This window comes from Lentzea sp. NPDC042327, from assembly GCF_040647275.1.
Lineage (GTDB): Bacteria > Actinomycetota > Actinomycetes > Mycobacteriales > Pseudonocardiaceae > Lentzea.
In genome coordinates, this window is record NZ_JBEZBX010000016.1 from 112,253 (window position 1) to 194,618 (window position 82,366).

The following is an 82,366-nucleotide window of genomic DNA, read 5'->3' on the forward strand; positions in this document are numbered from 1 at the left end:
GCGGGTTTGGTTGCGAGCGAGGCAGCCGTCGCTCAGGCGAAGGGTCAGGGCCGGGGTGGAGCGCCGCCTCCACAAGCCGCGCAGGGTTCGACTCCCTCAGTCGCCACTCGCTGCGGTGCCGCTCGCTGCGGTGCCGCTCGCCGCACGGCGCGGGTTCCGCGCGGCACAGACCTCGCCGGGCTACGCGTCATCCCGACGACCCACCTTCCAGGGCCTTCTCACTCCAGCGCCCCTCCCGGACCTCCTCGCCCCGGCGGGGCCAGCACGGCACGCAGCCGCTCCTCCACGTACCGCAGCGCCTCCCGCATCTGCCCCTCGGTCGCACCCCCGGCGCGACCTCACGCCGACCCGGCGGTTCACCTCCCGCGGGTGCCGCCACGTCCAGCGGGCGAGCTGGACGACCCTGGCGTTGACGGCGGAGGCGAGGTGCGTGCTGTCGATCACTGGTCCTCCTCGGACGCGAAGTCGTGGAGAACCCAGGATGACGACGAGGTCTGACATTTCCGGGAACCGCAGGTCAGAGCCCCCGGGAAACCTCAGGGACGCCCCGGATGCCCCCACCCCGCCCCCTCGCCACCATCAGAACCATGGACGACGGACTGCGGAGGCTGACCGGCATCGCCTCGATCATCTTCACCATCGGCACGGCACTGCACGCGTTCGTGGTCGTCAACCACCACACGCTCACCCTGATGATGGTGAAGGCGAACGCCGACCCCGCCACCGCCGGCCAGTTCCTGACCACGTTCCGCGTCGTCGGCTGTCTCTACATCGCCGGCAACGCCCTCGGCGTCCTCGCCCTGCTCAAGAGCCCGCCGAGGTGGCTCTTCTGGCCGGTCCTCGCGGTCAACGTCACCCAAGCCGCCGGGGTGTTCATGGTGCCGCCGGAGATGTGGGCGGCCGCGAGAGAGGAGTTCGGCCTGGTGGGCATGCTGCCGTCGCTGGTCACGGACGGCGGCGCGCTCGTCCTCGCCGTCATCCTCGTCGTCGGCCGAGGCCTGAGCATGCGAAAGGGCCCGTCCAGCGGAGCTGAACGGGCCCTTCGTCACACCAAGAGCGAAATCAGATGACGCGGACGTCCTGCGCCTGCGGTCCCTTCTGACCCTGCCCGATCTCGAACTCCACGCGCTGCTGCTCGTCCAGCGACTTGAAGCCGTTGCCGGAGATCTGCGAGTAGTGAACGAAAACGTCCGGTCCGCCGCCGTCCTGGGCGATGAATCCGAAGCCCTTTTCGCCGTTGAACCACTTAACGGTGCCCTGCGCCATGCGAAATGCTCCCTAAAGTCTGCCAACCCCGGAGACCGGGGTAGGACCCAGTGTGCCAGGTCCGCGTCCTTCTCACATCGTGGTTAGCCCGGTGGTGTGAAGAAGTAAGTTGGCACGGGTGCCACCGAGAGGAGCAGGGATGACGAACTGGCTGGACGTCGCGCGGGACGTCGCGGCGACGCTCAGGTCCGACGCGGCGGACCGGGACCGGGCCAACCAGCCGCCCACCAAGGAGGTGGAGCTGCTCCGGCAGAGCGGCCTGCTGAACGTCGGCGACTGGGCCGTGCAGCAGCGGGTCACCCGGGTCATCGGGGCCGCCGACGCCAACGCCGGGCACCTCCTCGGGTACCACTACCTGCAGGTCTGGCGTTCCGGCCTGTTCGACACGTCCTTCTCCCGCCACGACGACCAGTTCTGGGCCGGGGTCAGCAACCCGCTCGACGCCGCGCTCGAACTGACGCCCACGGGCTCCGGGTTCCTGCTCAACGGGCGCAAGACGTTCGCCACCGGCGCGAGCGTCGCCGACCGCATCGTGGTCAGCGCGACGCGCACCGACAACGGCGAGAAGCTGACCTTCCTGCTCGACGGAAAAGCGACGGGAATCACCTACCTGGACGACTGGGACAACATCGGTCAGCGGCTCACCGCGTCCGGCGGGGTCGTGTTCGAGAACGTCGAGGTCTCCGAGGTCCTGGGCGTGCAGCCGGCGAACGAGGACCCGCGGCTCAGCCTCGCCGCGATCGGGTTCCAGCTCGTGCTCGCGCAGCTCTACGTCGCCATCGCCGAGGGCGCGCTGGAGGAGGCCGCCGACTACACCCGCACGAAGACCCGCCCGTGGTTCGTCAGCGGGGTCGACGCCGCCACCGAGGACCCGTACGTCGTCGCCGCCTACGGCGAGATGGTGGCGCAGACGAAGGCGGCCGGGCTGCTCGCGGACAGGGCGGCCGAGCTGCTCTGGGAGGCCAGTGAGCTGGGTCGGCACCTCACGCCGCAGAAGCGCGCGCAGGTGGCCGTCGAGATCTCCGCCGCCAAGGTGGTCAGCACCAAGCTCGTCAACGACGTCACCAGCCGCATCTTCGAACAGGTCGGCGCGCGCGGCACGGCGGCCAAGTACGGCGTTGACCGGTTCTGGCGCAACGCGCGCACGCTCACGTTGCACGACCCGGTCGTCTACAAGGCCCGTGAGGTCGGCGAGCACTTCCTCACCGGTGCCCGTCCCGCGCACACCGGGTACAGCTGATGGAACCCGTTCTCGCCGACTCGGTCCGGCTCACCGACGAGGGCGTGCTGGTCCTGGACCGCCGCCGCTTCCCGTTCGAACGCGAGTGGGTGCTGTGCCGGACGGCCGAGGAGGTCGCGAAGGCCGTCGAGGACATGGTCACCCAGTCCTCCGGACCGTACTTCGCCGTCCTCTACGGCATGGTGCTCAAGGCCCGCACCCTCGAACACCTGCCGTTCGAGCAGGCCAGGCAGCAGCTCGCCGCCACCGCGCACGTGCTGGAGAACACCCGGCGCACCAACAACGCCCTGCGCAAGGCCACCGCGGTCGTCCTGGAGGCGGTCGACGAGCACCGGGACGTCAGCCGGGCGCTCGACGGCGCCCGCACCGGGGACGAGCGCTACCGCGGCAAGAGCCGCGCGCTCGGCGAGCACACCGCGGCCCTGCTGCCCGACGACGCGACCGTCCTGACCCACTGCTGGGCCGACCTCTACCTCACGGAGACGGTCAAAGCCGCCCAGCGGCGGGGCAAGCGGCTCAAGTTCTTCTGCACGGAGACCCGCCCGTACCTGCAGGGCGCCCGGCTCACCGCCGAGACGTTGATCGAGATGGGCGTCGACACCACGCTCATCACCGACGGCATGGGCGCGGCGGTGTTGCAGAGCGGTGAGGTCGACGCCTTGGTCACGGCGGCCGACCGGGTGACCATGGACGGGCACGTGGTGAACAAGGTCGGCACACTGGGCCTGGCCGTGGCCGCGCACGCGTTCGGCGTGCCGTTCCACGCCCAGGTGCAGGCGCCCGACCTGAACGCGCCGACGGCGCAGGACGTGGAGATCGAGTACCGCGATGGCGCCGAGGTGCTGCAGGTGCTCGGCCGGCCGAGTGCCACGCCGCGGGCGAAGGGGCTGTACCCGGCGTTCGACGTGACGCCGCCGCGGTTCGTCACCGACGTGGTGACCGACCGCGGTGTCTTCCGCGCCGGGGAGCTGGACGAGTACTACGAGGGAGAACAGCGGTGAGCAAGTGGGTCGTGCTCGACATCGAGGGCACGCTGAGCGCGACGGACCAGGTGCTGGTCGTCCTCTACGACTACGCGCGCCCGCGGCTCGGGCCGTGGATCGAGCAGCACGGTGACGACCCCGTGGTCGCCGACGCGGTCGCGCAGGTCAAGGAGCTGTCCGGTCACGACGACGTCGTGAAGGCGCTGCACGACTGGATGGACGCCGACCAGAAGGTCACGCCGCTCAAGACGTTGCAGGGCCTCATCTGGCAGCAGGGCTACGCGCAGGGCGACCTGGTGGCGGAGTTCTTCCCGGACGTCGTGCCCGCCATGCGCAAGTGGCACGGCGAGGGCGTGAAGCTCGCGATCTTCTCCAGCGGCTCGGTCGCGGGCCAGGTCGCGTTCTTCCGGCACACCACCGACGGCGACCTGACCCCGTTGCTGGAGCACCACTTCGACACGGTCAACGCCGGCCCGAAGCGCGAGGCCGCGTCGTACCACAAGATCGCCGAGACGCTGCGGTCCGACGACATCACCTTCTACAGCGACGTTCCCGCGGAGCTGCACGCCGCGCAGGAGGCGGGCTGGAAGACGGTCGGTGTCGCGCGCGCGGGCGAGCCGTACGCCAACGCCGACTTCGCGCCGCACCCGACGGTGTGGGAGCTGTCGTGACCGCGGAGCTCGCCCGCGAGTGCGCCCGGTTCGCCGCGATGGGCTGGATGCGCGGCACCTCGGGCAACCTCTCCGTGGTCCTGCAACGCGATCCGCTGCGGCTCGCGGTCACGGTCAGCGGCGTCGACAAGGGCGAGATCACCGCCGAGGACAGCGTCGTGATCGACGAGAACGGCGCCGCCGTGGACAGCGACAAGGTCCCGAGCGCCGAGGCGGGCCTGCACGCCCGCATCGCGAAGGTCGCCGGGGCGGGCGCGGTCGTCCACGTCCACGCGCTGGCGCCGGTCGTGGCGGCCGAGCACTGGCCGGACGGCGTGGTGCTCAAGGACCTGGAGATGCTCAAGGGCTTCGGCCGGTACGCGCACGAGGAGGTGGTCGTCCCGGTCGTGCCGAACTCGCAGGACATGGTCGAGCTGGGCGACGCCTTCGAGAAGGGCTTCGACCCGCGCACGCCCGCGCTGATCGTGGCACGGCACGGCGTCTACGTCTGGGGCGACGACCTGGTGCAGGCCCGGCACCGGCTGGAATGCCTGGAGTGGTTGCTGCGCTTCAAGGTGGAGACGCGCACGGAAACCTTCACGGGGAGGCACGCATGACGCTGCTGACGGTGTGGCCGGACTCCGGCCCCGAGGAAACCCTGCTCCGCACCAGCGACCCCGAGGAGGTCGCCACCGCGCTCAAGGAGCACGGCGTGCGGTTCTCCCGCTGGTCCGTCGTGGACGGTGTGACGGCCGAGAACGCGTTGCAGGCGTATGAGAAGGACATCGCCCGCGTCAGCGAGACGGAGGGCTACACCTACGTCGACGCGATGGAGATGACCCCCGCCGACACCGACGAGTACCGCGCGAAGGCCGTCGAGTTCCGCAACCGGTTCCTCGCCGAGCACACGCACGACGACGACGAGGACCGCTACTTCGCCCGTGGCGCCGGTGTTTTCTACCTGCACATCGGCGACAGGGTGTACGGCGTGCTGTGCACCGAGGGCGACCTGCTGAGCGTCCCGGCGAACACCACGCACTGGTTCGACATGGGCACGAAGCCGGACTACGTGTCGGTGCGGTTCTTCCACGACGACGACGGCTGGGTCGGCAACTTCACCGGCAGCGACATCGCCACGAAGTTCCCCACCTTCGACGAGCTGGTCTCCGGTTCAGGAATGTGAAAAGTTCGCCCATCTGAATGTTGTCCCGGAATTCCGGAGAACTGTTGATCCCTCCGCCTTCGTGCCCCCAAAGTGGTGCAGACCACTTGTCGAAGGTCGGAGGGATTCACCGTGGAAACCCCTGCGCTCCACCCACGCCGTTCCGTGCTCGCCCTCGCCCTCGCCCTCACCGCACCCCTGCTCGTCGCGCCGGCCGGTCAGGCCCTCGCCCAGCCGCCCTCTGCCCAATGGGTTTCGGCGCCGTACACCTACACCGTGCAGAAGCCGCACAACCTCGCCACCAGCGCGCGCTACAAGTTCGAAGGCGGCGTCCACACCATGTGGGTCTACGACTACGACGAGCCGCACACCCCTGGCAGCCCAACTGATCCCCGCACCGAGCTGCGCTTCAACCAGGAGTACTCCAGCGGGTCGCGCGCCTGGGAGGGCGAGGTCTACATCCCGTCCGGCGTCAGCGGCCCGACGGTCGTGCAGATCCTGCGCGGCAGCCGCCCGGACGGCACCCGCGCCACCGACGTGATGCTCAACGTCGCCAACATCAACGGCGGCACCCTGCGCAAGGACAGCGACCAGGTCATCGCGACCGGCATTTACAACAAGTGGTTCCGCATTCGCGTGGAGCACACCGCTGTCGCGGGCGGGCGCGGCACCGTGAAGACCTATTACAACGGCACCCTCAAACTCACCCACCAGGACGAGGGCCCGGCCACGCGGTACTTCAAGAACGGCGTCTACCACCACGGCAGCGGCCGCGCGGAGGCCCGTTTCCGCAACATCACCTACTGGCGCCAGTGATCCTTTGCCGGAACGGCAACGGAAGTGGTGCGGGTCGGGTCGCGGCTGGCAGGTTTCACCCATGCACGTTTTCCTCACGGGCGCCGGCGGCTACATCGGCGGCGCCGTCGCCAGGCGGCTCATCGGCGCCGGCCACACCGTGCGCGGCCTGACCCGCACCCCCGGCGTCGTCGGCGAGCTGGCCGCGGCGGGCATCGACCCGGTCGTCGGCGACCTCGGCGACACCGCCCTGCTCGACCGGGAGGCCCGGCGGGCGGACGCGGTCGTCAACACCGCGAACAGCGACCACCGCGGTGCGGTGGACACCTTCGTGGAGGCGTTGCGCGGCACGGACAAGGTGCTGGTCCACACCAGCGGCACCAGCGTGGTCGGTGACGACGCGCAGGGCGGGCCGTCCGGCACCGTCGTCGACGACGCCGTGCCGTTCACCCCGGGGGACCACCCGGTCCGGCGTGCCCGCTACGACCTCGACCGCGCCGTGGTCGACGCGGACCTGCGCTCGGTCGTCCTGTGCAACTCGCTGGTCTACGGCACCGGCACCGGCCCCCGCCCGCAGACCGTCCTGGTCCCGCCGCTGGTCGAGCAGGCCAGGAGCAGCGGTGTGGTCCGCGTGGTCGGCCGCGGCCTCAACCGCTGGTCCACCGTGCACCTCGACGACATGGCCGACCTCTACCTCCTGGCCCTCACCGAGCCCGCGGCCACCGGGTTGTACTTCGTGGCGGGCGGTGAGGACGTCTCGTTCGCCGACATCGGCCAGGCCATCGCCCGCCGCCTCGGCCTCGGCCCGGTGCGGCCGTGGGGCCTGGAGGAAGCCGGTGCCGCGTGGGGCGAGGGGTTCGCCCGCTACGCGCTCGGCGCCAACAGCCGGGTCCGCGCCACCCGCGCCCGCGCCCTCGGCTGGCGCCCCTCGCGTCCGTCCCTCACGGACTGGCTCGAACACGAGATGCCCTTATCGTGAGCGCATGGGCTCACAGGTGGCGGTGGCATCGCTCGGCGGCACGATCACGATGACGGGCTCCGGCGCGGTGTCACCGACCCTGGGCGCGCGGGACCTCGTCGGCGGCCTGGAGGTCGGCGAGATCGCCACCCTCGCCACCACCCCCGGCGCCTCGCTGACGTTCGACGTGCTCTTGGAGACCTTCGACTGGGCCGACCGGCAGGTCGCCGAGGGCGCGAGTGGTGTGGTGATCGTCCAGGGCACCGACACCCTCGAAGAGACCGCGTACTTCTTCGACTGCCTGTGGCCGCACGACCACCCGCTCGTCGTCACCGGCGCCATGCGCCACCCCGGCCTGCCCGGCGCGGACGGCCCGGCGAACCTCGCGGCGGCCGTCGCCGTGGCCCGGGCCGAGAACTCCCGCGGTCGCGGCGCGCTCCTCGTGCTGGGCGACGAGGTCCACGCCGCCCGCTGGGTCCGCAAGACGCACAGCAGCCTGCCCAGCGCGTTCAGCTCCTTCCCCGGCCCGCTCGGTCTCGTCGTGGAGGGCGCCCCGCACTACTTCCACCCCGCCCACCGGCTGCCCGCCCTGCCACGGCCCCGCACCGTGCCACCGGTCCCGCTCGTCGAGGCCACGATCGACGACGACGGCACCCTGCTCGACTGGCTCGACGTCGGGGGAGTGGTCATCGCCGCGACGGGCGTCGGGCACGTGTCGGCGGGCATGGCCGCGGCGATCTCACGGGCGCGGTTCCCGGTCGTCGTCGCCACGCGGACGGGCGCGGGCACCACGTTCCAGAACACCTACGGCTTCACCGGCTCCGAGTCCGACCTCATCCAGCGCGGCGCGGTGATGGCCGGCTGGCTATGTCCCCGTAAGGCACGCGTGCTGCTGCGGCTCGCCCTCGGCGCGATGGTGCCTATCAACGACGTATTCGCAGCTCGCGGCGGGGTTTTCTAGCTCTGTTTTCACCCGAACGAGCCAGTTACTTGGTTTCATTCCACGCCATAGCGTCCCCGGAATGACCGCGATCACCTCCACGCCGTACAGCCGGGACCTCGGCGACGAGCTCCGCCGGATAAGGGAGTCCTGCACGCCGTTCCACGGCCGCGCGATGGCACTGCACCTCGGCTGGGACCCGAGCAAGGTGTCCGACATCGAGTTGGGCAAAGCCCGCGCCAGTGAGATCGACCTGGCCCAGTACCTCGCGACGTGCGGCAAGGACCTGGAGTTCCTGACGGACTTCCGCCGCCGGTACTACAACGCCTTCGACCTCTACCTCGCGCAGGTGCCCGACAACCTGCGCACGCTCGCCATGACCGAGGCGATGGCCACGAAGATCACGGCCTACGACGTGCTCACACCCCACGGCCTCCTTCAGACGGAGGACTACGCGTGGGCGCTGTTCGAGGACGTAGGACTCGAAGCGCCGGAGGACATCCGGAAGTACGTGCAGGCGCGCATGGACCGGCAGTCGATCCTGCGGAGCCACAACCGGCCGGAGTGCCTGTTCTACGTTCACGAACGCGCGTTGCAGGCACGGTTGGGCAATGCGGCGCTCATGGAGGACCAGTACCTCCGGCTGTTGTTCAACACGCACATCCTCCGGGTGGTGCCCGCGAACTTCACCGCGTTCCGGTCGGCGTGTGCGCTGTACGAGTTCGGAAAGGCGTCACCGGTGACGTACACGGAAACCGAGCTGGCGCATGTGTTCGCACAGGAAGACAGGGCCGTGAAGCGCGCCAGGCGGCTCTTTCGGCGGCTGGATGAGGTCGCGTTGGATGAGGAACAATCGCGGAGCAAGCTGGCCGAGTACGTCAGCGGACTGCGAGAGGACCTCGATGACCGGCGAACGGACCTTCCGTAAGAGCAGCTACAGCGGTGGAACGGGCGAAAGCAGCTGTGTGGAGGTGTCACTGGCCCAGGACGCGCTCGTGCGGGACACCAAGAACGTGAGCGGTGACGTGCTCACGTTCTCGACTCCCGCGTGGCGCGCGCTCGTCAGCTGGATCGGCTGACGGCGACCGAGGTGTTCGCGGTCTCGACCGTCACGCGGACGGTCTGAGGGGCGAGCGACTGCAGGTACTGGGCGTGGTCGCGGCCGATGGTGTCGCCGAGCGCGATGAACGCGAGGCGCGGCAGGTCGAACGCCGTGGTGGCGCAGAAGTCCTCCAGCCGGTCGAAGCCGCGCCGGATGCCGGTGGCGTCAAGGCCGAAGACGGCGTGCCGGTCGAGCTTGGCGGCGCCCACGTCGAGCAGGTGCAACGCGTGCAGGGCGTGGGTGAACGCCATCGCGCACACCTCGATGCGGGCGCACGACGCCAGGAGCGTGCGCACCATCGACGGGTGCAGCGACTTGCCGGACGTGCGCAGGACGACGTCGATGCCGGCTCGGCGGAACTTCTCGACGATCTCGAACAGGCCGGGCACGCCGAGGGGTTCGCCCCCTCCGAGCGTGACCGCGTCGGGGCGCATGGAGATGAGCGCCTTGGCGATGTGCAGCATGCGGTCGTGGCTGAGCCGCGCGTGTGCGACGTCCCAGGTGATGTCCATGGGCAGGGCTCCCTGAAGGCTCGGCGGATGCGCCGATCGAAGCCGGGGAGGTGTCCCGCTGTCAGGTGACCGGTGTCCCGAACCGGCCGGGACGGCGGTTGACCGGCGCGTGGTCAAGAGCTGCCTAGGCCTGCTTCCCGTGCCGCCACGATGGCCTGCGCGCGGTCCGCGACCTGGAGTTTCGTGAAGATGGCGGAGACCCGGTTGCGGACGGTCTTCTGCGAGAGGCTGAGCCGGTGCGCGATGGAGGCGTTGTCCTTGCCGGAGGCCATCAGCTCCAGCACGTCGCGTTCGCGGTCGGTCAGCTGCGGGAACGCCACCGCCTTGGACGACGAGATCGCCGTGAAGTAGCCCATCATGCGCTGGGCGATGGTCGCGCTGAAGATCGCCTCACCGGCTCCTATGGCCTGCACCGCGCGCACGATCTCGTCGTCGTCCGTGGTCTTGACGAGGTACCCGCGTGCGCCGGCCCGCATCGCGGCGAAGACGAGTTCGTCGTCCTCGTGCATCGTCAGCACGAGCACGCCGACCTCCGGCAGGGCCGCCAGCATCTGCTTCGCGGCCTCGACACCGCCCAGCCGCGGCATGTGCAGGTCGAGCACGACGACGTCCGGGCGGGTGGCGAGCACGACCTCCACGGCCTCGACGCCGTCGGCCGCCGTGCCGACCACCGCGATGCCGTCCTCGCCGTCCAGCAACGCCTTCATGCCGCGCCGGAACACCGGGTGGTCGTCGGCGATCACGACCCGCGCCATCGAGAACCTCCCGCATCAGCGGACTTCCAGCGGAAGCCGCGCGACCACCCGAGTGCCGTGTGGTTGTGCGGGTCCCACTGTGCACGATCCGCCCAGTTCGGCGCAGCGTTCTCGCATGGAGTCCAGCCCGACGCCGGGCGTCGCGTCCGGTGCCACGCCGCGGCCGTCGTCGGTGATCTCCACGACCAGGTCGCCGTCGTGCCGGACCGTGATGACGCAGTGCCGTGCGCCCGAGTGCCGTGCGGTGTTCGTCAACGCCTCCGCGACGATCCGGTAGGCGGCGACCTCGACCGCGGCGGACAGGCCCTCGACCTCCTCGACCTCGACGCGCACCGCCAGCTCGCCGTGGAACCGCGCGGCCTCGTCCCGCACCGCCAGCGCCAAGCCCTGGTCGAGGATCGGTGGCCGCAACCCGTCCACCAGCCTGCGCACCTCGCCCGCCGTGGAGTCGACGTCACCGAGCACCGGGTCCAGCGCCTCACCCATCGACCGCCGCAATGCCTTGAGCTGCAACCGGATGCCCACCAACGCCGGTCCCACGCCGTCGTGCAGGTCGCGCCGCAGCCGCAGCCGTTCTTCTTCGCGCGCACGCACGAGCCGTTCGCGAGCGAGTTGCAGATCGGCCGTCAGCTTCATCGACTGGGCGGCCGGTGCGGTGGACCGCGCCAGGTCGACCAGGAGGCTGAGCTCCTTGTCGCTCAACCGCTCGTCCGGCGCACGCGGCTCGACCACCAGGTCACCGACCGCGGCACCGCGGTAGGTCATGGGGAACCGCAGCTGCGGCCACCCGCGGCTGCGCCCGTGCTCGGCCAGCACCGACCCGCCGCGGATCGCGACGTACGGCAGCTTCAACGACTCGGCGACCGTCTGCGCGACGGTCGGCAGCACGTCCTGGGACCGTTCGAGCTTCTCGCTCAACGTCGACAGCGCGGCATAAGGGTCAGACCGTTCGCCATAAAGCCACCGGTCGAGCTTCTTCTGCACCCAGCTGCGGAACGGCGCGAACACCAGCCCCGCCGCCACGACCCCGATGACCTCGGCGTCACTGCTGAACAACTGACCGGCCGCGAGCATCACACCCAGGTAGATGAGCAGCAACGCCACCGTGAGCGTGCCGTAGAGCAACGACCGGTGGATGAGCAGGCTGATGTCGTACAGCCCGTACCGCACGATCGCGATCACCGCGGCCGCCGGGAACGCCAGCACCCCGATGACCCACGCGAAGTGCCCGTCCGTGGTCTCCAGCGCCGTCGCGACGACCGCCAGCGCCAGCAACGCGAACGCCCACACGAGCAGCCGGCGTTCGTCCCCCTCGGCCCGCCGCCAGCGCAGGAACAACGCCGCCACCGCCGCGACCACCGACACCCCGGCCGCGAGCACGGCGACCACCGTGATGCCCTTGGCCAGCCCGCCACCCGCGTGCTCCCAGAAACCCGCCGGGTCACCCCACGACCCCCAGGCGAGCCCGACCGTGCCGAGGACGGCGCTCACCAGGCTCGCGCCGATGGCGAACCACCACCGGTGCCCCAACGGCCTGCCGTTCGGGAAGACCAGCGCCACAGCGGGCAGCAGCGCGTAGGTCGGCCACCAGACCCACGCCTCCACCCACCGCGCCGGGTGCTCGACCGGCTGGCCCGCCACGGCGACCGTGATCCCGCCGAACAGGCCCATGACGAGCAGCAACCAGCCGACGGCCGACCGTTCCACGTGACCGATCACCCGCACCCCGAGCAGGGTGCAGGCGAAGGCCACGAGCCAGTTGCGGGGATGCGAGACCGCGCCGGTGAGCGCCGTGTGCACCACGGCGTAGAGCACACAGGCGGCCACCAGCGCGCCGACGACCCTGGCGAGGGCGACCTCGCCGCGGGTCAGGCGCTGAGCCAGTGCCACAGGTTGTGGAACGGAGAACCGGAGTCCATCGTGCTGAGCCCGGACCCGCCCGGCCAGCCCTGGAACGTGAGCAGTCGGTGCCGCAGCTGCTCCACGGTCATCGGCTTGCCCGGCCGGTGGGCGTGGTCGAAATCGACGTCACCAGGCTGCGGGCTCATCGCCCGCGCCTGAAGCTCCGCGTACCAGGACAGGAGCTCTTCGTCTGACATGGTCGAGAAGTAGGGCGGCAGCTGTACTTCCTGCCCGGCTTTCTGCTCGGACTTCGACATGCCCAGTAGGAGCCGTCGTGCACACCCCAGATACACGGGTGGCCCCGATCGTTGCGACGATCGGGGCCACGCGGGGTTGCGCTGGTGACTCAGGGTAGGACCTGCATCGCGATGACCGCTTTTCCGGTTGTCCCCCCGTGCCATCATCGGCTGCGGTGGAGGTGGCGCCGTGCCGACACTCGGCGAAGTCGGGGAAAAGCTCCGGTTGGTGCTCGACAAGATCAGCCAGGCGATCGGCGCGGCGCACACCGCGGCGGACCTGGCCGAAGATGCCCGGCGCCTGGTCGGTGTCGCCGGTTGGGCTCACCTCAGAACACATCGCACGACTTCGGGGTCGGCTGCCACCACCTGTGCAGGAACGAGGCCAGAAGACGTACGGGCGGTGGTTCACACCAGATTCCCCTGATCAGGAAATCGTGAGTGGCGGGGGAGCGGAGGCTGATGCTGCCGCCGAGTTCCTCAAGAGCCTCGACATGCCCCGTCGCGGTGTGCCGTTCGTGGCCTCGCATGTTGAAACGAAGCTCGCGGTGCGCATGCGCAACAACGGTATGAGCAGATGATCACAGGAGGTGAGAAGGCGCCGTGGTGACACTCAGAGCCGTTTTCGACCACGAAACCGGCATGTCTCCGCTCCTCGTCAGCACTCACGACGAGCTGGCCGAGCTGATCGCTCAGGTGATCGCGCTGTCGGAAGGCGAATCGATCGCCTCGATCGTGGAGATCGGAGTCGACGACGAGAACCCGTACGCCTTTCCCGCGCTTCAAGCGGGCATCGGGCCGGAGTCCGGTTTCGTCTACGAGCTGTGGAGTTCCTCGCGGGCGACGATCGGCGCGTCGGACGCCGACGGCACCGTCCTGTTCGACTACGCGGGTCACGTGCAGGAGATCCCGTCGCGCCACGTCGTGCCGCTTGCGGCAGTGCGGGCTGTGCTGTCGGCCTATCTCGAACACGACGGGTTCATCCCACCGGACTTCGCCGCGCTGCACGAGGTCGAGGACTGAGCACGGGTTCTGCCTGCGCAGAGCAGGCAGAACCCGCGGTTGCTACGGCAGGACCTGGATCTTGCGGCCCTTCCCGGCCTTGAACTGGTCGAGCGCGCCGGCGTAGTCGGCCAGCGGCAGCCGGTCGCTGATGAACACCTCCGGGTCGAGCACCCCGGTCGCGAACAGGTCGGCCGCCCGTTCGAAGGAGTGCAGCACCGCCATCGAGCCGGTGATCGTGATCTCCTGGTTGTAGATCTTGTACGGCTCGATCGTGACCCGCGCCGAGTAGTCCGAGACGCCGAACTGGAGGAACGTGCCGCCCTTCGCGACCCGGCCCAGCCCGTCCTGGATGGCCTTCTCGTTGCCGGTCGCGTCGATGACGAGGTCCCAGCCCTGCGGCCGGTCCAGCTCGTCCGGCGACGCCGCCGTGGCCGTGACGCCCAGCTGCTGCGCCGTCTTGAGCCGATCGGCGTTGAGGTCGACGACCTCGATGGACGACGCGCCGGTGAGCTTGCCGAGCTGGAGCATCATCAGGCCCATCGTGCCCGAGCCGTAGATCAGCACCCGGGACGCCATCTGCGAGCGCAGCACGTCGTAGCCGCGCACCGCGCACGACAGCGGCTCGATCAGCGCCGCGTCCTCGGTCCGCACGTGGTCGGGCAGCTTCACGCAGTTCGCCACCGGCGCCACCGCGTACTCCGCCGCGCCACCGGCCGTCGTGACGCCGATGGCCGCCCAGCGCTCGCACAGGTTGTTCTTGCCGTTGCGGCACATCCGGCACTCGTGGCAGTACAGCGACGGGTCGACGGCCACGCGGTCGCCGACCTTCACCTCGTTGACCTGCGCACCGATTTCCACGACCGTGCCCGCGAACTCGTGGCCCGGCACGACCGGCAGGGTGGGTGCGAACTCGCCCTGCAGGATGTGCAGGTCAGTGCCGCACAGGCCGCACGCCGCCACGTCCACGACCACTTCGCGCGGACCGCACCTGGGATCGTCCACAGTGGTCACCTCGACGGACCCGACGCCCGTGATCACTGCTGCTTTCACTTGACCGCTCCCAACGAAAGGCCCTGGACCAGCTTGTCCTGGGCGGCGAACCCGGCGATGAGCACCGGCAGAGACACCACGACCGCGGCCGCGCACACCTTCGCGAGGAACAGGCCCTGCGAGGTGACGAACCCGGTGAGGTAGACGGGCGCGGTACCGGCGACGACACCGGTCAGCACCCGCGCGAACAGCAGTTCGTTCCAGCTGAAGATGAAGCAGATCAACGCCGTCGCCGCGATGCCCGGCATCGCGATCGGCGCCACGACCCTGCGCAGGATCGTCAGCAGGCCGGCACCGTCGATCGACGCGGCCTCCAGGATCTCCTTCGGCACCTCGGACAGGAACGACCGCATCAGCCACACCGCGATCGGCAGGTTCATCGAGGTGTAGAGCAGCGTGAGGAACGAGATGTTGTCGAGCATCCCGGAGAACTGCGCGAACAGGTAGATCGGCAGCAGCGCCGCGACGACCGGCATCATCTTGGTGGACAGGAAGAAGAACAGGACGTCCGTCCACTTCTCCACCGGCCTGATCGACAACGCGTACGCGGCCGGGATCGCCAGCAGCAGCACGATGATCGTCGAGCCGATGGACGCGCTGAACGAGTTCAGCAGCGGCGGCCACGCGCCGGCGTCGAAGAACTCGCCGTACCCGTCCAGCGTCAGCGGCGCCAGCAGCGACGGCGGGTTGGTCGCGGCGTCCGACTCGCTGTGCAGCGAGGTCAGGAACATCCACGCCACCGGCGCGAAGAACACCAGGCCGCAGAACCAGGCGAGCGCGCCCCAAGCGCGGCCGATCCACTTGGCGGTCATCGCTTCTCCTCCTTGAACAGCGAGGACACCGTGCGCAGCGCGAACGTCGCGATGATGATCGACCCCGCCACCACGATCACGCCGGCCGCGGAGGCCTCGCCGTACTCGTGGGCCTGGTAGAAGGTCTGGTAGATCATGTACGGCAGGTTCGCCGTGCCCAGACCACCGGACGTGATGGTGAAGACGGCGTCGAAGTTCTGCACGACGTAGATCGAGCCGAGCAGACCGCCGAGCTCCAGGTACTGCCGCAGGTGCGGGAACGTCAGGTACCGGAAGATCTGGAACGACGACGCGCCGTCGATCGTCGCGGCCTCGACCGGTTCGACCGGCTTCGACTGCAGGCCCGCCAGCAGGATCAGCATCATGAACGGGGTCCACTGCCACACCAGCGACAGCACGACCGCCGTCATCGGCATGCTGGAGATCCAGTCCGGCTGGGCGTCGAACCCCAGCCAGTTCAGGATGCCGTTGAACAGGCCGTACTCCGGGTTGTAGAGCACGTGCTTCCAGATCAGCGCCGCCGCCACCGGCACCACGAGGAACGGTGCGATCAGCAGCGTGCGCACCAGCCCGCGGCCGGCGAACTTCTTGTCCAGCAACAGGGCCAGCCCCAGCCCGAGGACGAGGCTGATGAGCACGACCGACGCCGTCAGCACGATGGTGTTGACGACCGACGAGCGCAGGTCGGGGTCGGTGAAGACGTTGACGTAGTTGTCGAACCCGGCGAACCCGCGGTTGGCGGGGTCGAGCGAGTTCCACTTCATGAACGAGATGACCAGCGTGGCGACGAACGGCAGCTGCGTCACGATGATCAGGAAGATCAGCGCGGGCAGCAGCGGTGCCCGCGTGACCCACCGGTTGGTCTTCTTGCGGGGGACGGGCGGCGGCCGGTCGTCGGTGTCCGGCCGCGCCTGCGTCATGACTGCCATGTCAACGGCCCCTTCACTGGCCCTTGTACTTCGCGGCGACTTTCTCAGCGAGCCCCTGACCGTTGTTCAGCGCCTCGTCGACGCTCACCGCACCCGCGATCGCGGAGCTGATCTGCTGCGACACCTGCGTGCCCAGGTCGGTGAACTCGGGGATGCCGACGAACTGGATGCCGGGCGCCGGACGCTCCTGCACACCGGGGTTGAGCGGCTTCGCGCTCTTGATCGCGGCCTCGGCCATCGCGGAGAACGAGCCGGACGACTGCTTGTACTCGGCGCGCTGGTAGGTCGACGCGCGCTTGCCGTCGGGCAGCTTCGACCAGCCGAGGTTCTTGCCGACCAGCTCCTCGTAGCCCTTGCCGGACGCCCACGAGACGAACTTCCAGGCCGCGTCCTGCTTCTTCGAGGCCTTCTGGATGCCGAACGCCCAGGTGTAGAGCCAGCCGGAGCTGTCGGTCTTCACGACCGGCGCCTGGGTGAAGCCGAGCTTGCCCTTGACCGGCGAGTCGGCGGCCTCCAGCAGACCGGCGGCGACCGTGGCGTCGTACCACATCGCGACCTTGCCCTGCGTCATGTTGTTCAGGCACTCGGCGAACCCGGCCTGCGGGGCGCCCGCCTCACCGTGGTTGCGCACCAGGTCCACGTAGAACTTGGTGGCCTCCTTGAACTCCGGCGCGTTGACCTGCGCCTGCCAGTCCTTGGTGAACCACGTGCCGCCGAAGGTGTTCACGACCGTCGTGAGCGGCGCCATGACCTGGCCCCAGCCCGGCTGGCCGCGCAGGCAGATGCCGCGCACCTCGGGCGTCGCGACCTTCTGCGCCGCCTCGGCGACCTGCTGCCAGGTCGGCTTCTCCGGCAGCGTGACGCCCTTGGCCTCGAAGATGTCCTTGCGGTACATGAGGAACGACGACTCGCCGTAGAACGGCTGCGCGTACACCTTGCCGTCCGCAGCGGTCAGCGACTGCTTGATCGGCTCCAGGATGTCGGCCTGGTCGAAGGCGCTGTCCTTGGCCACGAAGTCGTCCATCGGCGCCAGCCAGCCGTTCTTGGCGAACATCGGCGCCTCGTAGTTGGAGATCGTGGCGACGTCGTACTGACCGGCCTGGCTGGAGAAGTCCTGGCTGATCTTGTCGCGGACGTCGTTCTCGGGCAGCACGGTGAAGTTCACCTTGATGCCGGTGTCCTTGGTGAAGTTGTCCGCGGTGAGCTTCTGCAGGTCCTGCATCTGCGGGTTGTTCACCATCAGGACGTTCACGGAGTCGGCACCGCCGCCTCCGCCACCGCCGGCGCCCGCGCAGGCGGAAGCGAGGAGCAGCACAGCGGTCGCGGCGCCGAGCGTGCGGATCGACGACATCGTCGGTTCCTTTCGGGGGATTTCGGGCACGGCGAAGACACCAGGCGTACCCGTCAGGGGCTTGTCCTGGCGTCTGCAAGTACCGCCAACTGGCTGTTGGCGGTACTTGCAGACGCCCTCAGGCTCTGATCACTTTGGGGCCGAGCAAGGAGTAGCGGTGGGCCTCGTGGGCGGACAGGCCCGAGTCCGTGACGATCGCCTCCAGGTCGCCGATCTCGGCGAACCGGTTGAAGCTCGACACGCCGAACTTCGTGTGCACCCCGACGAAGATCTTCCGCCGGGACACGCTGAGCGCCTTGGCCTTCACCGCGCCGACCACCGGGTCGGGCGTGGTCAGACCGTGCTCGCGGGAGATCCCGTTCGCACCGATGTAAGCCAGGTCGATCACCATCTCGCCGAGCATCCGCAGCACCCAGTGGTCCACGGTGGCCAGCGTGTGGCCGCGGACCCGGCCGCCCAGCAGCAGGACGACGCACGACGGGTGCTCCGACATCGCCGCCGCGGTCGGCAGCGACGCGGTGATGACCGTGAGCGGGTTGGTGGTCGGCAACGCCTCCGCGACGAGCTGCGGCGTGAAACCCTCGTCGATGAAGACCGTCTCGGCGTCGTCGAGCCGTTCGGCCGCGGCCTTCGCGATGCGCCGCTTCTCCGGCACGTGCGACCCGGCCCGGAACCGCAGACCGGTCTCGAAGCCGGCGCTCTCGACCGGAACCGCGCCACCGTGCGTGCGCCGCACCAGCCCGTGCTCGTCGAGCAACCGCAGGTCACGCCGGACGGTCTCCGGTGCGACCTGGAGCTCCTGGGCCATCTCCACCACGTCGACGCGCCCGTCGGCGCGAGCCCTGGCCAGGATGCGGCGCTTGCGGTCCTCGGCTCGCATGTCACCTGCCCGTTCGGATCTGCTGATGCCCGTTCGGGCTGTGCATAGATGAAACACCCCTGAAACGTTGTGGTCGGTACCACAACAGAGTGACATCTTGCCCGGTTTCAGCCCGTTTCACATGGCAAAAGCCGCGCCCACCTGGGACGCGGCTTTCGGGCATGCCCGTTTCGGGTGTCCGAATGGCCCGTTTCTAGCCCAACCAGGCAGCCGCGTCGACCGGCAGCCTGCCGTCGTCGTCGAGCGGCACGCTGGTCACCACCGGTGTCCCGGGCAGCGCGACCGGGTGGCCGGACAGGTTGACGACACAGGTGTGGTCGCCGCGCCGGAACGCCAGCACGTCCTCGCCCAGGTCGAGCCACTCCAGGTCGCCCTCGACGGCCTTGCGCAGGGCGAAGACCCGCCGGTACAGCTCCAGCATGGACCCCGGTTCGCCGGTCTGCGCGCTGACCGAGAACTCCTGCCAGTTCTCCGGTTGCGGCAACCAGCTCGGACCGTCGTCAGCGGACCAGGGGAGCGGCACCCGGCACCCGTCGCGCCCGCGGTCGGTGAACCCCGACCGGTGCCACACCGGGTCCTCCCTCAGCTCGTCCGGCAGGTCCTCGACCTCCCACAACCCCAGTTCCTCGCCCTGGTAGACGTACACCCCACCGGGCAGCGCCGCCGTGAGCATGATCGCCGCGCGGGCCCGTTTCGTGCCCAGTTCGAAGTCCGTGGGCGCCCCGTGCTGCCGGTCCGCGAACGAGAACCCGGTCTTCTCCCGCCCGTACCGCGTGACGTGCCGCGTGACGTCGTGGTTGGACAGCACCCAGGTCGGCGGCGCGCCCACGGGTTCGTGCGCCGCGAGCGTGCTGTCGACGACCTTGCGCAGCTCGGCCGCGTTCCACGGGCAGCACAGGAAGTCGAAGTTGAACGCGCTGTGCATCTCGTCGTTGCGCAGGTACCGCGCGAACCGCTCCGGGTCCGGCAGCCACATCTCCCCGACGAGGATCCGGTCGCCGTCGTACTCGTCGACGACCTTGCGCCAGTGCCGGTAGATCTCGTGCACGCCGTCCTGGTCGGAGTAGGGCAGGTCCGCGTCCGGCTTCGAGAAGTCCTTGACCAGCCCGTCGGCCACGTCGATGCGGAACCCGTCGACACCCCGGTCGAGCCAGAAGCGCAGGATGTCCTCGAACTCGGCGTGGACCACCGGGTTCTCCCAGTTGAAGTCCGGCTGCTCGGCGGCGTAGAGGTGCAGGTACCACCGCCCGTCGTCGAGCTTGCTCCACGCGGGCCCGCCGAACCGCGACTTCCAGTCGTTCGGCAGCTCCTCGCCGTCCCGGATGTGGAAGCGGTCCCACAACCCGTCCCTGAACCACGGGTGCTGGTCGCTGCAGTGGTTCGGCACCAGGTCGATGATGATCCGGATGCCGAGGTCGTGCGCGTCGGCGATGAGCTCCTCGGCATCGGCCAGCGTGCCGAACACCGGCTCGATGTCGCGGTAGTCGGCCACGTCGTACCCGCCGTCGGCCAGCGGGCTGGGGTACCAGGGGTTGAGCCAGATCGCGTCGAACCCGAGTCCGGCGATGTGCTGGAGACGCTGCCTGAGGCCGGCGAGGTCGCCGACGCCGTCACCGTTGCCGTCGGCGAAGCTGCGGAGGTAGACCTGGTAGATGGATGCGTTGCGCCACCAGCTCATGCGCGGTGTCCTTTCAGCCCTTGATAGATCCTGCGGTGAGCCCCGCGAGGATGTGCCGCTGGAACGCCAGGAACAGCGCCACCATCGGCAGGCTCGCCAGCACCAGCCCGGCGAGCAGGAGGTTGATCGGGGTGTCCGGTGCGAAGCGCTGCAACGCGACGCTGAGCGTCTGCTTCGCCGGGTCGGGGAACACGAGCAGCGGCCAGATGAAGTCCTTCCACGCCGCCACGACCGTGAAGATGGAGACGACGGCGAGGATCGGGCGCGAGATCGGCAGGACGATGCGCGTGAGGACCGTCCAGGTGCTCGCACCGTCCATCCTGGCCGCCTCCAGCAGCTCCTCGGGGATCTGGTCGAAGAAGCGCTTGAGCAGGTAGACGTTCAGCGCGTTCGCCGCGGCCGGCAACCAGATGCCGGCCGGGTTGTTCAGCAGGTCCAAGTCGGTGAGCGTGAGGTACACCGGCACCAGCAGGGCCGTGGCGGGCAGCATCATCGTGGCCAGCATCAGGCCGAGGACCACGTTGCCGAACAACGGCTTCAGCTTCGACAGCGCGTACGCGGCCGGGATGATCACGACCATCTGCACCGCCCACGCCCCGAACGCGACGACGACGGTGTTCAGGAAGAACTTGCCGAGGTCCATGTAGTTCCAGGCGTCGGCGTACGCACCCGGCTCCCACGTCCGCGGCAGGACCGTCGGCGGCTGCTGGGCGAGCTCGGCCGGTGGTTTGAACGCACCGAGCAGCACCCACACCAGCGGCACGAGGAACGCGACCGTGAACAGGACGAGGGTGAGCGCGAGGACGACCCAGTAGAGCTTGCCGCCGGGTTTGGTGAGGGTCCTCACGCGTCCGCCCTCCTGGTGAGCTTGAGGTAGAGGAAGGAGAAGACGCCGAGCACCGCGAACAGGATGAGGCTGAGCGCGCTGGCGGTGCCGAAGTCGTTGTAGACGAAGGCGTAGCGGTAGAGCAGGAGCAGGACCGTGACGGTCGAGTCCTCCGGGCCGCCGCCGGTCATGATGAACGGCTCGGTGAAGACCTGCATGGTCGCGACGACCTGCAGCAGCAACAACATCAGCAGCACGAACTTGGTCTGGGGGATCGTGACGTTCCAGACCTTCCTGAAGATCCCCGCGCCGTCGAGCTCCGCGGCCTCGTACAGCTCGCCGGGGATCGTCTGCAGCGCGGCCAGGTAGATCAGCGTCGCCGCGCCCATGTTCGCCCACGTGGTGAGCAGGACGATGCTGATCAGGCTGGTGTCCGCCGAGTCGAGCCACTGCAGGCCCGGCAGCCCGGCTCCGCGCAGGACCGAGTTGAACAGGCCGGGTCCCGGGTCGTAGAACCACTTCCACAGCAGGGCCGTGACGACCGGCGGCAGCATCACCGGCAGGTAGACCAGCAGCCGGAAGTAGCCCTTGGCGTGCCGCAGCTCGTTGAGCACCACGGCGGTGAGGAACGGGACGCCGAAACCGATCAGCAGCGCGAGGACCGTGTAGTAGGCCGTGTTGCGCCACGCCACCGCGAACAGCGGGTCGTCGAACAGGCGCCGGAAGTTCTCCCAGCCGACCCACTCGGGGTCGGAGACGAAGTTGACCTGCTGGAAGCTCAGGACCACCCCGCGCACGATCGGGTACCAGGAGAACACCGCGAAGACGACGAGCGCGAGGCTGAGGAAGCCGTACGCGGTGACGTGCCGCCGCAACCTACTTCACCTGCGCCAGAACGGCGTTGACCTTGGTCTCCGCGTCCGCGAGCAGCTGCGCGTGGTCGGCGTCCCTGTTCGTGAGGACCGCCTGCACGACGTTGTCGAGGATCGCGTAGACCTGCTGCGCCTGCGGCGGTTCGAGGCTGCCCCTGGTCTTCTCCGAACCGTCCACGTAGGCCTGGAAGTTCTGCACCGGCATGGTGGCGTACCTGCCCTTGAGCTCCTCCTGCCGCTTGCGCGGCTCACCGGTCCAGATGTCGGCGATCGGCGGGATCGGCAGGCCGACGGGCTGGCCGCGGTCCTTGTACTTCTGCAGGTTCGCTTCGAGCCGGTCCGGGTTGAGGTACTTCCACTGCACCCACTTGAGACCGGCCTTGATCTTCTCCGGCGTGGCCTTCGGGTTGATCATGTAGCCCTCGCCGCCGAGCAGCGTGCCCTGCTGACCGGGGATCGCGGCGAGGCCGTAGTCGTCGTACTTGCCCTTGAACTGGTTGACGATCGCGGCGACGTTGTCCGGCGCGGCCAGGTACATGCCGAGCTGCCCGGCGCCCATCATGTTCTGCACGTCGCCGATCTCCAGGAGCTGCTTCTCGCCCATGGAGCCGTCGTCCCAGCGCATCTCCCTGAGCCGGCGCAGGACTTCCTTGCCCTTGTCGTTGTTGAAGTCGGCCTTGTACTTCTCGCCGTCCTTGCGCGCGACGTCCCCGCCGACGGACTTCATCCACGTGGTGAAGTGCCAGCCGCCCTGGTTGCTCTTGCTGTACTCGGCGAACCCGGTGACACCGGCGTCCTTGAGCTTCTTGGCGGCCGCGCGGACCTCGTCCCACGTCCGCGGCGGCGTGTTCGGGTCGAGGCCCGCCTTGGTGAAGTTCGCGCGGCTGTAGAGCAGGCCCATCGTGTAGTTGGCGGTGGGCAGCCCGTAGACCTTGCCGTCGACCGTGAAGACGTCCTTGAGCTCCTGCTTGAGGTCGCCGTAGTGCGGGACGTCCTTGACGTGGTCGGTGATGTCGGCGGCCTGCTTGCGCGCGATGAGCGCCGCCGGATCGGTGAAGTAGACGTAGAAGACGTCCTCCAGCTGCCCGCCGGCGAGCTTGGCGGAGAACGTCTTCGGGTCCATGAACCCCTCGTGCGGCACGAGGTCGACGTCGGGGTTCTGCTGCTCGAACTCCGCGACGTCCTCGTCGAACACCTTGCGGTCGAACGCCTGCGTCTGCGGCGGCTGACCGTTGATGTTGATCACGACCTTGCCGCCCGTGTCAGCCGTGGTACCGCTCCCACAGCCGGCAACGAGCACGCAGCCCAACAACACGGCAGCGGACTTCTTCATGGTGGGGCCGCCCTTCTCGCGAGCGCGTCGATGTGACGGCGACCATAAGTCTCCGTTACATCTGAACGCAATATCCAGACTGAAACTCGCAAGAAGTTGACTGACCTACCTGGCCGGTGCCGTGGAGGCCCTCACCACCAGTTCCGGCTCGAACAGCAGCTCGTCGGGCGCGACGGCGTTGCCGCTGATCTGGTTCGCCAGCAGCTCCACGGCCGCCCGCCCCATGGCCTCGATCGGCTGCCGCACCGTGGTGAGGGGCGGATCGGTGCAGGTCATGAAGGCGCTGTCGTCGTACCCGATGATCGACACATCCTTGGGCACGTCCAGCCCCGCCCGCCGGACGGCCCTGATGGCGCCGAGCGCCAGCGGGTCACTGGCGCAGATGATCGCCGTGACGCCGCGCTGCACCAGCTTGGTCGCCGCCGCCTGCCCGCCTTCGAGGCTGAACATGGCGTGCTCGACGTCCGCCCCGCCACACCGCTGGATCGTCTCCAGCTTGCGCTGGCTCGGCATGTGGTCCGGCGGCCCCAGCACCGCACCGATCCGCTTGTGCCCCAACGAGGTCAGGTGCCCGTACGCCTGCTCCACCGCCACCGTGTCGTCGCAGCTGACCCGCGGGAACGCCAGGTCGTCTATGGCGGCGTTGACCAGCACCGCGGGCAGCTTCCTGGCCATCATCTGCTGGTAGTGCCCGTGGCTTGCATCCCTTTGCGCGTACAGCCCGCCGGCGAACACGATCCCGCTGACGTGCTGTTCGAGGAGCAGCTCCAGGTACTCCGCCTCCGTGACCCCACCGGCCGTCCGCGTGCACAGCACGGGCGTGAAGCCCCGTTGGGCCAACGCGTTGCCCACCACGTCCGCGAACGCCGGGAAGATCGGGTTCTGCAGCTCCGGCAGCACCAGCCCGACCAACCGTGCCCGCTCACCCCGCAGCTGCGTGGGCCGCTCGTACCCCAGCACGTCCAGCGCCGTCAGCACCGCCGACCGGGTGGCGTCCGACACGCCGGGCTTGCCGTTCAGCACCCGGCTGACGGTGGCCTCGCTGACCCCGACCTTGGCCGCGACCTCGGCCAGCCTCCGTTGCGTCATGGCGCAAGTGTACGCAAGTTCTTGCGTTCATTTGCGCGCCAGGCCGAACGGGTGACGCTCCTGCCGTCCACAGGCTCCTTCTGCCTACCCTGAAAAATCTGTTGGCCGAGCCGGAGGACGCGCGATGGCAGATCCGGCCAAATCGGGCACCTCTCCCGCGATTGCGGCGCTCTTCTCCGGTGCTGTCTCCATACTGCTGACGCTGGCCGCAACCTTGGTCAGCCTGCGCAACGAGGCCGACAAGAAGCAGTTGTTCGAGGTTCTCAACTGGGTCATGTACGCCACCGGGGGAGCAACCTTCCTGATGCTGCTGTGGATCATCAGCCTTGATATCAAGAGGCGACTTGACTTGCTGGGTTCGCTTCATGACATAGATCGACACGTTGCGCGGCAGGTGCGGTTGGCCAAGCGCACCGACCATTTGGTGGTGTTCGAGAACGGGAACGGCAGGTGGACCGCGGAATGCGAGGTTGAAGCCGAACCGGGTCTCGCGGTCGGGTGGGTGACCTTCTCCGTCTTCGCAGCTGCGGCAGAAAGCAACGAGATGTGGCGAAGCGTCAAAGTCCGGCGGTTGCAGCTCGACGGCAGGGATTGCGACGTGGAGCGGTCTTACATCCGCAAGAGCAGGGCGCATGTCGAAGATCCGATGTTCAAGGGGCTCGTGCGAGAGGAAGGGGTCATCCGAATCCCGGTGACCTTGGAGAAGGGGCAGCCCAGGCGGCACTTCAAGCTGGAAGTGGACTTCATCGGGAGCATGCCTGCCCTGTTCAGTGAAGAGTCGCATGCTGTCGACACCCCTTACATCACCGATGAGCTCGACGTGCACGTGACCGGTGGACCAGGGCTGGAGATCTTCCCTTCGCCGACTGCATCGCACCTGGTAGAGGCCAGTCACAACAAAGGTGAGGATTGGGATCCTCAAGAGTCGATCCTCCAATCGGGCACCTGTCGGCACCGCGACGGAATCCACTGGCGTTCGAAGAACACCAAGCTCGGCTACCGCTATGAGATCAAGTTCGTCGCACGGCGAGTGATGTCCTCCGACCCGCAGGCCGGGTAGCCTTTGTGTCAAAGGGAGGAGATGCGATGACCTCCGACCGTTCGCTGCCTGATGACGCCTCTGACCGGGGCGCGCCATTGATACCCGATGTTCCGGCATCTCCAGGCCTGCCTCGCCCGCAGAGCGAGCCGGTGAGCAGGGTCGACTGGTTCCGCAGGGCGCCGAACGGCGGCACGGTCAATTGCGTGCCTCTCGCCACATCAGAGCCACCCCGTGACCAGGCAGCAGCCACGACCGAACAGTGAGATCGGCAAGGTCTTCGGCCTTCAGCCATTGCCCGGTGACCGTGTTGGAGCGGAACAGGAACGGCATGATGCTGAACTCGTGCCTCGGCGCGTGGTCGACGCTGAGGCCGCGCGCGTCGAAGCTGATCTGCTCCACATAGGACGGATAGGGCGGCTGCCAGTAGCAGAAACCCTCATTCGTGCGCTGAAGTGTCCGCGACCGCACAGAAAGCCCCCGAATCGCGCTGACGATGTGGTCCTCCGCGATGGCACTGAGGTCGCACTCGAAGATGCGCAGGTCGCCGAGGTGGTTGTGCGGGCTGAGCTTCGGCAGCGGACCCATGCGTTCGCGGAAGAACGTCAGATAGCTCGACCACTGGTCGAACCGCACCTCGACGGGTGGGATCTGGCTCGGTGCCGCCGAACGCCGGATGCCGGCGTGGTCCTCGTAGTCGACGGCGATCTGAGCCGATCCCAGCAGGTCGTCGACCGAGTCGAGGAAGAGCGACGGGTCGGTGATGTAGTAGAGCTCGAACAGGGGATAGCGGCATGCGGCGCTGATCGTGTCGCGCAACAACACGTTGCTGGTGGCGAAGATGACGAAGCGGTCGACGGGCACGCTGTGGCGGAACCGGTAGGTCTGGGTCGTCACGAGGTGGTAGGTCTTGGTGTCGATGCCCTGCAGTTCCATCCTCACCGTGGTGCTCGTGCTGATGGTGAGGTCCTTGCCGCGCGGTTGTAGACCGCTTCCGCCCAGAACTCCGGACACCACGTCCTGGTTCGCGTCGTTGGAACCGTAGATCGAAGACAGGAACGTCCGGAGGACTTCTCCCGGCGGCAGGTGTTCGACCATGCTGGGGCCGGAGATCCGGCTGAGCTCTATCACCAGCCGGCGATGCAGAAAGAGTTCATAGGCGCCCATCAGGATGCCGATCAAGGCGGGCAGCGGCCACAGGACCACCAACACGTCATGCAGCACGCTGCGCGCGGTCGGCTGCCACAGCAGGACTGCTGTCAAGTCGGCTGCGGCGGCCAGCAGGAGGACCACGGCGGTAACCAGCGCTCGTTTGTGCCTGCGCGCCGCCACCTTCCCGCCGCCCCCTCACTCCACCGGCTCGTCCATACATGGTGGGAGTGACGGGGCAGCGGCACCAGACCCGTTCGGTGGACGCCGTACTAGCGGGAGCGGTCCCACATCGGCTCGTCGTGCACGCCGACGTAGGTGCTCAGGCCGGCGCGGGGCTTGGTGTCGTCGGACGTCAGGTCGTCGTACAACCCGAGCAGGTGCGTGGTCATCGCGCTCTTCGCGCCCACCTCGTCGTGGCGGCGCAGGAACCAGATGACCTGCTCGTGCTCGTTCGCCGAGCGGTTGTGCACCTCGCGGGACGGGTGCGCGTGGCGCTTGCAGTCCTGCAGACCGGGCACGAGGGCCTGGTACATCTGCTCCAGCAGCTCGTTGTGCGCCGCGCGGATCAGTGCCGAGTGGAACTCCTCGTCCGCCTCGATCACCTCCTGCACGTCCTCCACCTCGGCGCGCTGGTAGCGGTGGTTGAGCTTCGCGAGCTCGTCCAGCTCGCCGTCACCCGCGCGGACCGCGGCCAGCGAGGCGGCCGTGGTCTCCAGGGCGATGCGCACCTCCAGCAGGTCGGTGTGCGTGAACTGGCGGGCGGCGAGGCGGCCCTCCAGGTGCTCCTCGACAGCGGTCAGGTCGGTGCGGCGGACGTACCAGCCCAGGCCGCGGCGGACCTCGACGATGCCTTGGAGCTGAAGGCGCTGCAGAGCCGTGCGCAACGACGAGCGGGCGACGTCCAGTTTGCGGGCCAGCTCCGGCTCGGTGGGCAGTCGATCACCCGCCCTGAGGGTGCCGCCGATGATCTGCTCCCGGAGCTTCTGCTCGATGAGCTCCGGAAGCGGCCGTCGCGAGTCGGGCGAGAGCGCCCAGCTCTCGCCCGGATGGGAGTCGTCGGCGGGCATTGGCCCAGCGTAGGGCGCTGGCGGTCTGGTTGCAACTTGTCTGGCAACCTGTCCGCAGTTGACAGACAACCTACAACTAGGCGATCCTTGCACTGGGGCGAGAGGCCTCGGACCGCCCACACCGAGGAGCCCCGGCTCGCCCAGTCGGGAGGGGAACGAGATGTCCGCAGGGAGTGCACTCGGAATCGCAGCAGCCGTCGCAGTCGCCGTCACCGCGATCGGATGGCGCACCGTGCTCACGATGGTCGCCGTCTCGGTCGTCGCGCTGGCCGTCGTCGGCTTCGTGAACGTCACCAGCATCATGTTCGGCTGATGAGCAGAACCAGGGTGCCCGGTCTGCGCCGCCCGCAGGCCGGGCACCTCCTCTTCCGGGCGCCGTTCCGGGAAAGGGCCACCGGGTGCTCTAGGGTCTCGGCGGTGGCCACTGCTCACACGCTGCACGCGCGCATCGCGCCCGCAGCCGTCCTGGTCGACGAACGGCGCACGCTCTACCGCCTCGCGGCCGACCTGTTCGCGCCGGGCACCGAGTTGTCGGACAACCTCGCCGACCACCCGGTCGTCCGCTACGAGATCGGCCGCGCCCTCGCCGGTGCCGGCGACCTGGACCTCGCCCGCCTGCACGAGGCGGCCGGCCTGCGCGTGCGGGACGCCGGTGTGCCGGTGGCCGCGGACCCGAGGTCGGCCGCGCTGCTCGAAGCACCGCTGCGGATCATCGCGCCGCCCGGTGTGGTCGTGGAGCCGCTGACCGAGGCGGACGGGGAGCGCTTCTCGGCGGCGCTGCGGGTCGTCGCCGACGGCGTCCGGCTGTTCCGCGCGCTCGCCCCCGACACCGCCGTCGACCTGCTCGCCCACGTGTCGATGCTCGCCGTGCTCAAGCGGGAGACGTCCGGGGGAGTCGTCTCCGCGTCGTCGCGGTACGTGCCCGGCATCGTGCTGGTCGACGAGCCCGCGCTGCCGATCGAGGTGGCCGAGGCCCTCGTGCACGAGGGCGCGCACGAGAAGTTCTTCGACCTGGCGATCACTCGCGAGTTCCTCGACGCGCACGCCGAGGACGTCGAGCTCTTCGAGACGTCCTGGTCGCACGCGCGGTGGCCGCTGGAGCAGACGTTCGCGGCCTGGCACGCCTACAGCTGCCTCGCCCAGTTCGCGCAGGCCTGCGCGGGCGTCGAGCCCGGCCCCGACTCGCTGCTGCCGAAGGCGCGCGAGCGGGCCGAGGAGATCGGCGCGTGGCTGCTCACCCATGAACAGGACCTGCGTCCGGACGCGCGCTGGCTGTTGCGCGCTCTCGCGGGCGAGCCGGGCGGCGCTCCGTCCGTTGTGGACGACGGCGGTGCCGGGATCGGCGACGGCGACCGGTTCCGCCTCGGCGCGGGCGTCCGCCACCGGCGTGCCGCGTCGGGACGCGCGGTGGTGGGCCGGGTGGCCCCGCTGCCGGAGATCTTCTTCCTGGACGAGGACGCGGGCCGGGTGATCGGCCGGCTGCCGCACGACGGCGGTCCGGTGGCGTACGACGACATCGTTGCGGGGGCGAGCAGGTCGTGGACGGTGGACGGGGAGACCGCGGCGCGGCGTTCGAGGGCCGCGCTGGCCTCGCTCCTGGCGAGCTCGATCGTCGAACGGGTGTCCTGAGCGGTCCGCGGCTGGCGCTCCCGCCGGGTGCCGTTCGTCCCGGTGAAGCGGTACGGCTTACCGAAGGTTCCGCCGCGCGAACACGATCGGGTGAGAATGCAAAGCTGCTCGCGCCGGGCTCGTCCGCGTCGGTAAAACTGCTGGTGAAAGGGGTTTGCGGTCCGACGTAGACTGCCGAATCCCGTTCCGCGGGAAGCGGCGGTTGACGGCCCACGAAGCCCGGTCCGCTAGTTTTCGGCGACGCACGTTCCGGTTCGAGTTCCGCACCGGTGCGGTGCGGCACCATCTGAAGATCATCACAGGGTTCCGCTTCACTTCTCGAGAAGGAACGATGACCACCCCGAACCAGCCTCTTCGCCGGCCGCAGACTCCCGGCTTCCCTGTTCCGCACCTCCCGACCGGTGCGGGTCCGGTGATCGGTCAGCCCGTCACCCCGGTCGACTGGTTCAGGCGGATGCCGAACGGTGGTGGCACCGTCTACCTGCGGCCCCCTGCAACGAACTGAACGACTGGTGAAAGGGACCGCTGCGGCGGTCCTTTTCCATGAGTGCCCACTTTGGTCGGCAGGTGGAGAGCGTCGACGGTCAGGTCAGACGCAGGGGTGTCACCCCGCCGGTCGATCCGGCGCCTGGTCCTATTCCTCGTTCGGGTGCACACCTCCTCGTGGTCGTATAACAACTGGGCCACAAGGCCTACTGTGAGTTGGTTACTGGTCCGTCAAGCGCACGCCGATGGTCTTAGATCTCGGCAACCCGCCGACCCCAACGGAGCAACCGATGCGCATGACGCCCCTGAGAACCGCCGGCCTCGCCGCCTCCGCCGTGGCGGCCCTGTTCGCGCTCACGACCGCCGCCACTGCCAAGCCGGCACCGGCGCCGGTGTCCGGTGACGAGCGTGCGGTCGCCTACGACGGCAACGTCGACATCAACCACAGGGACGCCTGCACCGTCGGTGGGCTCAGCGGCACGCCGATCGCGCCCGGCCAGTTCACCTTCACCGGTGGCGCGAACCAGCAGGACGTCGACATCACCGCCGTCCCGGCCGGCACCACGATCACGGGTGTCGTGGTCAAGGGCGGGGACGCCTACAACGTCTACCTGGCCCCCAAGCTCGCTTCGCTGCCGTGGAACGACCTGCGGGCGCCGCAGAACAACGGCGGGCAGGTGCCGGCGATCAGCCACTGGTACGCGTGCGGGACCACCACGCAGCAGTCGAGCAGCAGCAGCTCGACCACCACGACGACCACGACGACCACGACCACGTCGAGCAGTGGCACCACCACGACGACGACCTCGCCGGTGACGACCACGACCACCTCGTCCTCCGGCGCCGTCACGTCCGCGCCGGCCGTCACCACCACCAACGCCGCCGTCGTGCCGGTGAACGAGGACGACGACCTGGCCTCCACGGGCTTCGGGTCCGCCTGGCTGATCGGCCTGGGCGCCGCCCTGCTCGCCGCCGGTGCCGCCGTGCTGTTCGTGCTGCGCAGGCGCCGCGCATAGGGCCTGTGCCGAAGTCCATGTTCGCGATAGCCGGGCCTGAGGCGGCCCCTGGGGGCACGGGCGGACAGCCCACATACAACACCGGTATGCGGGCTGTCCGCCCGCACCGCCAGGAACCACCTCAGGCGCGACTCTCATCGAACGGGACCTCGACACAGGCCCTAGGAGTTCTGCATCAGCACGCCCCAGAGCGTGCCGAACAGGATGCGTGTGCGGACGTGGAACTCCACGTCCTCGGAAGCCGCCCCGCCACCGTAGGTCTCCACGGTGCGCCGGGCGGCTTCCGCGCCTTCGGCACCGGCCAGGCAGGCGAGGTCCCAGGCGACCGGGCCGCGCCAGGTGTCCTCGAAATCGAGCCACACGGGACCGTGCGGGCCCATCAGCAGGTTGCCGCAGTGCGGGTCGCCGTGCAGAGGCTGGACGTCGCGGTAGTGGGCGTCCCACGACGCCATGAGCTCGGCACGGCGTTCACGGAACGGTTCAAGATCCGGCACGCCTATGCCATTCAGATAGGCCAGCGTGTTGTCGACGTCGTCCACAGGGCCGCGCACGGGCAGAGGGCCGTCATAGGACCGCAGCTCGGCGTGCAGGGCGGGCAGCAGCTTGAGCACGTCAAGGCGTGAGAACTCGTAGCCGGGGTCGTGCGGCACGAACGTGCTGAACGACACCACGAACCCGTCGTACGGATGCGGCCCCGCGGGAAGCTCTGCCGAGGGCATCACGACCGGCACGCCACGAGCGGCCAGGAACGCGGAAATCGCCAGGTCACGCGCGAAGTGATCGGCCACGGACGGGCGCACCAGGGCCGTGCGGGCGGCGACACGGGCCACCACCGGTGCCGGGCGCAGGTGGACGATGACGTTGCTGCCGTCCTTCAGCACGGCCGGGTCCGTGGCGGTGATGCCGTGCGCGGCGGCCAGTGACACGGCGGCCCTCACGGCGGCAGAGGCGCTCATGGGGACGAGGGTCACATCACCCCTGGGGCAGGAGCGACTCCATTTCCGCGATCTCCTTCTCCTGAGCTGCGACGACGTCCTGCGCGAGCGAGCGCGCGCCCGGATCGGTACCGGCGTCGAGGTGCTTGCGCGCCATCTCCACGGCGCCGCGGTGGTGCTGGATCATCAGCGACAGCCACTGCCGGTCGAAGTCGGTCCCGCGCAGGTCGGCGAGGGTGCCGAGGTCGACCATGCCGTGGTCGGCGGCGTGCCCGTGGTCCGCGTGCGAGGAGGCCTTCACCGGGGCGCCCCACGCCTTGAGCCAGCCGTTCATGCGGTCGATCTCCGGCTGCTGGTGCCGCGCGATGCGCTCGGCCAGGTCGACGACGTGCGCGCTGTCCGTGCGCTCGGCCACCAGACCGGTCATCTCCACGGCCTGCTCGTGGTGCGGGACCATGCCCTGCGCGAACGCGACGTCCGCCGAGTTGTGCGTGGCGGGCGAGCCGCACGCGGCCAAAGGGGACATACCCAGCAGAAGGGTCGCGGCTACGGCGAACGTACGAAGCACGGGGGTCACCTTACGTGTGACCTGCGCTACGCCGCTGGCCACGGGCCATGGCCCACCCGAGTGGAGCTGATCGGCTGCGTCTAATATCCGGGGAGTTTCCCGAACGACTGGTCCCACCAAGGCCTGGAGGCACCGTGACGGCCGTAGCCCCGCAGCCGATCGCAACGCGTCCTTTTCCGACGCGCACTGCGGTCAAGGGGTCCTTCCTGCTGCGGATGTTCCGCACCACGGACCACAAGCAAATCGGCATCATGTACCTGGTCACCTCGTTCGCCTTCTTCATGGTCGGCGGCGCGATGGCCATGCTGATGCGGACCGAGCTGGCTAGGCCCGGCATGCAGTTCCTCTCGCAGGAGCAGTTCAACCAGCTCTTCACGATGCACGGCACCGTGATGCTGCTGCTGTACGCGACGCCGATCGTGTTCGGCTTCGCGAACTTCGTCCTCCCGTTGCAGATCGGTTCGCCCGACGTGGCGTTCCCGCGGTTGAACGCGTTCTCGTACTGGCTGTACCTCTTCGGCGGCCTGATCGTGATGTCGGGCTTCATCACCCCCGGTGGTGCCGCCGACTTCGGCTGGTTCGCGTACACGCCGCTGAGCAACGCCATCCACTCGCCCGGTGTCGGCGCCGACCTGTGGATCGCCGGTCTGGTGATCGGTGGTCTCGGCACGATCCTCGGCGCGGTGAACATGATCACCACCGTGGTCTGCCTGCGCGCGCCCGGCATGACGATGTTCCGGATGCCGATCTTCACCTGGAACATCCTGGTGACGTCGGTGCTGGTGCTGCTCGCGTTCCCGATCCTCACCGCGGCACTGCTCGGCCTGCTGGCCGACCGCCACCTCGGTGCCCACGTGTTCGACACCGCCAACGGCGGCGTGATCCTGTGGCAGCACCTCTTCTGGTTCTTCGGCCACCCCGAGGTCTACATCGTCGCGCTGCCGTTCTTCGGCATCGTGTCGGAGATCTTCCCGGTGTTCAGCCGCAAGCCGATCTTCGGTTACAACGGCCTGGTCTACGCGACGCTCGGCATCGCCGCCCTGTCGGTGGCCGTGTGGGCGCACCACATGTACGCGACCGGCGCCGTGCTGCTGCCGTTCTTCGCCTTCATGACGTTCCTCATCGCGGTCCCGACCGGTGTGAAGTTCTTCAACTGGATCGGCACGATGTGGAAGGGCCAGCTGACGTTCGAGACGCCCATGCTGTTCAGCATCGGCTTCATCGTCACGTTCCTCTTCGGTGGTCTCTCCGGCATCCTGCTGGCCGCGCCCGCGATCGACTTCCACGTGTCCGACACGTACTTCGTCGTGGCGCACTTCCACTACGTGCTCTACGGCACGATCGTCTTCGCGACCTTCGCGGGCATCTACTTCTGGTTCCCGAAGATCACCGGTCGCTTCATGGACGAGCCGCTGGGCAAGCTGCACTTCTGGACGACGTTCCTCGGCTTCCACGCGACGTTCCTCGTCCAGCACTGGCTGGGCAACGAGGGCATGCCGCGCCGGTACGCCGACTACCTGGCGTCCGACGGCTTCACCACGCTCAACATGATCTCCACGATCGGCGCCTACATCCTGGGCGCGTCGACGCTGCCGTTCATCTGGAACGTCTTCAAGTCGTACCGCTACGGCGAGGTCGTGACCGTGGACGACCCGTGGGGCTACGGCAACTCGCTGGAGTGGGCGACCTCGTCCCCGCCGCCGCGGCACAACTTCACCGAGCTGCCCCGGATCCGTTCGGAGCGCCCGGCGTTCGAGCTGCACTACCCGCACATGGTGGAGCGCATCCGCAACGAGGGTCACGTGACCTTCACCGGCAAGGCGATCCGGCACGAGGACGCGCCGCCCGCCCTGTCGGAGCTGGCGGCCTCCGCGCTGAAGTCGGGGACGGCCTCCGAGAAGGACGACTCCGACCACAAGTAACCTGCACGTCACAGGTTCAACGACGAGCCCCGGCCGCCGCGTGCGGCCGGGGCTCGTCGCGTACTACGCGTGCTGCGAGGAGACGACGACGTGAAAACGCCCGTGCTGATCACCGTGACCGGTCCCGACAAGCCCGGTGTCTCCTCGGTGCTGTTCGCCGTGCTGACCAGGCACGGGGTCGAGGTGCTCGACGTCGAGCAGGTCGTGATCCGGGGCCGGCTGGTGCTGGGTGCGCTGGTGTCGACCGACCACGACCCGGAGGGCCTGCAGGAGGCCGTCGAGCAGGCCATGGCGACCGTCTCGATGCAGGTGGAGATCGAGGTCGGCGCCGACTCGAGGCGCAGCGCGCGCCTGGAGTCCTCGCACGTGCTGATCGTCCTGGGCCGCCCGGTGACTGCCAAGGCGTTCACCGAGGTCGCCCGCCGGCTCGCCTCGCTGGGCGTGAACATCGACGCGATCCGCGGTGTGGCCGACTACCCCGTCACCGGTCTCGAACTGCGCGTGTCCGTCGCGGACGACACGCTGGAGAACGACTCGGAGCTGCGGTCGGCGCTCGCGGACGTCTCCGTGCGGGTCGGCCTCGACATCGCGGTCGAACGGGCCGGGCTCACCCGCCGGGCGAAGCGGCTCGTCGTGTTCGACGTCGACTCCACGCTGATCCAGGGCGAGGTGATCGAGATGCTGGCCGCGCACGTCGGGTGCGAGGAGCAGGTCCGCGAGATCACCGAGGCCGCGATGCGCGGCGAGCTCGACTTCGCCGAGTCGCTGCGGCGGCGGGTGGCGCTGCTGGAGGGCCTCGACGCGACGGTGCTGGACGAGGTCGGGGCATCGCTGGAGCTCACGGCCGGCGCCCGCACGACGATCCGGACGCTCAAGCGCCTCGGCTTCTACTGCGGTGTGGTGTCCGGCGGGTTCACGTCGGTGATCACCGGCCTCGCGGACGAGCTGCAGCTGGACTTCTGCGCGGCGAACACGCTGGAGGTCGTCGACGGCAAGCTGACCGGCAAGGTCGTCGGCGAGATCGTCGACCGGCCGGGCAAGGCCGTGGCGCTGCGCCGGTTCGCCGAGGAGGCCGGCGTGTCGCTGGCCCAGTGCGTGGCGGTCGGTGACGGCGCGAACGACATCGACATGCTGAACGCGGCGGGCCTGGGCATCGCGTTCAACGCCAAGCCCGCGTTGCGCGAGGTGGCCGACACGGCGCTGTCGCACCCGTTCCTGGACGCCGTGCTGTTCATCCTGGGCGTCACCCGCGCCGAGGTGGAGGCCGCGGACGCCGCGGACGGCCTGGAGTCGACCCGGCTGTGACGATCCTCGACCTGATCGCCTCCCGGAACTACGCCGAGGAGTCGGAAGTCCGCGCGATGCCGATGGTCCTGCGCATCGAACGCGTCGACCCGCCGGGCCGCACCACGTTGCTGGAGGCCGCGGCCGCGTCGGCGGTCGCGGTGTGCCTCGACCCGCGTGCCGACGAGGGCGGGGAGTGGCACGAGGCCGTGCGGGCGTGGGTGTCCGGGCGGATCCGGAAGGTGTCGCGGCGGGCCCGTGGGGTGCAGTGGGAGGCCGTGCAGGCGCTGCCGGGCGTGACGGTCACCGTGGAGGGCGCGTCGGTGCGCTCGCTGCTGCCGGTGCTGGTCTCCGAGACGCCCCGCGAGGTCGCCAAGCTGCAGATCTCCGGGTCGGACCTGCCCCTCGACGAGCCGGGTGCGGTGCCCGAGGGGGCCCACGTGCTGTACACGAACCCTCGCGTGGAGATGTCCGCCGGCAAGCTCGCGGCCCAGGTCGGCCACGCGTCGATGCTGCTCGCACCGCACCTGTCCGGCGACGAGCTGAAGGCGTGGGAGGCGATCGACTACCGCTGTGCCGTGCGCACGCCGTCAGTGGCCGAGTGGGACGCGCTGGTGCACAGCGCGGACGTCGTGGCGGTGCGGGACGCCGGTTTCACCGAGGTGGAACCGGGGACGACAACTGTGATCGCACCTCTGGGCTGACATTTCGGGTTAGAACCGCGTAATTCGGGTAAATCCACGTTCCGTGGGCCTACTCGACGTGCTCGACGCCAGGCTGGGTGACGGCCTGGAGAACCTGCTGTGCTCGCACCACACGCGCAGGCTCCGCCGGCTCGGCTGGGGCGAGGTGCTGGACGGCGACGGCGCCGGGTGGTTCACCCCGCGCCGTCCGGTCCAGCACGGCAACAAGATCCAGGTCCTCGTCGACGGCGCCGAGGCGTTCCCCGCCATCGCCGAGGCCATCGAGAACGCCCAGAAGTACGTGCACATCGCGAACTGGCACGCCTCGCCTGACTTCCGGCTGACCCGTGAGCCGGGTGCGCCGCAGCTGCGCGAGCTGCTGGCCGCCGCCGCGGAACGGGTGCCGGTGCGGGTGCTGCTGTGGGCGGGACCGCCGGTGCCGTTCTTCGAGCCGACCCGCAAACGGGCGGAGGCCGCGAAGCACGCGTTCCTGGAGTGCGGTGCGGTCCGGTGCGAGCTGGACGCGCGTGAGCGGACGCTGCACTGCCACCACGAGAAGGTCGTGATCGTCGACGACGTGGCGTTCGTCGGCGGCCTCGACATGACCGCGGTGGAGGGCGACCGGCACGACTCGCCCGAGCACCCGCCGCGCGACCTCGGCTGGCACGACCACATCGCGAAGGTCTCCGGCCCGGCCGTGTCCGAGGTGGCCGCCCACTTCGCCGCCCGGTGGCTGGAGATCGCGGGGGAGACCCTGCCCGCGCCCGAGGTGCCACCGGAGGCGGGCTCGTCGTCGGTGCAGCTGGTGCGGACGATCCCCGAGGGCACCTACGACTTCGCGCCGCACGGCGACTTCACGCTGCTCGACTCGTACCTGCGGGCGTTCCGCGCGGCCAAGTCGCTGATCTACATCGAGAACCAGTTCCTGTGGTCGCCCGAGATCACCGAGGTGCTGCTGGAGAAGCTGAGCAACCCGCCGTCGGACGAGTTCCGGATGGTGCTGCTGCTGCCGCAGAAGCCCAGCAACGGCGCCGACACCACCCGCGGGCAGCTGGGCAGGCTGCTCGACGCCGACCCCGAGGGCGGCCGGCTGATCGCCGCGACCCTCGTCTCCCACGGCGATGCACCGGTGTACGTGCACGCCAAGTTGTCCATTGTGGACGACGAGTGGCTGTCGATCGGCTCGGCGAACCTGAACGAGCACTCGCTGTTCAACGACACCGAGGTGAACGTCGTGACCGACGACGCCGAGGTGGCCCGCTCGACCCGGCTGCGGCTGTGGGCGGAGCACCTGGACGCCGACGTGTCCGGGCCCGCGCACGAGGTCGTGGACGAGATCTGGCGCCCGGCGCTGAAGCGGCCGTCACGGGTGATGCCGCTGCCCGGGGTGTCGCGACGGGCTGGAAGGCTGCAAGGACCGTTGCGCGGATTGCTGGTCGACGGCTGATCTCCGGGTCTAGCGTGGCCTGCGTGGCCAACGAGGTGACGATCCCGCTGCTGCCGTGCGCCTCCATCGACGAGGTGGCCGAGTTCTACGTGATGCTCGGGTTCACGATCACGCACCGGCAGTACCGGCCGACGCCCTACCTGTCGGTGCGGCGCGAGGACGTCCAGCTCCACTTCTTCGGCATCCGCGGCTTCGACCCGGCCACGTCGTACAGCTCGTGCCTGGTGCAGGTGGAGGACACGCGTGAGGTGTTCGACGCGTTCGCCCACGGCATGCGGGCGGTGTACGGGAAGGTGCTGTCGTCCGGCATCCCGCGGATGACCCGGCCCCGGCGCGACGGGTTCCTCGTGGTCGACCCCGGCGGCAACTGGATCCGCGTCGTGCCGGCGGTGGAGGAGAGCGAGCCCGCGCGCAACGGGCTGGCGCGGGCGCTGCACAGCGCGGAGACGCTGGCCGGGTCGCACGGGGCGGAGCGGCAGGCGTTGCGCATCCTCGAAGGGGCGCTGGCCCGCGAGTGGGACGCGTCGGAGGACGACCTGGCGTCGGCGCTGGAGTTCCGCGAAGAGCTGCTTGAACGGCTTAATCTACATAGGTAGTATTACTGGCGTGGAGCCACTGCGCCGCATCGGCAAGGCCACGGTGGACGTGCTGGAGGTGCTGCTCGGCGCCTCCGGACCCCGCTGGGGCCTGGAGATCATCAAGCTGACCGGGCGGCCGTCGGGCAGCGTGTACCCGTTGCTGGACCGGTTGGAGCGGGCCGGCTGGGTGACGTCGTCGTGGGAGGACGACGACACGCGCAAGGGGCCGCGGCGGCGGATGTACGTGCTGACGCCCGATGGTGCGGCGGAGGCTCGTCGCGTGGTCGCGGCGCGTGCTCCGGAACCGCGTTTCGTGCCGAGGACGGCGCAATGAGAGTCGCGTTGTTGTTGGTGCGCCTTGCGGCTGCCGTTGTGGGCGATGAGCGCTATCGCGAGCAATGGGAAGCGGACGTTGCCGGTGCGCGCGAACTCGGCATGTCGCCGGTGCGCGTGGCGTTCGGGGCTTTGCTCGCTGTTGTCGTCATGCCGTCGAAGGGAGCTGTTGTGGCTGGGATCGGACCGTTGGGGATGGCGTTGCGGCACGCGCAGACGCCGCGTGGCCGTGTGCTGGCGATCGCGGTGGTGTCGGCGTTGTTCGTGCTGGCCGGCGTGGTCATGCTGTTCGCATGAGCAAATAGCTCGGTGTCGTTCCGGCGGGACCGGGCTTAGCTTCGGGCAGTGGCGAACGAACTGACGATTCCACTTCTGCCCTGTCCCTCCATCGACGAGATCGCGCCGTTCTACGAGATGCTCGGGTTCGAGATCACGTACCGGCAGACGAAGCCGAACCCCTATGTGGCGTTGCGGCGCGAAGACATCAACCTGCACTTCTTCGGCATGGACGGCTACGACCCGGAGCAGTCGTACAGCACGTGCGTGGTCATCGTGCCGGACATCAACGAGTTGTTCGAAGCGTTCGCGGCGGGAATGCGTGCCGTGCACGGAAAACTGCTCATCTCCGGCATCCCGCGGATGACCCGGCCCCGGCTGCGCAACGACCGGTACACCGGGTTCGCCGTCGTCGACCCCGGCGGCAACTGGATCCGGATCAGCACGCCCGGCACGGCACCCGAGGCGCGGACCGCGCTGGCCAGGGCGATGGAGAACGCCGCACGCCAGGGGGACGCGCGCGGAGATGAGCGCCAGGCGTTGAAGATCCTGGAGGGTGCGCTGAAGCGGGCCGCCGCCGACGATCCGGAACGGACGGCGGCGGAGGCCTACCGCGACGAGCTGGTCGAGCGCGTCACCGGGTCTGCGCCGCGTCCAGGCGCTGGAGAGCGGCCCTGACCACGTCCGGGTCGTAGGTCGTCCAGAACGGAGGCAGCGAGGCGCGCAGGAAGCCGCCGTAACGGGCGGTGGCGAGGCGCGGGTCGAGGATCGCGACCACGCCCTTGTCCGACATCGACCGCAGCAGGCGGCCGGCGCCCTGGGCGAGCAGCAGGGCCGCGTGCGTCGCCGCGACCGTCAGGAAGCCGTTGCCTCCCCGGGAGTTGACGGCTTTCTGGCGTGCGGAGGCCAGCGGGTCGTCCGGGCGCGGGAACGGGATGCGGTCCATGATCACCAGCTGCAGGCTCGGCCCCGGCACGTCCACGCCCTGCCACAGCGACAGCGTGCCGAACAGGCACGTGCGCTCGTCCTCGGCGAACTTCTTCACCAGCAGGCCGGTCGCGTCGTCGCCCTGGCAGAGGATCGGGTACTCGATCTTGTCCCGCAACGCCTCCGCAGCCGCCTTGGCCGCCCGCGTCGAGGAGAACAGCCCCAGCGCGCGACCGCCGGCGGCGTTCACCAGCCCCTCGATCTCGTCGAGGTACTCCTTCGGCAGCCCGTCCCGCCCCGGCTGCGGCAGGTGCCGTGCCACGTAGAGGATGCCGCTCGACCGGTGCTCGAACGGCGAGCCGACGTCGAGACCGCTCCACTTCGGACCGTCGACGTCCCTGACCTCCTTGTCGGTGGCCGCGCCCTCGATCTTGCGGACCTGCTCCGACGGCGGCAGCCCCCACTGCCGCGCCATCGCGTCGAACGCGCCGCCCAGCGTGAGCGTCGCCGACGTGAGAACCGTGGTGCGCTTGCCGAACAACCGCTCCCGCAACAGCCCGCCGACCCCGAGCGGGGCGACGCGCAACGCCGGCGTCTTCTGGTTGAAGTCGCCCGACACCCACACCACGTCGCGCTCCTCGCCGAACGCGTCGAGGATGCGCACCGCGCAGTCGTGGACCTCCTCCAGCAACGACATCGCGAGCTTGCGGTCCGTGGCGCCGTCCACGTCCTCCTTGCGCTCCGGCCCGAGCGACGACATGCACATGTGCGCCGCGTCCCTGGTCGCCGCCAGCGCACCGGCCAAGGCCCGCGGCAGCTCGTCCAGCCGGCCGGCGGGCAGGTCCTCCAGGATCATCGCGAGCCCGTCGCTCGCCTCCGCCAGCCGGTCGGCGACGTCCTGGTCGATCAGCCGCCCGCAGCGCCGTGCCGCGATCGAGATCGACGCCCCGGTGAGCTCCTCCGTGGCCACCGACGTGACCCGGTCGACCAGGTCGTGCGCCTCGTCGATCACCACCACGTCGTGCTCCGGCAGCACCTGGTAGCCCTCGAGGGCGTCGATGGCGAGCATCGCGTGGTTCGTGACCACGACATCGGCCTTGCCGGCCTGCGCCCGTGCCCGTTCGGCGAAGCAGTCGGACCCGATCGGGCACTTCGACACCCCGAGGCACTCCCTGGCCGTGACGCTCACCTGCCGCCACGCGTGCTCGCTGACACCGGGCACCAGCTCGTCCCGGTCGCCCGTCTCGGTGTCCGACGACCACTCGTGCAGCCGCTTCACCTCACGCCCGAGCTTCGACACGGCGAACGGGTCGAACAGCGCGTCCTCCGGCTCCTCCGGCGCGCCGTTGTGCACCCGGTGCATGCACAGGTAGTTCCGCCGCCCCTTGAGGATGGCGTACGTGGGCTCGCGCCCCAGCTCCTTCTTCAACGCCTTCGCGAGCCGCGGCAGGTCCCGGTCCACCAGCTGCCGCTGCAACGCGATCGTGGCCGTCGACACCACCACGGTCTCGCTCTCGGCGACCGCGTGCCGGATGCTCGGCACCAGGTAGGCGAGCGACTTGCCGGTGCCGGTTCCCGCCTGCACGGCCAGGTGCTCACCGGTGCGGATGGAGCGGTCGACGGCCTCGGCCATCTCCACCTGACCGGGGCGCTCGGCGCCGCCGACGGCGTGGACGGCGGTTTCCAGCAGGCTCAGGGTGGGGGGAACTTCAGGCACGGGGAAGACCGTACCCGCCACCCCCGACACTCCTGCTCCACCCGCATCTGCGAGTACCGCCAACTCAACATCAACAGGCACTTTTCCACTACCGACTGGGTCAGTCGCCGCCTCCGCCGCCGCAACCGCCGCCGCAGCTGCTGCCGCCGTCGCTGCTGCTGCAACTGCTCGACGAGCAACCGCCGCCGCAGCTGCTGCCGCCGTCCGACGACTTGGTCCGCGCACCCACCACGGCCGGGGTGAGCCCGAACAACGCCGCCTGCCCGCCCAGACCGGCCACGGCGACCGCGCGCAGGCGGTAGTGCGGGGTGTGGCGTTCGGTGCTGCGCGCGGACGACACCCGGGCCTCGGCGCGGCGCACGATCCGCATCGCCGCCCGTGTGCGCAGGCGGCCGGGGTCACGGGCACCGAGCACGGCGGCCAGCGCGATCAGGGCCACCGCCGCGGGGAAGTACGCCCAGCCCGGCACGGTCACCGGCACGAACGACAGCACGTCCGGTGCCACGAACGACACGACGCCCGCACCGATCAGGGCGAAGCCCAGCAGGAACAGCCACGGGTACAGGCGCGGGCGCAGGGAACGGCGGGCGCGCAGCAGACCGCGGTCCACCAGGTGGGCGCGCAGGCCTGCGGCCTCCTGGCTCTCGGCCACCGCGGACAGCAGGTCCGGCAGGTAGCGGCCGGAGCGGCGGAGCTCGCCGAGGACGCGGGCCTCCAGCGGGGTGGCGGCGCCGTGGCGGGAGGTGGCCGTGGCGAAGCCTTCACGGGACAGGCGCAGCTGGCCCGCGTCGGCGAGGCGGGCGACGGCGACCTCGGCGGCGCGGCGGGGGCCGCCGGCGAGGCAGGCGAGTTCCTCGGGGGTGGTCTGCACTGGGGGATCTCCGTGAGCAGGGGACGTCACGGAGTTCTCGACGGGCCGGGGCACGGTGTTACGCCGGTCACCGAACGAGGTCAGGCGGTCACGTCGGCGAGGACGCGGTCACCCAGGCCGAGTGCCGCCGCGAGGTGGTCCGGCGTCAGCACGACGGCGGCGTCCCGGCGAGCCTCGACCAGGTCCAGGAGCAACGGGCCGAGGTCGGGCCACTGCTCGGCGGCCAGGACGCCGGCGCGGGACTTGCTGACGATCTCACCCGTGCGGATGGTGTGCCACAGGCGCGCGGGACCCAGACCGACCCACAGCACGGCCTCGCGGAACACCGGGATGCGCTGGTCGACGGTCCTCAGCGCGGCACGACCGGCGTCGAGCTGAGGCTTCCAGTACGACACGAGGTTCGCACGGCAGTACGCCGCCACCTCAGCAGCAGTGACCGGGCATGCGGGCCGTGTGCCGCGCACGGTCTGACCGACGGTCCGCAACTGTTGCCACAGCACGGGCGTGACTTCGCCGAAAAGAGGCGTCACCGAAGAAACGGGACGAGAGAGGTCGCCCGCCATCACCACGGAAACGTCCACACCGTCCACGGCGGGCACATCAGCAGCAGCGGCGAGCTCGACGACGACGTCCAGATCGGAGTCGAACACCACGTCGTCCAGCACGCGCGAGCCGTGAAGATGCGCGCCTGCCACAAGACCGGGCAGGCGCGCATCCAGCAGGTCCAGGTACTCCCCGGGCGTCACCACCCGGTCCACGCTACCGGCGGCGGACGAGGGCCCAGGCGCCCGGCAGCAGACCGGCGGCCAGTGCGACCTTCAGCAGGTCGCCGAGCAGGAACGGCAGCACGCCCACCGACAGCGCCTTCACGAAGCCCATGCCGGTCATCGCCATCAGCCACGGCACGCCGACCGCGTAGATCGCGAGGTTGCCCAGCACCATCGTGCCGGCCGTGCGCACCGGCGTGCGGTCACCACCGCGGGCGGCGAGCGCGCCGACCAGGGCACCGGCGAACACGAAGCCCACCACGTAGCCCAGCGACACCGGGACGCCGGACGAACCGCCCTGGAACCACGGCACACCGGCGACACCGGCGATCAGGTACAGCAGCATCGAGATCGCGCCGCGCTGCCAGCCCAGCGCGGCACCGACCAGCAGCGCGGCGAACGTCTGACCGGTCAGCGGCACCGGGCTGCCCGGGATCGGCAGCGCCACCTGCGCGGCGAGACCGGTGAGGGCGGCACCGGCCACCACGAGGGTGAGGTCGCGGGCGAGTGCGCCCGGGACGAAGTCGGCGAGCACGGTGCGACGGGGCGCGAGTGCGAGAGCGGCCACGAGCGTTCCCTCCCAGGCGGAATGGCAAGAGGGCCTGAGATTAACCAGGGGAACTCGAGAACGTCTTTGTCTGATCTGCACAAAGTGACCGGTCACACATCGAGTGCGACCTTGCCGCCCACGCGTTCGGTGTTGCGCCTGGTCTTGGCCCATCCGTTGTGGCCGCGGGCCAGCCTGACCACCGCGCGCCACGACGTGATGTAGAAGGTGTAGATGTACAACGCGTAACCGAACCCGTACCCGATGGACCTCCAAAAACCCACGGGCTCGCAACGCGCGCGGTACACCGGTCCCCACAGCACGAACGGCAACAGCCCGAACGCGCCGTACACGGTGAACAGGATCCACGCGCCGTCGAAGAACCAGAACACGACCTCCGACGGCGACACGGCGAACCGGTAGGCCATGAGGGCTATCGGGATGGGGTAGATCAGCGTGCCGAGCAGCTGCATCCACGGCTGGGCGAGGTAGTACGTCATCTCGGCAGCGCCCAGCGTGGTCAGGTGGTCGGAGTCCCAGATGCGCCGCAGGTAGCGCGTGCACTGCATCGTCCCCTGACCCCACCGGGTGCGCTGGGCGAGGAACCGCCGCAACGAGTACAGCGCCTCCTGGTTCACGTGCGTGTCGAGCGTGAACCCGGTGTGCCAGCCCTCGGTCAGCAGGTGCACGCCGAGCTCGAAGTCCTCCAGCAGCGACCCGCGCCACGGGCTGCCCGCCGGTCCGGCGATCGAGTCCAAAGCGGACAGTCGCGTGGCCTGTCCGTTGCCGCCCATGGAGATCGTGCCGGTCGCGCCGCGCGACAGCTGGATCGCCGCGATGGCCGTGCGGAACTCCAGGTCCTGCATGCGCACCAGCCCGGCACCGAACGCGCGCCGCCACCGCGACACCCCCGGCTGGCGCTGGCCCGCGTTGATCATCCGCACGTCCACCTGCACCGCGCCGATCCGCGGGTTGCCGAAGAGGTGCTGGGCCGCGCACACCTCCAGGAAGTTCGGCGCCGGCCGGCCGTCCGCGTCGACCACGACGATGATCGCGCTCTCGGTGTCCGCGCGCCGGCCCATCCACAGCTTCACCGTGCGGTAGGCGTCGTTCAACGCGTTGCCCTTGCCGGTGCGCGCGTACGGGCGTTGGCGTTGCACGAGATGGATGTTCGGGTCGCGAACGCCACCGTTGCGCTTCAACGCGCGCACGACTCCCGCGGTGCGGTCGTCGGAGTCGTCGTCGATGACCCACACGTGCGCGATGGGGAACGTCCCGCGCAGATAGCGGATCGTGTCACCGATGACGGCCTCTTCGTCACGGCACGGCACGAAGAAGTGCCACTCCAACGACGACGGCTCACCGACGGGCGCGGGCTTGCGCCGCAGGTACGGCACCACGATCACGAACACGTACGTCACGAAGGCGACGCTCATGGTCAGGGCGAGCGCCTGCGTGAACCCGAGGACGAGGTCGAGACTCACTTCCGCGTCGCCAGCCACACGAATGCGACGAGTGCCGCCGCGCCACCGAACACGCTCACCATCGACCCCAGCAGCGTGTGCCCCCAGTAGTAGCCGGTGTCCACGCCCAGCCAGTCCACCAGCCCCACCAGCGTGAGCACCCGGAACTGGTTGACCACCACGACCGCCAGCGCGGCCACGCCCAGCGCGACCAGCACGCGCGACTGGACCCGCGGCCGCAGCGCGATCATCACCGCGCCCACGACCACCAGCGGCAGCACCAGGAACGCCGACGTGCACTCGGGCGTCATGCGCAGGCCCAGCGGCGTGTCCGAGCCCAGTCCGAAGTAGACGGTCTGGCGGTCGGCGACGACCTCCACGCCGTAGGAGCTGATGGCGCTCAGCACCGCACCGGACAGCGAGATCTCCACCGTGCGGTAGAGGCGGTGCGCGAACACGAGTCCGGCGGCGAGTGCGAGCAGGACGACCACCGTCACCCGGCTCGGGAATGCGGCGCGGCGCAGGGCAAGCGTCACCCGAGAATCCTTTCCACCGATGAGGGAGCGCCCAGACGGGCTACTTGACCTTCCATCGGTTGACGGAATGTCAGCCCTCATCCCCGGATCGAGTGATGCCGTGACCGGAAATTGATCAAAAGTCCCACGATCCGTGGCACCGACTGGGCGAGTCGAGTGATCATGTCGCCCGATACGGGGAGTAACCCTCAGTTCCCCCGGAATAACGCCGATGCCGGTAACTGCCCCCGGAAAGCGTGAACCAGCTTGGTTCGAACGCGCCCTGGGGCCGGAGGAATGACGGAGGGAGTTTCATGCGTTTCCGACTGACGGGACTGGCCGGAGTTGCTGCCATCGCAGCACTTCTGGCCGGTGCCGCACCCGCTTCGGCCGCTCCGGGGGACGCCTCGGCCCACGGCGCGAAGCTCACCGTGACCCTGCTCGGCAGCCCGGCGGTCAACGCCGAGCCGTTCGCCGCCGCCACCGCGAACGGGCCGACGCAGAACACGTTCCTGGGCGTCGACCTCACCGGCATCCTCAAGACCGGTGTGATCAACGCTTCCGCGTCGCGCGACGAGAGGTCCGGCGGCGTGTCCTCGCGGGCGAGCACCGCGGACGTCCGGGTCGACCTGCTGTCCGGGGTCACCGGCAAGGTCTCCGCCGAGCTGGTGGAGGCGGAGTGCGCGGCCACCCAGAAGGGCCTGGCCGGCAAGGCGAAGCTCACGGGCGTCGACCTGGGCGAGCTCGGCCAGGTCAACGCCGACCCGGCGCCGAACACCGTGCTCGACGTCGCGCTCGCCGGGGTCAAGGTCGCCGAGGTGGTCTTCAACGAGCAGCTGAAGAACGCCGACGGCAGCCTCACGGTCAACGCGATCCACATCAGGCTGCTGCAGGGCGTGCTCGGCTCGATCGGCACCGGTGACGTGGTCATCTCGTCCGCCACCTGCGGCCCCGCCGGCCTGCCCATCCCGATGGCGTCGGGCGCCGGCCTGTGGATCGGCCTCGGCCTGCTCGGTGTCGTCGCCGTCCCGGTCGCGTTCGTGGCGCTGCGCAGGCGCGCGTCGCTCACCGCGGTCTAGGAGAGCGGCCGATGTACAAGGTCCCCGGAACCGGCGTGGGCGTCGGCACGGGTGTCGGTGCCCTCGCGGTCACCGGCGCGGACGTGACGTGGTGGATCGCCGCGGGAGTCGTGCTGCTCGTCGCGGGCGCGTTCCTCCTGCGCTCGGCGCGCAGGAAGCGGCGCGCGGTCCCCGTCCCGGCCACAACCAGACCGAATCGAGCGGGCTGATCACCGGTCCGCCCGGGGATGCCCCCGCACCCGGGCGGACCGGCCCGCCTCCCCCGAGAGGACAACGGTGTGAGCAAGGAAGTTCTGCTGGTCGCGGGCACCCGCCCGGAAGCCGTGAAGATCGCCCCCGTCGCGATCGCGTTGAGGGGGCACCCCGGCCTCCGCCCCACGATCGTCCACAGCGGACAGCACTCCGGCATGGTCGAGCAGGCCCTCAGCGCGTTCGACCTCGTCCCCGACCTGCGCCTGGACGTGCCCAGGACCAGCGGCACCCAGGCCGAGCTGGTCTCCCGGCTGCTGCCCGAGTTCGACGCCGTGCTGGCCGGCCGCGACCCGGCGGTCACGCTGGTGCAGGGCGACACGACCACCGCCCTCGCCGCGGCACTCGCCTCGTACTGGCGCGGCATCCCCGTGGCGCACCTGGAGGCCGGTCTGCGCACCGGCGACCTGTACGGCCCGTTCCCCGAGGAGGGGAACCGGCAGATGATCTCCCGCGTCACCTCGCTGCACCTGGCGCCGACCGACGACGCGGCCAACGCCCTCCACGCGGAGTCCTTGCCGGACAGCCACGTCGTGGTCACCGGCAACACGGTCGTGGACGCCGTGCAGCGGGTCGCCGCCCTCGACCTCCCTGCCCGCAGCGCCGACCTCGCCGCGCTGGAACGCGGCCTGGACGCCACCGGCGGCCGGCTGCTGCTGCTCACCGTGCACCGGCGCGAGTCGTGGGGCCGGCCGTTGATGCGCGTGCTCAACGCCGTGCGGTCCCTCGCCGACCGCCACCCCGACCTGCACGTGCTGGTCCCCGCGCACCCGAACCCCGGTGTGCGCGAACAGGTCGTCTCCCTGCTCGGCGGGCACGAGCGGGTCGTCATCACCGGCCCGCTCGACTACCCGGACCTGGTGCGGGTGCTCAAGCGCGCCGCACTGGTGCTCACCGACTCCGGCGGACTCCAGGAGGAGGCGCCGTCGTTCGGCGTGCCCGTGCTGGTGCTGCGCGAGACGACCGAACGCGTGCTGGCCGTCGACGCCGGGTGCGCCTGGCTCGTCGGCACCGACACCACCCGCATCCTCGCCGAGGCGGGCTGGGTGCTCGGCTCCCGGTTGCGGCTCCCCCCGGGGCGCAACCCCTTCGGCGACGGGCGTGCCGCCGTCCGGGTCTGCGCGGCGATCGAGCGGCTGGCCGGCCTGCCGACCGCACTGCCGCGCCGGGAGCCGTTCGCCACCCTCGCGGGCGTGTATTAGCAGCTCGTGCGTCACCAGGTCGGTTGGTCCGGCTTCCACGAACGGGTGATGTACGGGGCGAACCGTCGGCTCAGCCGCGCGACGCGGAGAGGATCGGGGTCAGGAACCGAACATGACCGAGCCCTAGGGGACCGAAGTGCGCAAGAGTGTGATCGCCGGTGTCGTGGTCGCGTTGACCTTCGCCACGGCCGCGCCCGCGCTGGCGGCGAACCCGCCCGGCCGCGCGTCGTCCGGGTCCGCGGACTTCGCGCAGCAGGGCGGCCAGACGGTCGTGGTCGGCCCGCTCGCCGTGTGCGACGTGAACCCGGAGCAGGCGGGCACGGTCACCGGGGCGAGCCCCGCGGTGAGCGGGACCGGGCTCAAGATCGGTGCGACGTCCTCCACCTGCACGACCACCGTGGTCAACGAGGCGGAGTTCACCACCACGACGACGTCGACGGCCAAGGGCACCGCCTTCGAGCTGTCGGCGCTGATGGCGCAGAAGGGCCCGCGGCTCAAGATCGCCGAGTGGACGATCACCTGCTCCGCCGACGCGGAGGGCACGCAGGCGGCCTGGGGGCTCAAGGGCCTGTCCGGCTGGCCGGGGCTGCCCGCGCAGATCCCCGCCGGGTACGTCCACGACGTCAAGTCCAGCACCGGAACCGTGCTGGCCAAGGCGAAGTTCACCGACACCGCGTTCCCGGAGCCGAACGACGGCAGCCTCAGCACGACCCTGCTGCGGATCACGTTCGAGCCGTCGTCCGGCTACACGGGCAGCATCACCCTCGGCACGGCGGCCTGCTCGCCCACCCCGTAGCGGTCGGGGCAGCTCAGGACACCACGACACCCGCGGCGCGCAGCTCGTCCAGAGCGGCGTCGCGGGTGTTCTGCGCCACGGCCGCGGTCAGCCCGGCCAGCACCGTCGTGCGGAACCCGTTGCGGTGCGCGTCGAGCGCCGTGGCCCGCACGCAGTGGTCCGTCGCGATGCCCACGACGTCCACCTCGGTCACGCCCTTGGCGGTGAGCCAGCCCGCGAGGTCGTTCTCCGCCTCGAACCCGGAGTACGCCGCGGCGAACCGGCCCTTCGAGAACACCTGCTCGATCCCGGCGACGTCGAGCTCGGGGTGGAACGACGCACCGGCCGTGCCGGCCACGCAGTGCACCGGCCAGCTGTCGACGAAGTCCGGCGTCTCGCTGAAGTGCTCACCGGGGTCCACGTGGTAGTCGCGGGTCGCCACGACGTGGTCGTAGGACGAGGCCGCGATGTGCCGCGAGATGGCCTCCGCCACGGCCGCGCCACCGGCGACCGCGAGGGACCCGCCCTCGCAGAAGTCGTTCTGCACGTCGACGACGATCAGTGCCTTGGTCACTTCGACTCCTCCAGGTAGACCGTCGGGATCGCGGGCTCGCCGCGCGAGAGCTTCAGGCCCTCCCACGGCACGCTGACCAGCGCGGCCCGCAGGCGTTCGCGGTTCTGCTCCAGCCCGGGGACGCCGTCGGCGAGCTTGCCCGCCCGCATCAGCGGGACCTGCACGAGCCGGTCGTGCGGGCCCAGCTCGGGTTCCGCGGTGGCCTGGAACACGACCTCCTCCAGCGCCGTGCCGGTGTCCTTGTGCCGGCGCAGCGCCTTCTTCCAGCCGCCGCGCGACTGCTTCGACGTGCTGCGCTTCTCCACGTGCCGCCCGTCGACCTCGACGAGCTTGTAGACCATGCCCGCGGTCGGCGCGCCGGACCCGGTCACGACCGAGGTGCCCACGCCGTAGGCGTCCACGGGCTCCGCGCGCAGGGCGGCGATGGCGTACTCGTCGAGGTCGCTGGACACGACGATCCGGGTGTTCTTCGCGCCCAGCGCGTCGAGCTGGTCGCGCGCCTGCCTGGCCATCACGCCGAGGTCACCGGAGTCGATCCGGATCGCGCCCAGCTCGGGGCCCGCGACGGCCACGGCCGTCTTGATGCCCTCGGTGATGTCGTAGGTGTCGACCAGCAGCGTCGTGCCGACGCCCAGCGCCTCGACCTGGCTGCGGAACGCCTCTTCCTCGGTGTCGTGCAGCAGCGTGAACGCGTGCGCGCACGTGCCGGCCGTCGGGATGCCGTGCCTGCGGCCCGCCTCCAGGTTGGAGGTCGCGTGGAAGCCCGCCAGGTAGGCCGCGCGGGCACACGCCACGGCGGCTTCCTCGTGCGTGCGGCGGGAGCCCATCTCGATCATGTGCCGGCCGTTCGCGGCGGTGACCATGCGGGCGGCGGCCGAGGCGATCGCGCTGTCGTGGTTGAGGATCGACAGCGCCAGCGTCTCCAGCACCACGCCCTCGGCGAACGAGGCGCGCACGGTCAGCACCGGGGAGCCGGGGAAGTAGAGCTCGCCCTCCGGGTAGCCGTCGACCTCACCGGAGAACCGGTAGTTCGCGAGCCACTCCAGCGTGGCGTCGTCGACCACGGCGTTGCGGCGCAGCTGGTCGATCTCCTCCTCGCCGAAGCGGAAGTCCTCGATGGCGTCGAGCAGCCGGTTCACCCCCGCGACCACGCCGTAGCGGCGGCCGTCCGGGAGCCTGCGCGCGAACACCTCGAACACGCACGGACGGTCACCGGTGCCGTCACGCAGCGCGGCCGCGAGCATCGTCAGCTCGTAGTGGTCGGTCAGCAAGGCCGTGGAGTTCATGGTCACCCACCCTAAGGTCGCATCCGGTTTAGCCGCATGCCGTCTCCGCGACTGCGGCGAACATGACACCATTGGCGGTATGACCACGCCCGTCGAACAGGAACGGACGCATGCCGAGCCCATTGGCGCGGAGATCGCAGCCGAGGACCGGCCATGGCAGACCGTGGTCTGGAACGACCCGGTCAACCTCATGTCGTACGTGACGTACGTCTTCCAGAAGCTGTTCGGGTTCAGCAGGGACAAAGCGACCAAGCTGATGCTCGACGTGCACCACAAGGGCAAGGCGATCGTGACATCGGGCACCAAGGACAAGGTGGAGGCCGACGTGGCGAAGCTCCACGCGGCAGGGCTCTGGGCGACCATGCAGCGGGCCTCGTGAAGCGGTGGATCCGCGACGGTGACGTCGTCGTCGGCAGGCTCGACCGCCAGGAGGCGGCGGTCGTGCGGGGTCTGGTCAGCCAGATCCAGGACATGCTGATGGCCCGCGCCGAGGAAGCGCCCCAGGACGAGCTCGCCGAGCTGACCGGGATCAGGACCGGACCCTCGCAGGCACCCGACGACCCGATCCTGGGCCGGTTGCTGCCGGACTTCCACCGGCTCGACGACGACGCGCCCGACCCCGCGGAGGTGGACTCCGCGGCGGCTCTGCGGTCGTTGCACGAGCCGGAGCTGCTGGACCAGAAGACCGGTGCCGCCGAGACCGTGCTGCGGACCTGCTCTCCCGACGGCGGGGAGATCAGGCTGACGATCGGTGAGGCGGAGGCCTGGCTCGCGTCGCTCAACGACGTGCGTCTGGCCCTCGGGACGGCGCTGGACGTCCAGGAGGACATGCCGGACGAGCTGCCCCCGGAGGACCCGCGCTCGCCGCACCTGGGCGTCTACCACTGGCTCACCTGGGTGCAGGAGACGCTGGTCGAGGCGATGCTGGCGTGATCCCCGGCGTGCTGGTCGGGCACCACCACCGCGTCGAACCCGGCTGGAACACCGGCACGACGGTCGTGCTGGTGCCCGCCGGCGCGGTGGGCGCGGTCGACGGCCGCGGCGGCGCCCCCGGCACCCGCGAGACCGACCTGCTGGACCCGGCGAACCTGGTGCAGCAGGTGCACGCGATCTGCCTGTCCGGCGGGTCGGCGTACGGGCTCGCGGCGGCGGACGGCGTGATGCGCTGGCTCTCCGAACGCTCGATCGGCTTCCAGGTCGGCGCGCAGCCGCACCACGTGGTGCCGATCGTGCCCGGTGCGGTGATCTTCGACCTGCCGATGTCCGAGTGGGGCAACCGGCCGGACGCCTCGTTCGGCTACGAAGCCTGTGCCGCTGCCGCCGCGGAGTTCGCCCTGGGCTGCGTCGGCGCGGGTGCCGGTGCGCGGGTCGGGTCGCTCAAGGGCGGCATCGGCGCGTTCACCGGCCGGGTCGGCGACCACCACATCGGGGCGCTCGCCGTGGTCAACGCGGCCGGTGAGGTCGTGGACCGCGCGACGGGCCTGCCGTGGCTGCCGTCACTCGGCACGTCACCGGTGGTGCTGCCGCAGCGCAAACCGGACGGGCTGAACACCACGATCGGCGTGGTCGCCGTCGACGCGGAACTGTCCAAAGCGGAGTGCCAGCGCCTCGCGATGGCCGCCCAGGACGGGCTCGCGCGGGCGGTGCGCCCCGCGCACTCCATGTTCGACGGTGACACGGTGTTCGCACTGGCCACCGGCGCCCGCCCGCTCGCGGAACCGCGCGCGTTCGCGTTGGACGCGCTCTGCGCGGCCGCCGCGGACGCGTTCGCCGAGGCCGTGGTGTCCGGTGCGCGCGAGGCGACGACCGCGAACGGCGTGCAGGCGTTCCGCGACCTCTGAGTGGGTAACCCGCCGGCATGGCCGATGTGATCGATCAGGCAGCCGGTGTCGTGTCCGAGCTCGTACCGCCCTCCGTGGCGGGCCGCGAGGTGCCCGGGAGGGAGCTGGTGGCGGTCGCGCCCGCCGGGCTCTTCGTGGCGTCCTTCCTGGTCCCGCCGGGGGTCGGGAAGGTGCTGATGAAGCTGGGCGTGCTCACCACCCCGCTCGCCGCCTGGGCGGAGCTGGCCGCGTGGCGCACCCTGGACCAGGGGCAGCGGCGGCGCGGTGTGGCGTTGCTGGCGCTCTACCTCGTGGTGGTGCTCAGCCGGCGGCGGTGACCGTCCCGGAGCCCGCATCTGCGCAGGCAAGGCCAGGTGCGGGAGGTGTTATCTCGCATACCGAGACAACTTCCGCCAGCCCGTAGGATTGACTGCGTGCTGGTGATTCGCCGTGACCTGGTGGACGCGATGGTGGCCCACGCCCGCCGTGACCACCCCGACGAGGCGTGCGGGGTGATCGCCGGGCCCGCGGGCTCGGACCGCCCCGAGCGCTTCATCGAGATGGAGAACGCCGAGAGGTCGCCCACCTTCTACCGGTTCGACGCGGGTGAGCAGCTCAAGGTGTGGCGGGAGATGGACGCCAACGACGAGGTGCCGGTGGTCGTCTACCACTCGCACACCGCCACCGAGGCGTACCCGTCCCGCACCGACATCTCGTTCGCGGGCGAGCCGGAGGCGCACTACGTGCTGGTCTCCACGCGTGACCCGATCGAGCACGAGCTGCGGTCGTACCGCATCGTCGACGGCGTCGTGACCGAGGAACCGGTCAAGATCATCGAATCCTGAAGTTTCTCCCGGAGGTAGAACCACCATGGCCGTCACCGTGTCGATCCCGACCATCCTGCGCACCCACACCGGGGGCGAGAAGTCGGTGTCCGCCACCGGCGCGACGCTCGCCGAGGTCATCGACGACCTGGAGAACAACCACGGCGGCCTCAAGGCCCGCCTGGTCAAGGAGGGTGCGCTGCACCGCTTCGTCAACGTCTACGTCAACGACGAGGACGTGCGCTTCGCCGGTGGCCTCGACGCCGCGGTGAAGGACGGCGACAACGTCACCATCCTCCCGGCCGTCGCGGGCGGCTGAGCCACACCATGGCGCGCTACGACTCGCTGCTGGACGCGCTCGGCGGGACCCCGCTGGTGGGCCTGCCGAGGCTGTCCCCGTCGGAGAACGTGCGCATCTGGGCGAAGCTCGAGGACCGCAACCCGACCGGCTCGATCAAGGACCGGCCCGCGCTGGCCATGATCGAGGCGGCGGAGCGGGACGGCGTGCTGCGCCCCGGTGCCACGATCCTGGAGCCGACCTCGGGAAACACCGGCATCGCGCTGGCCATGGCCGCGAAGCTCAAGGGCTACGGCCTGGTGTGCGTGATGCCGGAGAACACCTCGACCGAACGCCGCCAGCTGCTGCAGGCCTACGGCGCGCGGATCGTGTTCTCCCCGGCGGCCGGCGGGTCGAACCAGGCCGTCGCCACGGCCAAGGAGCTCGCCAAGCAGAACCCGGACTGGGTGATGCTCTACCAGTACGGCAACCCGGCCAACGTCGACGCGCACTTCCGCGGCACCGGGCCGGAGATCCTCGCCGACCTGCCGGAGATCACGCACTTCGTGGCCGGCCTGGGCACGACGGGCACGCTCGTCGGTGTCGGTCGGTACCTGCGCGAGGCCAAGCCGGACGTGCAGATCATCGCCGCGGAACCGCGCTACGGCGAGCTGGTGTACGGCCTGCGCAACCTCGACGAGGGCTTCGTTCCGGAGCTGTACGACGAGTCGGTGCTGACCGGGCGGTACTCGGTCGGCTCCTACGACGCGTTGCGCCGCACCCGGCAGCTGCTGGAGTCCGAGGGCATCTTCGCGGGCATCTCGACCGGTGCGATCCTGCACGCCGCGCTGGCCGTGGCGCAGAAGGCCGAGGTCGCAGGCAAGTCCGCCGAGATCGTGTTCATCGTCTGCGACGCCGGCTGGAAGTACCTGTCCACCGGCGCGTACTCGGGCACCCTGGACGAGGCGGCGGCGCGGCTCGACGGGCACCTCTGGGCCTGACCGGCTGTGCGGTGACCACTCCGGTCACCGCACCTCAGCCCGCGAACGCGACTCCCGGCAGTCCGGCGCCGATCCCGGGCAGCACGAGCACGGACCCGTTGAGCTGCCGCTGCACCAACGTCTCGTCGGACAGCCCGGCGCGGGCCGAGGTGACGTAGAGGTCGGTGAAGTCGCTGCCGCCGAAGCAGCACGCCGTCGGCTGGTCCACCGGCAGCGCCACCTCCCGGTCCAGCTCGCCGCCCGGGGTGTAGCGGCGCACCGCGTGACCACCCCACAGCGCGACCCACACGCACCCGTCGGCGTCCACCGTCAGCCCGTCCGGTGAGCCGTCGGTGCCGCCGACGTGGGCGAGCGGGCGGCGGTTCGAGACCGTGCCCGCGGCGTTGTCGAAGTCGAACACGTCGATGCGGCGGGTGGGCGTGTCGATGAAGTACATGAGCGTGCCGTCCGGGCTCCAGCCCACGCCGTTGCTCGTGTTGACCTCGCTGACCACGACCTTCGCCGCGCCGTCACCGGAGACCCGCGCGAGCCAGCCCTCGTTCGCCGCCTGGTCGTAGCGCATCGTCCCGGCCCACAGCCGGCCGGACGGGTCGACGCCCGCGTCGTTGCCGCGCACCCCGTCGCGCGCCCAGTAGACGAGCCAGCTCTTGGTGCCGTCGCGGTCGACCAGCGCGATGCCGTCGCGCAGGTTGCAGACGAGGCCGCCCTGCGCACGCGGCTTCGCGGCGCCCACGTGCTGGGGGAGCGCGAGCACCGCGTCGTCGTCACGCGCCGGCGCGTACCGGTGCACCTCGGACGCCAGGATGTCCACCCACAGCAGGGTGGAGCTGCTGTGGTCCCAGGTCGGCCCCTCGCCGAGCTGGGCCGATACGCGCACCGCTACCTCGATCGACACCCGACCACCTTAGGTGCACGTAGGCTGGACACGTGGACCGCACTGCGCTCGCGAAACGGGTCATACCGCCGCACCCCGTGCTGTCGCTGCTGGTGGTGGCCGGGTTCGTCGGCTTCCTCTACGTCGTCGAGGCCTTCGACGTCGCCACCGGTGGCTCGCTGGAGGACGACGGCGTGCGGCCGCGCGACTTCAGCCAGTGGGACAACCTGGCGTGGATGCCGCTGATCCACGGCGACTGGAGCCACCTCACCGGCAACGCGGTTCCGTTGCTGCTGCTGGGGTTCCTGGCCTCCTCCGGTGGGTTGAAGCAGTTCTTCCAGGTCACCGCGGTCATCTGGTTGACGAGCACGCTCGGCGTCTGGGTGTTCGGCAGCGAGGGCAGCCACATCGGCGCGTCCGGGCTCGTGTTCGGCTTCCTCACCTTCCTGCTGGTGCGCGGTGTCTTCGCGCGGTCGTGGCTGCAGCTCGTGATCGCCGTCGGCGTGTTCGCCCTGTACGGCGCGGCGCTGTGGGGTGTGCTGCCGGGCCAGCCGGGCGTGTCGTGGGAAGGCCACCTGTTCGGCGCAATGGGTGGAGTCCTGGCTGCGTGGGGTGTTTCTCGCGACAACCGCAGGGCGGTCGCACCGGCTACATTCACGGCGTGACGATCGGGATCATGGACTCGGGCGTCGGCGGCCTGACGGTCGCCAGAGCCGTCATGGAACAGCTGCCCGGCGAGTCGATCCACTACATCGGTGACACCGCGAACGGTCCCTACGGGCCGCTGCCCATCGCGCAGGCCCGCAAGCACGCCCTGGAGGTGTGCGACCGGCTGGTCGACGAGGGCGCCAAGATGCTCGTGATCGCCTGCAACACCGCCTCCGCCGCCTGCTTCCGCGATGCGCGGGAACGTTACGACGTGCCGGTGGTCGAGGTGATCCTGCCCGCGGTGCGCCGCGCGGTGCGGTCGACGCGGTCCGGCCGGGTCGGTGTGATCGCCACGGTCGGCACGATCAACTCGCACGCCTACCAGGACTCCTTCCAGGCCGCGCGGGACGTCACCGTCACGGCGGCGGCCTGCCCGCGGTTCGTCGACTTCGTGGAACGCGGCGTCACCTCCGGCCGGCAGGTGCTGGGTCTCGCCCAGGCCTACCTGGAACCGTTGCAGCGCGCCGAGGTCGACACCGTGGTGCTGGGGTGCACCCACTACCCGCTGCTGACCGGCGTGATCCAGATCGTCATGGGCGAGCACGTGACGCTGGTGTCCAGTGCCGAGGAGACCGTGAAGGACGTGGTGCGGCTGCTGACCGAACGCGACGACTTCGCCGCCGACCCGCCCGTGCACCGGGTGACGTGCACCGGTCCGCCGGAGCGCTTCGCCAAGCTGGCCGCCAGGTTCCTGCCGACGTTCGAACAGTGGGGGTAACGGTGCTGCTGACCGTGCTGGGCTGCTCCGGCAGCATTCCGGGACCTGGCGCGGCGGCGTCGGGGTACCTGCTGGAGGCGGACGGCTTCACGCTGGTGCTGGAGCTCGGCAACGGCGTGCTGGGGCGGTTCCAGCAGGAGCGCCCGCTGTTCTCGATGGACGCGCTGGTGCTGTCGCACCTGCACCCCGACCACTGCATCGACGTGTCGTCGCTGTACGTGGCGCGCAAGTACCACCCCAGCCCGCCGTCCGCCGTCCTGCCGGTCTACGCGCCTTCCCAGGCCCACGCGCGGTTCGCCGCCGCCTACGCGCCTTCCGAGGAGGAACGCGCGTCGCTGGACCTCACGGACGTCTTCGAGTTCCACCCGCTGGGCTCCACCGTCCACATCGGACCGTTCACCGTGGAGTCCGCTGTGGTCGCGCATCCTTGCGAGGCGTACGGGTTCCGGATCTCCTGCGGTGGCGCGACACTGGCCTACACCGGTGACAGCGGACCGTGCGCGGCGCTGGACGCGCTGGCCGACGGGGTGGACGTGCTGCTCGCGGAGGCCAGCTGGACGCACGCGCCCGACCGGGTCGCGGACCTGCACCTGTCCGGGCTCGAAGCGGGACAGCTGGCCGCGCGGGCCGGCGCGGGACGGTTGCTGGTGACGCACGTTCCGCCGTGGACGTCGCGGGACGACGTGCTCGCGGAGGCCAGGTCGGCCTTCGCCGGGCCGAGCGAACTGGTCGTAGAGGGCGGCCGGTACGAAGTGGGGGAGATGGCGTGATCGAGCTGGAACGGGTGGGCGAGCACGAGTTCGTCGCGACGAACGACCGCGGCGCGTCGGTGCGGATCGGGCGCAAGGGGCAGGAGGGCTCGTTCAGCCCGGTGGAGTTGCTCGTCGCGGCCGCCGCGGGCTGCGCGCTGGTGACGTCGGAGACGCTGATCCTGCGCCGCACCGGCGGTGAGGAGCTGTCGGCGGTCGCGGACGCCGTCCAGTCCGAGAGCGGCAACGAGGTCGTGTCGATCCCGGTGGCGCTGTCCTACGACCTGTCCGCGGTGGACGACCCGGAGGCCCTGGAGGTCGTCGTGCGGCGGGCCGTGGAGCAGTTCTGCACGGTCACCCGCACGCTGAAGCAGTCCGCGACCGCGCCGCTTCAGCTCCCGACGCCGCTCCAGACCGCCTCCGACCCGCTGTGACCGGCCCTGACCGTCTGCACCACGGTCCCGGCCGCGAGCACGACGACCAGCACCGACACGACGACTGAGACCACCCGCCACGTCCTCGTGGTGGGTGCCTCCGCCTCGCGTTCCCGGTCGGCGAGGCGCCCGGCGACCAGCAGCGCGATCACCGCGACGCCGAAGCCGAGCGCGACGGGCAGCAGCAGGTCGCCCAGGTCCGCGTGCGCCTGGATGACCGGGTTCGCCGCACCGGTGGCGCGTTCGAGTGCGGCCTGGAGGTCCTCGCCCGCCTGCTTCGCGACCGGCACGGCGGCGACACCGGCCAGGGTGACCCCGAGAACGGGCCAGGCGTACCTGCGCCGCCAGGCCGGGACCAGTGCGATCGCGATCGAGCCGAGCGCCGCCAGGGGCAGCAGCACGACCACGGCGTGCACGAGCAACGGGTGGATCGGAATACCGTCGATCGTCAGCATGTCTCTCCCTACGCCAGTGCGCCCCGCGGGGTTCATTAGGGTATGGGCCGTGGTGCGAAGCGACGGCCGAAACGACGACGTGTTGCGTGACATCCGGATCACGCGTGGATATCAGACCTGGCCGGCCGGCTCGGTCCTGATCGAGTTCGGGAACACCCGCGTGCTGTGCGCCGCGAGTGTCACCGAAGGCGTTCCCCGCTGGCGGTCGGGCTCGGGTCTCGGCTGGGTGACCGCCGAGTACGCGATGCTCCCGTCCGCCACGCACTCCCGCAGCGACCGGGAGTCCGTGAAGGGCCGCATCGGCGGGCGCACGCACGAGATCTCCCGGCTGATCGGCCGCTCGTTGCGCGCGTGCATCGACCTGGCGGCGCTGGGCGAGAACACCATCGTCATCGACTGCGACGTGATCCAGGCCGACGGCGGCACCCGCACGGCGGCGATCACCGGCGCCTACGTGGCGCTGGCCGACGCGGTGACGTACCTGGGCGCGGCCGGTCGCCTGGCCGACCCGTCGCCGCTGTCGTGCGCGGTGTCCGCGGTGTCGGTGGGCGTGGTCGACGGCCGCGTGCGCCTGGACCTGCCCTACGAGGAGGACTCGCGCGCCGAGGTCGACATGAACGTCGTCGCCACCGACGCGGGCACGCTGATCGAGGTGCAGGGCACCGGTGAGGGCGCCACGTTCGCCCGGTCCACCCTGGACCGCATGCTGGACGTGGCCCTGGAGGGCTGCGCGCAGCTCAACCGCCTGCAGGCCGAGGCCCTGTCCGCCCCGTACCCCGGCGTGCTGCCCGAGCCGAAGTCCGGTGGTCGCCGGTGAAGCTCCTGCTCGCCTCCCGCAACGCCAAGAAGCTCCGCGAGCTGCAGCGCATCGTCGTGGCCGAGGAGCTGTCGGGCATCGAGGTGCTGTCGCTCGCCGACGTGCCGGAGTTCCCCGAGGCACCGGAGACCGCGCCGGACTTCGAGGGCAACGCGCTGGCCAAGGCCCGTGACGCCGCCGCGGCCACCGGTCTGGTGTCCGTGGCCGACGACTCCGGCCTGGCCGTCGACGAGCTGAACGGCATGCCCGGCGTGCTGTCCGCGCGCTGGTCCGGCCGCCACGGTGACGACGACGCGAACCTCGACCTGCTCCTGGGCCAGCTCGGCGACGTGCCGGACGAACGCCGTGGCGCGGCGTTCGTGTCGGTGGTCGCGCTGGTCGTGCCCGGCGGCGAGGAGGTCGTGGTCCGCGGCGAGTGGCGGGGTTCCCTGCTGCGCGAGCGGTGCGGGACGAACGGCTTCGGCTACGACCCGATCTTCCTGCCCGAGGGCTACATGGTCACCTCGGCGGAGCTGAGCGCCGAGGAGAAGGACGCCCAGTCCCACCGGGGCAGGGCGCTGAAGCTGCTGGTCCCGCACCTGCGCAAGCTGCGTTAGGCCGTGACGGCGTGTGCGTGCGAGGCGACCGACACCACGCACACGCCGGCCGCGATGAGCGCCATGCCGCCGAGCATGGCGAGGTTCAGCGGGTCGGAGAACAGCACGCGGCTGGTGAGGGTGACCAGCGCGATGCCCGCGCCCGCCCAGATCGCGTACGTGATGGCGACCGGCAGCCCCATCCGGATCACCACCGACTCCAGGTAGAGAGCGGTGAGGAACCCGGCGCCGAGACCGACGACGGGCCACGGTTTCGTGAAACCGTCGGAGTACTTCAGACAAAGGGTCGCGAAAACTTCCGCTGCCACGGCGATGGTGAGCAGCACCCACTTGAGCATTGAATTTTCCCAGCACGAAATGCACGCAGCGCCAGGCATGCGTGTTTGCTTGCGAACGGTGGACTGAGGGCAGAACGCCCTGGTCAACCGCCGCGCGTGGGGAAGTGGACGCGCAAGACGAAATCAGACGGGATGTCGGGGCCGCGAGGTGCCGTCAAGCGACACACGGTGTATCACCCTCACCGGAACAGGGGCGGCAGTTGTTGCACGCCCTCACCTCGACCATACCCGAAGAAGGGGCCGCCGCCGCAAGTCCTGCGGCGGCGGTGTCACATTTCCAGGTGATTTTTCAGGCCGGGAGCTCGCGCAGCAGCTTCGCGACGTGACCGGTGGCGCGCACGTTGTACATCGCCTTCACGACCTTGCCGTCCGGGCCGACGAGGAACGTGGAGCGGATGACGCCCTGCACGGTGCGCCCGTAGTTCTGCTTCTCGCCGAACGCGCCCCACTCGGTGAGGACGGTCTTCTCGGTGTCACCGAGCAGCGGGAAGGTGAGGCCCTCCGCGTCGCGGAACTTCGCGAGCTTCTCCTGCTTGTCCGGCGAGATGCCGACGACGGCGTAGCCCAGGTCGTTCAGCTGGGCGAGGCTGTCGCGGAAGTCGCAGGCCTGCTTGGTGCAGCCCGGGGTGCTCGCGGCCGGGTAGAAGTACACGACCACTGACCTGCCGAGGTAGTCGGACAGCGACACCGGCTTGCCGTCGCTGTCGGGCAGCGTGAAGGCGGGTGCGGTGTCCCCTGGTTCGAGACGGGTGCTCATGGCCTTGAGACTAGGCCTGGCCCTCGAACACGGTCGGTGCGTCCTGGCCCTGGCCGCCGGGCTGCACGGTCAGCTGCATCTGCACCGGCCCCTCCGCCACGGCGAACGCGAGCACCACCTGGGTGTCCTTGCCGGGCGGCAGCTCGGCGACGGCCGCGGCGAGGCCGTTGAGGCCCTGCACCGAGTCGACCAGCTCGGGAGCCGCGGCACCGTTCGCCGTCGCCTTCACGGCGAGCTGAGAGGGCTTGTAGGCGTTCTTCGAGCCGTTGTAGACGGTGAGCGTGAAGACGGCCGTGCGCGCGGCGCGCGGGGTGGCCGTGTCCGACGGTGAGAGCGATCTCGGGGCCGACACCACGACGGAGAGACCGGAGCCCCACACCCGCTGGGTGCCGAAGGCGGCGTTGGTGGCGGCGTCGGACGTCTCGGCCCGTTGCTCGACGGTCAGGCTCTCGTCCGTGGTGACGGCGACACTGGGGCCCGCACATCCCGCCACGGCCAGCAGCAGGCAGAGACCCGCTGCCGATTTGGCGAACTTCACGAACTCCCCTTTCCCACCCCGGCGGTGGGTGTGGACGACTCCCGTCAACTGTGACGGTGCCGCGGGGCGAGCGGGGGAGGAAAGGGGCCCTTGAAGCGGACCTGGTGCCGGGACGATGCCGACTCGTGATGGGCGGCGTGGGCGGCGCCACAAGAGAGCGCCGGCCCCACGCCGTCCGTCGGGTGAAGCTAGGGAGCGCGTCGGGGGGCGTGCGCGCTCACACCGATCATCGCGCAGGGTGTGCCTCGCGCTACAAGCGGAGCCGATTATCACCCGTTCAGACCAACGTCAGTCGTACGAAACGTGAAGCTCAGGCGTGACCGACTCACGTATGTGCGGCTGAACGGCCCAGCGCGGGCGTCCGTTCGGCAAGCTCGCTCAGCAGTTCGAACGACCGCAACCGGTCCTGCTGCCCGTGCACGATGGTCGTCACCATGAGCTCGTCGGCCGCCGTCGACTCCAGCAGCTCGCCCAGCCCGGCGGCGACCGTCTGCGGCGAACCGATGACCTGGGTGGCCATCCGGTCCTCGATCACGAGCTCGTCGATCTCGGTGTACGGGTAGGCGGCGGCCTCCTCCGGCGTGGCCAGCGGAGCCGGCCGGCCCTGGCGCAGCTTCACGAACGACAGCGCACCCGGACCCGCGAGGTAGCGGGCGCGCTCGTCGGTGTCGGCCACGACCACCGAGGCGCACACCATCGCGTACGGCTCGCTGAGGACCTCCGAGGGCCGGAAGTGCTTGCGGTACAACGCGAGCGCCGGCAGCGTGTTCTGCGCGCTGAAGTGGTGGGCGAACGCGAACGGCAGCCCCAGCAGCCCCGCGGCCTGCGCGCTGTAGCCGGACGAGCCGAGCAGCCAGATCGGCGGCTTGTTGCCCGCGGCGGGCACGGCGTTGAGCTCGGCGGTGCCGTCGAAGTAGCCGATGAGCTCGGTCAGCTCCTGCGGGAAGTTCTCCGCGGACAGCCCGGCCTCGGTCCGCCGCAGCGCCCGCGCCGTCTTCTGGTCGGTACCGGGCGCGCGCCCGATGCCCAGGTCGATGCGGCCGGGGTGCAGCGCCTCCAGCATGCCGAACTGCTCGGCGACCACGAGCGGCGCGTGGTTGGGCAGCATGACGCCACCCGACCCGACGCGGATCCGCTCGGTCGCCGACGCGACGTGCCCGATCAGCACCGCGGGCGCCGAGCTCGCGATACCGGGCATGTTGTGGTGCTCGGCGAACCAGTAGCGGTGGTAGCCGAGGCGTTCGGCCTGCTGGGCGAGCTCCCTGGAGTTCCGCAGCGCGGCCGTCGCGTCCGAGCCCGAACCGATCGGGGCGAGGTCGAGGACGGACAGCGGGATCTCACTGAGGCGGCTCATACATCGATCAACACCGATACTTCGCGACTTCTTCCGTGAGCCGGGTAACTCGTCGGGCGTCCGCCGGTCCGAGCCTGCACGCGGTGCTGGTGACTGCTCGGTCACATCCGAAATCACCCGGTGGCGGTCGCGGGTTGACGTGGGTGTGACGGATGTCGTGGTGATCGGAGCGGGCCAGGCGGGCCTCTCGGCCTCCTACTTCCTGCGCAGGCGGAACGTCGACCACGTCGTGCTGGACGCGAACCCCGCACCCGGCGGCGCGTGGCAGCACCGGTGGCCGAGCCTGCGCATGCGCACCGTGCACGGCATCCACGAGCTCCCCGGCATGCCCTTCGAACAACCACCCCCGGACGCCCCCGCCCGCGAGGCGATCCCGTCGTACTTCGCGCGCTACGAGCGCCTGTTCGACCTGCCGGTGCTGCGCCCGGTGACCGTCTCCGCGGTCACCTCCGACTCGCCCCTGCTGCGGGTCGAGACCTCCGCGGGCACCTGGACCACCCGCGGCCTGATCAACGCGACCGGCACGTGGCGCCGCCCGTTCTGGCCGCACTACCCCGGCCAGTCCACGTTCCGCGGCCTGCACCTGCACACCGCCGACTACCAGGGCCCCACCGCCTTCGCCGGCAAACGCGTGGTCGTGGTCGGCGGCGGCGCCTCAGCCACCCAACTGCTGATGGAAATCGCCCCGCTCGCCGCCTCGACCCGCTGGGTCACCCGCCACGAACCGGTGTGGCACGAGGGCCCGTTCACCGAGGACTACGGCCGCCAGGTCGTCGCCCTGGTGGAGGAACGCGTCCGCGCCGGCCTGATCCCGCGCAGCGTGGTGAGCGTGACCGGCCTCCCCCTGAACGACCGGACCCTCGCCGCGCTGGCCGACGGCGTGCTCCAGCGCTGGCCGATGTTCTCCCGCGTCGTCCCCGACGGCGTCGAATGGGAGTCGGGCGAGCGGTACGCCGCCGACGTGATCCTGTGGGCCACCGGGTTCCGGCACGACCTCGACCACCTGGCGCCGCTGCGTCTGCGTGCGGCCGGGGGTGGGGTGCAGGTGGACGGGACGCGGGTCGTGCGTGATCCGCGGATCCACCTCGTCGGGTACGGGCCTTCGGCCAGCACCATCGGGGCGAACCGGGCGGGGCGGAGTGCGGTGCGGGAGTTGGTGCGGTTTCTCGGTCTTGAGGCTGGGGGCCCGGGGGCTGAGGGTTCGGGGGTTGGGCGCTCGGGGGTTGAGGGTGCTTTGGCGGGGTGAAGTCGCTGGTAGCGGCGTTGCGGCGGTCTCACGTTGTCGCTCGATCGGGTGGCGCGTGTCCTGATCCGGCGGTTCGCCCGTCTTGCAGGGGTGACTTCGTGTGGTGTCGCTCGATCAGGTGACTTGTGTCCGGAATCGGCCGCTCGCTCGCCCCGTGGGGGAAGAGGAACGCGGGGAGGCGGGACGGAACGTGTCGGAACGCGTGGGTGCCGGACCGGGTCAGGAGTCCGAGTGGGTCCGGCGCTTGGGCTTGGCGAGCCGGGTGTTGGCGAGTCGGGAGGCGGCGCGCCGGGTGGTGACGAGCCGGGTGGTGACGAAGACGGCCAGCGCGACACCGGCCAGCGCCAGCACACCCGTGGAGGCCAGGCCGACGTACTGCTCGACGAGGTGCCAGTTGTCGCCGAGGAGGTAGCCCGCGAGGATCAGCGCGGTGTTCCAGAGGAGGCTGCCGGCCGCGGTGTAGCCGAGGAACGGTGCCAGTCGCATCCGCTCCACGCCGGCCGGGATGGAGATCAGGCTGCGGAACACCGGGATCATCCGGCCGAAGAAGACCGCGCGGTAGCCGTTGCGGAGGAACCAGGCCTCGGTCTTGTCCACGTCGGACACGCGCACCAGCGGCATGCGGGCGGCGATGCGCCGGACCCGGTCGCGGCCCAGCAGGTGGCCGAGCCAGTAGAGGAGCAGGGCGCCGGCCACCGAACCCGCGGTGGTCCAGAGGATCGCGTCGAGCAGGGACATCTTGCCCTGGGCCGCGGTGAAACCGGCCAGGGGGAGGAAGACCTCGCTGGGCAGGGGCGGGAAGAGGTTCTCCAGCGCGATCGCCAGTGCCGCTCCGGGTGCGCCGGCCGATTGCATCAGGTCGGTGACCCAGTCGACGAGGTTCATGGGATCGACGGTACGGATTCGGGTGGCCGGTGACATTGGGGGAAACCCGAGGTCCGGGGTGGGGGTGACCCCACCCCGGGGTCGGGGTTTGCCGGGGGTGAGCTGGGAAGTCGTTGCCGCGGACGGGGAAACGCGGGAGGCCTCCGAGGGTCACAGTGGTGTCCGAAATGTCGCGTGAGAGTGCTCACGCGACCGGGTGCGGTGGGCGGACCGAGGGCGAGGTTCGGCGGGTCGAGCGGTCCACAGTGGACTGGAGCGGGACGGTGTGCGGGTACGTCCATTGGGCCACATCTGGTGGAAAGGCCTTTCCGGGGCTGAACAGGGTCGTTAGGCTCCGTGCGATGACCGACCAGGCGGGGACGTGTGCGACGTGTGGCACCGCGACCGCTACCTCCCGGCGGAGTCAGGCCCGGTACTGCTCGAACGCGTGCCGGCAGCGCGCGTACCGGCGGCGGGCCACCAACCGGCAGCCGACCGGCGGCTGGCAGACCGGCAACGGCTGGCAAACGACCAACGGCTGGCAGGCGGGCGGCAACCAGCCAGGCAGCAGCCAGCCAAGCAACAGTCAGCGAAGCAACGGCCAGCCGAGCAGCGACCGCGCGAACCACCAGAGCACTGGCCACACCATCCACCGCGCCACCAACGTCCAAGCCGACCAACGCACCAACCAGCCGCCGAACCACCCAGCGAACCAACCCAAGAACCACCCGACGAACGAGCCCGCCCACCGCCACCCAGCCCTCGACAGCTTCATCGGCCGCACCGAGGACCTGAACCGCCTGGCAGCCCTCCACACCACCGGCACCGCCCGCGTCCTCACCCTCACCGGCCCGGCCGGTGTCGGCAAGACCAGGCTCGCCAAGGAGTTCACCGCCCGCCTGCCCGAGGTCGCCTGGGTGGAGCTCGCCTCGGTCGCGGGAGGCGACCACGTGCCGCGGGCGTGTGCGACGAGTTTGGGCATCGGCGAGGTCACCGGTGAGACGGTGCTGAGCACGGTGGTGCACGCGTTGGCCGGGCGGACGGTGGTGCTGGTGCTGGACAACTGCGAGCGGGTCGCCGGGGAGTGCGCGGCGTTGCTGGAGCCGTTGCTGATCGGCTGTCCCGGGGTGCGGGTGGTGGCGACGAGCCGGGAGCCGTTGCGGGTGCCGGGGGAGGTGCTGGTGCCGGTGCCGCCGTTGCCGGTCGAGGGGGCGGTCGCGTTGTTCGCCGACCGTGCGGAGGCCAGTCAGCTCGGGGTGCGGTTGCCGGGGCGGGAGGTGCTCGCCGGGCTGTGTGTGCGGCTGGACCGGCTGCCGTTGGCGGTCGAGCTGGCCGCGCGGCTGGTGACGGTGCTGCCGGTCAGCGAGTTGCTGGCCCGTCTGGACGACCGGTTGGAGCTGCTCAACCGCGGCAACCGGACCGCAGCCGTGCGGCACCAGAGCCTGCGCGCGGCCGTCGAGTGGAGCTACGACCACCTCGGCGCCGACGAGCAGCACGTGTTCCGCTGCCTGTCGGTGTTCCCCGGCGGGTTCGGGCTGGAGGTGGCGGTCGCGGCGTGTGCGCTGCGCACGGACCGGGTGCTGGCGCTGCTGTCGGGGCTCGTGTCGAAGTCGCTGCTCACGTTCACGGGCGCGGGGCGGTTCGAGCAGCTGGAGACGCTCCGCTTGTACGGCAGGGAGGAGCTCGGCGAGCTGCGGGACGTCGTGCTGGCGCGGGTCGCGCACTGGTTCGCCGGCCGCTGGACCGCGTTCACGGCGACCGTGTTCAGCGCACCGGCCGTCGTCGAACCGCTGATCGCCGAGTGCGCCGCGCTGCAGAGCGCCGTCGACTGGGCGGCCCGCACCGGCGACCGGAGCCACCTGCGGCTCGCGACGATGCTCGCCACGGCCTGGCGCGACCAGGGGCAGGTGTCGCAGGGGCGCCGGTCGCTGCACGCGGCGGTGCGCTCCACGGTGCCCAGCGAACCCGCCGTGCGCTGCCTCGCCCTGTGCCACCTCGCCTACCTGGCCGGCACCGACGACGACACCGGTCTGCCCACGGCCGAGCAGGCCGTCGCGCTGGCCCGCGAGCTCGGCGCACCGGTGCTGCTCGCCCAGGCCCTGAACGCGGTCGCGGGCGAGCTGGTGCGCGCGGGCCGGACCAGCGAGGCGCGCAAGCACTACGAGGAGGCGCTGGCGTTGCTGGTGCCGGTCGCCGGGCCGCTGGACCTCGCGATCATCGAGCACAACCTGGCCTGGTCGGCGCTGCGGGCGGGCGACGAGGAGTTCGCGGACGCCCTGCTCGCCGACGTGCTGCCGGTCTACCGGCGGTTCGCTCCACCACGCCGACTAGCGGTCTTCCTGCACACGGTCGGCGTGCGCGCGTTGCAGCGCGGCGAGACAGACGAGGCCACGGACTGGTTCGAGCAGTCGCTTCGTGCGTCCTGCACGGGTTTCTGGGTGGCGGACGTGCTGGAGGGGCTGGCCGTGATCGCGTACCGGCGCCGTGACCCGAGGCGCGCGCTCAGGCTGATCGGCGCGGCCTCGTGCCTGAGGGAAGGCGGGCCCACCGACGACCTCGTGTGGCAGCGGGAGGTCGTCGAGGTCGTGCGGGCCGCACGGGTCGCCGTGGGGAACTCGTGTCTCGCCGACGGCCGGCAGATGACGCGTGAGCAAGCGGTCGCCTACGCGCTGGAGGGCCGGATCGAGCAGCAGGAGCTCAGCGCACGCGAGCGGCAGGTCGTCGCGCTGGTGGCCGCGGGGCGGACGAACGGTGGCATCGGCACGGAGCTGCACATCTCGCAGCGGATGGTGGAGACGCACCTGCAACGGGTCCGGCGCAAGCTCGACCTGACCAGCCGCACCCAGATCGCGGACTGGGTCGAACGCAGGAACATGCGATCTGACCTGGGCGAACGTGCCCCGTGAGCGCACCACGCCCAGGACGATCGTGAGGTCGGGGGGACTCGAACCCCCACTGGCTGGGACCTAAACCCAGTGCCTCTGCCAATTGGGCTACGACCCCTCGGGTGGAAGCCTATAGCGCGGCCATGTACACGCTCTCCCGGGGCGCACGTGGGTCGTGTGCGGCCCCGCCCACGGCCGTCCACTACGGTGACTGCCAGAACCGCTGCTAGGAGGACATGTGGCACGCGATCCCGACACCATCCAGCGCGAGATCGAACAGGCTCGTGCCGCGCTGGCCAACACCCTGGACGAGCTCAGCGAGCGCGCGAACCCGCAGAAGCTCGTCGAACAGGGCCGCTCGTCCGTGCTGGCCACGCTGAGCCAGCCCAAGGTCAAGTACACCTTGATCGCGGTCGGTGCCGTGGTCGGCTTCGCGCTCGTGCGCAAGCTCTTCCGCTGAGCACCTGGCCAGAAGTCTCGTCCGCCCCCTCGTTGCTGATCAGGCGTCTGCAAGTACCACCAACATGGTCGCCGCCCGTCGAACCGGATTCCAGATCCGCGGACGGTCGGCGGAGCTGTTGGCAGTAGAAAAGTGCTTGGTGATGTTGAGTCGGTGGTACTTGCAGATGCCGGCAAAGCCGGGGGGCGCTAGGCGTGCACCAACGGTAGTAGGACCTGCTCGACGACCTTCTCCACGAACGGCTCGTCGAGCGGGTCACCGGTGAGCATCAGCCGGTAGATCAACGCCGCGCCCGCGATCTCCACGGCCATGCCGCGCGGGGCGTCGGCCCTCAGCTCACCCCGGTCGGCGGCCCGGTCGAGGATTCCGCGCAGCACGTCGCGCTGCGAGATCAGGAACGTCTCCCGGAACGCCGCCGCCAGCTCCGGCTCGTGCGGCAGCTCGCCCACCAGCGCCTGAGCGGCCTTGCCGATCGGACCGGACAGGAACGCGGCGAACGACGACAGGAACTCGCGCAGGTCACCGGCGAGCGAGCCGGTGTCCGGTGCGCCGAGGTTCTGCGTGGCGAGCTGCGTGCACGTGTCGATCACCAGATCGAGCTTCGACTCCCAGCGCCGGTAGATCGTGGCCTTGCCCGCTCTCGCGCGCGCTGCCACCGCGTCCATGGTGAGGGCCCGGTATCCGACCTCGGCCATCACTTCGAGCGCTGCCTGACGTAATGCGTCGTCCCTGCTGGCGTCGCGAGGCCGGCCCCGCTGTGGGGCCCTTCCCTCGTTGAGCGCCGCTGTCGGCACGGCCATGCCACCTCCTAGTGCAAGGGCACGGCTCGTGCGTGTTCTCCCCGCCCCTTTGGCGGGACATCCTAGGCGTCTCGCCCTACTCGCAGGGGCAGCAGCACCCGGTTGTTGGATCGTGTTGTGGTCGGTCGACTCCTGTGCGGCCGGTACCGGGAAGAGGACCGGGAACTCCGTTCCGGCACCTGTCGAGAACCTGAAGATCGTGCCAGGGAGCTGGACAGTCCACATCAGACGGTCAGTCCGCCGGTGCCTTCACGGCCGTGGCCAGCTGGGTCAGGTACCGCTTGGTGATCCGGCCGCCGTAGCGGGTGTCGATGAGCCTGCCGATGCCGGCGACCAGCTCGTCGCGGGTGGGCAGCGTGATGTGGTTCGAGTACGTGAGCAGCAGGTCGACGTAGGTTTCCGCGGTGTAGTCGCGCTCCCACTCGTACCTGCGGAACTCCGGCGGCTCGAAGAACGGGCTGTCGTCGAGCTCGAACGGCACGGTGCCGGCCGCCGGCTGCCGGAAGCCCTGCGGCGTGCCCGGGTCCCAGCGCTCGTAGAGCTCCTGCACGTCGGCGAAGAACTGCTCGGTGCCGCCCGCGACGTGGTGCGTGGAGATCACGGCGAGCGTTCCGCCGTTCCGCAACGCGCGTGCGCACCGGGCCATGCGGGTGTCCGGGTCCAGCCAGTGGAACGCCGTCGCGGACACCACGAGGTCGAACTCCCCGTCCGGCTCCCACTCGTCGAAGTCCGCCACCACGACGTGCGCGCGCGGCGCGTGGGTGCGGGCGATCGCGGCGAGGTCCGGGCTCAGCTCCACGGCGGTCACGGAACCGAGCGCGGTCAGCGGCAGCGTGGCCTGGCCGGTGCCAGGGCCGATCTCCAGGACGCGGTCGCCGTGCAGCGCGGCGAAGAGCTCGGCGGGGTAGGTCGGACGGGCCCGGTGGTAGCGGGCCGCGTCCGTGCCGAAGGTGGCGCGCAGGCGCTCGCGTTCGGTCATGCGCCGAGCTCGAGCTCGCGCGAGGGCAGCGCGTCGATCCCCTTCCGGGCGAAGTCGGTCCACGTCCGCCGCACGACCGCGGCCAGCGCCGGGTCCGGCTCCTGCCCGGCCAGCATGCCCGCGCCCCTCCAGGCGTCCGGGTCGAACAGGAACGGCAGCTCCATGCAGTGGCAGGCCCCCAGCGGAGCGCCCTCCGGCCGCCAGCGGAAGTCGTAGGTGGCGGCCTGGCCACCGGCCTTGGCCCAGTCGGCGGCCAGCCGGCGCGCGGGGCCCGCGAAGACGAGCTCGGTGGCGACGGCCCAGGCCTCCGGGTGGTTCGCGACGTACGGGCTGCCGTCGTCCCGCGTGTGTCCGACGAGCAGCTCCACCCGCGGCGCCACCGCGGTCAGGTCGGGCTCGCCCGGTAGCTCCGGACCGAACGGCATGCTGCCCGACGGCGTGAACCTCGGCCCCAGCTCGGCGGTGACGCGCTGCTGGGCGGCCAGCACGTCCGCCACGGGGGTGCCGGCGTCGACGGAGGCGGAGACGTGTTCGCGCAGCGCCGCCGTCATGGCCGGGCGGTCGGGGCTGCGGGTGCCCAGCGGCGCGCTCTGCAGGATCGCGCGCTGGAACAGGCCCTCGGTGTCGGTGAGCAGCAGCGCGTACACGGAGTCAGCGCCCGCGGACTGGCCGAACGCGGTCACGTTCGCCGGGTCGCCACCGAACTCCGCGATGGTGTCGCGCACCCACCGCAACGCCGCCAGCTGGTCCAGCAGCCCCAGGTCGTCCCGCAGGTAACCGAAGATCCCGAGCCGGTAGCTGACGCTCACGACCACGACGCCCTGCGCGGCCAAGAGCCCTGCGTCGTACTTCGCCGACTCGCCGCTGCCGGTCACGTACGCGCCGCCGTGGAACCACACCATCACCGGCAGGCCGTCGGCGTCGGCCGGTGCCGTCACGCTCAGCACCTGGCAGTGCTCGTCGAACGACAGCCCCTCGACCGAGTTGCCGACCACCGCGGCCAGCGCCGACGGCGACTGCGGGCAGGCTGGCCCGCGGCGGGTGTCGTCCACCACGCCGTCCCAGGTGAGCGGCTCTGGCGCGGCGAACCGGGCCGCCGTCGCGTAACGGATCGCACGTGCCCGCACGAGGCCTTCCGCAGTGTTCAGCACGTCCCCGATGGTAGGCGCGGGTGGTCAACTCCACAGCCTCCCGAGTGGGCGCGACCGGCCTGCCCGGAGCACGATGGACCGGTTGGACCACGAGGCAGAGGAGGAACCCAGGTGCGGGCTACGACGATCTACGGCACCCGTGACATCCGCGTCGAGGAGGTGCCCGACGCGCGCGTCCAGGAGCCGGGTGACGTCGTCGTCCGGGTCGAGCTCGCCTGCATCTGCGGCAGCGACCTGTGGGCGTACCGGGGTGTCGCCAAGCGCGAGAGCGGGCAGCGGATCGGCCACGAGTTCCTCGGCGTCGTCGAGGAGATCGGCGCGGACGTGCGCAGCGTCCAGGCCGGCGACCGGGTCATCGCGCCGTTCGTGTGGAGCGACGGCACCTGCGCCTACTGCCAGGCCGGGTTGCAGACGTCGTGCCTCAACGGCGGGTTCTGGGGCGGCAAGGGCAGCGACGGCGGCCAGGGCGAGGCCGTGCGGGTGCCGCAGGCCGACGGCACGCTGGTGCGCGTCCCGGCCGACGCGCCGGCGGAGCTGCTGCCCGCGTTCCTGAGCCTGAGCGACGTCATGGGCACCGGGCACCACGCGGCACTGGGCGCGGGCGTGCAACCCGGCAGCACCGTCGCGGTCGTCGGTGACGGCGCCGTGGGCCTGTGCGGTGTGCTCGCGGCCAAGCGCCTCGGCGCCGAGCGGATCATCGCGCTGGGCCGCCACGAGGACCGCGCCAAGATCGCGACCCTGTTCGGCGCGACCGACCAGGTGGCCGAACGCGGTGACGCCGCCGTCGAGCGGATCAAGGAGATGACCGGCGGGCTCGGGGCGGCCGCGGTGCTGGAGTGCGTGGGCACGGAGCAGTCGTGGCAGACCGCCATGGGCATCGTGCGCGACGGCGGCCGCATCGGGTACGTCGGCGTGCCGCACGAGATGCCGGGGCTGCCGCTGGGCAAGCTGTTCGGCCGCAACATCGCCATCGGCGGCGGCGTCGCACCCGCGCGCGCCTACCTGCCCGAGCTGCTCGCCGACGTGCTCGCCGGGCGGATCGACCCCGGTCCCGTGTTCGACCGGACGGTCGCGCTCGCCGACGTCGCCCAGGGCTACCAGGCGATGGACGAGCGGACCGCCCTCAAGGTCATCGTCAAGCCGTGACTCACGGCGCCGGCGTCCGCGCGGCGGCGGTGAGCACGTAGTCCTCGGCGCGCACGCGCTTCGTCCGCATCCAGTACCGCCAGGTGAAGCCCGGCCACACGGTGCGGTTGACGCCCTGCGCGTCGAGGTACCAGCTCTTGCAGCCGCCCTGGGTCCACACGCCCTTGGTCAGCTTGCCCTGGATCTCGCGGTTGAACTCCTGCTGGGCCTCCCGCCGCACGTCCAGCTCCGCCGCGCGGTGCCGGTCGAGGAGCCGGAGGCACTGCGAGATGTACCGGATCTGCGACTCGATCATGAACACGACCGAGTTGTGCCCGAGTCCGGTGTTGGGGCCCAGCAGGAAGAACAGGTTGGGGAAGCCGGACACCGTGATGCCGTAGTAGGTCTCGATGCCCTGCTCGCGCCACTTCTTGGCGAGGTCGACCCCGCCCTTGCCCTGGATGTCCAGGTAGTCGAACGAGTCGACGACGTGGAACCCGGTGCCGTAGATGATGGCGTCGACCTCGTGCTCGACGCCCGCGCTGTCCACGACGGACCTCTCGCGCACCTCGGAGATCTTGTCCGTCACCAGGTCCACGTTGGACCGCGACAGCGCGGGGTAGTAGTCGTTGGAGATCAGCACGCGCTTGCAGCCCATGGTGTAGTCGGGCTTCAGCGCCTTGCGCAGCTGCGGGTCCGGCACCTGCTTCTTCAGGTGCCGCACCGCGATGCCCTGCGCGAACTGCATGATCTTCGGGTTGACCGCGAAGCCCAGCGCCGACGACTCGCGGGTCCAGTAGACGAAGTCGCGGTAGAGCCGCTGCGTGAACGGCAGGGCGCGGAACAGCTTCCGCTCCCAGCCGGTGATCTCGCGGTCGGCCTTGGGCATGATCCACGGCGGGGTGCGCTGGAAGACCTTGAGCGACCCGACCTGCCCGGCGATCTTCGGCACGAACTGGATCGCCGACGCGCCCGTGCCGACGACGGCGACCCGCTTGCCGGTCAGGTCGTAGTCGTGGTCCCACTGCGCGCTGTGGAACGTCTTGCCGGTGAAGTTCTCGATGCCCGGCAGCTCGGGGACGTTCGGGATGTGCAGCGCGCCGACGCCCGCGACCAGCGCCGTGGCGGTGTAGGTGTCGCCCTGCTCGGTGGTGACGTGCCAGCGCTTGGCCTCGTCGTCCCACCGCGCGCCGGAGACCTTGGTGTTGAAGCGGATGTGCGGTCGCAGCCGGTGCTTGTCGGCGACCTTGCGCAGGTACTCCCAGATCTCGCCCTGCTGGGCGAACATCCGCGACCACCCCGGGTTCAGCTCGAACGAGAACGAGTACATGTGCGACGGCACGTCGCACGCGCAACCGGGGTAGGAGTTGTCCCGCCACGTGCCACCGAGGTCGCTCGCCTTTTCGAGGACCACGAAGTCGTGCTCACCGCGGCGCTTCAGCTCGACGGCCATCCCGAGGCCGGAGAAGCCGGTGCCGATGACGAGCACTTTCGTCTCTCGGTGCATGGGGACACCCTCCCACTCGCTTGGCTACTTCGCAGTAGGTTACTCGAAGTAAGTTACGAGCGGTAGACTCCATTCGTGACCGCTCCAGCGCCACGGCGCCGCATGCCCAGGGCGCAGCGCATGGCCCAGATGCTCACCGTCGCCGAGGAGGTCTTCGCGGAGCAGGGCTACCTCGCCACCTCCATGGACGAGATCGCCGAACGCTGCGGCGTCTCCAAGCCGATGATCTACGAGTACTTCGGGTCCAAGGAGGGCCTGCTGATCGGCTGCATCCACCGGGCGCGCGCCGAGCTGCGGGAGAAGACGGCCGCGGCCATCGCGGGCGCGCAGGACCCCGAGCAGTTCCTGCGGCTGGGGCTGCTCGCGTTCTTCGAGTTCATCGTCGACCACCAGCGGTCCTGGGCCCTGCTGCGGCAGGAGGCGGCGATCGCGGTGCCGTCGGCGCAGGAGGAGGTCGAGGGCATCCGGCAGCAGCAGACGGACATGATCGGGTCCGTGCTGGTGTCGTTCGCGCCGGAGATCGACCCGCTGGAGGCGGAGGCGTTCGCGGAGATCGTCGTCGGCGCGTGCGAACGGCTCGCCGTGTGGTGCGAGCGCAGGCCCGGTGTGGGACCCGCGCTCGCGACCGACTACGTGATGGCCGTGGTCTGGCCGGGCGTCGCCGACCGGCTCACGAAGCTGCCTTGACCCGTTCCGCGCGCATCTGCGTGACGGCGGGCAGGTCCAGCGGCGCCACCTTCGTGCCGGTGGCCCACTCGATCAGCATGTCGGCGAGCTGCGGGTTGCGCGGCAGCACCGGGCCGTGCAGGTAGGTGCAGACGATCCGGCCCTGCACCGCGCCCTCGACGCTGCCGTCGTTGCCGGTGCCGACCTTCACGTGCGCCAGCGGACGCGCGGACGGGCCCAGCACCGTGCGGCCCTGGTGGTTCTCGAACCCGGTCAGCACACCGGAGAACAGGCCGTCCGCCGGCTCGGCCAGCACCTCGCCGATGGCACGGCTGCCCCCGGCGTGCGAGGTCGAGTCGATCAGGCCCATGCCGGGGTGCGTCACGTTGTCGGCGCGGGTGAAGCTCTCGCCGAAGATCTGGATGCCCGCGCACACCCCGAGCACCACGGCGCCCTTCGTGACGGCGCGCTGCAGACCGGGGTGCTCGCGCAGGTGCTTCACCGCGAGCGTCTGCGCGGTGTCCTCGCCACCGCCGACGACGTAGATGTCGCACGAGTCCGGCACCGGCTGGCCGTAGTTGATCGGCACGACCTCGGCCTTGATCCCGCGCCACGCCATGCGCTTCTCCAGCACGACGGCGTTGCCGAAGTCCCCGTAGGTGCCGAGGAGGTCCGGCAGCACGAGGGCGATCTGGACGGTCGACTCACTCATCAGCGGCAGCCCTGGCATTCAAGTCGCGGAACGCGGTGTAGTTGGCGATGACCTCGACCGCGCCGGCGGGCAGCTGGTCGAGGGCCCTCAGCGGGTCTTTGACGATCGTGTGCTCGACCTCGGCGTACGTCAGGCGCACGGCCAGGTCGCTGGCGCGCTCACCGGACGCGATCACCTGGCGGCCGCGCAGCTTCTCGAACGGGACGTCCCACAGCCAGCTCAGGTCGCGGCCGTCGGCCTCCTGGGCGTTGATGACCAGGACGGCCGGGTGGTGCGCCTCCCTGACCACGGTGAGCGTCTCGCTCCAGCCCGCCGGGTTCTTGCTCAGCAGCAGCCGCGCACTGCGGCCGTTGCGCTGGATCGTGCGGTACCGGCCGCTGACGTTGCTCACGCCACGCAAACGGCGCACCGCCTCGTCGACCGGCACACCGAGCGTGTGCGCGGCCGCCGTGGCCATGACGGCGTTCGCCTGGTTGAACTTGCCCGGCAGCGTCAGCCGCAGCTCCAGCTTCCGGTGCTCCGGCGTGATCATGGCCTCGTCGGCGGTGATCCACGTCGGGTGCGGCCGCGCCAGGTCGCAGTTCGTGCAGTGCCAGTGCTCGCCCTGCCAGCGGATCGGGTCACCGCACCGCGGGCAGCTCGCGCTGTCGTGGTGCCAGCTCGTGCCGGTGGCGACCCAGACGACGTTCTTCGCGTCCCTCGCCGCACTGGTCACCATCACGTCGTCGCAGTTGGCGACGATCACGCAGTTCTGCAGCCCGGCGATCGTGTCGCGGATGCTGCGCTCGATCGTGCGCACCTCACCGACCCGGTCGAGCTGGTCGCGGCTGAGGTTCAGGATCACCGCGACCGCCGGGTTGCTGGCACCGGCGACGGCGGGGAAGTACCCCTCGTCGCACTCCAGCACGGCGTACGGGGCGTCCGGCTGCTTCGACAGCGCCGTCACGTGCCCGTCTGGCATGTTCGCGCCGCTGTGGTTGGTGGCGACCTCACCCAGCGCCGTGACGGCCCTGGCCAGCATCATCGTGCTGGTCGTCTTGCCGTTCGTGCCGGTGACCACGGCGACCCTGCGGCCGGCGGTCAGGCGGTTCAACGCCTGGGGGTCGAGCTTGAGGGCGACTCGGCCGCCGATCATGCCACCTGCGCCGAGACCCATCTTCTGGGACAGCGTGGAGCTCAGGTTGCCCAGCTTCACGGCGGCTGCGGTGCGCAGGGGGAGGCGGGCGGGGGAATCGTTCACCCCGGCGATGCTACCGGCGTGGGCGGGTAACCCTTCGTGGGCGGTGGTTTCGGTGGTGTGAACGGGGTTCGGTACAACGGTGGGTGCTGTTCCCGCGGCTCCGCCCGCGTTCCCCGCGACCGTTCTAACGGGACATCGACCGCAGCGTGCGGATCAGCTCCACCGCCGGCAGTTGGCAGAGCTGCGCCATGTTCTCCACCGCCGCCAGGTCGAGGTGCACCTCCGGTGACGCCCCGGGAGGCAGCACGTGCAGGCGCCCGGCCGCCCACCGGCGCAGTGGCGCGAGGCGGGGGTTGTCCGTGGCGGCGACCAGGGACAGGTTCAGGGTCAGGTGACCTGCCGGCGTGTCGCCGAAGAAGCGTTCGTGCACGCGGGCCAGCACCTCGTGCGCGGGCACGTCGAGTGCGTGGCAGATCTCGACCAGGCGCACGACCGAGCACTGGCGGGTGCCCAGCTCGTACGTCGCCAGGGTCTGCAGGGAGATCTCCGTCTGCAAGCGCTTGTTCAGTTCTTTCCTGGTCCAGCCGCGCTGCTTGCGAAGGCTGCGGATCTCGTCACCGAGCACGCGTTGGTACGCGGCTGTGTCGATCGGTCCTGTCGCAGTCGTCACCGGTTTCCTCCACCCCATGAGCGGGTCTCACGCTGATGGAAGGCGCCGATGCTTCGCCGCTTACGCAACTTACGGCCAACATCCCCCGAACGGGGTAAAGAACTCTACTCTGAGTATCAGTTCACGCAGCGCACGCCGTCCGCGGAGATGGGGGCAGGGGGCGGGGCGGGCTGCTGGCGGGCGCCGTCCAGTGCGAGCAGCGGGGTGCCGGTGAAGCCCTGCGAGCCGGGACCGGAGTAGTCCGCGCCGAGGAACACGCGGACGCGGCCGGCGGGGAGGTCGCCGTCCTCCTCGGTGTCGATGCCGCCCAAGACCTGCTGGACGGCCTTGCCGGCCGCCTCGCCGCCCTGGGGGTAGCGGACGACGGACGTGGCCAGCGCGGCGGCGTTGCCGGTCTGGCCGCCGACGAAGCCCTTCGTGACGAGGGACTGCAGGACCGTGGCCGCGAGGCCGGGCTGGCCGGAGGCGTTGCGGACGTCGACCGTGACGGTGGCGTTGTCGAAGGTCGGGTCGGGGACGTCGGCGGCGTCCGGGGTCTTGCCGAGGTTCTTCACGAACTTGCGGACCTCGTTCTCCTTCACCTCGACCGCGCTGCCGTCCTCGGGGGTCTGCAGGTCGGGGTTGCCGGTCGGGATGGTCTGGAACGTCATGTTCCCGCCGGTCATGTCCTTCATCTGCAACGCGAACCTCGTGATGTCCCAGCCGTCGTCGAGCACGATCGCGCCGGACACGGCCTTGATCATGTCGTTGCGCTTGGTGCTGTCGGCCAGCACGCCCGCGGAGAGCATCTTCTTCGCCAGACCGGCCATGAACACCTGCTGGCGGACGACGCGGTCGAGGTCGCCCATGGGCAGGCCGTGGCGCTGGCGGACGAACGCCAGCGCGTTCTTGCCCTCGATGGTCTGCGGGCCTGCCTTGAAGTTCGCGCCGGAGAAGCTGTCGCGGACGTTCGAGTTCAGGCACACGTCGATGCCGCCGATGGCCTTGGTGATCTCGTAGAAGCCGACCAGGTTGACCTCGGCGTAGTGGTCGATCTTCACGTCGGTCAGGTTCTGGATGGTCTCGATGAGGTTGTTCGCGCCGGCCTTGCGCGACTCCATCTCGACCTCGGGGCCGCTCTTGCCGCTGCCCTTGAGCTTCTCGGCGGCCTGGTTCTTGGCGTAGCCGTAGGCGGAGTTGATCTTGTGGCGGCCGAAGCCGCCCGCGATCTTCACGTAGGAGTCGCGCGGGAACGACACCGCGAAGGCCTTGCCGCTGTCGTTCGGGATGTGCAGCAGGATCAGCGTGTCGGTGTTGAACCCGCCGTCGTCGCTGCCGCCCGCCTGCAGCTCGTTCAGGACGTTCTGCGGCAGCGGGTTGCCCTTGGAGTCGGTGCGGCTGTCCATGCCGACGAGCAGGATGTCGATCGCGCCGTCGGCGGGCTTCTCCCCGGCGTCGGCGAGGTTCAGGTCCTGCTTGGTGAGGCCGTCGGTCAACGAGGTGAGGTTCTGCCACGCGATGCCGGTGACCAGCAGGACCGTCGCCGACAGCATGCTGATGAAGATCCTGGCGCCGGTCGACGCACCGCGCTGGGCCGCGCTCGGGCGGCGGGCGGCGGCGGGACGCGGGCGCTGGGCAGGGCGCTGCGGCGGCTTGGCGGCGGGCGCGGCGGTCTTCGCCGGGGTCGTGCGGACGGTGGGGCGGTCGGCCACCGGACGTGGGCGCGGGCCGGACGACGAGGCGCGGGCGGGCACACGGCGCGGCTCCGCGCGGCCCGCTGGCTCGCCGCGGCTGTCCGACGTGCCGCGACGGGGCGGTTCCACGCGCCTGGGCGGCTCCCGGCGCGGCGGTTCCTGGCGCTTCGGCTGGTCCGACCGGCGCGGGTCCCTGCGGGGCGGCTCCGAGCCGCGCGGCGGGTCCTGAGGACGGCGGGGCTGCCCCGACGGCGGACGCGGGGTGGCGCTGGGTCGCCGAGGAGACCCGTTCGGCTCTCCTGGCCGCGGCGGCCGGTTGTCCACACCCACTCCTCTCGGCACGTGCGGGTACCCCAAGTAGACGTGGTGACTCCCCACTTGGTTGTGCGTAGCGTGACACAGTGGGGAAGACCACCCGATCCAGGCCCCGTGACCAGGGGTTTTGTCCGCTTCGTAGACTGGCCGCCGTGTTGACGATGCAGGACGCGCTGCTCGCGCTGACCAAGTACTGGACCGAACGGGGCTGCCTCGTCGTGCAGCCCTTCAACACCGAGGTCGGAGCCGGGACGCTGAACCCGGCGACCGTGCTCCGGGTGCTCGGTCCCGAGCCGTGGCGCGTCGCGTACGTGGAGCCGTCCGTGCGGCCCGACGACGCCCGTTACGGCGAGAACCCGAACCGGCTGCAGACCCACACCCAGTTCCAGGTGATCCTCAAGCCCGACCCCGGCAACCCGCAGGAGCTCTACCTGGGCTCGCTGGAGGCGCTGGGCATCGACGTGCGGGCCCACGACGTGCGGTTCGTCGAGGACAACTGGGCCTCGCCCGCACTGGGCGCGTGGGGCCTGGGCTGGGAGGTCTGGCTCGACGGCCTGGAGATCACCCAGTTCACCTACTTCCAGCAGGCCGGCGGCATGACGCTGGACCCGGTGTCGGTGGAGATCACCTACGGCATCGAGCGGATCATGATGGCGCTGCAGGGCGTCGACCACTTCAAGAAGATCGCCTACGCGCCCGGCATCTCCTACGGCGAGGCGTTCGGCCAGTCCGAGTACGAGATGTCGCGGTACTACCTCGACGACGCGGACGTGGAGGCGAACAAGCGCCTCTTCGAGGAGTTCGCGGCCGAGGCGCGCCGGATGCTCGACGCCCGCCTGCCCGTGCCGGCGCACAGCTTCGTGCTGAAGTGCTCGCACATCTTCAACGTGCTCGACGCGCGCGGTTCGATCTCCACGACCGAGCGCGCGCGTGCGTTCGGCCGGATGCGCGGGCTGGCCCGCGAGGTCGCCGCGCTGTGGGCGGAGCGGCGCGAGGAGCTCGGCCACCCGCTGGGCCTCGCCGAGACCCTGGCCCCCGCCGCCGCGCCGACGTCGTTCGCCGACGTGACCGAGCCGGCGACGCTGCTGTTCGAGATCGGCACGGAGGAGCTGCCGCCGGCCGAGGTGCTGCGGACCGTGGACGCGGTGCGCGCCGGTGTGACGGCGAAGCTCGGTGCGACCCGCCTGACGCACGGCGAGGTGACCGTGCACGGCACGCCGCGCCGGATCGTCGTGCTGGTGCCCGAGGTGTCGCCGCGGGAGCCGGACGCCGAGCGCACGGTGCGCGGCCCGCGGGTCTCCGCCGCGTTCGACGCCGACGGCAACCCGACGAAGGCCGTGCAGGGCTTCGCCCGCGGCCAGGGCGTCGACGTCGCCGCGCTGGGCCGGGTCGAGGAGAACGGCGTCGAGTTCGTGGCGCTCACCAGGACCGATGCCGGCCGCGGTGCCGTCGAGGTGCTCAGCGGGCTGCTCGGTGAGGTCATCTCCGACCTGCGCGCCGAGAAGAACATGAAGTGGAACGACCCGAAGCTGTCGTTCACCCGCCCGATCCGCTGGCTGCTCGCGCTGCTCGGCACCACGCCGGTGCCGGTCGCGGTGTCGGCGCTGGCCTCCGGCACGGTCACCCGCGTGCACCGCACGGCCGACGCGCCGGTGGTCGAGGTGTCCGCCGCGGACGGTTACCCGGAGTTCCTGTCCTCGCACGGCATCCAGGTCGACGCGCAGGCCCGCGCCGAGGCCATCGTGGCCGCCGCGCAGGAGCTCGCCGCGTCCGCCGGCGGGGTCGCGGAGGTCGACGGCCTGCTGGACGAGGTGACGAACCTGGTCGAGTGGCCGACGCCGATCCTCGGCTCGTTCGAGGAGCGGTACCTGGAGCTGCCCGGCCAGATCCTCACCACGGTCATGCGCAAGCACCAGCGGTACCTGCCGGTCCGCACCGCCGACGGCGCGCTGCTGCCGCACTTCGTGGCCGTGGCGAACGGGTCGGTGGACGCCGACCTGGTCCGCGCGGGCAACGAGGCCGTGCTGCGCGCCCGGTACGAGGACGCGGCGTTCTTCTGGCGCGCCGACCTCAAGACGCCGCTGGAGGAGATGAAGGCGGGGCTGGCGAAGCTCACGTTCGCGGACAAGCTCGGCTCGATGGCCGACCGCGCCGGCCGCATCGCCGCACTGGCCGGCCGGTTCGCCGGTGTGGTCGAGGTCGACCGCGAGACGCTGGAGCGCGCGGGGCAGCTCGCGAAGTTCGACCTCGGCTCGCAGATGGTGATCGAGCTGTCGTCGCTCGCCGGTGTGATGGCGAAGGAGTACGCGGTGCGGGCGGGGGAGACCCCCGAGGTCGCGCAGGCGTTGTGGGAGATGGAGCTGCCGCGGTCGGCCGGTGACGCGCTGCCGTCGTCGGTGCCGGGTGCGCTGCTGTCGCTCGCTGACCGGTTCGACCTGCTCGCGGGCCTCTTCGGCATCGGGGCGCAGCCGACCGGCTCGTCCGACCCGTTCGGGCTCCGGCGGGCGGCGCTGGGCGCGGTGAGCGTGCTGCGCGCGTTCCCCGACCTGCGCGCGATCACGCTGACGAAGGCGCTGTCGCTCGCCGCGGAGGGGCTCGAGGTGCCGGCCGAGGCGCTGGAGACGGCACGGGAGTTCGCCGTCCGCCGCTACGAGCAGGCGCTGCTCGACGCGGGCCACGAGCACCGGTTCGTGCAGGCGGTGCTGCCGCTGGCCGACTCGCCGGTCCTCGCCGACGAGACGCTCGCGCAGCTGGAGTCGCTGGCGGGCGACGAGTCCTTCGACGCACTCGCGGCCGCGTTGCAGCGGGTGCGCCGGATCGTGCCCGCGGACGTGGCGCCGTCCTACGACGCCGCGGTGCTGGCCGAGCCGGCGGAAGTGGCGCTGCACAAGGCGTTCGACGGTGTGACCAAGGACGTTGCCGGTCTCGCGGCGTTCGTGGCGGCGGCCGGGGAGCTGACCGGGCCGATCAACACGTTCTTCGACGAGGTGCTCGTGATGGCCGAGGACGCGGACGTGAAGGCGGCCCGCCTGGGGCTGCTGGCGTCCATCCGCGACTTCGCGGCGCCGGTGCTCGACTGGACCCAGCTCTAGGAAGTGGCGGGGGGGGGTTAACCCCCCCCAAAACTGCGGGGTGGTTTGGTTGCGCCCGCGCCCGCGCC

The 82,366-nt window shown here is 70.4% G+C and carries 91 protein-coding genes and 1 tRNA gene; 49 read left to right on the forward strand and 43 right to left on the reverse strand.

What is annotated here, in order from left to right; genetic code table 11:
- The first annotated feature begins 587 nt into the window (after positions 1-587).
- A complete protein-coding gene (locus AB0A63_RS32845; RefSeq protein WP_360398091.1) occupies positions 588-1,070 on the forward strand; it encodes a hypothetical protein in 483 nt (160 codons plus the stop codon).
- On the opposite strand, the gene AB0A63_RS32850 is transcribed toward AB0A63_RS32845, so the two are convergent.
- A complete protein-coding gene (locus tag AB0A63_RS32850) occupies positions 1,063-1,266 on the reverse strand; it encodes a cold-shock protein (protein ID WP_360398093.1) in 204 nt (67 codons plus the stop codon). The two genes, AB0A63_RS32845 and AB0A63_RS32850, sit on opposite strands and share 8 nt — an antisense overlap.
- Before the next feature lie 139 nt (positions 1,267-1,405).
- On the opposite strand from AB0A63_RS32850, the gene AB0A63_RS32855 reads away from it, so the two are divergent.
- From AB0A63_RS32855 to AB0A63_RS32900, 10 genes are all read left to right on the forward strand, one after another.
- Positions 1,406-2,506, forward strand: a complete 1,101-nt coding sequence (locus AB0A63_RS32855; protein ID WP_360398095.1) for an acyl-CoA dehydrogenase family protein — start codon at positions 1,406-1,408, stop codon at positions 2,504-2,506.
- Complete coding sequence (locus AB0A63_RS32860; protein WP_360398097.1) at positions 2,506-3,507, forward strand: s-methyl-5-thioribose-1-phosphate isomerase; 1,002 nt, start codon at positions 2,506-2,508, stop codon at positions 3,505-3,507. The genes AB0A63_RS32855 and AB0A63_RS32860 overlap by 1 nt, the downstream gene beginning before the upstream one ends.
- Positions 3,504-4,160 carry an acireductone synthase gene (gene mtnC / locus AB0A63_RS32865; protein ID WP_360398099.1) on the forward strand — a complete coding sequence of 219 codons (657 nt, stop codon included), beginning with the start codon at positions 3,504-3,506 and terminating at the stop codon, positions 4,158-4,160. Before AB0A63_RS32860 ends, mtnC begins: the two co-directional genes overlap by 4 nt.
- On the forward strand, positions 4,157-4,756 hold the full coding sequence (mtnB, locus tag AB0A63_RS32870) for a methylthioribulose 1-phosphate dehydratase (RefSeq protein WP_360398101.1): 600 nt from the start codon (positions 4,157-4,159) through the stop codon (positions 4,754-4,756). The genes mtnC and mtnB overlap by 4 nt, the downstream gene beginning before the upstream one ends.
- Entirely contained in the window at positions 4,753-5,322 is a 570-nt protein-coding gene (locus tag AB0A63_RS32875; RefSeq protein WP_360398103.1) for a cupin, read from the forward strand. Before mtnB ends, AB0A63_RS32875 begins: the two co-directional genes overlap by 4 nt.
- Positions 5,323-5,433: 111 nt before the next feature.
- Entirely contained in the window at positions 5,434-6,117 is a 684-nt protein-coding gene (locus AB0A63_RS32880; RefSeq protein WP_360398105.1) for a polysaccharide lyase family 7 protein, read from the forward strand.
- Positions 6,118-6,178: 61 nt separating this feature from the next.
- Complete coding sequence (locus tag AB0A63_RS32885) at positions 6,179-7,075, forward strand: NAD-dependent epimerase/dehydratase family protein (RefSeq protein ID WP_360398107.1); 897 nt, start codon at positions 6,179-6,181, stop codon at positions 7,073-7,075.
- A 4-nt stretch (positions 7,076-7,079) separates the two neighbouring features.
- Positions 7,080-8,015 (forward strand): asparaginase, encoded by a 936-nt coding sequence (locus AB0A63_RS32890; protein ID WP_360398109.1) that lies wholly within the window; start codon positions 7,080-7,082, stop codon positions 8,013-8,015.
- A 61-nt stretch (positions 8,016-8,076) separates the two neighbouring features.
- On the forward strand, positions 8,077-8,922 hold the full coding sequence (locus AB0A63_RS32895; RefSeq protein ID WP_360398111.1) for a DUF5753 domain-containing protein: 846 nt from the start codon (positions 8,077-8,079) through the stop codon (positions 8,920-8,922).
- A 37-nt stretch (positions 8,923-8,959) separates the two neighbouring features.
- The gene (locus AB0A63_RS32900) at positions 8,960-9,073 is read left to right on the forward strand and encodes a DUF397 domain-containing protein (protein WP_360398113.1); all 114 of its coding nucleotides are present in this window, start codon (positions 8,960-8,962) and stop codon (positions 9,071-9,073) included.
- Here AB0A63_RS32900 and AB0A63_RS32905 read toward each other — a convergent pair.
- The 4 genes from AB0A63_RS32905 to AB0A63_RS32920 all read right to left on the reverse strand — a co-directional run bounded on the left by AB0A63_RS32905 (position 9,057) and on the right by AB0A63_RS32920 (position 12,522).
- Positions 9,057-9,608: a radical SAM protein gene (locus AB0A63_RS32905; protein WP_360398115.1), complete on the reverse strand. Its 552-nt coding sequence runs from the start codon at positions 9,606-9,608 to the stop codon at positions 9,057-9,059. The genes AB0A63_RS32900 and AB0A63_RS32905 overlap by 17 nt on opposite strands.
- Positions 9,609-9,721: 113 nt before the next feature.
- Positions 9,722-10,363 (reverse strand): response regulator transcription factor, encoded by a 642-nt coding sequence (locus AB0A63_RS32910; RefSeq protein WP_360398117.1) that lies wholly within the window; start codon positions 10,361-10,363, stop codon positions 9,722-9,724.
- Positions 10,364-10,378: 15 nt separating this feature from the next.
- Positions 10,379-12,253: an ATP-binding protein gene (locus AB0A63_RS32915; RefSeq protein ID WP_360398119.1), complete on the reverse strand. Its 1,875-nt coding sequence runs from the start codon at positions 12,251-12,253 to the stop codon at positions 10,379-10,381.
- Positions 12,232-12,522, reverse strand: coding sequence for a hypothetical protein (locus AB0A63_RS32920; RefSeq protein ID WP_360398121.1), 291 nt, complete (start codon positions 12,520-12,522; stop codon positions 12,232-12,234). The genes AB0A63_RS32915 and AB0A63_RS32920 overlap by 22 nt, the downstream gene beginning before the upstream one ends.
- Positions 12,523-12,691: 169 nt before the next feature.
- Between AB0A63_RS32920 and AB0A63_RS32925 the strand changes: the two genes are divergently transcribed.
- The 3 genes from AB0A63_RS32925 to AB0A63_RS32935 all read left to right on the forward strand — a co-directional run bounded on the left by AB0A63_RS32925 (position 12,692) and on the right by AB0A63_RS32935 (position 13,524).
- Complete coding sequence (locus AB0A63_RS32925; RefSeq protein WP_360398274.1) at positions 12,692-12,928, forward strand: hypothetical protein; 237 nt, start codon at positions 12,692-12,694, stop codon at positions 12,926-12,928.
- Positions 12,873-13,082, forward strand: a complete 210-nt coding sequence (locus AB0A63_RS32930; RefSeq protein ID WP_360398123.1) for a DddA-like double-stranded DNA deaminase toxin — start codon at positions 12,873-12,875, stop codon at positions 13,080-13,082. The genes AB0A63_RS32925 and AB0A63_RS32930 overlap by 56 nt, the downstream gene beginning before the upstream one ends.
- A 61-nt stretch (positions 13,083-13,143) precedes the next feature.
- A complete protein-coding gene (locus tag AB0A63_RS32935; RefSeq protein ID WP_360398125.1) occupies positions 13,144-13,524 on the forward strand; it encodes an Imm1 family immunity protein in 381 nt (126 codons plus the stop codon).
- 42 nt (positions 13,525-13,566) lie between these two features.
- On the opposite strand, the gene AB0A63_RS32940 is transcribed toward AB0A63_RS32935, so the two are convergent.
- The 10 genes from AB0A63_RS32940 to AB0A63_RS32985 form a co-directional block, all read right to left on the reverse strand.
- Complete coding sequence (locus AB0A63_RS32940) at positions 13,567-14,556, reverse strand: zinc-dependent alcohol dehydrogenase family protein (RefSeq protein ID WP_360398127.1); 990 nt, start codon at positions 14,554-14,556, stop codon at positions 13,567-13,569.
- Positions 14,553-15,368, reverse strand: coding sequence for a carbohydrate ABC transporter permease (locus tag AB0A63_RS32945; protein ID WP_360398129.1), 816 nt, complete (start codon positions 15,366-15,368; stop codon positions 14,553-14,555). Before AB0A63_RS32945 ends, AB0A63_RS32940 begins: the two co-directional genes overlap by 4 nt.
- The gene (locus AB0A63_RS32950; protein WP_360398131.1) at positions 15,365-16,297 is read right to left on the reverse strand and encodes a sugar ABC transporter permease; all 933 of its coding nucleotides are present in this window, start codon (positions 16,295-16,297) and stop codon (positions 15,365-15,367) included. The genes AB0A63_RS32945 and AB0A63_RS32950 overlap by 4 nt, the downstream gene beginning before the upstream one ends.
- Before the next feature lie 13 nt (positions 16,298-16,310).
- Positions 16,311-17,648 carry a sugar ABC transporter substrate-binding protein gene (locus AB0A63_RS32955; protein ID WP_360398133.1) on the reverse strand — a complete coding sequence of 446 codons (1,338 nt, stop codon included), beginning with the start codon at positions 17,646-17,648 and terminating at the stop codon, positions 16,311-16,313.
- A 118-nt stretch (positions 17,649-17,766) separates the two neighbouring features.
- Positions 17,767-18,528 (reverse strand): DeoR/GlpR family DNA-binding transcription regulator, encoded by a 762-nt coding sequence (locus AB0A63_RS32960; protein ID WP_360398135.1) that lies wholly within the window; start codon positions 18,526-18,528, stop codon positions 17,767-17,769.
- Between the two features lie 193 nt (positions 18,529-18,721).
- Positions 18,722-20,206, reverse strand: coding sequence for an alpha-amylase family glycosyl hydrolase (locus AB0A63_RS32965; RefSeq protein ID WP_360398137.1), 1,485 nt, complete (start codon positions 20,204-20,206; stop codon positions 18,722-18,724).
- A 13-nt stretch (positions 20,207-20,219) separates the two neighbouring features.
- Complete coding sequence (locus tag AB0A63_RS32970) at positions 20,220-21,053, reverse strand: carbohydrate ABC transporter permease (protein WP_360398139.1); 834 nt, start codon at positions 21,051-21,053, stop codon at positions 20,220-20,222.
- Positions 21,050-21,907 (reverse strand): sugar ABC transporter permease, encoded by an 858-nt coding sequence (locus AB0A63_RS32975; RefSeq protein ID WP_360398141.1) that lies wholly within the window; start codon positions 21,905-21,907, stop codon positions 21,050-21,052. The genes AB0A63_RS32970 and AB0A63_RS32975 overlap by 4 nt, the downstream gene beginning before the upstream one ends.
- A gap of 1 nt (position 21,908) precedes the next feature.
- Positions 21,909-23,237 carry an extracellular solute-binding protein gene (locus AB0A63_RS32980; protein WP_360398143.1) on the reverse strand — a complete coding sequence of 443 codons (1,329 nt, stop codon included), beginning with the start codon at positions 23,235-23,237 and terminating at the stop codon, positions 21,909-21,911.
- Between the two features lie 105 nt (positions 23,238-23,342).
- Positions 23,343-24,326, reverse strand: a complete 984-nt coding sequence (locus AB0A63_RS32985; RefSeq protein WP_360398145.1) for a substrate-binding domain-containing protein — start codon at positions 24,324-24,326, stop codon at positions 23,343-23,345.
- 124 nt (positions 24,327-24,450) lie between these two features.
- On the opposite strand from AB0A63_RS32985, the gene AB0A63_RS32990 reads away from it, so the two are divergent.
- Positions 24,451-25,386 (forward strand): hypothetical protein, encoded by a 936-nt coding sequence (locus AB0A63_RS32990; protein ID WP_360398147.1) that lies wholly within the window; start codon positions 24,451-24,453, stop codon positions 25,384-25,386.
- Positions 25,387-25,563: 177 nt separating this feature from the next.
- Here AB0A63_RS32990 and AB0A63_RS32995 read toward each other — a convergent pair whose 3' ends face one another.
- On the reverse strand, positions 25,564-26,658 hold the full coding sequence (locus AB0A63_RS32995; RefSeq protein ID WP_360398149.1) for a hypothetical protein: 1,095 nt from the start codon (positions 26,656-26,658) through the stop codon (positions 25,564-25,566).
- A 128-nt stretch (positions 26,659-26,786) separates the two neighbouring features.
- A complete protein-coding gene (locus AB0A63_RS33000) occupies positions 26,787-27,584 on the reverse strand; it encodes a FadR/GntR family transcriptional regulator (protein ID WP_360398151.1) in 798 nt (265 codons plus the stop codon).
- A gap of 160 nt (positions 27,585-27,744) precedes the next feature.
- On the opposite strand from AB0A63_RS33000, the gene AB0A63_RS33005 reads away from it, so the two are divergent.
- The 3 genes from AB0A63_RS33005 (at position 27,745) to AB0A63_RS33015 (ending at position 30,715) form a co-directional block, all read left to right on the forward strand.
- Positions 27,745-27,897 (forward strand): hypothetical protein, encoded by a 153-nt coding sequence (locus AB0A63_RS33005; protein ID WP_360398153.1) that lies wholly within the window; start codon positions 27,745-27,747, stop codon positions 27,895-27,897.
- Complete coding sequence (locus AB0A63_RS33010; protein ID WP_360398155.1) at positions 27,897-29,213, forward strand: HEXXH motif-containing putative peptide modification protein; 1,317 nt, start codon at positions 27,897-27,899, stop codon at positions 29,211-29,213. The genes AB0A63_RS33005 and AB0A63_RS33010 overlap by 1 nt, the downstream gene beginning before the upstream one ends.
- A gap of 782 nt (positions 29,214-29,995) precedes the next feature.
- Positions 29,996-30,715 (forward strand): LPXTG cell wall anchor domain-containing protein, encoded by a 720-nt coding sequence (locus AB0A63_RS33015; protein WP_360398157.1) that lies wholly within the window; start codon positions 29,996-29,998, stop codon positions 30,713-30,715.
- A gap of 161 nt (positions 30,716-30,876) precedes the next feature.
- Here AB0A63_RS33015 and AB0A63_RS33020 read toward each other — a convergent pair whose 3' ends face one another.
- Together AB0A63_RS33020 and AB0A63_RS33025 are read right to left on the reverse strand one after the other, a co-directional pair.
- The gene (locus AB0A63_RS33020) at positions 30,877-31,671 is read right to left on the reverse strand and encodes a phosphotransferase (protein ID WP_360398159.1); all 795 of its coding nucleotides are present in this window, start codon (positions 31,669-31,671) and stop codon (positions 30,877-30,879) included.
- A gap of 16 nt (positions 31,672-31,687) precedes the next feature.
- The gene (locus tag AB0A63_RS33025; protein ID WP_360398161.1) at positions 31,688-32,176 is read right to left on the reverse strand and encodes a DUF305 domain-containing protein; all 489 of its coding nucleotides are present in this window, start codon (positions 32,174-32,176) and stop codon (positions 31,688-31,690) included.
- A 176-nt stretch (positions 32,177-32,352) separates the two neighbouring features.
- Here AB0A63_RS33025 and ctaD point away from each other — a divergent pair, with 176 nt between their 5' ends.
- From ctaD to AB0A63_RS33065, 8 genes are all read left to right on the forward strand, one after another.
- Positions 32,353-34,140 (forward strand): cytochrome c oxidase subunit I, encoded by a 1,788-nt coding sequence (gene ctaD / locus AB0A63_RS33030; RefSeq protein WP_360398163.1) that lies wholly within the window; start codon positions 32,353-32,355, stop codon positions 34,138-34,140.
- A 90-nt stretch (positions 34,141-34,230) separates the two neighbouring features.
- Positions 34,231-35,445 (forward strand): phosphoserine phosphatase SerB, encoded by a 1,215-nt coding sequence (gene serB / locus AB0A63_RS33035; protein ID WP_360398165.1) that lies wholly within the window; start codon positions 34,231-34,233, stop codon positions 35,443-35,445.
- Between the two features lie 56 nt (positions 35,446-35,501).
- Positions 35,502-36,128, forward strand: a complete 627-nt coding sequence (locus AB0A63_RS33040) for a peptidyl-tRNA hydrolase (protein WP_360398264.1) — start codon at positions 35,502-35,504, stop codon at positions 36,126-36,128.
- Positions 36,129-36,171: 43 nt separating this feature from the next.
- Positions 36,172-37,554: a phospholipase D family protein gene (locus tag AB0A63_RS33045; protein ID WP_360398167.1), complete on the forward strand. Its 1,383-nt coding sequence runs from the start codon at positions 36,172-36,174 to the stop codon at positions 37,552-37,554.
- Between the two features lie 23 nt (positions 37,555-37,577).
- Positions 37,578-38,150 carry a hypothetical protein gene (locus tag AB0A63_RS33050; RefSeq protein ID WP_360398169.1) on the forward strand — a complete coding sequence of 191 codons (573 nt, stop codon included), beginning with the start codon at positions 37,578-37,580 and terminating at the stop codon, positions 38,148-38,150.
- 10 nt (positions 38,151-38,160) lie between these two features.
- Positions 38,161-38,466: a PadR family transcriptional regulator gene (locus tag AB0A63_RS33055; RefSeq protein WP_360398171.1), complete on the forward strand. Its 306-nt coding sequence runs from the start codon at positions 38,161-38,163 to the stop codon at positions 38,464-38,466.
- Entirely contained in the window at positions 38,463-38,762 is a 300-nt protein-coding gene (locus AB0A63_RS33060) for a hypothetical protein (RefSeq protein ID WP_360398173.1), read from the forward strand. Before AB0A63_RS33055 ends, AB0A63_RS33060 begins: the two co-directional genes overlap by 4 nt.
- 48 nt (positions 38,763-38,810) lie before the next feature.
- Positions 38,811-39,419, forward strand: coding sequence for a hypothetical protein (locus AB0A63_RS33065; RefSeq protein WP_360398175.1), 609 nt, complete (start codon positions 38,811-38,813; stop codon positions 39,417-39,419).
- On the opposite strand, the gene AB0A63_RS33070 is transcribed toward AB0A63_RS33065, so the two are convergent.
- From AB0A63_RS33070 to xrtP, 6 genes are all read right to left on the reverse strand, one after another.
- Positions 39,376-41,385, reverse strand: coding sequence for an ATP-dependent DNA helicase (locus tag AB0A63_RS33070; RefSeq protein ID WP_360398177.1), 2,010 nt, complete (start codon positions 41,383-41,385; stop codon positions 39,376-39,378). The genes AB0A63_RS33065 and AB0A63_RS33070 overlap by 44 nt on opposite strands.
- 100 nt (positions 41,386-41,485) lie before the next feature.
- On the reverse strand, positions 41,486-42,310 hold the full coding sequence (locus tag AB0A63_RS33075; RefSeq protein WP_360398179.1) for a TIGR04222 domain-containing membrane protein: 825 nt from the start codon (positions 42,308-42,310) through the stop codon (positions 41,486-41,488).
- Between the two features lie 26 nt (positions 42,311-42,336).
- Positions 42,337-43,005: a hypothetical protein gene (locus tag AB0A63_RS33080; RefSeq protein ID WP_360398181.1), complete on the reverse strand. Its 669-nt coding sequence runs from the start codon at positions 43,003-43,005 to the stop codon at positions 42,337-42,339.
- Positions 43,006-43,015: 10 nt separating this feature from the next.
- On the reverse strand, positions 43,016-43,591 hold the full coding sequence (locus AB0A63_RS33085) for a biotin transporter BioY (RefSeq protein ID WP_360398183.1): 576 nt from the start codon (positions 43,589-43,591) through the stop codon (positions 43,016-43,018).
- A 92-nt stretch (positions 43,592-43,683) separates the two neighbouring features.
- On the reverse strand, positions 43,684-45,006 hold the full coding sequence (locus tag AB0A63_RS33090; RefSeq protein WP_360398266.1) for a glycosyltransferase: 1,323 nt from the start codon (positions 45,004-45,006) through the stop codon (positions 43,684-43,686).
- Between the two features lie 44 nt (positions 45,007-45,050).
- Positions 45,051-45,569, reverse strand: a complete 519-nt coding sequence (gene xrtP, locus AB0A63_RS33095) for an exosortase P (RefSeq protein WP_360398185.1) — start codon at positions 45,567-45,569, stop codon at positions 45,051-45,053.
- A gap of 293 nt (positions 45,570-45,862) precedes the next feature.
- Between xrtP and AB0A63_RS33100 the strand changes: the two genes are divergently transcribed.
- From AB0A63_RS33100 to AB0A63_RS33115, 4 genes are all read left to right on the forward strand, one after another.
- Complete coding sequence (locus AB0A63_RS33100; protein WP_360398187.1) at positions 45,863-46,627, forward strand: choice-of-anchor P family protein; 765 nt, start codon at positions 45,863-45,865, stop codon at positions 46,625-46,627.
- An 11-nt stretch (positions 46,628-46,638) separates the two neighbouring features.
- Complete coding sequence (locus AB0A63_RS33105) at positions 46,639-46,836, forward strand: LPXTG cell wall anchor domain-containing protein (RefSeq protein WP_360398189.1); 198 nt, start codon at positions 46,639-46,641, stop codon at positions 46,834-46,836.
- A 69-nt stretch (positions 46,837-46,905) separates the two neighbouring features.
- Positions 46,906-48,078: a UDP-N-acetylglucosamine 2-epimerase (non-hydrolyzing) gene (gene wecB / locus AB0A63_RS33110; protein WP_360398191.1), complete on the forward strand. Its 1,173-nt coding sequence runs from the start codon at positions 46,906-46,908 to the stop codon at positions 48,076-48,078.
- Between the two features lie 136 nt (positions 48,079-48,214).
- Positions 48,215-48,874 (forward strand): hypothetical protein, encoded by a 660-nt coding sequence (locus AB0A63_RS33115; RefSeq protein ID WP_360398193.1) that lies wholly within the window; start codon positions 48,215-48,217, stop codon positions 48,872-48,874.
- Between the two features lie 13 nt (positions 48,875-48,887).
- On the opposite strand, the gene AB0A63_RS33120 is transcribed toward AB0A63_RS33115, so the two are convergent.
- Positions 48,888-49,427 (reverse strand): isochorismatase family protein, encoded by a 540-nt coding sequence (locus tag AB0A63_RS33120; protein ID WP_360398195.1) that lies wholly within the window; start codon positions 49,425-49,427, stop codon positions 48,888-48,890.
- Positions 49,424-50,713 (reverse strand): nicotinate phosphoribosyltransferase, encoded by a 1,290-nt coding sequence (locus AB0A63_RS33125; protein WP_360398197.1) that lies wholly within the window; start codon positions 50,711-50,713, stop codon positions 49,424-49,426. The genes AB0A63_RS33120 and AB0A63_RS33125 overlap by 4 nt, the downstream gene beginning before the upstream one ends.
- 79 nt (positions 50,714-50,792) lie before the next feature.
- Here AB0A63_RS33125 and clpS point away from each other — a divergent pair, with 79 nt between their 5' ends.
- From clpS to AB0A63_RS33160, 7 genes are all read left to right on the forward strand, one after another.
- Positions 50,793-51,092 carry an ATP-dependent Clp protease adapter ClpS gene (gene clpS, locus AB0A63_RS33130; RefSeq protein WP_053736042.1) on the forward strand — a complete coding sequence of 100 codons (300 nt, stop codon included), beginning with the start codon at positions 50,793-50,795 and terminating at the stop codon, positions 51,090-51,092.
- Positions 51,089-51,646 carry a DUF2017 domain-containing protein gene (locus tag AB0A63_RS33135; RefSeq protein ID WP_360398199.1) on the forward strand — a complete coding sequence of 186 codons (558 nt, stop codon included), beginning with the start codon at positions 51,089-51,091 and terminating at the stop codon, positions 51,644-51,646. Before clpS ends, AB0A63_RS33135 begins: the two co-directional genes overlap by 4 nt.
- Positions 51,643-52,554 (forward strand): P1 family peptidase, encoded by a 912-nt coding sequence (locus AB0A63_RS33140; protein WP_360398201.1) that lies wholly within the window; start codon positions 51,643-51,645, stop codon positions 52,552-52,554. Before AB0A63_RS33135 ends, AB0A63_RS33140 begins: the two co-directional genes overlap by 4 nt.
- A gap of 17 nt (positions 52,555-52,571) precedes the next feature.
- Positions 52,572-52,871, forward strand: a complete 300-nt coding sequence (locus tag AB0A63_RS33145; RefSeq protein ID WP_053735882.1) for a hypothetical protein — start codon at positions 52,572-52,574, stop codon at positions 52,869-52,871.
- A gap of 96 nt (positions 52,872-52,967) precedes the next feature.
- Positions 52,968-53,378: a M67 family metallopeptidase gene (locus tag AB0A63_RS33150; protein WP_053735881.1), complete on the forward strand. Its 411-nt coding sequence runs from the start codon at positions 52,968-52,970 to the stop codon at positions 53,376-53,378.
- Positions 53,379-53,403: 25 nt separating this feature from the next.
- The gene (locus tag AB0A63_RS33155; RefSeq protein WP_053735880.1) at positions 53,404-53,676 is read left to right on the forward strand and encodes a MoaD/ThiS family protein; all 273 of its coding nucleotides are present in this window, start codon (positions 53,404-53,406) and stop codon (positions 53,674-53,676) included.
- Positions 53,677-53,684: 8 nt separating this feature from the next.
- Positions 53,685-54,635 (forward strand): cysteine synthase, encoded by a 951-nt coding sequence (locus AB0A63_RS33160; protein WP_360398204.1) that lies wholly within the window; start codon positions 53,685-53,687, stop codon positions 54,633-54,635.
- Positions 54,636-54,669: 34 nt separating this feature from the next.
- Here the strand turns inward: AB0A63_RS33160 and AB0A63_RS33165 are convergent, their stop codons facing one another.
- On the reverse strand, positions 54,670-55,530 hold the full coding sequence (locus AB0A63_RS33165; RefSeq protein ID WP_360398206.1) for an SMP-30/gluconolactonase/LRE family protein: 861 nt from the start codon (positions 55,528-55,530) through the stop codon (positions 54,670-54,672).
- Between the two features lie 32 nt (positions 55,531-55,562).
- Here AB0A63_RS33165 and AB0A63_RS33170 point away from each other — a divergent pair, with 32 nt between their 5' ends.
- The 4 genes from AB0A63_RS33170 to AB0A63_RS33185 are packed head-to-tail and all read left to right on the forward strand — an operon-like array spanning position 55,563 to position 58,118.
- Positions 55,563-56,174 (forward strand): rhomboid family intramembrane serine protease, encoded by a 612-nt coding sequence (locus AB0A63_RS33170; RefSeq protein WP_360398208.1) that lies wholly within the window; start codon positions 55,563-55,565, stop codon positions 56,172-56,174.
- A gap of 11 nt (positions 56,175-56,185) precedes the next feature.
- Complete coding sequence (gene murI, locus AB0A63_RS33175) at positions 56,186-56,935, forward strand: glutamate racemase (RefSeq protein ID WP_360398268.1); 750 nt, start codon at positions 56,186-56,188, stop codon at positions 56,933-56,935.
- A 2-nt stretch (positions 56,936-56,937) separates the two neighbouring features.
- Positions 56,938-57,705, forward strand: coding sequence for an MBL fold metallo-hydrolase (locus AB0A63_RS33180; RefSeq protein ID WP_360398270.1), 768 nt, complete (start codon positions 56,938-56,940; stop codon positions 57,703-57,705).
- Positions 57,702-58,118, forward strand: coding sequence for an OsmC family protein (locus AB0A63_RS33185; RefSeq protein ID WP_360398210.1), 417 nt, complete (start codon positions 57,702-57,704; stop codon positions 58,116-58,118). Before AB0A63_RS33180 ends, AB0A63_RS33185 begins: the two co-directional genes overlap by 4 nt.
- On the opposite strand, the gene AB0A63_RS33190 is transcribed toward AB0A63_RS33185, so the two are convergent.
- Positions 58,076-58,573, reverse strand: a complete 498-nt coding sequence (locus tag AB0A63_RS33190; RefSeq protein WP_360398212.1) for a DUF2231 domain-containing protein — start codon at positions 58,571-58,573, stop codon at positions 58,076-58,078. The two genes, AB0A63_RS33185 and AB0A63_RS33190, sit on opposite strands and share 43 nt — an antisense overlap.
- Positions 58,574-58,622: 49 nt before the next feature.
- Between AB0A63_RS33190 and rph the strand changes: the two genes are divergently transcribed.
- Entirely contained in the window at positions 58,623-59,390 is a 768-nt protein-coding gene (rph, locus tag AB0A63_RS33195; RefSeq protein ID WP_360398214.1) for a ribonuclease PH, read from the forward strand.
- Positions 59,387-59,986 carry an RdgB/HAM1 family non-canonical purine NTP pyrophosphatase gene (gene rdgB / locus AB0A63_RS33200; RefSeq protein WP_360398216.1) on the forward strand — a complete coding sequence of 200 codons (600 nt, stop codon included), beginning with the start codon at positions 59,387-59,389 and terminating at the stop codon, positions 59,984-59,986. Before rph ends, rdgB begins: the two co-directional genes overlap by 4 nt.
- Here the strand turns inward: rdgB and AB0A63_RS33205 are convergent.
- The 4 genes from AB0A63_RS33205 to AB0A63_RS33220 all read right to left on the reverse strand — a co-directional run bounded on the left by AB0A63_RS33205 (position 59,983) and on the right by AB0A63_RS33220 (position 62,973).
- A complete protein-coding gene (locus tag AB0A63_RS33205; RefSeq protein WP_360398218.1) occupies positions 59,983-60,324 on the reverse strand; it encodes a multidrug efflux SMR transporter in 342 nt (113 codons plus the stop codon). The two genes, rdgB and AB0A63_RS33205, sit on opposite strands and share 4 nt — an antisense overlap.
- A 289-nt stretch (positions 60,325-60,613) precedes the next feature.
- Positions 60,614-61,081 (reverse strand): thioredoxin-dependent thiol peroxidase, encoded by a 468-nt coding sequence (gene bcp, locus AB0A63_RS33210; protein ID WP_360398220.1) that lies wholly within the window; start codon positions 61,079-61,081, stop codon positions 60,614-60,616.
- Between the two features lie 10 nt (positions 61,082-61,091).
- The gene (locus AB0A63_RS33215) at positions 61,092-61,619 is read right to left on the reverse strand and encodes a hypothetical protein (RefSeq protein WP_360398222.1); all 528 of its coding nucleotides are present in this window, start codon (positions 61,617-61,619) and stop codon (positions 61,092-61,094) included.
- A 325-nt stretch (positions 61,620-61,944) separates the two neighbouring features.
- Positions 61,945-62,973, reverse strand: a complete 1,029-nt coding sequence (locus tag AB0A63_RS33220) for an LLM class flavin-dependent oxidoreductase (RefSeq protein ID WP_360398224.1) — start codon at positions 62,971-62,973, stop codon at positions 61,945-61,947.
- A 139-nt stretch (positions 62,974-63,112) separates the two neighbouring features.
- Between AB0A63_RS33220 and AB0A63_RS33225 the strand changes: the two genes are divergently transcribed.
- The gene (locus AB0A63_RS33225; RefSeq protein ID WP_360398226.1) at positions 63,113-64,219 is read left to right on the forward strand and encodes an NAD(P)-binding domain-containing protein; all 1,107 of its coding nucleotides are present in this window, start codon (positions 63,113-63,115) and stop codon (positions 64,217-64,219) included.
- Positions 64,220-64,438: 219 nt separating this feature from the next.
- Here the strand turns inward: AB0A63_RS33225 and AB0A63_RS33230 are convergent, their stop codons facing one another.
- Entirely contained in the window at positions 64,439-65,104 is a 666-nt protein-coding gene (locus tag AB0A63_RS33230; protein ID WP_360398228.1) for a DedA family protein, read from the reverse strand.
- A gap of 341 nt (positions 65,105-65,445) precedes the next feature.
- On the opposite strand from AB0A63_RS33230, the gene AB0A63_RS33235 reads away from it, so the two are divergent.
- Complete coding sequence (locus AB0A63_RS33235; protein ID WP_360398230.1) at positions 65,446-67,989, forward strand: LuxR C-terminal-related transcriptional regulator; 2,544 nt, start codon at positions 65,446-65,448, stop codon at positions 67,987-67,989.
- 23 nt (positions 67,990-68,012) lie between these two features.
- On the opposite strand, the gene AB0A63_RS33240 is transcribed toward AB0A63_RS33235, so the two are convergent.
- Positions 68,013-68,086 (reverse strand) — tRNA-Leu (locus AB0A63_RS33240).
- Positions 68,087-68,206: 120 nt separating this feature from the next.
- Here AB0A63_RS33240 and AB0A63_RS33245 point away from each other — a divergent pair.
- Positions 68,207-68,428 carry a DUF3618 domain-containing protein gene (locus tag AB0A63_RS33245; RefSeq protein WP_360398232.1) on the forward strand — a complete coding sequence of 74 codons (222 nt, stop codon included), beginning with the start codon at positions 68,207-68,209 and terminating at the stop codon, positions 68,426-68,428.
- Between the two features lie 188 nt (positions 68,429-68,616).
- Here AB0A63_RS33245 and AB0A63_RS33250 read toward each other — a convergent pair whose 3' ends face one another.
- The 3 genes from AB0A63_RS33250 to AB0A63_RS33260 all read right to left on the reverse strand — a co-directional run bounded on the left by AB0A63_RS33250 (position 68,617) and on the right by AB0A63_RS33260 (position 71,358).
- Positions 68,617-69,228 (reverse strand): TetR/AcrR family transcriptional regulator, encoded by a 612-nt coding sequence (locus tag AB0A63_RS33250; RefSeq protein ID WP_360398234.1) that lies wholly within the window; start codon positions 69,226-69,228, stop codon positions 68,617-68,619.
- 232 nt (positions 69,229-69,460) lie between these two features.
- Positions 69,461-70,207, reverse strand: coding sequence for a class I SAM-dependent methyltransferase (locus tag AB0A63_RS33255; protein WP_360398236.1), 747 nt, complete (start codon positions 70,205-70,207; stop codon positions 69,461-69,463).
- A complete protein-coding gene (locus AB0A63_RS33260) occupies positions 70,204-71,358 on the reverse strand; it encodes a carboxylesterase family protein (RefSeq protein ID WP_360398238.1) in 1,155 nt (384 codons plus the stop codon). Before AB0A63_RS33260 ends, AB0A63_RS33255 begins: the two co-directional genes overlap by 4 nt.
- 111 nt (positions 71,359-71,469) lie before the next feature.
- Between AB0A63_RS33260 and AB0A63_RS33265 the strand changes: the two genes are divergently transcribed.
- Positions 71,470-72,504: a zinc-dependent alcohol dehydrogenase family protein gene (locus tag AB0A63_RS33265; protein WP_360398240.1), complete on the forward strand. Its 1,035-nt coding sequence runs from the start codon at positions 71,470-71,472 to the stop codon at positions 72,502-72,504.
- 1 nt (position 72,505) lies between these two features.
- Here the strand turns inward: AB0A63_RS33265 and AB0A63_RS33270 are convergent, their stop codons facing one another.
- Entirely contained in the window at positions 72,506-73,990 is a 1,485-nt protein-coding gene (locus AB0A63_RS33270) for an NAD(P)/FAD-dependent oxidoreductase (RefSeq protein WP_360398242.1), read from the reverse strand.
- Between the two features lie 75 nt (positions 73,991-74,065).
- Here AB0A63_RS33270 and AB0A63_RS33275 point away from each other — a divergent pair, with 75 nt between their 5' ends.
- Entirely contained in the window at positions 74,066-74,677 is a 612-nt protein-coding gene (locus AB0A63_RS33275; protein ID WP_360398244.1) for a TetR/AcrR family transcriptional regulator, read from the forward strand.
- Here the strand turns inward: AB0A63_RS33275 and AB0A63_RS33280 are convergent.
- From AB0A63_RS33280 to AB0A63_RS33295, 4 genes are all read right to left on the reverse strand, one after another.
- Entirely contained in the window at positions 74,661-75,368 is a 708-nt protein-coding gene (locus tag AB0A63_RS33280) for a glutamine amidotransferase (protein WP_360398246.1), read from the reverse strand. The genes AB0A63_RS33275 and AB0A63_RS33280 overlap by 17 nt on opposite strands.
- Positions 75,361-76,608, reverse strand: coding sequence for a MurT ligase domain-containing protein (locus AB0A63_RS33285; protein ID WP_360398248.1), 1,248 nt, complete (start codon positions 76,606-76,608; stop codon positions 75,361-75,363). The genes AB0A63_RS33280 and AB0A63_RS33285 overlap by 8 nt, the downstream gene beginning before the upstream one ends.
- A gap of 124 nt (positions 76,609-76,732) precedes the next feature.
- Positions 76,733-77,218, reverse strand: coding sequence for a helix-turn-helix transcriptional regulator (locus AB0A63_RS33290; RefSeq protein ID WP_360398250.1), 486 nt, complete (start codon positions 77,216-77,218; stop codon positions 76,733-76,735).
- A 116-nt stretch (positions 77,219-77,334) separates the two neighbouring features.
- Entirely contained in the window at positions 77,335-79,020 is a 1,686-nt protein-coding gene (locus AB0A63_RS33295; protein ID WP_360398252.1) for an LCP family protein, read from the reverse strand.
- A 347-nt stretch (positions 79,021-79,367) separates the two neighbouring features.
- On the opposite strand from AB0A63_RS33295, the gene AB0A63_RS33300 reads away from it, so the two are divergent.
- Positions 79,368-82,298 carry a glycine--tRNA ligase gene (locus tag AB0A63_RS33300; RefSeq protein WP_360398272.1) on the forward strand — a complete coding sequence of 977 codons (2,931 nt, stop codon included), beginning with the start codon at positions 79,368-79,370 and terminating at the stop codon, positions 82,296-82,298.
- The last annotated feature ends 68 nt before the right edge of the window (positions 82,299-82,366 follow it).

Excerpts from the sequence above, each read along its gene's own strand:
- AB0A63_RS32845 (WP_360398091.1), top strand. The coding sequence starts at position 588 with ATGGACGACGGACTGCGGAGGCTGACCGGCATCGCCTCGATCATCTTC.
- AB0A63_RS32850 (WP_360398093.1), bottom strand. The coding sequence starts at position 1,266 with ATGGCGCAGGGCACCGTTAAGTGGTTCAACGGCGAAAAGGGCTTCGGA.
- AB0A63_RS32855 (WP_360398095.1), top strand. The coding sequence starts at position 1,406 with ATGACGAACTGGCTGGACGTCGCGCGGGACGTCGCGGCGACGCTCAGG.
- AB0A63_RS32860 (WP_360398097.1), top strand. The coding sequence starts at position 2,506 with ATGGAACCCGTTCTCGCCGACTCGGTCCGGCTCACCGACGAGGGCGTG.
- AB0A63_RS32875 (WP_360398103.1), top strand. The coding sequence starts at position 4,753 with ATGACGCTGCTGACGGTGTGGCCGGACTCCGGCCCCGAGGAAACCCTG.
- AB0A63_RS32885 (WP_360398107.1), top strand. The coding sequence starts at position 6,179 with ATGCACGTTTTCCTCACGGGCGCCGGCGGCTACATCGGCGGCGCCGTC.
- AB0A63_RS32890 (WP_360398109.1), top strand. The coding sequence starts at position 7,080 with ATGGGCTCACAGGTGGCGGTGGCATCGCTCGGCGGCACGATCACGATG.
- AB0A63_RS32895 (WP_360398111.1), top strand. The coding sequence starts at position 8,077 with ATGACCGCGATCACCTCCACGCCGTACAGCCGGGACCTCGGCGACGAG.
- AB0A63_RS32905 (WP_360398115.1), bottom strand. The coding sequence starts at position 9,608 with ATGGACATCACCTGGGACGTCGCACACGCGCGGCTCAGCCACGACCGC.
- AB0A63_RS32910 (WP_360398117.1), bottom strand. The coding sequence starts at position 10,363 with ATGGCGCGGGTCGTGATCGCCGACGACCACCCGGTGTTCCGGCGCGGC.
- AB0A63_RS32920 (WP_360398121.1), bottom strand. The coding sequence starts at position 12,522 with ATGTCGAAGTCCGAGCAGAAAGCCGGGCAGGAAGTACAGCTGCCGCCC.
- AB0A63_RS32935 (WP_360398125.1), top strand. The coding sequence starts at position 13,144 with ATGTCTCCGCTCCTCGTCAGCACTCACGACGAGCTGGCCGAGCTGATC.
- AB0A63_RS32945 (WP_360398129.1), bottom strand. The coding sequence starts at position 15,368 with ATGACCGCCAAGTGGATCGGCCGCGCTTGGGGCGCGCTCGCCTGGTTC.
- AB0A63_RS32950 (WP_360398131.1), bottom strand. The coding sequence starts at position 16,297 with ATGGCAGTCATGACGCAGGCGCGGCCGGACACCGACGACCGGCCGCCG.
- AB0A63_RS32955 (WP_360398133.1), bottom strand. The coding sequence starts at position 17,648 with ATGTCGTCGATCCGCACGCTCGGCGCCGCGACCGCTGTGCTGCTCCTC.
- AB0A63_RS32960 (WP_360398135.1), bottom strand. The coding sequence starts at position 18,528 with ATGCGAGCCGAGGACCGCAAGCGCCGCATCCTGGCCAGGGCTCGCGCC.
- AB0A63_RS32965 (WP_360398137.1), bottom strand. The coding sequence starts at position 20,206 with ATGAGCTGGTGGCGCAACGCATCCATCTACCAGGTCTACCTCCGCAGC.
- AB0A63_RS32980 (WP_360398143.1), bottom strand. The coding sequence starts at position 23,237 with ATGAAGAAGTCCGCTGCCGTGTTGTTGGGCTGCGTGCTCGTTGCCGGC.
- AB0A63_RS32985 (WP_360398145.1), bottom strand. The coding sequence starts at position 24,326 with ATGACGCAACGGAGGCTGGCCGAGGTCGCGGCCAAGGTCGGGGTCAGC.
- AB0A63_RS32990 (WP_360398147.1), top strand. The coding sequence starts at position 24,451 with ATGGCAGATCCGGCCAAATCGGGCACCTCTCCCGCGATTGCGGCGCTC.
- AB0A63_RS33000 (WP_360398151.1), bottom strand. The coding sequence starts at position 27,584 with ATGCCCGCCGACGACTCCCATCCGGGCGAGAGCTGGGCGCTCTCGCCC.
- AB0A63_RS33005 (WP_360398153.1), top strand. The coding sequence starts at position 27,745 with ATGTCCGCAGGGAGTGCACTCGGAATCGCAGCAGCCGTCGCAGTCGCC.
- AB0A63_RS33010 (WP_360398155.1), top strand. The coding sequence starts at position 27,897 with ATGAGCAGAACCAGGGTGCCCGGTCTGCGCCGCCCGCAGGCCGGGCAC.
- AB0A63_RS33015 (WP_360398157.1), top strand. The coding sequence starts at position 29,996 with ATGACGCCCCTGAGAACCGCCGGCCTCGCCGCCTCCGCCGTGGCGGCC.
- AB0A63_RS33020 (WP_360398159.1), bottom strand. The coding sequence starts at position 31,671 with ATGAGCGCCTCTGCCGCCGTGAGGGCCGCCGTGTCACTGGCCGCCGCG.
- AB0A63_RS33025 (WP_360398161.1), bottom strand. The coding sequence starts at position 32,176 with ATGTCCCCTTTGGCCGCGTGCGGCTCGCCCGCCACGCACAACTCGGCG.
- AB0A63_RS33040 (WP_360398264.1), top strand. The coding sequence starts at position 35,502 with ATGCCGATGGTCCTGCGCATCGAACGCGTCGACCCGCCGGGCCGCACC.
- AB0A63_RS33060 (WP_360398173.1), top strand. The coding sequence starts at position 38,463 with ATGAGAGTCGCGTTGTTGTTGGTGCGCCTTGCGGCTGCCGTTGTGGGC.
- AB0A63_RS33090 (WP_360398266.1), bottom strand. The coding sequence starts at position 45,006 with ATGAGCGTCGCCTTCGTGACGTACGTGTTCGTGATCGTGGTGCCGTAC.
- AB0A63_RS33100 (WP_360398187.1), top strand. The coding sequence starts at position 45,863 with ATGCGTTTCCGACTGACGGGACTGGCCGGAGTTGCTGCCATCGCAGCA.
- AB0A63_RS33105 (WP_360398189.1), top strand. The coding sequence starts at position 46,639 with ATGTACAAGGTCCCCGGAACCGGCGTGGGCGTCGGCACGGGTGTCGGT.
- AB0A63_RS33125 (WP_360398197.1), bottom strand. The coding sequence starts at position 50,713 with ATGAACTCCACGGCCTTGCTGACCGACCACTACGAGCTGACGATGCTC.
- clpS (WP_053736042.1), top strand. The coding sequence starts at position 50,793 with ATGACCACGCCCGTCGAACAGGAACGGACGCATGCCGAGCCCATTGGC.
- AB0A63_RS33145 (WP_053735882.1), top strand. The coding sequence starts at position 52,572 with ATGGCCGATGTGATCGATCAGGCAGCCGGTGTCGTGTCCGAGCTCGTA.
- AB0A63_RS33155 (WP_053735880.1), top strand. The coding sequence starts at position 53,404 with ATGGCCGTCACCGTGTCGATCCCGACCATCCTGCGCACCCACACCGGG.
- AB0A63_RS33160 (WP_360398204.1), top strand. The coding sequence starts at position 53,685 with ATGGCGCGCTACGACTCGCTGCTGGACGCGCTCGGCGGGACCCCGCTG.
- murI (WP_360398268.1), top strand. The coding sequence starts at position 56,186 with ATGGACTCGGGCGTCGGCGGCCTGACGGTCGCCAGAGCCGTCATGGAA.
- AB0A63_RS33190 (WP_360398212.1), bottom strand. The coding sequence starts at position 58,573 with ATGCTGACGATCGACGGTATTCCGATCCACCCGTTGCTCGTGCACGCC.
- AB0A63_RS33205 (WP_360398218.1), bottom strand. The coding sequence starts at position 60,324 with ATGCTCAAGTGGGTGCTGCTCACCATCGCCGTGGCAGCGGAAGTTTTC.
- bcp (WP_360398220.1), bottom strand. The coding sequence starts at position 61,081 with ATGAGCACCCGTCTCGAACCAGGGGACACCGCACCCGCCTTCACGCTG.
- AB0A63_RS33220 (WP_360398224.1), bottom strand. The coding sequence starts at position 62,973 with ATGAGCCGCCTCAGTGAGATCCCGCTGTCCGTCCTCGACCTCGCCCCG.
- AB0A63_RS33230 (WP_360398228.1), bottom strand. The coding sequence starts at position 65,104 with ATGAACCTCGTCGACTGGGTCACCGACCTGATGCAATCGGCCGGCGCA.
- AB0A63_RS33235 (WP_360398230.1), top strand. The coding sequence starts at position 65,446 with ATGACCGACCAGGCGGGGACGTGTGCGACGTGTGGCACCGCGACCGCT.
- AB0A63_RS33250 (WP_360398234.1), bottom strand. The coding sequence starts at position 69,228 with ATGGCCGTGCCGACAGCGGCGCTCAACGAGGGAAGGGCCCCACAGCGG.
- AB0A63_RS33255 (WP_360398236.1), bottom strand. The coding sequence starts at position 70,207 with ATGACCGAACGCGAGCGCCTGCGCGCCACCTTCGGCACGGACGCGGCC.
- AB0A63_RS33270 (WP_360398242.1), bottom strand. The coding sequence starts at position 73,990 with ATGCACCGAGAGACGAAAGTGCTCGTCATCGGCACCGGCTTCTCCGGC.
- AB0A63_RS33280 (WP_360398246.1), bottom strand. The coding sequence starts at position 75,368 with ATGAGTGAGTCGACCGTCCAGATCGCCCTCGTGCTGCCGGACCTCCTC.
- AB0A63_RS33300 (WP_360398272.1), top strand. The coding sequence starts at position 79,368 with ATGCAGGACGCGCTGCTCGCGCTGACCAAGTACTGGACCGAACGGGGC.